Consider the following 115,343-nt stretch of genomic DNA (forward strand, 5'->3'; position numbering starts at 1 on the left):
AATTGACAGTTTAGATACCTCTTACACCCGTGCTGGTCAATTTAAATTAAACGACAGTAACTTTGTCGTTAATTCATCTGGTGGTTATTTATTAGGTTTTCCAGTCAATGCTGATGGCTCTTCTTCATCGGTAGCGATAAGTACCGCATCGCCTTTACAAATACCGACAGCTTCTGGCGCACCATCAAAAACAAATGAGGTCGATGTTAAGATGAATTTACCTGCGGGTGACTCTGTACCCGCTTTTACCTTTGATCATACTGACCCACTAACCTATAACAACTCGACCTCGGTAACCATTTTTGATTCGTTAGGCGACAGTCATGTGATGACTTATTATTTTGTAAAATCAGCGCCGAATACTTGGGATATGTACGCGGCCGTTGATAACCAATTGGTCGATATTCAAGGAGGGCCTGTTAATAATGGTGCGGGTATTAATGGCGCACAATTAACCTTTCTTGCTAATGGTGATTTCAATACTCAAGATCCCACTCTTATCCAAACCGCACCATTAGGTACGGCGATATTAAGTAATGGCGCTGATGCTAGTCAGCAGATTATTGTTGATTTTAATTTAGATCCAACGGGGCCAAATATTAATGAGCCAACACAATATGCTTCTAGTTTTGAAGTAACCTCATTAGAGCAAGATGGTTTAGCGGTAGGTCGATTAACCGGTATCGACATTGATAGCGATGGCCTTGTGCGTGCCACTTATAGTAATGGTACCTCAGAGCCTTTAGCACGTATTGCTTTAGTTAGCTTTGCCAATAATCAAGGGCTCACTCAAATTGGCAATAGTTCATGGAAAGAGAGTATTGTTTCCGGTGAAGCGTTAGCCGGTGAAGCGGGCTCAGGTACTTTTGGTACCATTAACTCCTCAGCATTAGAGCAGGCTAATGTTAATTTAACTACCGAACTTATTGATTTGATTTCTGCACAGCGAAACTTTCAAGCCAACTCGCGAGCACTGGAAGTTAGTAACCAACTAAACCAAACTATCTTACAAATTAGGTAACTTGAGCTAAATAACCTGGTGTAAAAATTACTGACAAAGCTGTTAGCTATGAGCAATAAATTACTCACAGTTAACAGCTTTTTTATTTTAGCTCTCATAAAATATATCATCATTTCCTTATCCATTTTTAGCTGTTAACCAACCCCTCTTTATAATAGCTGGCATCTTACTTGCATTTATTTCTGTATAACCTTATATTTTTTGGAAAGTCATTATGGATAAGTTGCTTTATATCGCCATGAGTGGTGCTAAACAAAACATGCAAGCCTTATCAATAAATGCTCATAACTTGGCGAATGCTAACACCACTGGTTTTAAGGCTGATTTAGCACAAGCGCGTAGTATGCAGGTCTATGGCGAAGGGATGGCTTCGCGGGTTTTTTCAATGACAGAGCGTGCTAGCCAAAATTTTGACTCAGGCGCTATTCTTCATACCGGGCGCTCACTTGATGTTGCCATAGCCGGTGACGGTTTTTTTGCGGTGCAAGCCGAGGATGGTCAAGAGGCTTATACTCGCGGTGGACATTTTCGTTTAACCGAAACAGGTGCGCTAGAAACTAACGATGGTGAATTAGTCATAGGTGAAGATGGCCCTATTATCATACCGCTACCGGTAAATAATATTCAAATATCTCGTGACGGCACCATCATGGTACAACCTGCAGGCGCGCCAAGTAGCGTGCAAGAAGAAGTGGCTCGTATCAAGTTAGTCAATCCAGATACTCGGCTGATCGAAAAAGGCAATGACGGTTTATTTCGCGCCAAAAATGGCGAGCAATTAATTGCCGATATCAATGTCAACGTCCTTGGCGGTTCACTCGAATCGAGTAATGTTAACCCCATTCATGAAATGACCGCCATGATTTCTTTACAGCGTCAATTTGAAATGCAATTGAAAATGATGAAAACCGCAGAAGAAATAGATGCTAGCGCTGCTTCGTTATTACGTGCTTTTTAATTATTAGTATCTTTCAGTTAATATTTAGCTGTTTTCAAAAACAGTTAGTACTCAATCAGAGGTGATGTATGAACGCAGCATTATGGATAAGTAAAACCGGCTTAGATGCGCAAAATAAAAATATTGCGGTAATCTCTAATAACTTAGCGAACGCTAGTACCGTAGGCTTTAAAAAGAGTAGAGCGGTTTTTGAAGACTTACTTTACCAAAATATTAATCAGCCAGGTGGTCGAACTGCACAAGATACCGAAGCGCCATCAGGTTTAATGATAGGTGCGGGTACCAAAGTGGTCGCCACGCAAAAAATTCATACTCAAGGTGACATGATTACCACAGATAACGCCCTTGATTTGATGATTCAAGGCGAAGGTTTTTTTGAAATTCTTATGCCAGATGGTAGTTCAGCTTATAGTCGCAATGGTCAATTTACCATGGATGATGAAGGTAATCTGGTTACCCCAGGTGCGGGTTACCTTATTCAACCACAAGTGACCATTCCCGAGGATGCGTTAAGTATTATTATTTCTCAAGACGGTGAAGTGTCAGTAACACTGCAAGGGCAGGCTGATCCTGCCGTGGTGGGTCAAATTAACTTAATTAACTTTGTTAACCCAACGGGTCTTCAGCCAGTGGGGCAAAATTTGTATACCGAAACTGCAGTAAGTGGCGCGCCCCAAGAAGGCGTTCCTGGTCTTGAAGGTTACGGCATGTTGATACAAGGCGCGTTAGAAACATCCAATGTAAACACTACAGAAGAGTTGGTTAACTTAATTCAGAGTCAGCGCATCTATGAAATGAACTCAAAAGTAATCTCAGCCGTTGATCAGATGTTGAGTTATATCAATCAGCAGCTGTAGTAAAAATTTATAATTTAATTGAGTGAATCATTTAATGAAAAGGCAGGAAGTAGTGATGAAAAGACCAACAACATTAAACAACGTTACTTTAAGCAAAGGGCATTTACCCCAGGTTAAGTTACTTTTAGCTTGCTTGTTAATTGCTGTTACTACCGCTTGTAGTAATACCGTTGAATTAAGTAGAGCACTACCCAATGACCCTGATTTTGCGCCGATAATGCCAGAAGAAGAAGAAGAGAGCATTGTGCCAACGGGGTCTTTATTTAAGCCCCATTACGTGAATAATATTTATTCAGACTCTAAAGCGCACCGTGTTGGCGATATTATTTTGGTCATCTTGAGTGAAAAAACCCAAGCGAAGAAAAATGCTAAAACCGAATTGAAAAAACAAAATACAACTAGCTTAGATGCCGTTACTGGCTTCGGTGGTTTCCCCGTTACCATTAATGGCGAGTCATTGCAGTTTGGTGTCAGCCAAAGTTCAAACTTTAAAGGTGATGCAAAAGCGGATCAAGGTAACAGCTTAACCGGTAATATATCAGTACATGTGCTCAGGGTTTTGCCTAATGGCAACTTAATGATCCGTGGCGAAAAATGGTTAACGTTAAATAATGGCGATGAATATATCCGCTTAACAGGGGTTATTCGCTCAAAAGATATTAATTCCAACAACACCATACTCTCAACAAAAATTGCCAATGCGCGTATTCAATATGCGGGTACGGGGAGTTTTGCTGATACTAATGAGCAAGGTTGGTTAGTTAAATTTTTCAATAGTTCTTGGTGGCCTTTTTAGTGTTCTGCAAAGGGAAAACTAGGCTTTGCTGCTAACGCATAGCCTTAGCCCTGAGGTCTAGTTCAAGGGTTAGCTTAAAATATTAGTTCAAGGTGTTAATTTAAGGTGAAAATCTAATGAAAGTAGTAACAAACACATTTATCCTTCTGGCATTATTGGCATCCTTGTCAGTAAGTGCCCAGCGTATTAAAGATTTAGCCGATGTTGCTGGGGTGCGATCAAACCAGTTAATTGGCTATGGTTTAGTGGTAGGTTTACCTGGTACCGGTGAGCAAAGTCCGTTTACCGAGCAAAGCTTTAAAACTATGTTAAGTAACTTTGGTATTACTATGCCGGCAAACCTAAAACCAAAAATAAAAAACGTTGCTGCAGTTGCGGTACATGCCGAATTAAGAGCTTTTACCAAATTAGGCCAAACGATTGATATTACTGTCTCTAGTATGGGCAGTGCTAGCAGTTTACGTGGCGGCACCTTATTACAAACAATTTTAATGGGCCTCGATGGTAATGCTTATGCAGTCGCCCAAGGCTCTTTAATCGTCAGTGGTTTAGGCGCGCAAGGTTTAGATGGCTCACAGGTATTAGTCAATATTCCCACGGTTGGTCGTATCGCCAATGGCGCTATTGTTGAGCGAGAAGTAAAGTCCCCTTTTTCCTCCGGTGATCATATAACCTTTAATTTACGTCATTCTGATTTTACTACCGCTAAATTATTGTCTGATACCATCAATGAGCTTATTGCAGGTTCAGCCAAAGCAATTGACGCCACCTCCGTGCGGGTTAGGGCTCCTCGTGATATTAGTGACCGAGTAAGTTTTTTATCGGTACTGGAAAACCTTGAATTTGAGCCCGCTACACCCGCGGCAAGAATTATTGTTAATTCACGTACTGGCACCATAGTGATTGGCTCTGAAGTGAAACTACTGGCGGCAGCAATTACTCATGGCGGTATTACGGTCACCATTAATGAGGTACTAGATGTTTCTCAGCCTAATGCCTTTGCCGAAGGCGAAACTGTGGTTACTAATCAATCAGCAATCAATGTTAGCAACGCCGATGCCCGTATGTTTGTCTTTAAACCAGGGGTTACCTTAGAAACCTTGGTGCGTGCTATCAATGAAGTTGGCGCTGGCCCTGGCGATGTTATGGCTATTTTAGAAGCGTTAGATCAAGCGGGTGCAATACAAGGCAAACTAATCATCATTTAAATTAATTATTATCCTTGTTGCTGTATCGCTCAACTTAAGCGTCTTTAAAAATGTTACTTATAGGTTACTAAAATTATGGATATCAATTTAAGCCAAAACTACAACTTTGATCAAGCGCGTAATGCCCTTGACCTAAATGGCTTAAATGCTATTCGTCAACAATCGCGCGCCACGGATGATGAATCAAAACAAGCGGCGTTAAAAGAAGCGGCGCAACAATTTGAAGCCATTTTTATGAGAATGTTGCTGTCAAGTATGCGTAAAGCACAAGATGTACTTGAATCAGACAGTCCTTTTAATTCTGAAACAAGCAAGTTCTATCGCGACATGCATGATCAGCAAATGGCGATTGAACTTTCTTCCAATGGCTCTTTAGGGTTAAGTGACTTAATTATTCGGCAACTTGGCGGTGATAGTGGCGGTTTTAAACCTAGCTCGGTGTTACGTAATGATGGTAATTTACCCTCATTTCACCAGGTTAACTCGGCCGATGATAAAGTTGCTAATAGCAGTAAAGGCGATATAGACAAACAACATAACTCCTTAGTAGAAAAAATGTTGATGGATAAAAGCCAAATTAAGCCAGATATCGATATTCCCTTTGCTGGCAGCTATCAAGCTCACAATAGTGTCAGTCGCCAAGTTATTAGTGGCGTTAGCCAACTTCCTATCAATGCGGCTAATAAAACGACGAGCAATAACATAGCGCCAAACATCGATAATATTGCTAAGCAAGCTCAAAGCGTCAATATTTCAGCGCCTATAGCCGCACAAAGCTTTGATGAACCAAAAGACTTTGTCAGCGCTTTAGTTGCGCCAGCAAAAAAAGTTCAACAACAGCTGGGTGTGCCTTTTGAAGTTATTATTGCCCAAGCGGCCCTAGAAACAGGTTGGGGACGAAAGATAATTAAAGGCCAAGATGGGGCTAGTTCAAATAATCTCTTTAATATAAAAGCTGACTCTCGTTGGTCTGGCGATAAAGTAAGCAAAGAAACTTTAGAGTTTGAGCAAGGCGCTATGGTTAAAAAATCAGCGCAATTTAGAATGTATCACTCACTCACTGACAGTGTTAATGACTACATCAACTTCCTTTCAACTAGCGAACGCTACCAAGACGCATTACAAAACTCCGGCAATGTGGAACACTTCCTGCAAGGTTTACAAAAAGCAGGTTATGCAACCGATCCTCAATATGCCGATAAAATACTCGGTACCTTGAAAACCGTTACTAACCTTTTAGCGAAGTAAGTTAGCCCAGTAAACTTTGTTGTAGGAAGGACTTATCCTATTAATGTGTGTTATTTCATAGCGCGCTAGATAAAGCTCCTACAATAAAATGTTAATTCAATTATCACGGTAATGCCTTAGCAGTTATTTCGCTGATTAACAGCGACAGTATGTTAATAACAATAGCGGCAAGGTATTACCTAGGAGAATAAATTATGACAGTAAGTTTGTACCAAACCGGTGTCAGTGGCTTAATGGCTGCTCAACAGCAACTGGCGACAACAGGTCATAACATTGCCAACGTCAATACTGAAGGCTATACCCGCCAACGAGCTGAGCAAAATTCTACCTTAGGGATAAATAACGGTAGTAATTACCTTGGCACGGGGACTTACATTCAAGATATCACCCGTCTTTACGATCAATTCTCCCATAAAGAACAGCTATTAACACAAAGCAACTTAGGTAATGCCGATTTACTACAAGCGCGGTTGACACAACTTGATCAGGTGATGTCTACTTCAGGTAATGCGGTTGTTGGTTCCTTAAATAATTTCTATCAAGCACTTAATGGTGTTGCCGATAATCCTAACGATTCAGGTTTACGCAGCATAGTGCTCAATCAAGCCGGTATTTTAAGTAATGACTTTAATGAGCTAACCGATAATTTCGATAGAATGAGCAAGGCGGTAAATGGTGAAATAGAGCAAGTAGCCAATAGGATTTCCGAAATATCACTAGAGATAGCCAAGATCAATGAAACCATTTTGCATTCGCAAAATTTAACGCAAGGTGGTCAACCTAATGACTTACTTGATAAACGTGATCAACTGATTGGTCAATTAAGTGAGTTTACCCGAGTTACCACGGTCACAGATGGCAATGGTGTGCTGACGGTAATGATAGGGCAGGGTACTACGCTTGTTGCTGGTATTACGCCGATGACCCTACGAGTAAGTGCCGGTGATCCTGATGGACAAAAGACAGAATTAAGATTAGTCAGTGGTAGTAGCAGCGTTGCTATAAGCGGTGAGAAATTAGGTGGCTCATTAGCCGCCAGTTTTGAATTTAGGGATGAACACCTCAGTCAAATTCGCACTGAAATTGACCGTTTAGCGATGGCAATATCTGCCACCTTAAATGATAGCCAAGCCAGTGGCTTAGATTTGAATGGTGTACAAGGCGCTAATATTTTTACTGATATTAATACCACGAAATTACAGCAAGGGCGGGTATTAATACCGTCTGATAACGCCCCAGGCACATTGCAGGCTCAAATTAACATTACCGATGTTTCTTTAGTGCCAACCGATGAATTTGAAGTGCGTTTTAATGGCACCAATTTAATGATGCATAATCTAACAAATCCATCAGCAGCCGTTATTACCTTAGGTATTCCAGGAGCCGGACCATTTGACACCACCTTAGGTTTTGAATTTATTGAAAACGGTGGCAACCTCGCTATTGGTGATACTTTAACTATTATCCCGACGAGAAATAGCGCCGCGTTAATGCAAACTACGTTAACCAATGGTAATGCTATTGCGGCAAGCTCGGCTGTTGCCGTGACAGCATCAACCAATAATATCAGTGATGGCCAGGTAAAAATCACCAATGTTACTAACCCTGTTGCCGCTCGAGCTTATGATGTAACTGTTGATGTTTATGAAAGTGCGCCAGGTACCTTTAGTTACCGTGTTTATGACACGGCAACACCGCCACCAGCGCCACCTATTGCCGCGGGTACTTATGCTGCCGGTGCTAGTGTTTTAGTTGATATCCCCGCAGGTACACCTGATTTTAAAATAGAGATTAGTGGTGATCTTGTTGGCTCAGGTGCCAATGCTAGGGAAACCTTTATTATTGGTGATGCCTTTGGCGTGGGTAATAGTAACAATGCCGTTACTATGGCAAAAACCCAAGAAATAGGTGTCACTAATGGTGGTAGAGAAACGTTTAGTAAAAGTTTAGCGGTATCAACCTCAGTGGTGGGCGCTAAAGCCAGTAATGCTGATTTATCTGCCGATACCGCTCAGGCACTTTTTACCCAAGCGTATAATCGAAACCAAGCAGCCTCTGGGGTTAACCTTGATGAGGAAGCCGCCAACCTGATGAGGTTTCAGCAAGCCTATCAAGCAGCATCGCAAATTATTTCTACCGCGAATACCCTTTTTGACACTATTCTAGCCGCGGTAAGGTAAGGAGTTTCTATGCGAGTCTCTACAGCGCAGTTTTACTTACAAAGTGTTCAACAAATGAGTAGTAAAGCTGCAGATATTAATGAGCAGATGGCCCATTTATCCAGTGGTAAACGTGTGCTTACCGCCAAAGATGATGCCGTGGCTTATGGCACTTTGGCGGGTTATAAAAATGACTTGGCAAATATTGAAAAATATAAACGCAATATCAACCAGGCCGAAAGTCACAACAGCTTGCAAGAAGTTTCTTTTGCTGGCGCTGAAGATATCCTAAATGATATTCAGCAACGTCTGCTACAGGCTAATAACGGTGCTATGTCTGATGAAGACTTACAAACGCTAGCTAAGCAAGTTCGCCATAGCTTTAACCAGTTATTTGATGTTGCCAATAGTCAAAATGAAAATGGCAATTATATTTTTTCTGGCTATAAAACCGATGTACAACCTTTTAGTCAACAAGTTGACGGTAGTGTTTCTTATGGCGGAGATAGCGGTGTCAGAGAGTTGCAAATAGCCAAAAACATAAAAATACCAACAAACCAAACCGGCGATGCTGCTTTTATGAATGTTGCCAATGCCATTGGCGATTTTAGTGTTAATTATCCCACTGCCCCTGCGGCAAATACCTCGGGTGTTGCCGTTGAAAGTGCCAATATAACCGATAGAAACGCCTACAACCTAGGTGCAGGGCCTTATACATTTGCTACAGATCCAATAACTAACGATTTAACGGTTACCGATAGCACTGCTACTGTTGTTTTTCCTGTACTGCCGGCACTACCTGCGCCCTATGTTGCCGGGCAAACAATTTCCTTTGATGGCATTGACGTTACCTTAAGCGGCAACCCATTGCCGGGTGAGAGTTTTGTTATCAGTGAACAAGAAGATATTAGTGTTTTTGCCACCATCAATAAGGCCATAGCTTGGATGGAGCAAGGCTCTGTTGCCACCAATGAAGAACAACATCAAGTAGATTACAACACCATTTTAGAGCAACTGAACTCGTCCATGACTCATATCACCTCAAGGCGAGTGGATTCCGGTATACGGCTGCAAGCACTTGATAGTCAGAAGGATAGACACCTTGATTTAGAGCTAAGCCTAGCGACCGGGCAAGCTAACATTGAAGATTTAGACTTTGCTAAAGCTATTTCGGAGTTTGAGCAAGCAAAAATCGCTTTGCAGGTATCACAGCAAACGTTTAGCAAGGTGCAGGGTTTAACGTTATTTAATTATATTTAATTTTTTAAAATAGTTAATAAAATTGGCACTGTTTATGCTTGTTTAATGTGCAATAGCAAAGCAGTAGCAAAAAATAACAAATAGCTGACGGTAAATATAATAACACCAGCGGTTTTTATAAAGAAAGAAAAGAGCAGAGGCTTGCCTTAACAAGCTTCTAATAACAGAAAGTAAACGTACACATTAGGAGTTTATTATGGCTTTATCAGTCGTTACTAACGTCGCATCACTAAATGCTCAACGTAACTTAACTAAATCAGGCAGTGCTTTAGCTACCTCAATGCAGCGCCTGTCATCGGGTATGCGTATTAACAGCGCCAAAGATGATGCTGCGGGATTGCAAATATCAAACCGCTTAACCTCGCAGATTAATGGTTTAGCGGTAGCACAACGAAATGCTAACGATGGTATTTCTATGGCACAAACGGCAGAGGGTGCTATGCAAGCTTCTACCGATATTTTGCAGCGTATGCGTGAGCTAGCATTACAAGCGGCTAACGGATCAAACTCAGCTGAAGATCGCGGTGCGATGCAAAAAGAAGTAGCGGCATTACAAGAAGAATTAACGCGTATTGCCGAAACCACCTCCTTTGGTGGTCAAAAATTACTGGATGGTAGTTTTGGTACCAAGGCTTTCCAAGTGGGTGCTAATGCTAATGAAACTATTAGCATGACCATGAATAATATTGCTGCTACTAGTTTAGGTAATGATATTTATGATCTGCAAGGTTCTATAGCTGGTGCCGTTATTACGGGGAGTGTTAACGGCATCACAAGTGACGCTTTGTTGACAATTTCAGGAGATGGAGGCTCAGGAACTTCAACTGGAGCTATAACTTGGGCTAATAATGCTACCAGTAAAGATATTGCAGCAGCAATCAATACAGCAACATCAGACAATAATGTCAATGTTACAGCAAAAGTTACAAATGAAGTAACCGTAGGTAGTTTTAATGCATTATCTAATGGAGCGGATATAGAGCTAACTATTGGTACGACTCAGATAGATGTCGATTCTTTTAACAGTACAGATTTAACCGCGATGGTTAGCGCTATTAATTCTAGCACAGGTACACATGGGGTTACAGCGACCCTCAATGATGACAAGTCCAAAATGGTACTATCTAGTGATGATGATATTAAATTGAATCTAGATGAAGCTACTACATCTATTGCGATTACTATGGATGTTACCGGTGATGCTGGAGGTACGACCACGGCTGCACGAGCTGCTGACACTATTGCCGTCGGTTCAATAAGTCTTTCAGGACCAGAGGGCTTTTCATTCGCTGATGCTGTTGGTACGGAAGTATTTGCAACAACGGGTGCAAATTCAACATTAGACTCTGTTAATGATATTAAGCTAACCACACAAGCAGGCTCTCAAAGTGCTATTGACGTAATTGATGCAGCGTTAGCTAGTATTGATGCAAGCCGAGCTGACTTAGGTGCAATTCAAAATCGATTTAGTTATACCATTAGTAACTTGGCTAATATTCAAGAAAATGTTTCTGCATCACGTAGTCGTATTCAAGATACTGATTTTGCCGTAGAGACCGCGATAATGACCAAGAACCAAATATTGCAACAAGCGGGTACCTCAATATTGGCGCAAGCGAACCAAATACCACAAGCAGCCATTAGCTTACTGGGTTAGTTTTATCCGCTTGTAGAGGCGACTTTAGTCGCCTCACAGGAGATGTTGAGATAATTCGGGCTGGCTGTTGCAACCCGTAGCGGCGACTTTAGTCGCCTAAATAGAGTAATGCATATAAAGCCGAACAATCATTGTTCGGCTTTTTTGTTTTTGGTGCTCGGTGTTTATTTATAAATGGGCGACTAAAGTCGCCCCTACGGTGGTCGTCGGTTGGAGGTGTTGCAATAACCCGTAGCGGCGACTTTAGTCGCCTAATCAAATGTTATCGTCTATGGTAAATTAATTACGCACTTCAAAAGGATTTGATTATGTCACGAGACAAGCTAATTAAAGGCAGAACATCCCTCAAAAATCATATTTACCACGTAACAACATGCACACAAAATCGTCAACCATTCTTTGACAACTTCCATTGTGCTCGCTTATTAATAAATGAAATGAAAAAGCTAGAGCAATCGAAGCAAGTGCTTGCTATTACGTGGGTCATTATGCCCGATCACTTACATTGGCTGTTGCAACTGTCGTGTGAAAAATCCTTATCTACTATCATGCAAAGCTTAAAAGGCTGCAGTTCAAAAACTATTAATCAATATAACCCGAAAATTAATTTTTCATGGCAACGAGGATTTTATGACCATGCCATAAGAGCAGAAGAAGATTTATTAAAGGTATCTCGTTATATTGTTGCTAATCCGTTGCGAGCCGGATTAGTTGACAATATTGGCCATTACCCTTTTTGGGATTCTATTTATATTTGATTGTATTTTATTGTTTTTTTATGAATGGGCGACTAAAGTCGCCCCTACGGTCGGGGTGGTGTTGAGATGATTTGGGGCGAGGATATTGACATAACATGTAGCGGCGACTTTAGTCGCCTTACAGGAGACGTTGAGATAATTCGGGGCAGTATGTTGCAATAACATCGTCGCCTAATCCAATGTGATTTATCATTTGTTGTTCGGTTTTATTGAGGCGTGGTGTTTATTGATGAATGGGCGACTAAAGTCGCCTCTACGGTCGGGGTGATGTTGAGATGATTTTGGGCGAGGATATTGACATAACATGTAGCGGCGACTTCAGTCGCCTTACAGGAGACGTTAAGATAATCCGGGCAGTATATTGCAATAACATCGTCGCCTAATCCAATGTGATTTATCATTTTTTGTTCGTTTTTATTGAGGTGTGGTGTTTATTTATGAATGGGCGACTAAAGTCGCCCCTACGGTCGGGGTGATGTTGAGGTGATTTTGGGCGAGGATATTGACATAACATGTAGCGGCGACTTTAGTCGCCTAACCCAATACCCAATAATGTTTTTGATAAAAAGATTAAAGTTATTTTTTGAGCTGCCGTTAAGGTGATTAGAACGGGAACTAGATGACACATTTAATAGTTCTAAATTTAAAATCTAATTAACGCATTACAAATTTGTAAGCAGGAGTTTTAACATGGCTATTTCGGTAATCACTAATGTATCATCACTAAATGCTCAACGTAACTTAACTAAATCAGGTCAGGCCCTTGCCACTTCAATGCAACGTTTATCATCAGGTATGCGTATTAACAGCGCCAAAGATGATGCGGCTGGTCTACAAATTTCAAACCGTTTAACTTCACAAATTAATGGATTAGGCGTAGCGCAACGTAATGCTAATGATGGTATATCAATGGCACAAACGGCAGAAGGTGCGATGCAAGCATCTACTGATATTTTACAACGTATGCGTGAACTAGCATTACAATCAGCTAACGGATCAAACTCAAGTGATGACCGCGCAGCAATGCAAAAAGAAGTAGTCGCTTTACAAGATGAGTTAACCCGTATTGCAGAAACTACCTCGTTTGGTGGTCAAAAATTACTAGATGGTAGTTTTGGCACCAAGGCTTTTCAAGTAGGTTCTAATGCCAATGAAACTATTGATATGACAATGACCAATATTTCTGCTGATCAATTAGGTAATGATAGGTATAATCTGCAAGGAACTATAGCTGGTGCCGTTATTACGGGGAGTGTTAACGGCATTACAGCTGACGCTGTGTTGACAATTTCAGGAGATGGAGGCTCAGGAACTTCAACTGGAGATATAACTTGGAATAGTAATGCTACCAGTAAAGATATTGCAGCAGCAATCAATACAGCAACATCAGACAATAATGTCAAAGTTACAGCAAAAGTTACAAATGAAGTAACCGTAGGTAGTTTTAATGCATTATCTAATGGAGAGGATATAGAGCTAACTATTGGTACGACTCAGATTGATATCGATTCTTTTAACAGTACAGATTTAACCGCGATGGTTAGTGCTATTAATTCTAAAACAGGTACACATGGGGTTACAGCGACCCTCAATGATGACAAGTCCAAAATGGTACTATCTAGTGATGATGATATTCTATTGAATCTAGATGAAGCTAGTACATCTATTGCGATTACTATGGATGTTACCGGTGATGCTGGAAGTACGACCACGGCTGCACGAGCTGCTGACACCATTGCCGTCGGTTCAATAAGTCTTTCAGGACCAGAGGGCTTTTCATTCGCTGCTGCTGTTGGTACGGAAGTATTTGCAACACAGGGTGCAAATTCAACATTAGACTCTGTTAATGATATTAAGCTAACCACACAAGCAGGCTCTCAAAGTGCTATTGACGTAATTGATGCAGCGTTAGCTAGTATTGATGCAAGCCGAGCTGACTTAGGTGCGTTACAAAACCGTTTTGGTCACACCATCAGTAACTTGGCTAATATTTCAGAAAATGTCTCGGCGTCACGTAGCCGTATTCAAGATACTGATTTTGCCGTAGAAACAGCAATAATGACCAAGAACCAAATCTTGCAACAAGCGGGTACGTCAATTTTAGCGCAAGCTAACCAATTACCACAAGCGGCCTTAAGTCTACTTGGCTAGGTCATCAGTATTTAAGATGACGTTGGCTTAGGCCTAGCTTAAAACGTGTAAAGGAAGAGGCCAATAGTCCTCTTCCTTTTTGTGTTTAGTTACTCGCTGGTTGCTTACGGGCAATGATTGGTTAATGGTTTATTCATAATGAGTTATTTTATCGTTAGACAAAGTTATAGTATTGGTTTGAATAACTGTTGAAATAACGTAAGGAGTCTATAATGAGTACAATAGCAAGCACTACAGATATTGCTTTGCCTAACTTAACGGCGGAGCTTAATAAGTCTGTTGACTCGGCAGTAAAGGCCGTAGAGGCAACAGTGAAAACAAGCGACTTGACGGTAAATGAACTCGCCAGTGATGAGCAGTCGTCAGCGGTTTCGCTAAGTGAGCAAGCTAAAGAGCTCAAGCAAGCGCCATTAACCACCGAACAGCTTGAAAAGGTGGCGCAACAATTGCAGGAGTTTGTTGGCAATATGAATCGCGGTTTGGAGTTTTCGGTAGACAAAGATTCTGGTCGTGATGTTATCAAAGTCATTGATAAAAACAGTGGTGAACTGGTTAAACAATTTCCTTCAGAGGAAGTATTAACTTTAGTGGCCAAACTATCTGAAATGGTGGGTGCTTTTATTGATGCTAAAGTTTAAATTTCAATAGTAGCATACTCGTTGCTATTGTAATTATTTATTGTCAGAGGAAAAGGGGGTTGTATGCCTAGTTTAACGTTTACGGGAATAGGCTCAGGTCTTCAGATTAGCGAGATTGTTGAAGCGATTGTTGGTGCCGAAAAAGCCCCTTTTATTTCTCGGGCGAACAAGCAGCAAGCCTCATATACTACCGATATTTCAGCGGTAGGTGCTTTAAAGTCGGCTTTAGTCAGTGTTAGTGAATCTATTGCTGCTTTAGCCGATGCTGATAACTATCAACTACGTACTGCCAAAGGTGCTGATAGTTTTGTTAGCCTGAGCTCTAGTCAAGATGCGCAAGTGGGTAGTTACTCGGTACAAGTTGATGCCTTAGCGCAAGCACACAAAATAATGTCTGCGGCAATTGATGGTGAAGAAGCCGTTGGTGAAGGTACCTTGACTATAGCGGTAAACGGTGAAAGTTTTGCTGTTGAGGTATCATCGACAGATACCTTAAGCCAAATTCGTGATGCGATAAATGATAGTGTCGATAATGACTTGGTTATCGCGACCATAGTTACCGATGATGACGGTCAACATCTTATTATGACCAGTAAAACAACCGGGCTTGAAAATGCTATCACTACCACGGTTACCGATACCGGTGATAGCAATGATACTGACAATTTAGGTTTGTCACGTCTTGCTTATGATGTTTCAGACCCCGATCCGCTCAATCATATTACCAATTTAGCTGAGGTTACAGCAGCACTTGATGCACAAATTACCATTGACGGCACCTTGGTGGTTACCAGTAGCACCAATGTTTTTGAAAACGTTATTGATGGCGTAGATATTACCGCTAAAAAAACGCATGACGTTGATGATGATATAAGCCAAATTAGTTTCAGTGAAAATAATGCCAATATTCAATCGGGCATCGCAGACTTTGTTAAAAGTTATAATGAATTAAAAAAGTTAAGTGATCAGTTAGGCTCATCAAGCTCGGCAGGTGGTGGTGCACTTTCCGGCGATTCCTTATTGCGTGGGGTGATGAATAAATTACGCCAACAGCTCAGTGAAAGTTTTGATGCCGGTAACGGCAGTACTTTATCCTTATCACAGCTTGGTGTGGAAAGTGACCAATACGGTGTCTTGACTTTAGATACGAAAATTTTGAATGAATACATTGATAGTGATGTTGATGGCTTACAACAATTTTTTGTTGGCACAGATGCAGCAGAAGGTTTTGCCGCTTCAATTGAAACCCTGCTTGATTTTTATACGGATGATATTGATGGTGTTATTCAAAACCGTATTGACAGTCGAACGGCACAATTAGATAGATTAGATGATGCCTATTTGGCTTTTAATGCGAGAATGGAGTCATTAGAAGCACGCTTGTATGCGCAATACAATGCCATGGATTTAATCGTGGCCCAGTTAAACTCTACCAGTAGTTATTTAATGGCGCAGCTTGATAATATGCCTGGTGTGGTGAGGCAATATCGAAAATAAAATTTTACTTTTAACCTCACTAGGCTATAACAGCGCTGCTATTTTATTATAAAGTGACGTTGCTTGACTATTGGTTAAGTTACCTACAGAACGTGCCCGCCCTATTGTTGAACTTATCCTGATAACCTTATTGGCTAGGTCTTCAATTGTTCTTGATGCTTCTATCTGCGTTGCTTTTTGTTGTTTTTCAAGACCGAGTTTTGATATGTTAACCACATCTTTAGCGTAAACACCTAAATCAGGTTTTAATGGGTTTTTCTTGATTTCTTCGGTTATTTTTGGTTTAGCAGCGCGCTGTATTATACTGCTTGCGGTCAATGGATTGGCAATTGACATAAGTTACTCCAATATCCTACCAACGGCAGTAATGCCCATTGCTATAATAGGTAATATCTTCTGCTTCTAAAGTATAGCTTTTTCTGTATAAAAATCGAACGGTACGGATTCGACGCGTTGATAAATGTTAGCGATGACGTAATTAGGAATCATAAAACTTAAATAGGGGGGGTAATTACCGGGGCGTTAATACTTTTGGTATGATTTAGTGGCTTTATTGCCCTTTTTTAGCTTAATCACTTGTGCTGCTAATGTTTGTTTGCAGAGTTGCAGGTTATCGGATAATTGCTTATCAAGTGTTGCCATTTCATTTAATAAATCTTGCTCCTGTGCTATTTCTATTGATAAATATTGTGTAAATAAATGTCGAATTAAACCATCTCTTTTAGCGAGTAACTCGGTGAGTTCAGCCATGGTTATTTCTTTATCGCCATGTGAATTATTGTCGGTTTCACTAACGGATTCCTGAGTTACTCCTACCGCCCCTTGAATTTTATTTTGCACAGCGAGTATGCACGACAGTAGTTGTCGTGATACTGCAATTATCTGCTCAAGTGCTTGTTTAATATCATTAGCCACTAAAAGCTCACTTGATCTTGTGTCTCTAGTGGGATTGAATCCCAACCAGCTTTTATCGGTAAAAGAATTTGAATTATTTCTTCCAGCTTATCAACATCGTTATTAGTACTAGCAACAAGCAGCTGTTCAGAACAAAAGCGATAAAGTGATGCTAAGTTATTTGATATTTCGCCACCTTGCTTAAAATCTAACGAGCCTTCTAATACGCCAATAATAGCAATAGCATTCGATAGCTCAGTGCCTTTTTTATCAAAGTTGTTTTGCGAAATAGCGCCTTTTGCAGTGGCGATATTGCCTAATAATTTTTGAAATAACATAGCGACTAATTGATAGGGTGAAGCTTGTTGAGCCGTGCTCTTGTTTGTTTGTTGGTATTTTTTTAGTGATGCATGTGTCATAGACACCTCCAGTAGCTCTATAACTTTAAGTATAGAAAACTAATAAAATTGAAACCATAGATTTAGTTATAACTTAACGTAAAAAAAGTATGACTAAGTTAATGGTTGATTATTAACGGTTACCGCAAAGCCTTCTTTTTTAGCTTTCTCAAAAGCTTGTTGTAGTACATTATGTGTAACCTCTTCAGTACTATTCACTACGCCATTGTTTAGTACTTCAATATTATCCCAACCGCGAGTGACTAGATATTCTTCTATTTGGGTAAGTTGCTGCTCAAAAGGCATCTCCCTTGAGAACATAGTAAACTCATGTCGAGTACCTTTGGTGAACTCTTGCTTATCATGCATTAATTCTGCAGTGCCATTTATGATCAACATTTTATTATCCTACTTTTACTAAAATATGGTTATAAGCTTACTATCATCCATTTTTAATGCTTTTTTTATGCCAACTGTATATGTTAAATATTGAACCGGTTTTATCTACTTGATTATAAAGATTTATTAATATTTAATTTTATTGATTCGGCGTTAAAATAAAATTTTATAAATCACTTTAACTACCGCTATCAATTTTTTGACATATTCATCAGCTGAGCCGGTTTACTTATGAAGTATCTTTATGTTGCACTGCATATAAGGCACTTTACCTTATATTAATGAATATCAATATTGCCTTGATGTCTAGTATATTCACAGAAAATATGTTCTGTATTTTAATATCACTTTATCGGCAAAAGACTAAATATCTTTACTTTATTTTTATTAAATCAATAGCTAGGGTCGGGGTAAATTATGGTATATGACAAATAAATGACGACTAGGCGTCAATTTTTTGTTGCTTATATTTAATTAACGGCTAAAATTGCCACTGTCGCTATAAAACGACATTAAAAATAATACCTTAGCATTAATAATAAAGAATCAGTTATGAATGAAACGGCAACATTAGTAGGCCACAAACAAATTTTAGTGGTAGATAATGACGCAGGCAGACGTGAGCAGCTTAGTACTGTACTGGCCTTTGTCGGTGAGCACTTTAGCCATTGTCCACAAGAGCAAGCGGTTGAAAAACTGGCAGATACTAGCCATATTCTTACGGTAATATTAACCGGTAATGTCAGTAGTGATTGCGCTAACTTAATTAAAACAAACCCCAGTGTCCCCTTTATTCTTCATGATGTATTAGATGCCAATGAGCTAGCGAGCAATGTTAATGTTATCGGTACGCTGTTTGCTCCGCTTAACTATGCTCAGCTGACCGAGCTTATTCATCACTGTCATCAATACCATAACAAATTACCGCGCAAGGCGATGAAATTAGGTAACAGCGTTTTGTTTCGCTCACTTATTGGTAGCAGTGAGCTGATGGCTCAGGTACGTTTTTTAATTGAACAAGTCGCAAAAACACCGGCCAGCGTTTTAGTACTCGGTGAATCAGGCACGGGTAAAGAGGTGATCGCGCGTAATATCCATAACTTATCTGAACGCGCAAAAGGGCCTTTTGTCCCCCTAAACTGTGGTGCCATTCCTGCGGAGCTATTAGAAAGTGAGTTGTTTGGTCATGAAAAGGGCGCTTTTACCGGCGCGATTTCTACCCGTAAAGGTCGTTTTGAATTAGCGGAAGGTGGCACACTCTTTTTAGATGAAATTGGTGATATGCCTCAACCTATGCAAGTAAAACTGCTCAGGGTATTACAAGAGCGAACTTTTGAGCGTGTCGGCGGTAGTAAAAGTATCAAAGCCAATGTCCGTATTATTGCGGCTACTCATCAAAATTTAGAAGCAATGATCGAAGCGGGAACGTTTAGAGAAGATTTATTTTATCGCTTGAATGTCTTTCCTATAGAGACACCCGCATTGCGTGAGCGAAAAGAAGATATTCCGCTGTTATTAAAAGAACTACTAACACGCTTTGAACATGAACAAGGGCGAACGGTGCGCTTTACTGAAAAAGCCATCGAGTCACTAATGGAGCACCCGTGGGCAGGTAATGTCCGTGAATTATCCAACTTAATTGAGCGTATGATAATTATGTACAGTGAGCAAATCGTCGATGTTGCTGAGCTGCCCTTTAAATATCAGCATATTGATGTCCAAGCTTATAACCCGGAATACCCTGAAGAGTTACAAGAGCAAGATGTTATCAATGGGCTTTTCTCTGGTTGTGATGATGACGATGATGAAATTAGTGATGAAGCTCAACCGATCCCAGCGATAAATACACAGCTAAACGCTGCTGATGCGGCCATGTTACCCTCAGACGGTTTAAATTTAAAAGAACATCTTGCTGATTTAGAAGTTTCTTTAATTAAACAATCGTTAAGTAAACATGACTATGTCGTTGCCCGAGCGGCGGAAACCTTAGGTATGCGTAGAACCACCTTAGTTGAAAAAATGCGTAAATATGATTTACAAAAAGCCAGTGAATAATTGCTCTTACATCGTACAAAAGGTCAATAGCTTGACGGCTGCTTTTAGCTTATCTTTGTTTATTGTCTTTTTATCTGTTTGAAATTTATAATGAAAATTATGGCATAGTAAATGCTTGTTAGGTATTAGATAGTTTTACTAGAGTACCTAGGTTATGGCACAAGTTATGGCACAAGCAATCCCTACAGCAACCACCCCTATGATAGAGTCAGGCGCTATTGCCGCGTTTAATGCTATTAATGTCGTTGAGGTGAATAAACCATCTTTACTCGAGCAAGAAGCGTTCCCTGGTGAATTAGCGGCTTTGAGAGCACAAAGTACTCAACATAAAGAGCCTGGTTTTTCTGTCAATACCATTGCTAGCACTAACCATGCTCATAGTTCAAGTTCAGAAAAACAGCACCCTAGTGATAGCTTATTAGCAGATCAGCTAATAGAGCTTATGCCAACAGGCTTAGTTATGCTTGACGGTAATGGCATTGTGGTCAAGATAAACCAAGTGGCGATCGACTTACTCGATGAGCCTATTCTTGGTCAACCATGGTTTAATGTTATAGCCCGTTCATTCAATCCACGTGAAGGTGATTGGCATGAAATATCACTTAAAGATGGTCGCCGTGTTAAATTAGAAATCACCAGTTTAGGCGCTCAGCCGGGGCAGTTAATTCTGATTACCGACCTTACCGAGACCCGCCTTTTACAAGATAAAATAGCGCAGATGCAGCGTCTTTCTTCATTAGGTAAAATGGTTTCAACCCTAGCTCATCAAATTCGTACGCCATTATCTGCGGCAATTTTATATGGTGAAAACTTAATCAGTAATAAATTAGCAGAATCGGCACGTGTTGATTTTCAAAAGAAATTAAACGCCCGCTTACATGATTTAGAGCAGCAAGTGAATGATATGCTGCTGTTTTCTAAAAGTGGTAAAGAACAGGTTGTTGCTCCTTTAGCCGTTAACGCCTTGATTGATGATGCGGTGCATTCTATGGATGCTTTAATAAGTAAAGCGGGTGCACAAGTCAAAGTACAGTACTGTGAAGATGAGCTTTATATCCTAGGCAATAAAAGTGCCTTAACAGGCGCTATGCAAAACTTATTGCATAACGCCTTAAATGCCATGACCGCCTTACCGGCAAGTAGTGCCGCTAAAATAGTTGCCCCCTTGATAAATATTCAAGTGTATAGCCAAGACAATCATTTATATTTAAGTGTTAAGGACAATGGCCCAGGTATAGACCTTGAAATTCGTGATAAAATTTTTCAGCCTTTCTATACCTCAAGCAGTAAAGGCACTGGGCTTGGTTTGGCTGTGGTGAAGTCTGTGGTTAACGCTCATCAAGGTGAGGTGACTTTACTTAACGAAGCTGATGCAGGTGCAGGTGCACATTTTGTGATTAAATTACCGCTGCTAGAGCAGGGTAGTGTGATGAAAAACAATCCAGAGGGAGAGTACTAATGGCTGAACATAAAGTTCTTGTGGTGGAAGATGATGCCGGTTTACGTGAAGCCTTGGTTGATACCTTATCATTAGCCGGTTATTGCTGTGTAGAGGCAGATTCTGGTGAAGCTGCTTTATTGCTGTTGAAAAAACAGCAGGTTGATATTGTTGTCAGTGATGTACAAATGGGTGGTATGTCGGGCTTATCTTTATTGAAAAGTATTAAAAATAAACAGGTAAATTTACCGGTGTTACTGATGACAGCATATGGCACCATTGATGATGCGGTACAAGCGATGCGAGATGGCGCTTGTAACTATATTGCCAAGCCCTTTGCACCGCAAGTGTTACTCAATATGGTCAGTCAATATATTCCGCCCAAAAAGGTGAATAAAAATGAGCCCATCGTGGCCGATAAACGCTCATTAGAATTACTGGTTTTGGCTAAAAAAGTCGCCAGTACCGATGCGTCGGTAATGATCCTTGGTCCCAGTGGCTCAGGTAAAGAAGTGTTAGCCCAGTATGTTCATCATCACTCTAAACGCAGTGCACAACCTTTTATCGCCATTAACTGTGCGGCCATTCCTGAAAATATGCTTGAAGCCACCTTATTTGGTTATGAGAAAGGTGCTTTTACCGGCGCCATCCAAGCCTGCCCAGGAAAGTTCGAACAAGCGCAGGGCGGCACTATTCTACTTGATGAAATAACCGAAATGGATATAGGGCTACAAGCCAAAATTTTACGGGTATTGCAAGAGCGCGAAGTAGAACGCTTAGGTGGCAGAAAAATCATAAGTCTTGATGTACGTGTTATTGCTACCACGAATAGAGACCTACAAGCCGCAGTAAAGGATGGTCTCTTTAGAGAAGACCTTTATTATCGTCTTAACGTTTTCCCACTCACTTGGCTACCCTTAGCTGAGCGCGTTGATGATATACTTGTGCTGGCGCAACACTTAATCTCTCGTCATTGTCAAAAAAATGGCGATCCCATCCCTGAGTTTTCGGGTGCTGCGCGTAGTAAACTTAATGCTTATCATTGGCCCGGTAATGTCAGAGAGTTGGATAATGTTATCCAACGGGCACTTATTTTACATACCGACAAGCTTATTGATGCGGGCGATTTAATGATTGAAAACTTTGATACCGCATTAGTGATAGAGCCAGAGCAAGTGACGAACACTGACGATAAGCTTGGTAGTGAATTAAAATTGCAAGAGCATCAAATTATTCTTGATACCTTACAAGCCTGCCATGGTAGTCGTAAAGCGGTGGCCGAGCGCTTAGGCATTAGCCCACGTACCTTACGCTATAAAATTGCCAAAATGCGCGACTCGGGTATAGAAATCCCCGCCTAGCTTATTCAGTCTAACGAGCTATTATCACTAACAGCTAGTTATAGCCAAATTACTGTTCTCCCCCGCTCTAACAAAATCAAAAGCTATTATTGCTATCCCTTAGTAAAGTAGCTTTCGATTTTTTCCTGCTCCCCTCCCCTTGGTAAAACTAAATAACGTTTTTGGCACTATGCTTGCAGTCACATTGTTATACCTAATTTAACGTAAAAAAATTGACAAAAGTGAGCGCACTATGGATATCAAAAGTAACTCTCTCTATAGCCAAATGCAAAGTATGTCGCTACAAGCTATGGGTAACAAATTACCCTCGGTTGATGCCATGGGTGTTAATGGTCTTGCTGATAGCAGCGTGGGAAAAATCAACGACTCAAGCAGTAATTTTGGTAATATGCTAACAGATGCCTTAAATAGCGTTAATGAATTACAACAAGAATCAGGGCAACTGAAAAGATCCTTTGAAATGGGCGATTCTAACGTCACCCTGGCTGAAGTGATGATTGCTTCCTCTAAATCAGGTATCGCCTTAGATGCAACGGTGCAAATACGCAATAAGTTTGTTGAAGCCTATAAAGAGATTATGAGCATGCCAGTATAATTTAACTGGCTTACATCAGTTAAATCTGAGTATCTGAATTAAGTTACCCTAAGTTATTAAATAAATTTTGTCGTAAAAAACAGTACAGCGGAGAAGTGAAGTGGCAGATACAAACGCAATGGTAGCAGCTGATAGCGATGGTGATATGATCGCCAGTGAAGCTGATAGCGCGGGAATGGAAGAGCAAAAATCCGGCTTTGCTGCATCGTTAGGTAATGTTGATATTTTAAGACAAATTACCATTGTGGTGGCCTTGGCGATTTGTTTAGCTATTGCGGTATTTGTTATTATGCTGGCCAATGAGCCTGAGTATCGTATTTTGACAAAATTACCAACGCAGCAGCTTATTAAAACCATGGATTACCTTGATGAAAATCAAGTAGAATACCGTCAAGAAAATAACACTATTTCAGTACCTACCGATGAATATCAACAGGTTAAGTTATTACTTGCTCGTGAAGGCTTAACCGATGAGGTTTCACAAGGTGAAAATATTTTAATGCAAGATATGGGCTTTGGCGTTAGTCAACGCCTTGAGCGAGAACGATTGAAATATGGCAGAGAGCAACAATTGGCTAACACGGTAGAACAACTAAATAGTATTAGCCGTGCTAGAGTTTTATTAGCTATCCCACGTGAGAATGTCTTTGCTAGGCGCGAAAAAACCCCATCCGCTACTGTAGTGTTAACTATGCGACGCGGCAAGATTTTATCCGATGAAGAAGTTGATGCCGTGGTTGATATTATTGCTTCGGCCGTGCAAGGTTTAAGGCCAAACCGGGTCACGGTTACTGATCAAAACGGTCGTTTACTTAATTCAGGTTCACAAAATTCGATTTCATCACGCTCACGTAAAGAGTTTGAAATTGAACAAAAGCGTGAACATGAGTACCTAAACAAAATTGATGGCATTCTTATCCCCATTGTTGGTTTAGGAAATTATACCGCACAAGTTGATGTCTCCATGGATTTTACCAATGTTGAAGAAACATCGCGCCGTTATAACGCTGACTTACCAGCATTGCGTAGTGAGATGAGTATTGAAAGCACTAATATAGGTGGCTTATTAGGTGGCATCCCCGGCGCGTTAACCAACCAACCTCCTATTGAATCCTCTATACCTGAAAATGCCATTGGTGGTCAAAAGAAAAGTATGCCGAGTAGAAGGCATACAGAGTCGACTAAAAATTATGAGCTTGATGAATCGATTAGTTATACTAGGTCACAAACCGGTATTATCAAGCGTGTCAGTGTTTCTGTGGCACTTGATTATGTTGCCAGCACTGCCACAGCAGCCACTGAATCTGGTGTCGATGCTCCAGTTGCTAGTTTAGTACCTCGTTCCACTGTGGAAATTGCTAGTATTCGACGATTATTACAGGGTAGTATTGGTTTTGATTTGCAACGAGGCGATGTTTTAGAAGTGCTAACCATTCATTTTAATCGTCCCGATTTTGGCGTTGTCGCTGAGATCCCTATCTGGCAACAACCTTGGTTTGTAAAAGTGCTAAAATTAGTATTAGGCGCCTTGGTTATCATCGTTTTAATATTGGCTGTTGTTCGTCCAATGCTGAAACGTTTAATCTACCCGGAACGAGCACCAGAAGATTATGGTGATAAATCACTGGATAGCCATATTGATTTAGGTGATGAAACTATGGATATGCTGACCTCAGAATTTGATGCGGGTGCGGTAGGTTTTGCACCAGATGGCAGTCTACAGTTACCTGATCTTCACCGAGACGAAGATATACTTAAAGCGGTTCGTGCGCTAGTAGCAAATGAGCCAGAATTATCATCGCAAGTAGTGAAAAGTTGGTTGAACGAAGATGAGTGATGAACAAGAAGTCGGCGAATTAGCCGCAGCCCCGGTAGGCTTCGATGTAGAAAAATTAGAAGGCGCAGAAAAAGCGGCCATTTTATTGCTTAGCCTATCTGAAGAAGATGCTGCACAAATATTAAAGCACCTTGAGCCAAAACAAGTACAGCAAGTGGGTACTGTTATGGCGGCAATGCAAGATTTTACCCAAGAAAAAATCACCGCGGTACATAAACTCTTTATTCATGAAATACAAAATTTCTCTACCATTGGTTTCAAAAGTGAAGAGTTTGTTCGAAAAGCATTAACCGCGGCACTTGGTGAAGACAAAGCCGGTAATTTAATTGATCAAATTGTCATGGGTGGTGGTGCTAAAGGTCTTGATTCATTAAAATGGATGGACTCTAAACAAGTAGCCAACATAATTCGTAATGAACATCCTCAAATTCAAACCATTGTTTTATCATACCTTGAGCCAGAGCAATCTGCTGAGATCATGAGTCAATTCACCGATAAAGTCCGTTTAGACTTAATGATGCGTATTGCTAATTTAGAAGAAGTGCAACCAGCAGCCTTGCAAGAATTAAATGAGATTATGGAGAAACAATTCGCGGGTCAAGCTGGCGCACAAGCAGCGAAAATGGGCGGCTTAAAAGCCGCTGCAGATATCATGAACTACCTAGAGACGAATGTTGAAGGTATGTTAATGGACTCCATCCGTGAAAACGATGAAGAAATGAGTCAGCAAATTCAAGACTTGATGTTTGTCTTTGAAAACCTTGCCGATGTTGATGATCGTGGCATGCAAGCTATCTTACGCGAAGTACAGCAAGAGGCCTTAATGAAAGCGATTAAAGGCACTGATGAAGCGTTAAAAGATAAGATAATGAGTAATATGTCTAAACGTGCGGCGGAAATGATGGTCGATGATCTAGAAGCTATGGGCCCTGTACGTATAAGCGAAGTGGAAGCAGCGCAAAAAGAAATTTTGGCGGTGGCACGACGATTATCCGACGCAGGCGAGATTATGCTGGGCGGTGGTGGCGGTGGCGATGAGTTTTTATAAGATGAAACTAGCTTAGCTCAGCAGAGAATAAGGGTACACTAAATGTCAAAATCACCAGTTCGTATTATAAAAGCGTCACAAGAGAGCGCCATGGACGCTTGGCCTTTGCCAAATATCCAAGGGCAAGCTAGCTCAGAAGATAAAAATATAACCAATGCTTTTGGTCAAAAAAGTCACTGGGTTTATGAACCACCAGAGTCTGAAGAAGTTGAGCCACAACCACTGACAGCGCAAGAAATTGACGATATTCGTATAGCCGCCAGTGAAGAAGGCTTTAATCAAGGTAAGGAAGAAGGCTTCACTAAAGGTTTTGAAGAAGGTAAAGCTAAAGGGTTAGCAGAGGGAACAAAACAAGGTATTGCCGAAGGTACTGAGCAAGGTTTAACCCAAGGCAAGGAGCAAATTGAACAACAAAGTGATCGTTGGCAAAAATTAATTGAACAATTACACCTACCACTAGCAAGTGTGGAAAAAAATGTCGAAGAACAGCTTCTTAATTTGGTTTTACAGCTAACAGAAGCTGTGGTTTTACATGAAGCTAAAACTAACCCTGACATTTTAATGACGGCAATAACTACTGGCATCAAAAGTTTACCTAGTAGTGATGCTCAAACACAAATATGTTTAAACCCAAACGATATTAGCCTAGTCGAAGCTCAATTTGGCGCTGAGCATATTGCCGAGCAAGGTTGGCGTTTACTGCCAGCACCCCAACTGCCTCAAGGTAGCTGCCAAATAGAAAACAGCACCTCAAATATCGACCTGCAAATGAAAGCAAGGCTAAAGCAAGTGCTGGAACCTTTCTTTCAAGATGCTTTACATCAAAGCTCTTAATTTTTTGTCGCGCTTGATTGTTTTTCGTTTTAACTTTTTATCTTAAGGTAAATAAACACTATGGTTGATAGCTTACGTCTAACCGAGCGCTTTAAAAACAGTCAAAAATTTATTCATGACTTTAAAGCGCCCGTTGCCGGTAGGTTAGTGCGTGTTGTCGGTTTAACCCTAGAAGCCGTAGGCGTGAAAGCACATGTTGGTAGTCAATGTCTTGTTGAAACAGCACACGGTGATTTACTTGCTGAGGTTGTTGGTTTTGCTCAAGACATTACCTACTTAATGCCAGAAGAAAGCCTTCGTGGTGTTATGCCTGGCGCACGAGTGTTACCTATTTCCAGTAAATTTAAAGTACCTTTATCCATGGACCTACTCGGCCGGGTAATCAACGGTGTCGGCAAACCCATTGATGGTAAAGGGCCGATAAAATCAGATGATGATTATCATCATGATAGTAAACCCATGAATCCATTATCGCGACGAGCCATCACCGAGGTACTTGATGTTGGTGTACGCTCTATCAATAGCTTTATCACCATTGGTAAAGGCCAACGCATGGGGTTGTTTGCTGGCTCAGGTGTTGGTAAAAGTGTCCTTATGGGCATGATGACACGGGGGACATCGGCCGATGTTGTTGTGGTTGGTTTAGTGGGGGAGCGTGGCCGAGAAGTAAAAGAATTTATTGAAGAAATTTTAGGTGAAGAAGGGCTTAAGCGCGCCGTTGTTGTTGCCGCTCCGGCAGATAATTCCCCTTTAATGCGCCTTAAAGGTTGTGAAACGGCAGTTCAAATAAGCGAGTATTTTCGCGATCAAGGTTTAGATGTATTGTTACTGCTTGATTCATTAACACGTTACGCGCAGGCACAGCGTGAAATTGCCTTAGCAGTAGGTGAACCACCCGCAACTAAAGGCTATCCGCCGTCAGTTTTTTCTAAATTACCGCAATTAGTTGAACGTGCCGGCAATGGCGGTGAAGGGCAAGGCTCTATAACGGCATTTTATACGGTATTAACCGAAGGTGATGACTTACAAGACCCTATTGCGGATGCGGCGCGCGCTATTTTAGATGGCCATGTGGTCTTGTCTCGAGAGTTAGCCGATGCAGGACATTACCCCGCGGTGAATATTGAAGGCTCTATATCACGGGTTATGCCTATGGTCACTGATGACGAACATCAAGATTTGGCCAAGCAATTAAAGCAAATGTATTCCCTTTATCAGCAAAATAAAGACCTTATTGCCATAGGTGCTTACACCAAGGGCAATGACCCACGCATTGATCAGGCGATAAACGTGCTACCAGTGATCAACTTTTTTTTACAGCAAAAGATTACTGAAATTATTCCTTATGAGCAAAGTATTGCTCAGATGAAAGAAATTATTGCTGCGGCACATGCGCAAAATAAACAGCAAGCAAAGAGCTAGTTGTTGGTATAGATACAAAAGTATTGACTTAAAAGAGTACAGCAGATGGCAATGAAGCAACTTGATACCATATTAAAGTTTGAAAAAGACAACGAGCAACGTTGTGCCGATCAATTGAAATTAGCTGAAAATGAGTATCAACAAAATATTACCCGTTTACAAGGTGTGGCAGACTACCGCTTAGAATACATGAAACGATTAAGTCAACGAGCAGAGCAGGGCTTAGACAGTGCCACTTATAGACATTACCATGCTTTTATCGCCAAACTTGATACCGCGGCCAAGCAGGTGGAAATTGCTATGCGACAAGCCAAAGCACTGGTTGAGCAAAGTAAAAGTATTTGGCTTAAACAAAGGCAAAAGGTGAAAGCCGTTGAGCTATTACGTGATAAACGTTTGCAAAAAATGGCGGTAGCAGCACAAAGAGCTGAACAAAAAATGTTTGATGAAATAGCCACTCAACAATTTGTTCGACGCGCTTTACGTTAGTTATTTTGGCTATAACATCCGTTATAAATTTAATAACTGGAATGATTATTGCTTTACATAGTATAGAGACCAGCTAGCAAAGCGCTAGTACAGAGTTTATATCGCGCACAGATGAAAGTTACCGTGGCAATAGTCAGTAATAGACAGTGTGGTTTTTATTATTTTAGCTAATTTCAACGATTGGAATAACTATGCAATCAGCAAACGTTTCACCTGTTTTTTTATCACAAGATACTGATTTAAAAACCAAAAGTAATTCGGTACCTTCCGGTGAACGAGCTGATGAGGCCGAATTTTCTCGTTTGGTTGCCCAACATGTCAGCGATGAAAGTAACGTCACCAGTGATAAAGAGTCTCAAGGAGAAATTGCATCAGCTTCGGCAACGCTTGGTAATGATGTTGCCGCCAACGGCAAAAATGACACAGATGAAGTCAAAAGTCGCCAAGAAAGTGACTATTCAGCGGAAGTTCTCGCTGATAGTGCCAATCAAGATAATAGCGAACACTCGTCCGCAAATAATATTTTGGTGACAGCGGATGATAAAACTACAGCAAACTCAGCTAATAATGACGCCTTAGCTGAGTCTGAGCAGTTTATTGCACTGCTTTATAATAGCGATCAAACGTTAACTAATACGGCCGAAAAATCAACAAAGAGTGAGCCCGTTAATAGCCAACAAATTATTCAAGCCAACAAGAGTAAAGTCGGTATTGCCGAGGCTAAACAGGATACCAGCGCAACAGACGCTGATGAAAAGGGTAAATTAAATGCACGAAATACTGTTGAACTTAGCTTTGAACATAAGCTCAAGGCGTTTTCAAAAGAGGAATTACTCGCTCAAAGCCAGCTAAAAAATGTTGATTTTGCGCAGCAACCAGGCGAGCAACTACTAAAAAATTACCAACAATCACTGCAAAGCATCAGCAACAATCAAAGTATAACTAGCGAGCAGTTAACGAATGCCCAGTTAACTGCAGCTCAACTGAATAATAATAAAGTAAGCGATTTAGCGGCCAGTATTTCAGCAACCAATAAAAGCCAAATTACCGAGCAAGTAGACTCGGGTTTATACCAATTGCCCGTTGAGCCTATTGGTAATGATAAGCTAACCGCCGCAGAGGTACAGCTTCTTGCTAAAGACCCATTAGCAAAAGACCCATTAGCAAAAGAGTCATTAGCTAAAACTAAAGCGCCCCTAAGTGAAAAAAATGTCACTTTATCAGCCAAACCCCCAGGTAAAAATAGTGCTGAATTGCCAGTTTCCCCATCGGATGCAACTGAAAAACAGGTACCTTCTGTTACTAAAGTAGCGAACCATACACTCGAGGCTGTGCCAAATAAAGCCAGTAAGAATGAGCAACAATTCGCTGAAAAAGCCGAGTTAGAGACTAGCTCGGTTCACTCAATATTAAGTAATATTAGTGCCGATAAAGCAATAGCAGAACGAACTACACCGGCGATAATACCGCATGAAATTACCGCTAAAGAACAGCCCGTAGCTGTTCAAGCTAAACAAGTGAACTTGAGCAATGCTCAAGTTCAAGGGTTGCAACAGGCTCAGCAGCAACAAGCAATACAACTTGTCAGTAGTGAGCAACAAGCTATTGATGATACTGAGTATGCTGAAGCTCTGCTGTTGTCACAAGAGCAACCGGTCGAGCAAGGCATGAAAACAACCAGTAAGGTTAGTGACAATCTTGCCACACGTTCTTTCTCTGAGTCACAAGCGTTAACCATGCAAGCAACACAAGCCAAACAAAGCACTGATGCCTATATTGAGCATCAAGCAGTTGAAGTGCTAAGTCATAATGTTGCCAGTGATATCGCACAAATCCAGAAAAACAAGGTGCAACTGCAGCAAGAAAGCATCGCTATTTATAGAAAAGATTTTGCCGATGCGGTAAAAGATAAAGTCATGATTATGATCAGCCAGAAGTTACAGCAATTTGATATCATCTTGGACCCACCTGAGTTTGGTAATATGCAGGTACGCGTTAATTTACAAGGTGAGCAAGCTACGGTTAATTTTGTCGTGCAAAACCAGCAAGCAAAAGAAGCATTAGAGCAGAATATGCAGAAATTAAGAGATATGTTGGCGGAGCAGGGTGTCGATGTCGGCGACGCTACTGTTGAGCAACAAAGTCAGCAGGAAAATAATGATAAGAATAATTTAAAGCAAGGTAATGACCCAGCAGCATTGTTAACTAAGGTAGACGAAGACGAGCATACGCTAGCTTTATCCGCTAAGTTGTTCGATTCTTCGACAACGGGCGTAGATTACTACGCTTAATTGACTAAAATGAAGTTAAGTTGGTGAAAACACATTGGCTCGAAGACTATTCAAGGATATAGTCTATCAATAAATACTATGTCATTCATTAGTCACTATTATTTTGACTATTAATGGCGGTAAATTTAAAGGATTCTCATGGCAGACGAAAAAGAAAATGGTAAAGAAGGTGAGTTAGAGCTAGATAACTCAGGTAAAAATAAAAAAATGATCATCATCATTATTGCTGTCGTGGTTTTACTTGTGGGCGCAGCAGCGGGTTACTTCTTTATGAGTGGTAGTGATGCAAGTCAAGCAGACATTACCGCCGCATTAGATAGTGAGGGCAGTGAAGCTAAAGTAGTTGAAGCTAGCTCAAGCGCTCATTTGGGTACCGCTTTATATGTGCCAATGCCTAGAGCCTTTCGTTTTAATGTTCCTGGCGCAGCACGCGACCGTTTTGTCGAAATACGTGTGCAATTACTTGTTCGCGGTGGTGATAATGAAGAGAATGCCAAAATGCATATTCCGTTAATTGAAAGTACTTTACTGAGTGTTTTCTCTCAAGCCAACGCTGATGATTTGGCAACAAGTGCCGGAAAAATCGCTTTAAAGCAGCAGTCATTAGCGGCTGTTCAAAAAATCATGACAGATGTCGAAGGTGATAAAACCGTAGAAAAAGTACTATTTACTGGTTTTGTCATGCAATAGCTAGCTGAGCATAGCAGCACAAGTTAGCAGTACAAATTAATAGCGTTAAAGTAATCATTCAGTAGTAAGTGAAATTGCTACTGATATTGATACTTATATTGATAACAATGAAAGAGACTATCGAGTGAGTGATTTATTATCCCAAGACGAGATTGATGCCTTATTACATGGTGTTGATGATGTTGAAGATGAGGAAATAGTTGAGGATGTCGTGCAAGACCATGACGGCCCCACTGATTATGACTTCTCTTCACAGGATCGTATTGTTCGTGGCCGAATGCCAACATTGGAAATGGTCAACGAACGTTTTGCTCGCCATATGCGTATCAGCTTATTTAATATGATGCGCCGTACGGCTGAGGTGTCTATTAATGGCATTCAGATGATTAAGTTTGGTGAGTACATACATACCTTGTTTGTGCCGACAAGTCTGAACATGGTGCGTTTTCGTCCGTTAAAAGGTACGGCATTAATTACCATGGAAGCGCGCTTAGTTTTTATTCTAGTCGATAATTTTTTTGGTGGCGATGGCCGCTATCATGCAAAAATTGAAGGTCGTGAATTTACCCCGACAGAGCGCCGTATTATTCAAATGCTGTTAAAGCTTATTTTTGAAGATTATAAAGAAGCTTGGTCACCGGTAATGGATATTTCCTTTGAGTATTTAGACTCTGAAGTTAACCCGTCTATGGCAAATATTGTCAGCCCAACAGAGGTGGTGGTTATCAGCTCCTTCCATATTGAGTTAGATGGCGGTGGTGGCGATTTCCACATCGCTTTGCCTTACTCAATGCTCGAGCCTATACGTGAGTTACTTGATGCGGGTGTGCAAAGTGATAAAGAAGACACCGATATGCGTTGGTCAAAGGCATTGCGTGATGAAATTATGGATGTGCCAGTAGCTATTAATACTAGGTTTATTGAGGTTGATATACCTTTACGTCAAATTATGGAATTACGAGTTGGGGATATTATACCCATTGAAATGCCTGAGCACATTATCGTACTCATTGAAGATCTACCGACTTTTAGAGCTAAGTTAGGACGAAGTCGAGATAATGTCGCCTTGAAAATTGTATCGAAAATCAAACGACCTGAGTCAGTTAAATCTGAATTAACCATTTTAACCAAAGGTGGTAAACGCCTTGATAGTGATGCTGAACTGCACCTGCTTGACGAAGACTTATAAACGAATAAGTCGACCTATATGAACAAAATTTATAAATTGAGGCCAGTGGTATGAGTAACGACAAAGATGAAGACCTAAGTATGTGGGATGAGGCGCTAGATGAACAAGCTGAAGCCAAAACCGCCGGTGCAAAAACGGTAGAGCTTGAAGAGCTAACCGAGGAAGAATCGCCTATTACCGGTGAAGAAAAGCGGAAGCTTGATACTATTTTAGATATACCGGTGACAATTTCTATGGAAGTAGGCCGAAGTCATATTAGCATTCGAAATTTATTGCAATTGAACCAAGGCTCAGTGGTTGAATTAGACCGGGTAGCGGGTGAGTCACTTGATGTTATGGTGAATGGCACCTTAATAGCCCACGGTGAAGTTGTTGTGGTGAATGATAAGTTTGGTATTCGCTTAACCGACGTGATTAGCCAAGTTGAACGTATCAAAAAATTAAAGTAGCTCAAATTATGAGCGTTTCCCTTGGTATGAATAAAGATATCTGCTCTATGATAATAAAAACAATACGTATATTCTTAGCTATTAGTTGTTATTTCCTCTCTTTACTGGCTTTAGCCGAAAGTAATACCACTGAAAATATCCCCAATGAAAAAATCGCGGTAGCGCAGGCTATTGCTCAAAAGTTTTTAGCGGATAATGACACTGGCCCTGAAGGGGTAACTCGACCCATTTTTTTAGACGACAAAACGGTAAATAATAGCCCTGAGGTAGGTAAGCATGTTATGGCTAACATGGATTCAGGCAGAATGATCTTATCTTTGTTGATGGTTTTAGCGTTAATTATTAGCTGTGCATTTGTACTTAAGCGCTTTAATTTTTCCCAACAAGGCATTAGTCAACTTAAACTCATCACCAGCTTGTCGTTAGGGAATAAAGAGCGGTTGATAGTAGTGCAAGTGGGTGAGCAACAATTACTGCTAGGCGTTACCGCTCAAAAAATCAGCTTGTTGGACAAGTTATCAGAGCCATTAGCTCAGCAAAGTATTAATACGGCAGATTTACCTAAAAATATATTATCTTTTTTGTTAGCTAAAAAGTCGTAGTGGCTATTGTTTTTAAAAGTTATAACAAGTGCCTTAATTGACCACTTGTTATTAGATAAAATCAACATCATATTATTTTAAAGTTTGCCGTTAACTTAGGCTTATAAATTTAGGACGTTCAGGGAACCATGAAAAGAATTTCGTTATTCATCATCATAGCTTTATCCTTACTCAGTATGAGTTTTGACGCTCTTGCCGGTGATCTATCGTTGTCGGCCTTAACGCTCACTACAAACCCTGATGGCTCGCAAGAGTATTCAGTAAATCTACAAATATTGATTTTTATGACTGCGCTAAGTTTTATCCCTGCTGCTATCATAATGATGACCTCATTTACTCGAATTGTGGTGATTATGTCCATTTTACGACAAGCTATTGGTCTTCAGCAAACACCATCGAATCAAGTGATTATTGGACTGACGCTTTTTATGACACTGTTCATAATGACGCCAGTATATAATCAAATAGATAAAACGGCCATTCAACCCTATTTAGCAGATCAGTTAACGTCCAGTGAAGCCATCAATCTGGGCAAGATACCGCTGCGTGCTTTTATGTTGCAGCAAACCCGTATTAAGGATCTTGATACCTTAGCCGGCATGGCTGGTATTGAAGCGGTAGATAAGCCAACCGATTTACCTATGACCGTCATTATCCCTGCTTTTATTATCAGTGAATTAAAAACCGCTTTTCAAATTGGTTTTATATTATTTATACCTTTTTTGATCATCGATTTGGTTGTCGCCAGTATATTGATGGCCATGGGCATGATGATGCTTTCGCCCATGATTGTCTCTTTACCTTTTAAGCTGATGTTATTTGTTTTGGTTGATGGCTGGAACCTTGTTATTGGTACCATAGCAACCAGCTATGGTATGGGTAGTTAGCGAGACTGCTAACTTGTCTTTGCTTCACTAGCATTTAAGAAAAATTGGGTATACAAGAGAGTAGCTTATGGGACCTGAAATCTATGTGGATATACTAGGTGATGCTTTATTACTCGTTATCGTACTAGTAAGTGCTATCATCTTACCCAGTCTTGCGGTGGGTTTAATTGTGGCTGTTTTTCAAGCAGCCACTTCAATTAATGAGCAAACCTTAAGCTTCTTACCAAGATTAATTGTCACTTTACTTTCTTTGATATTTGGCGGCCATTGGCTATTACAAAAAATTATGGACTATACCATTAGGCTCATTGCTAGCATACCCAGTGTCATTATCTAATGGTTAACGTGTTGTTAGTGCTAACTATTACCGATAATATACTCGATATCGGTAGCCGGTAATGGAATTTACCGAGTCCGTTATTAACCAATTTATGGCAGATCTTATTTTGCCCTTTAGTCGGATCTCTGCCTTGGTTATGACCATGATAGGCTTTAGTGCTAGAACCATTCCAATGCGGGTAAAACTTTTTTTATCCTTAGCCATAACCGTTGCTATCATGCCGGCCATCCCACCCGTTAAAGATATTGATTTACTGTCTATCAATACGGCTATCTTACTGGGGCAACAGATGATTATCGGTATTATGCTTGGCTTTGTCACCATTATGGTCGTCAACACTTTTACCTTGGCAGGGCAAATTATTGCCATGCAATCAGGTCTTGGTTTTGCTTCATTAGTTGATCCCGCTAGCGGCATGAATGTACCAGCTGTTGGCCAATTCTTTTTAATATTATCTTCACTGCTATTTTGGGTGATGGATGGACATCTGGCTTATTTACATTTTATTGTCGCCAGCTTTGACACCTTACCTATTCCGACCGAGCATTTATCCAGCATCAAATATAGAGAAATCGTTGAATGGGGCAGTTGGATGTTTGCTACTGCGCTATCTCTTGCTTTAGCACCAGTAACGGCGATGTTATTGATAAATTTTTCCTTTGGTATTATGACCAGAGCCGCACCGCAATTGAATATTTTTGCTATTGGCTTTCCCATCACCATGCTGGCAGGTTTACTTATTATGTGGCTAACCTTTGGTAATTTTCTCACTCACTTTGAACTGCAGTGGCAACGTGCACTAGATTTTAGCTGCTACCTTATTGATTGTCAGGCCACATAGATGGCTGACTCTGATAGTGGTGAAAAAAGCGAAGAACCCACGGCAAAAAAACTCACCGATGCCCGTAAAAAGGGTCAAATTGCCCGCTCTAAAGATTTAGGCACTTTTTTTGTTTTGGTTGGCAGTGCTTGCGCCATGTTACTTATGGGGAAATCTTTAGCCACCTCAATGGCTAATATGATGACTCATATGTTTAGCTTAACGAGAGAAGAGGCCATGGATATCAATGCGCTTTTTAAAGTGATAAATGATGGTATCTTTCAGCTAGTATCACCCTTAATGTGGATATTCGTTATCATTATGATCGCGGCATTTGTGGGTAATACTTTACTTGGTGGTATGAGTTTTTCGTGGGAGGCGATGATGCCTAAAGCAAGTCGGCTCTCCCCTATGGCTGGCTTTAAAAGAATGTTCGGGGTACAAGCAGCGGTCGAGTTGTTTAAATCAATTTTAAAGTTCTGTGTGGTTTTTTTTGTTGCTTATTTATTACTAAATGGTTTGTTTGAACAAATTTTAGGGTTAAGTCGAGAAACTATTCCGGCTAACTTTGAACATGCAACGACTATGCTGCTGTGGATGTTCTTAGTGTTGGCCTTATCGATAGGCATTATTGTGGCTATTGATGCGCCGTATCAAGTTTGGAATCATAACCGCCAACTAAAAATGACTAAGCAAGAAATTAAAGATGAACATAAAAGTTCAGAAGGTAGTCCTGAAATGAAAGGCCGTATTCGTCGGACGCAATATGAAATGTCACAACGACGTATGATGGCTGATGTGCCCGACTCGGATGTTGTCATCACTAATCCTACCCATTTTTCTATTGCGCTTAAATATGATGCCGCGGTAGGTGGAGCCCCAGTGTTGGTCGCTAAAGGTGTTGATGAAATGGCCATACATATCCGCACCATTGCTAAAGAGCATCAAGTTGAGATTATTCAATCAGCGGCCTTAGCACGCTCAATTTATTATACTGCCGAAGTTGGTGAAGATATCCCTGAAGAGCTGTTTGCCGCTGTTGCCCAAGTGTTGGCCTTTATCTTCCAGCTCAATGAGCATAAAAAAGGTAAGGCTAAAAAACCTATTCCTGTTGCTAAAGATCTGCCTATCCCCGATGAATTTAAATATTAGCGTCAACAGAGACAAGTAAATAGAGCCAATAAGCTCTTTTGGTATAAGAATTGCTACCTCATGATAACTGTCAAAAAAACATCATGAAGTAGTAATGCAATTAGTCGCTTATTTTAATAAATTTGATAAATCGAAGTTACGTCATCTGACTGGGCTGGGTACCCCCATTCTGGTCATGGCAGCCCTAGGCATGGTTATGTTACCTATGCCCGCTTGGTTATTAGATATCCTGTTTTCTTTTAATATAGCACTCTCTCTGGTTGTTTTACTCATTACTGTTTACACCTTAAAACCCCTTGATTTTGGCTCTTTCCCGGCCGTTTTACTCGTGGCAACTATTTTACGTTTAGCATTGAATGTCGCCAGTACCCGGATAGTGCTATTAGAAGGTCATGAAGGCCCAGATGCCGCGGGTAAAGTTATTGAAGCCTTTGGTTCCGTCGTTATTGGTGGCAATTATGCGGTCGGCTTAGTGGTATTTTTAATCTTAATTATTATCAACTTTGTTGTTATCACAAAAGGTGCGGGTCGCATTGCCGAAGTGACCGCGCGTTTTACCTTAGATGCCATGCCAGGTAAACAAATGGCCATTGATGCCGACTTAAATGCGGGTTTTATTACTCAGGAAGAAGCAAAAGAACGCCGTATAGAAGTAACCAATGAAGCCGATTTTTATGGCTCAATGGATGGTGCCAGTAAATTTGTCAAAGGTGATGCCATTGCCGGCATTCTTATCTTGTTCATTAATATTATTGGTGGCTTAATCATTGGTATGGTGCAACATGATCTAGCCTTCGGCGAGGCAGTTGAAATTTATACCGTACTGACTATTGGTGATGGCCTTGCTGCGCAAATACCAGGTTTATTATTATCTGTTGGTACCGCTATTGTTGTAACCCGTCAAAATACCTCCCAAGATATGGGCGAACAAGTTAGCAGCCAATTAGGCCAAGAAAAATCGCTTTATATTACCGCAGGGGTGATGTTTGTTATGGGGGTTATCCCCGGCATGCCACATTTTGTCTTTTTATTATTTTCGGCCATTATTGCTGCCACTGCTTTTTATGGCGCGAGAAAAAAAGAAAACAAAAAAATTGCACAAGAAAAAATAGTTGAAGAAGAACAAGTGCAGCATCAACAACAAGAAGAAGAGGTGAAAGAATTGGATTGGGATGATGTCAATCAGGTTGATATTATTGGTCTAGAAATTGGTTACCGTTTGATCCCCCTAGTGGATAAAGCGCAAGGTGGTGAACTACTGAGCCGTATTAAAGGCGTACGAAAAAAGTTATCGCAAGAATTTGGCTTTTTAGTTCCTGCTGTACATATTCGAGATAATTTAGATTTAGACCCAAACAGTTATCAAATATCACTTATGGGTGTTGTTGTTGGCAGTGCCGAAATTCGTCATGATCAGGAGCTCGCCATTAATCCTGGACAAGTTTTTGGTAAGCTTGATGGCGTCGCCACAAAAGACCCAGCTTTTGGACTTGAGGCTATTTGGATTAATCAAAATCAACGTGAACAAGCACAAACGTTAGGTTACACCGTCGTTGATTCGGCCACCGTATTAGCAACGCATTTGAGTCAGATATTAACCAATAATGCTGCTCAGTTGTTAGGGCATGAAGAAGTGCAAAACTTATTGGACTTACTTGCTAAAAGCTACCCTAAATTAGTGGAAGGCTTTATTCCTGATACCCTGACTTTAGGTACGGTTGTTAAAGTACTACAAAGCCTAATGAACGAAGGTGTTGCGGTACGTGATATGCGCTCTATAGTGCAAACCCTGGTTGAATATGGACCGAAGAGCCAAGATGCTGAAGTTCTCACCGCAGCGGTAAGAATAAGTTTAAGAAAATTTATTATCCAAGACCTGGTTGGTGCCGCAAAAGAAGTACCCGTCATAACTTTGGCTCCAGAATTGGAACAGATGTTGCATCAGTCTATGCAAATGGCAGGAGATGATGGTGCCGGAATTGAACCTGGTTTAGCGGAGCGCTTACAAAAATCATTAACTGAAGGTGCAAACCAGCAAGAAATGGCTGGAGATACGCCAATTTTATTAACGTCGGGAATTTTGCGTCAGGTTTTGGCTAAGTTTGTTAAATATACCATACCAAGTTTACGCGTGATTTCTTATCAAGAAATCCCTGATGACAAACAAATTAAAATTGTTAGTGCTATTGGGCAATAACAATAAGTTAAACGTATGCCGAGCAACGTTTTAACTAAGAGCAAAGGTAGAGGTTAGCTATGAAGATTAGACGTTTTGTTGCCAAAGATATGCGTACTGCATTAACACAGATCAAAGAAGAACTTGGCGTTGATGCAGTAATTATGTCTAATAAAAAAATTCCAGAAGGTGTGGAATTAATGGCTGCTGTTGATTATAACCAAGCCGTGCCTCCAGCAAAATTTCCTGAAAAAAGGGCTGTAGAAACTGAAGCACAGCAGAACTCATTGAGCCCAAGAGAAGTAAGTAATGATGTGGTTAGCCTTGGTCAACAAACACAGCGGCACAATAATACTTCATCTTCATCTTCCTCTACATCTACCTCTTCATCCTCAGTGGTAAGTGATAATAGCGCGGAAGATGTACCCGCTGATAGCTTATCGGCATTACTTAATCGTCAAGTGCAACATCCGACTCAGTACCAGTCAAGTCATCAAACAGCTCAGCAGCAAGAGTCCAACAGCCTTGATAAAACGACTATAAAGCAGCAACTAAAGAGTTTTACTGACCGTCTCAATCAACCCAATACTGATAGCTTGCCGCCAGCGATAGCAGAGCAAGGCGCTAACGCGGAAGATGTTCAAGATGATGACCAGATAACGGCTATCGTATCGAATAATATATCAAGCCCAAGTCCCTTAGCGGTTGATGTCAATGATGATGTCCAGGTGTCTTCACAAGATTTTGTCAAGATGCAGCAAGAGATGGCCTCAATTCGTTCGTTACTAGAACATCAAGTTTCAGGTTTAATGTGGCAAGATATGGCGCAAAAGGATCCACAACGCGCAGTACTGGTCAATCGTTTACTTGCTTTAGGGCTGAATGAACAAATCGCCGATCAAATTGCCGGCTATGTACCTGAACAGTCGACTGCAGAGGAAGCATGGGCGCAAGCAACTCAACTTATTGCTAAGCAAATTAATACCACACAAAATGATATTATCACTCGTGGCGGTGTTGTTGCGCTGGTTGGCCCAACCGGGGTAGGTAAAACTACCACCATAGCAAAACTTGCCGCAGGTTTCTCGCAAGTACATGGCAGCGATCAAGTTGCTCTTATTTCCACCGATACTTTCCGTATTGCTGGTTTTGAGCAATTAGCAACTTATGGCAAGATTATTGGCTGTCAGGTGAGCCTTGCTAAAGATAGCCAAGCGTTAGATACTCTGTTACAGCAATACTCTAAGAAGAAATTAATTTTAATTGATACTGCTGGCATGGGACAACGTGACATTCGTTTAGCAGAACAATTAACCGCCTTAGTGGCGAACGCTAGGGTTAGAATTAGAAATTATTTAGTTTTAGCGGCTAATACGCAACAAGGCGTAATGCAAGAAAACGTAGATCGCTTTAAAAAGATACCATTATCGGGTTGTATTTATACTAAACTCGATGAAAGTATCAGTATTGGTGAAATAATTACAACTTCGATTCAAAATGGCTTACCAATAGGGTATCTTACTGATGGGCAAAGAGTTCCAGAAGATATTAAAGTTGCAAATGCTGAGAAACTCGTTAATCTGGCAGATAAGATGGCAAGTAAGTCAGTAAATAACAATGTAAGTGTAATGCGGCCAATGCCAGTTGCTCCCGCCGCAATAGTATAAGGTTCTAGCTAGTAGCTAAATAGATATGATTAGAAGTAATAATTAAATGATAGATCAAGCGAGCGGCTTAAGAAAGATGCAAAATCTACAGCAAGTTAAAGTAGTGGCAGTTTCAGGCGGAAAAGGTGGCGTTGGTAAAACGAACACCGCCCTTAATACAGCCGTTGCTCTAGGGCAACAGGGTAAACGAGTTTTAGTGCTTGATGCCGATTTAGGCCTGGCTAATGTAGATGTGATGTTAGGGTTAAGAGTAAAACGTAACTTATCTCATGTATTATCAGGTGAATGTGAGCTTGATGATATTATTATTGAAGGTCCTGCAGGGATTAAGATTATTCCCGCAACATCCGGTTCACAGTCTATGGTGGATTTAACGCCATCAGAGCATGCCGGTCTCATTAGAGCCTTTAGTGAAATGAAAACGCAGTTCGATGTGTTGATAATTGATACCGCGGCTGGTATTTCCGATATGGTGTTAAGCTTTACCAGAGCTGCACAGGATGTGATGTTAGTTGTTTGTGATGAACCCACCTCTATTACTGATTGCTATGCCTTAATGAAATTACTCAGCCGTGATCACGGTGTCTTTAAATTTAAAGTTGTTGCTAATATGGTTCGTAGTCCTAGAGAAGGACAACAACTTTTTGCAAAATTAACAAAAGTAACCGATAGGTTTCTCGATGTGGCTATAGAGCTAGTCGCGGTAATACCCTTCGATGAAAATGTTCGCAGATCAGTACGTAAGCAACAACTGATTGTGGAAGCTTATCCTCAATCTCCAGCAGCGTTAGCTTATATTGATTTAGCCACTAAAGTTAGCCAATGGCCAGTTCCTAAACAAGCTTCAGGGCACCTAGAATTCTTTATTGAGCAGTTACTAGGGAACTAAATAACTGAGTAATTAAGTATGTCTTCAATGAGAGCGATAATACGTGGTAAAAGCAAATAGCTACAATAGTCTAATTGATAAAACAGCTTTGCTTGAACAACATACTGTTTTGGTCAAGCGCATTGCTTATCATTTACTGGCAAGGTTGCCAGCAAGTGTGTTAGTCGATGACTTAATTCAATCGGGTATGATTGGTTTATTTGAAGCAGCCAAAAATTTTGATAATAGCAAAGGTGCTAGTTTTGAAACATTTGCTGGCATTAGAATTCGTGGCGCTATGCTTGATGAAATACGTCGAGGCGATTGGACGCCAAGATCTGTTCACAAAAATAGCAGAATGATAAGTGAAGCCATTAAACAACTCGAAGCGCAGCGTGGTCGAGATGTTTCTGATATTGAAGTGGCTGAAAAACTTGATATTTCACTAAATGACTACCATCATATATTAAGTGAAGTCAGTACAGGAAAAATACTCGGCATTGACGATTTAGGCGTTAATGAAGATGCGATAAAATTAGCTGATAGTTGCCGTGGTGATGATCCATATCATAGTATTGAACACAGTGCTTTTAAAAAAGGCCTAGCTCAATGCATTAGCTCTTTACCAGAGAGAGAAGCTTTAGTACTGTCTCTATATTACGATGAAGAATTAAACTTACGAGAAATAGGTCAAGTTCTTGATGTAAGTGAATCTAGGGTAAGCCAAATACATAGTCAAGCGATGCATCGTCTAAAAGCACGCATGCATTCTTGGCAAAGTTAGCTAAACTTGTCAGCTGAGCGCTTGCTATAAAATAACTACCTTGTTAGGTAAAAAAAGAATAGATATAAAAAAAAATTAATTTGAATGTTTTGCCGGAGGGTGCCTTGGATAAAAATATGAAAGTGCTTGTTGTTGATGACTTTTCAACCATGAGACGTATAGTGAAAAATTTGTTGCGAGATTTAGGGTTTACCAACATTCAAGAGGCGGATGATGGCAGTACAGCTTTACCTATGCTTCAAGGTGGTGATTTTGATTTTGTGGTAACAGACTGGAACATGCCAGGCATGCAAGGTATAGATTTGCTGAAAGCAATCCGTGCTGATGCAAGCCTATCACATATCCCAGTATTACTTATTACCGCAGAAGCTAAAAAAGAACAAATCGTGATGGCAGCTCAAGCAGGTGTTAATGGCTATATTGTTAAACCTTTTACCGCCGCAACATTAAAAACTAAGATAGAGAAGATTTTTGAGCGCTTAGCTTAATGTGCGAACTTTAGTTAGCACATTAGTGCTTAGCTAAAGTAAGGTTTTGATAAATATTGTATTAAGGACTTTGCATGACTATAGCTATGACGGGGCGGATCTCATTAGAGCAAGCAAAATCTGTGGTTGAGTTTTTAGAATTAGGTCAGCAAGATGAAGCGAATGCTATTATTGCTGAGATTCAAAACCCAATCAATTCAGAACTTTTTGCTGAAATTGGTAAATTAACACGCCAGCTTCATGATTCGTTAACAAATTTCCAACTAGACTCTAGGTTGTCTGATCTCGCTACCTCAGATATCCCCGATGCCAAAGAACGGTTGAATTTTGTTATTACTAGAACAGAAGAAGCCGCTAATAAAACCATGGATGCAGTTGAGGCTATTTTTCCTGTTGTCAATACTATGGCTGAACAAGTAGCCGCCGTAAATCCGTCATGGACTAAGTTGATGAACAATGAGTTAGACTTAACCGAGTTTAAATCATTGTGCCTTGATATCGATACCTTATTAAAAAATACCGGTAAAGAAACCCAACATATACATAGTTTAATGACTGACGTGTTAATGGCACAAGATTTTCAAGATTTAACGGGGCAAGTCATTCGTAAAGTTATAGATCTAGTAATAGAAGTGGAAGAAAGTTTAATAACCATGTTAACGGCTTTTGGAATATCTGCTGAACCAGTGCAGGAGAAAGTGCTGCCTAAAGTAGGTAAAAATCTTGTTGAAGGGCCGATTATAAATAAAGAAAATAGAGATGATGTAGTAGCAGATCAAGATGATGTCGACGATCTTTTGTCAAGTTTAGGATTTTAATGGGAGTTACTGCATGTCTTTTGAAGCAGATGAAGAAATTTTACAGGACTTTTTAGTAGAAGCGGGTGAAATCTTAGAGTCACTTTCAGAAGAGCTGGTTGAGCTCGAAAATGACGTAGATAATACTGAGTTATTGAATTCGATATTCCGTGGCTTTCATACCGTCAAAGGTGGTGCCGGTTTTTTAAATCTAGGAGCACTTGTTGATGTCTGTCACGGTGCAGAAAATATATTTGATCTGTTACGTACTGGGAAACTCACGGTTAATGCTGAACTAATGGATACCATATTATCCGCATTAGACACGGTTAATGACATGTTTGTCCAGGTACAAAGTCGAGAGCCCCTTGCTCCAGCAGATGCGACTTTATTAGCTGAACTCGAGAAGTTGAGTCACCCGGAAAGCGTAAACACGCCCGCAGATAGCCCCAATGTTATTGAGTCTGAGTCAAGCTCAAATGATGAAATGAGTGAAGATGAGTTTGAGCGACTTTTAGATGAATTACATGGTTCAGGTAGTGTTCCTACGTCCCCTACTCCCTCTTCACCGCCGTCTACTAGCACCATTAGTTCAAGTGATGAGATCAGCGATGATGAATTTGAATCATTATTAGATGAATTACATGGTCAAGGTGCCTTTTCTGCTGATGCAGGGCAGACAACAAACAGTACTATTAGTAGTAGCAATGGTGATATTGACGATCTGGAATTTGAAAAGCTATTGGATGAACTCCATGGTAAAGGTAATGCACCCAAAGCTACAGTTGCCTCGATAGATCATGCTAATGTTAGTCCAGCGGCTAACATTACTAAAAAAGAAGAACCTGCAGCTGCTCCTCCCGCTAAAACTGTCGCCAAAAAATCTCCCGCGAAAGCCACTAAAAAGGCTGCGACACCTGCACCACCAAGTGAAACAACCGTCCGAGTGGACACGAAACGACTTGACCAAATAATGAACATGGTGGGGGAATTAGTTTTAGTCAGGAATCGGTTAATGAGCTTAGGCTTGGTTTCAGATGATGAAGAGTTAAATAAAGCAGTTACCAATTTAGATGCAGTAACCACCGACCTTCAGGGTGCGGTCATGAAAACACGTATGCAGCCAATTAAAAAGGTTTTTGGTCGTTTTCCTCGGGTAGTACGCGATTTAGCTCGTAGTATGAAAAAAGAAATATCACTAATTCTAGAAGGCGAAGAGACTGACTTAGATAAAAATTTAGTGGAAGCTCTTGCTGATCCTTTAGTGCATTTAGTTAGAAACTCCGTAGATCATGGCATCGAAGATCCGGATATACGTGAAGCTATGGGTAAACCAAGAGAAGGTACCATTGTCCTATCCGCCTCACAAGAGGGCGATCATATATTGCTCACCATTAAAGATGATGGTGCGGGTATGGATCCTGAAAAATTAAAAAGTATCGCGATTGACCGTGGTGTGCTTGATACCGAGTCGGCTGCTAGAATGTCAGATAAAGAAGCCTTTAGTCTTATTTTTGCTCCTGGGTTTTCTACTAAAACTGAAATTTCTGAGGTTTCGGGCCGTGGTGTTGGCATGGATGTGGTGAAAACCAAAATCACTCAACTTAACGGTACGGTAAATATTGATTCTGAGCTAGGTGTAGGGACGGTACTTGAAATTAAAGTGCCATTAACCTTAGCGATACTGCCGACATTAATGGTCGTGGTCGGTAAACAAACATTTGCTTTACCACTTTCCGCTGTTAATGAGATTTTCCACTTAGACTTATCTAAGACTAACAATGTTGATGGGCAACTGACCATTATAGTTCGAGATAAAGCTATACCCTTATTTTATCTCGATCAGTGGCTAGTGCGTAATTTTGTTGAGAAAACCCGTGATAAAGGTCATGTTGTGATCGTTCAACTGGGTAATCAACAAGTTGGCTTTGTCGTTGATAGCCTAATAGGTCAAGAAGAAGTTGTGATTAAGCCACTTGATAGGTTACTCCATGGAACGCCAGGAATGGCTGGTGCAACGATTACCAGTGATGGGGGTATTGCACTTATTTTAGATATAGGAAATCTACTAAAATTTTATGCAAAAAAATCACCTATTAATAAAAAATTACGCAGTAATGATTCCCAAAGGTAATATGTTTTTTGTATTACCAACTATGACTATACAGCGTGAATTAAGTAGCGTTATCAGAGAGGTTAAATGGTCTACAAGGTACTAGTTGTTGATGACTCTAGCTTTTTTAGACGTAGAGTTACTGATATTCTTAATAAAGATCCACAATTGAACGTTATTGATGTTGCAGTGAATGGCAAAGAAGCGGTTGAGAAAGCTATATTGCTAAAGCCTGATGTCATTACTATGGATATAGAAATGCCAGTGCTTAACGGTATTGACGCGGTGAAGCAAATTATGGCGAAGTCACCAACGGCAATATTGATGTTTTCATCTTTAACGCATCAAGGAGCTAAAGCAACCCTCGATGCGCTTGATGCCGGAGCTTTAGATTTTTTACCGAAAAAGTTTAGTGAAATTGCAAAAAATACCGATGAAGCGGGTAGTTTACTACGTCAAAGGGTTGTTGAAATAGCACGAAAACCAGGGTTTGCAAAAACCAGATCGGTGAATCAGACTGGGATTACCCGTCCTCCCTTAGCAAAAACAAGATTGACAACAAATGTTACAAAAGCGACAAGCACCACTAAACCGTCATTTTCCTCGGCACTTAAAGATAAAAAAACGCTTAGCCGTAGCTCGGGTAAAGAATATAAACTATTAGCTATTGGTACTTCTACAGGGGGACCAGTAGCACTGCAAAAAATATTGGTGCAATTGGAGCAAGATTTCCCATTACCCATTATTATTGTTCAGCATATGCCAGCGGCATTTACTGCTGCCTTTGCCAGTCGTTTAAATACCTTGTGTAAAATATCAATTAAAGAAGCGGAGGATGGCGATATACTAAAACCTGGTTGTGCTTATTTAGCTCCCGGTGGTCGGCAAATGATTATTAGTGGCAGTGAAAATTCAGCAAAAATAAAAATTCTCGATGATGACTCCCCAAAAATCACTTTTAAGCCGAGTGTTGATATCAGTTTTGGCTCAGCGGCTAAAACCTTTGCCGGTAAAGTGCTTGGGGTGATTCTTACGGGCATGGGCTCTGATGGTAAAGAGGGATCGAGGATGTTAAAAGCTAAAGGCTCGACCATTTGGTCGCAAGATGAACAATCCTGTGTCGTTTATGGTATGCCTCAAGCGGTAGTTAAAGCAGGCTTGTCTCAGTTGTCGTTGCCACTAGATTCAATGGCAGCTTCTATGGTTAAGGAAATCGGCCATGGATAAGCTGAGTGTCGCAGGTCTATTTATTGCAATTTTTGCTGTTTATATAGGCTTCACTCTTGATGGTGGTCATATATCTGCTTTATTTGAGCTACCCGCTTTTATTATTGTTTTTGGCGGCACCTTAGGTGCTGTTATGCTGCAATCGTCAATGATGCAGTTTACTCATGCTATTTCATTACTTAAATGGGTTTTTTCTCCGCCTAAATACGATATTGACCGTGGTATAAGTGAAATTGTCGACTGGGCAACTAAGGCAAGAGAGTCAGGATATCTTGCTTTAGAAGATACTGCCTTGGAAATAGAAGATAGTTATACCCAAAAGGGCCTTAACTTATTGGTTGATGGTGTTGATCTTGAAAATTTTAGAGTCGTGCTAGAGTTAGATTTAGATATTTATCGGGAACATAACTTGCGTTCTGCTAATGTATTTGAAGCGATGGGCGGCTACAGTCCTACCATTGGCATATTAGGCGCTGTACTTGGCTTAATTCATGCTATGGGTAATCTAGCTGAACCAGAATTACTAGGGCAGGGCATAGCAACCGCTTTTATTGCCACTATTTACGGGGTAGGTTTTGCTAACCTGCTCTATTTACCGATAGCAAATAAAATTCGAGTTATTATTCATCAACAAACCATGTACCGTGAAATGATTTGTGAGGGCTTGGTATCCATTGCCAATGGAGAAAATCCTCATGCGATTGAAAATAAACTATCGGCATTTAGGTTAGACCGATGAATCGGCTACGTAATCGAAGACACACCATAGAGCATGATAATGTTCATCGTTGGTTAGTTTCTTATGCAGATTATATGACCTTAATGTTTGCCTTGTTTGTGGTGTTATACGCAATGGCAATGGTGAACGAAAAGCCTTTTGATAGTCTTACTGAATCATTTGGTCGTGTCTTCCAAACGTATGAAGAGAAGAGTAAAAACCGAGGCCATGGTGATAGTGTCTTGATGGTTAATACCAGTAAAACGAATAAAAAGTTATTTGGCAATGGTATCCTAGAGGTTGCCGGGCCGGAAGTACTTAATAACGAAAGAAGCTTATCTAACATCTCTGATGCGCAAGTAGGAAATAACTTAAGTTCCTTAGAAGAAGAGTTACACACGGCTTTATATGAACTGGTTGAGTCTGGTTTTGCCCAATTACAAATAGATGGTGATTGGTTAGAGATAGAGTTAAACAGTGCTTTATTATTTCCCAGTGGTTCCTCATCAGCGACACTTTCAGCTGAGTCGATTTTATCGGCAATTTATGGTGTTATTGGTCAAGCAAGTAACTTTATTCGAGTGCGAGGTTATACCGATAACCAAGCAATAAATAATGAAATATTCTCTTCAAATTGGGAACTATCTGTTTTTCGCGCGACAGCAATTTTAAGGGTCTTAGAAAAATTAGGTCTAAACCCTGCTCGCATGGCTATTGAGGGTTATGGTCAATATTACCCCAGTGCAGATAACTTAACCGTGCAAGGCCGAGCTAAAAATAGAAAAGTGGTTGTTGCTATTTCTAAATATGGTTTAGAAAAAGCGAATTTACTCATTACTCCAACCATTGATTTACAAAGCATTGAAGCAATAACACCAATTAACGGTTCAAATGAGCAACGCGAGCAGTCGAGTAATATCAAGGTGATTCGTCTGGATAACGGTGGTATTCGTATAACTACTCGTGGTGATGATGACGTTGAACAATTACCAGAGCGTCGGCCCTTAAAAGAAATTAAAGCTAATAATGCGATAGAGTAAATTAGCCATCAATATGATTGATAATATTAAATGAATGTAAGTGAGTATTGCTCTTGATAGTCTGGACCATTGCAAATCAAAAAGGTGGTGTTGGTAAAACCACTACAACTATAGCTCTTGCCGGGGTACTAGCTGAGCAAGGCCATCGAGTATTATTAGTTGATATCGACCCTCATGCGTCATTAAGTTACTATTTTGGTATAGAATCAGAAGATTTAGATTTGAGTGTTTATAACTTATTTACTCAGGTTTCCACCAGAGAACAAATTTTACAAACCTTATGTCCTAGTAAGTACCCTAATATAGATATTTTACCCGCAACTATGGGCTTAGCGACGTTAGATCGCTCTTTAGGCACAAAAGGTGGCATGGGCTTAGTGTTAAAAAAAGCGGTGCAAAAAGTAGCTGATAGTTATGACTATGTATTAATTGATTGTCCGCCCGTACTTGGTGTCCTTATGGTAAATGCCCTAGCAGCGGCCGATCGTATTATAATTCCTGTGCAAACAGAGTTTTTGGCATTGAAAGGCTTAGACCGTATGGTCAAAACGATGGAGATTATGCAAGGCGAACAAGAAAGTGCTTTTAAATACACCATAGTGCCAACTATGTTTGACAAACGAACAAAAGCTTCTATTTTAGCGTTTAAAAAACTACAAGAAGTCTATACTAATGAAATATGGCCGGGTGTAGTGCCCGTTGATACTAACTTGAGAAATGCTAGTCTTGCTCAAAAAGTACCTTCAGATTATGCGGCAAACTCTCGAGGAACATTAGCCTATAAAAGCCTTCTGAATTATTTAGTCAAGCAAGGCCTGAAGAATAATGAGGTTGAATGCTAAATGAGTAAATCGTTACCCGCGAGTCATAATCTAATGAAAACCTACCTGTCAGAACTACTTACAGAATCTGACGTTGCTGAAGAGTTATCACACCAGCGCATTAAAGCGCCGGCTAGAAAACCTTTGGCGCATAAAGAGGATGCCGACCATAAATCATTAGAAAAATTGCTTAAAACAGTTAGTGAGCCTAAAGAAAAAACGGTTGAGGTGGCAAAGGTTGATTTAGTCCCCATTTCTACCGATAAAAGCCGTGCTGAAGTTATGGTTAATAAGCAGAAAAGCTACCGTCAAGGGGATTTTCAAGCCATGTTTTTTGATGTCGCGGGATTAACCCTTGCTGTTCCTCTGATTGAGTTAGGTGGCATTCATAAAGTTGATAAAACCAGTAGTTTAATGGGTAAGCCCAGTTGGTTTAAAGGCGTTATGCTTTATCGGGATGAAAAAATTAATGTTGTCGATACTGCTTTATGGGTTATGCCGGAAAAATGTGACGAAAAGTTAATGAATTCGCTGAATTATCAATATATTATCATGCTAAATGATAGCCCTTGGGGCTTGATGGCGGAAAACCTAATCGATACAGTTGTGTTACGTCAAGATGAAGTGAAATGGGTAGAATCTAATAATAAAAGGCCGTGGTTGGCGGGCTTAGTCAAAGAAAAAATGTGTGCCTTACTCGATGTAAGTGCTTTGATTCAATTGCTTGATAAAGGTATCGATATTTATCAAGAATAGTAAAATTATAGCTGTTTATATTGTAGACAGTCTAAAAGTAAGTAATTTGAGGGGCAAGTAATATGTCAGATGAGAGAAGAAGTAAAAGTGGTAAAGTTGACGCTAGTGATGAAGTGCTGCAATGGGTAACCTTTAAGTTACAAAATGAAACTTACGGTATTAATGTTATGCAGGTGCAAGAGGTTTTACGTTATAGTGAAATTGCTCCGGTACCTGGTGCCCCTCTTTATGTACTTGGTATCATAAATTTGCGCGGTAATGTTGTTACTGTTATTGATACCCGCTGTCGATTTGGTTTAGAGCCTTGTGATATTACCGATAATACCCGTGTGGTGGTTATCGAATCGGAAAAACAAGTGATAGGGATCTTAGTTGATAGTGTTGCTGAAGTTGTCTATTTAAAGTCTTCAGAAATAGATGATGCACCCAACGTTGGTAATGAAGAAAGTGCTCAGTTCATCCAAGGGGTATCAAACCGTGATGGTGAATTACTTATTTTAGTAGATTTAGATAAACTACTTTCAGACGATGAGTGGGATGAACTCAAGCAATTTTAATGCTATTATTTTCAGCGCTAGATATTGTTGACCTAAGTTTAAGCCGGTATATACAAAGTTTTCACTTATTCACTTATACGTTTAAATTTATTTAAGGCAAAAATCACCAATGTCATTGTTAGCGGTCCCGATAATTGCTGTGTTAGCGCTATTCCTTGTAGTGCTTTCTAGTACGGTGTTTTTTATCTATTTAACTAAGCTTAAAGGTAAATTATCTATGCTAGAAATAAAAATGCAAAGCGCTGTTTTATTCGTTGACGAATTACAAAGCTTAAATAACAAGTTACAGCAAGAGTTTGAGCTCATGGCGAGCAATAGTGAGCAGTTTGCTATCGAAAATAGTCAAGTCTCGAAACAATTAGAGCATAGTATTAAAAAACTACAGCAGCAAGCTATTGAGCAACAGCAGCTATTAAGCCAATGGCAAGAGAGCCAAGGGCAGAATAAATTTTATAATCGTGCTTTTAAATTAGCAGCAAAGGGTGCCAATATAGAGGAAATTATCAGTGAATGTGAATTACCTCGAGCAGAAGTTGAAATGTTGCTTTCAGTCTACCAACAACGTGCTCGCTCTCAGTAAATAATTGCCAGCAACGTTTACTTAATGAAAGTAAATATTGTAAAACTGCGCTGAAACGTTATTCACCCAACAATTGATTTCATGTTAAACTGCCGTCGTTTTCTCATACATATCATGTAACGGCAAGGAACTTAGCCCTGTGAGCTCAGCTATAACCCCATATTTTCGACTCTTGATACTTGTTATTATTATTACTCTTGCTGGTTGTACGTCGACACCAAAACAGCAAGAGCAAGACAATTTTTATGATGACGCTAGCTTAAGTGACTCTAGAGATCCCTTTGAAGCGATTAACAGACCCTTTTGGACTTTTACTTGGGATTATGTCGATAAGTATATTGCAAAACCCTCATCAGAAGTTTACACAACGTACACACCGCCATTTTTACGGACTGGCTTATACAATATGGCGTTAAATTTAAACGAACCTTCAAGTATTATTAATAATGTCTTGCAGTTAAAGTTTACTGCTGCGGCTAAAAACACCGGTAGATTTGTTCTTAATTCAACGATTGGTTTATTTGGCTTTTATGATCCTGCCAGTGATTATGACTGGTCTGGAGAGCAAGAAGAGTTTGGTGAAGTATTAGGTATTTACGGAATTGGCGATGGACCCTATATTGTTATCCCAGGTTTGGGGCCTAGTTCTGTTCGTGAAGAAGTGGGGGATTACGTCGATGGTCTTTATTGGCCCCTGGTTGTTATTAATTTTTGGCCTAATATTGCCCGCTTAGGCATATTAGGTTTAGAAAAGAGAGCAGCCGTCCGAGATCAAGAGCAGTTAGTTACCGAGTCCGAAGATCCCTATGAATTTATTAAAAATGCATATTTCCAAAATATGAATTATAAACTTTACGACGGTAATCCTCCTATCATCATTAATGAAGCAGAAGAAGACGAAATAGATGCCTTACTTGATGATTTTTATGAGAGCTACTAGCTCATAGTCTTTTATTAATAAATAGAATAAACGAGTACCTATGCCGATAACAATTTGTTAGAATTGCGGCAATTTTTTTAGATACACTATATTGGAATAATTAAATGAATATCATTGAAGGTTCGTTTGAAGCAAAAGGCAAAAAATTTGCTATTGTAGTATCACGTTTTAATCACTTTATTGTTGATAGTTTGTTAGACGGCGCAATTGACGCGCTAAAACGCCATGGTAATGTTAATGATAACGATATCACAGTAGTTCGTGTACCGGGGGCATATGAGTTACCGCTAGCGGCTAAAAAATTGGCAGCAAAAGATACGTTTGATGCCATTATTGCTATTGGCGCAGTTATCCGTGGTGGTACCCCTCACTTTGAATTTGTTGCTGGTGAGTGTAATAAAGGTTTAGCACAAGTTTGTTTAGACGCTGAAATTCCCGTTGCCTTTGGTGTGATTACCACCGACTCTATTGAACAAGCAATTGAACGAGCTGGTACTAAGGCCGGTAATAAAGGCGCTGAAGCAGCTCTTAGCGCATTAGAAATGGTAAATGTTTTAGCTAAAATTTAATATTCTAACTTTACCCCTAACATTATTCCTAAACTTAACAAAAGTGGCAACCTATTGTGAAACCGTCTCCTAGAAGAAAAGCCCGTGAGTTAGCCGTACAAGCTATCTATTCATGGCAAGTTAGTAAAAACCCAGTAAATGATATTGAAGCTAATTTTATTGTAGATAACAGCAAACGCCGTTTTGATACTGAATACTTTCAATTATTATTACGCGGTGTAACCGCCAATATTAGTGATATAGATGCGGCTATTTCCCCTCATGTTGATCGTCCGCTTAAGGATATTGATCAAGTGGAGAAGGCGATACTACGTGTGGCAGTGTTTGAGCTGAAAGATTGTACTGATGTACCTTATCGTGTGGTGATAAATGAAGCTATAGAGTTAGCTAAGTCATTTGCTGCTGATGATAGCCATAAGTTTGTTAACGGTGTTTTAGATAAAACCGTCAAGTTAATTCGTCCTCAAGATTAATCTATTCGTAGCAATTTATTAGTATCAATCTATTAGTAACTAAAGGCTTAGCATGAAAGAGTTCGAGTTAATTAAACATTTCTTCACCAAACAAAAAGTTAAGCGTAAAGATGTTGAGCTTGGTATAGGAGATGATTGCGCTGTTTTAGCACCTATTGAAAATCAAAATATAGTGGTAACGACAGATACATTAGTAGCTGGCGTACATTTTCCCTTTGATACTAGCCCTAGAGCCATTGGCCATAAGTCGGTAGCGGTAAATTTATCTGATATTGCCGCAATGGGGGCTAAGCCAAGTTGGTTGTCTTTAGCGTTAACGATACCGGAGGTGGATGAAAATTGGCTAAAAGAGTTTTGTGAAGGTGTCTTTGAATTATGTGAGTTTTACAATGTAGAGCTCATTGGCGGAGATACTACTCAAGGACCATTAAGTATTACTATTACCGCGCAGGGATTGACGCCTAAAGGCAGTTATTTATCACGATCTGGTGCTAAAGCGGGGGACTGGCTTTATGTTACCGGTGAACTCGGTGATGCAGCATTAGCTTTACAGCAAATTACCGGTAAAGTCGATATTGAGCCACAGTTTACTAGCATTTTAAGAAAAAAACTTGATTATCCAAAGCCAAGGATTTTGGCCGGACAAACGCTGCGTGAATATGCTTCGGCAGCGATAGATCTTTCCGATGGATTAATGGCTGATTTGGGACATATATGTCAAGCATCCAATGTCGGCGCTAATGTCGTGCTCGATGCCTTACCTATTTCGACTATCATGCGAGATAGTCTTCTCAGTGATGATGCCATCGCCTTGGCATTATCGGGAGGCGATGATTATGAACTCTTATTTACCGTATCTGAAGATAACAAGGTGGGGATGGAAACTGCAATGTCTCATGCAGGGACACCGATTACGTGTATAGGACAAATGAATGCCTCCCAAACTATTTCAACCACATTAAATAATAAAGCTATACCTATCAATACTGCTGGTTTTGAGCATTTCACCGAATAGCTTCTTTTAGCAATTTACTAATCAATCACTAATAAATTAAGCAGTTAATTATATGTCGGCTAAAAATAAACCGGTTAAGTTTAATCTTGCCAATCCAATTCAGTTTTTAGCGTTAGGTTTTGGTAGCGGTTTAGCCCCTAAAGCACCTGGAACCTTTGGTACGCTGGCCGCGGTGCCTATATTCCTACTTATGAGTGGCTTGACGCCATTAATATATGCCTTACTGGTCTTAGTTGTTTGCATCTCGGGTATTTATATCTGTGGCAAAGCGGCTAGTGATGTTGGTGTACATGATCATGGCGCAATTGTTTGGGATGAGTTCGCTGGATTTTTTATAACTATGTTCATGGTACCTGTGAGTTGGCAGAGTGTCTTGGTCGGTTTTGTTTTATTTAGAATATTTGATATTGCTAAGCCTTGGCCAATATCCATAGCAGATAAAAAGCTAACGGGTGGCTTTGGTATCATGTTTGATGATGTACTCGCAGGTTTATTTGCCCTAGTAATCATGCACCTTATTTTCTAATCATTTAAGACACTTTTAATTATCATGCTTTATCACACGCTAACGGCTAAGACTTTAGTTAGCCAGCAAGGGCTTATTTGACTATCATTACTTTAGAACAATAGTATTTTCACCACTTTTACGCTAAGTTTAAAGCAGGTAATAAGTGCAGTTGATGATAAGTAATGGCTTTTATAGCAATTCTATCAAATCTATTCCCAGTTAATAGCTATGTCAGAGCTTCACAATAGTGCTGAAATTGGTTAGAACCAGTCATCTATAATGAATTTAACGCTGTTAGTAGTGCGCTGACAACTTGAAAAAGAGCGGGTTGTTAAAGACCTAAAGGCGGCTTACTGATTGATAACAGCGGTTTATTAGTAAACAGTAACTTACCGGTAAGGCTTTAAATCCTCTTTGAGCAGGGAATAATTAAATAAACCTGCTATTACAGCAAAATATTTAGCCCAATTACTTGTTTTTTTCAGCACTGCCCTCAGGTCTATTATTAAGTAGCACATTATTTTTAAGTAAAGTGTCATTTAGGTAAAATAGTCATTAAGTAACAGTAAAAAAGGAATACCTATGAAAATAAATCTTTCTGGTCATCACGTAGAAGTTACTGATTCAATCAAAGAATATATCGAAGAAAAATTCTCAAAAATAGCCAACCATTTTCCAACATTAATAGCCTTAGACGTCATTCTTTCTAAAGAGCACCATAAACATCAAGTTGAGCTATCAACAAGTTATGAAGGCGGACGAATTTCTGCAACGGGTTTAGACGCGGTTATGTTTCCGGCTATTGCGGCTGCAGCAAAAAAATTAGACGCGGCACTAAAACACAGAAAAGGGCAACTAAAAGCCAATTTACATGAAAAACCAGGTGCGACAACCCCTGAAATAGCCCATGAAAAAATACAAGAAATGAACTTGTCATAACATTGATATCATTTAGACACCAGAAAAGCTGCTGAACCTTGTTCGCAGCTTTTTTTTTAGCATATTTCTGACTTTTTGCTAAGTAACCTGAACTCTGCATAAGCAGCACTTGCTCAATATTCCCCTTTATCCGATGCTCAGCGTTAACACGTCGATAAATAACCCGTTATTCATAAATGTTTTACCTTGATAATCGAATAAATTGAAACATTGATAGTGTATATTGCTACTTAATCTTGTATATTTTGTTCTTAACAACCGTAAGTCGTTGTTTTTACTTAACCATCAAGCACTCATTATCCAGAGTTCAGGTTAAGTAGTACAAATAATTACTGTTATGACGACTCGCTGTGTAATAATCAAAGCCATTAATATTAAAAGCATTAACCCACAAGGAATTTTTGATGCTAAAACGCTTTTTAAGACAACCCCATAGCTCTTTATTTACAACCAGTAAACTTGCATTGGTGGTATTGTTTTCCCTGACACTAAGTGCTTGTGGTAAAACAGAAGTTAAGGTAAAACCACCAGCGCCAGCTGTTTCTGTCTACTCAGTTAAAGCACAAGCCATTGGTGGATATCGTGAGTTTGTCGCACGAACAGAAGCTTTCAAAGAGGCTGACTTACGCGCCCGTGTTGAAGGGGAGTTAATTGCCCGTCATTTTAGAGAAGGCACTAATGTTGAAAAGGGTCAAGTATTATTAGAAATCGACCCCGCAGCATACAAGGCAGCATTATCAGCAGCAAAGGCAGATTTAAGCGCTAGAATATCAGGAGAAGAAAATGCCAAGCGTAACTTAAAGCGAGCCAATAAACTTATTAATGATGGTTATATTTCTCAATCTGACTATGACAGGTTAACCACAGAAGAGTCACAAGCTAAATCAGCGGTTAAAGCTGCAGCAGCGTCACTTGAAAAAGCTGAACTTGATTTGAGCTATACCACAATCAAAGCACCTTTTACTGGCCGTATCGGTAAAGTAAATTACAATATCGGCAATATTGTTGGCCCAACAAGTAGCCCTTTAGCAACCTTGATTATAAGTGACCCTATTTATGTAAGCTTCCAAGTTGAAGAAAGCTTTTACATTTCTTATTTGCAAGAAAATCAGGGCGCAAGAACTGGCAACAAAGGTGAATTTGAGCTATCGCTACGTCTGCCAAATAATTCTACCTATCAAGAAAAAGGCAAGTTCGATTTTGCCGATACTAAAATTTCCCAAGGTATGGGTACCGTTGAACTGCGAACTATTTTTCCTAATCCTAGAGATATCATATTACCAGGACTATTTGTCACCTTGATTGTTGAAACACGAGATAAAGAGCAAATGGCACTAATTCCACAAGCGGCAGTACAACAAAATCAACAAGGTAAATTTGTCTTAATTGTCGGCAAAGATAATAAGGTCAAATTACGTCACGTGGTCTTAGGGCGCCGAATTAATGCCATGTGGGTTGTTGAAAAAGGTGTTGCTATTGGTGAGCAAGTGATAGTTGAAGGCTTACAAAAAGTTCGCCCTGGTGTTGAAGTTAATGGCGTTAAAAAACAGGTTAATCCACTAACGGGCACAATCACAGATTTTAATGATAAAGCAACAAATCCTGATAAAGCCAATGATGTAAATATTAGCTCAAACGCTGCAGTCAATAAGTAAACAAGGACGATTTTATGATCAGTAAAGTTTTTATCAACCGCCCTAAATTTGCGTTTGTTATCTCTATTGTTATCACGCTTGCCGGCTTAATTGCCATGAGTGTGTTACCAGTAAATATGTATCCAGAAATAACACCAACTCAAGTTCAAATCTCTGCCATCTATCCAGGAGCCAGTGCGCAAGTGGTGGAAGAGTCAGTTATTAGGCCGATTGAAGAACAAATTAATGGTGTAGAAGATATGATGTATATCGAATCTTCTGCTTCCAATAATGGCAGTGCTATTATTACGGTATTTTTCAAAGTCGGTACCGATGGCGATATTGCCCAAGTTAACGTGCAAAATAGAGTCGCCTTAGCGAGCAGCTCTTTACCTGCCGAGGTCATTCGTCAAGGGGTTGATGTTAAGAAAAAATCTAGTTCAATGTTGTTAGGTATTAACTTGTTTTCAGAACAAGAAGGTATTGACCAACTCTTTTTAAGTAATTATGCCACTAACTATTTAACTGAGCCTTTAGGCCGTATTCCTGGTGTTGCCTCAGCAGAAATTATGGGTGAAATGACCTATAGCATGCGTGTCTGGCTAAACCCAGAACGCATGGCATCGTTAAGTATTACCGTCACTGAAGTACGGCAGGCATTAGAAGAGCAAAATATGATTGTGGCTGCCGGTAAATTTGGGGCTAGCCCATCGTTACCGAACCAACAGTTCGAGTACTCTATTCAAGCCACAGGGCGTTTACAAACGCCAGAGGAGTTTGGCCAAATCATAATCCGTGCTCAGCTTAATGGTAACTTTATTCGTTTAAGTGATATTGCTCGTTTGGAATTAGGTGCCGAAGATTACTCAACACAAGCAAGGTTAAATGGTAAAGAAACCGCCTTTCTTGTTATCTACCAACTACCTGATTCTAATGCTACTGAAGTCGCTTCGTTAGTTAAGGCAGAAATGGAGAATCTAGCGCAGCGATTCCCTGATGGCCTACAGTATATTATCCCATTCGATACCACTAAGTTTATCGATCGCTCCATGGAAGAAGTGATGGTGACGCTATTTCAAGCGATAGCCTTAGTGGTCTTAGTAGTGTTTTTATTCCTGCAAAATTGGCGTGCCGCCATCATTCCAACCTTAGCAATCCCTGTTTCACTAATAGGTACTTTTGCTTTTATGCTGCTGATGGGTTATTCAATTAACACCATTACCTTATTTGGTTTAGTCCTTGCCATCGGTATTGTGGTAGATGATGCTATTATCGTCATCGAAAATGTTGAGCGAATCTTAAAAGAAGAGCAGTTGCCCATTAAAGAAGCGGTAACCAAAGCGATGGAGCAAGTCTCAGGACCTATTATAGCGACAACCTTAGTACTGCTTGCTGTTTTTGTGCCCGTGGGTTTTATGCCAGGTATTACCGGGGAATTATATAAACAATTCTCAGTGACTATTTCATTTGCGGTAATCATTTCTTCAATTAATGCCTTAACTTTAAGCCCGGCACTTTGTATTGTGTTATTAAGCGCTGAAAAAATGAAACCCATTCGCTGGTTAATACCCTTTGAACGTCTTATTACTAAGGTCACTGGCAGCTATACCAAAGCCGTTGCTTTTATGCTTAAACGACTTACCCGAGTAGGTCTGTTTGTCGGTTTGATTTTTATTGGCGCAGGTTGGTTAACAACTTCTGTACCAACAGCATTTTTGCCTGCTGAAGATCAAGGCTACCTTTTTGTCAATGTACAGCTACCTGATGCTGCATCAAGTAATCGTACTCAGGCGGTATTGGATAAGATCACCCCCATCATTTTAAACGATGCAGCCGTTGATGATATTATTACCGTGTCAGGCTTTTCACTGCTTGGTGGCGCTGGCTCAAATAATGGTCTGGCAATTATTATCCTGAAAGACTGGGACGAGCGTACCGCGCCTGAATTAGGACTAAAGCAGTTGATTCCACGGTTAATGGGGCAATTATGGTCTATGCCTGAAGCGCAAATTATGGTGTTTAATCCGCCGCCTATTCCGGGTCTTGGTAATAGTTCAGGTTTTGAATTTAAATTACAAGACAGTGAAGGCCGAGATCCAGCCGAGTTAGCGCAAGTGATGAATGGTCTTATATATGAGGCGAATCAAAGGCCTGAATTAACACGGGTATTTAGTACCTTTAGAGCTAATGTGCCGCAGTACTTTTTAGAAGTAGACCGTAATAAAGCCAAAGCACAAGGTGTCGCTTTGTCTGATATATTCTCTACTTTACAAGCGCAATTAGGCTCTTTATATATTAATGACTTTAGTCAATTTGGCCGAACCTATCGTGTCACTATCCAAGCGGAAAGTAAGTTTCGAAAAGACCCCTCAGACTTGCGTTATTACTATGTCCGCAATAAAGATAATGAAATGGTACCATTAACAACCTTGGCAACCATTAAACCTATTTTAGGGCCAACAACTATTAGTCACTTTAACTTGTATCGTAGTGCTAGTATCACAGGTAATGCCGCTCCTGGCTTTTCATCCGGACAGGCTATTGATGTTATGGAAGAGCTAGCGAGTAAATTGCCGCAAGGTTATATTTACGAATGGGCGGGACAGTCTAAACAAGAATTAGAAGCAGGCAACTTAGCGATTATTTTATTTAGTTTAGCTATCCTCTTTGTTTACCTATTCTTAGTGGCCCAGTATGAAAGTTGGACTATTCCCTTTTCGGTCTTAGCGGCCGTACCTTTAGCGCTATTTGGTTCAATGTTGGCACTTTATACCGTGGGCATGGCAAATAACATCTATGCGCAAGTGGGTTTGGTATTATTGATCGGACTGTCGACTAAAACCGCCATTTTGATTGTTGAGTTTGCCATGGAACAAAGAGCGGCAGGTGAGACCATCATGAATTCAGCGCTTAATGCCGCAAGAATGCGTTTTCGTGCGGTATTGATGACAGCTTTTTCCTTTATTCTCGGTGTGTTACCCCTAGTCTTTGCTACCGGTGCCGGTGCAGGTAGTCGCGTCTCTCTTGGTGTCACCGTACTCTCAGGTATGATCGCAGCAACGCTGTTTGGTACCTTACTGGTACCTTATTTCTATCTAGTGATTCAGCGCATGCGAGAAAAATTTAAAGGTCATACTGATATAACTTAACGGTTTTACTAAGTTGCAGTAAGTTATAGCACTAAAAAAGGGCACCTTAATAGGTGCCCTTTTTATTTGTTTACGCTAAGTTTTAGATGAGACTCTAGCCACTAGTAAGAGATATTAACCAGATAGTGAAGCAGCTATTATTGCTCTACTATTTCACCTTGTTCAGCATTATTATCTTGCTCAGCAAGTTTAGCTCTATCGGCTTTTGATACGTATTTAGGTTTATTAGGGGTATGCAATTTAGCATTCATTTTTTTTATCTTCTTATTCAAAATATTATTCATTTTCTTTTTTCTGTTCATCTTTTTATCTCTACATATAAACTAAAATTTATTTTGGCTGTGCGTTACTAAAATTTACTACCAAGGCTAATAAGCTCTTAGTGGCAACTAACTGAATTGACTTGCTATAACTACCACAAGCATCAAAGGAATATAGGGGTATAACACCGTTGGTTTTAATGAATTACTAACATACTCGCTAATAAGTACCTTGCTAGTTGGACGATTCATTTGCCACTGTTTATACATTAAATAAGGTTGCATTGACTCAGAGGTCTGTTCAGCTTCATTTAGCACTAATTTATCTTCTATCACCATTATCGCATTTGCAGTGCGACACTGAAAGGTTTTCCAAATTCCTTCTTGTAACCAGAGCACAGCTAATAGCGTTAAGCTAACCAACATTGTTATGGCAAAGGTAAAGGTCAACAAGGTGATAGTGGTGGCAACAAGCTTGATAATTAAAGCGTAATGTTCATAATCTTCGTGATTGTTATTCAAGGTTTGCCATTGCTGGAGTAATAACTGTTTTGAAACTGTTGTCATAGGGTTGCATACCATTGTTTTTATATACTCAAACTACTTCAAACTGCATGATTCAGTTGGAATTAGAAACGTATTAGGCAAGGTATTGATTGAAGAGAATGGTTATTCCCTTGTCAAAATCAATAACGCTGGATAAAACGTTTCTAAACCAACCCTTTGGGGGCTGCTGAGTAACTCATGCCCGTCGTTGCACCTGTTTTTAAGGGAAGAATCATTAATAAAAAGGTGCGCCTTGATCATGAATTACTCAACAGTCCTGAACAAGCATTTTGAAGTCGCTTGAGTATATACTGGGGTTGAGCAAAAAATACTGTTATTATGCGCGCAATATCTTTCTCATGAAAGTTTCTTATCATTTGGCTCGCGTTTGGCAGAGCTATTTAGTCCATAGGCGGTTACCTTGAGCACAAATCCTACAACATCTTCTTTAGCTTTCTCATCATTAAGCTTAAAAGAGGAGTTAGTTAAAAACTTATCGTCCCTTGGCTATGAGAAAATGACACCCATTCAAGCGAAAACATTACCTGAATTGCTTAAGGGCAAAGATGTTATTGGCGAAGCAAAAACCGGTTCAGGTAAAACCGCAGCTTTTGGTTTAGCCTTACTTAACAAACTAGACGTTAAAAAGTTTCGCATTCAATCAATGGTGATTTGTCCAACCCGTGAACTGGCTGACCAAGTGGCGAAAGAGTTGAGAAAACTAGCACGTGGTATTCATAATATTAAAATATTGACACTTTGTGGCGGTACACCCTTTGGTCCACAAATTGGTTCTTTAGAGCATGGTGCCCATGTTATTGTTGGTACCCCGGGTCGCCTTGAAGAACACGTTATAAAAGGTACCTTACAATTAGAACATTTAAACTTGTTAGTGCTAGATGAAGCTGACCGTATGTTAGAAATGGGCTTTCAAGCGGCACTTGACAATATTGTTGGACGTACACCACTTGACCGTCAAACGTTACTTTTTAGTGCTACCTTTCCAGACCAAATTCAGTCTATTAGCGAAAGTATCATGACCGATCCAGTAATGGTTAAAATCGCTGCTAGTGAAGACCAATCAACTATCAGTCAAATGTTTTTTAAAGTCGGCAGCGATGAAGACCGTTTAGACGCGTTACGTTTGTTGTTATTAGATAAGCAAGTTGAATCGACCGTTATTTTTTGTAATACCAAAAAAGAAACCCAGCAAGTTGCCGAGAGCTTACATTTTGATGGCTTTAGCGTCTTAGCTTTACATGGTGATTTAGAGCAACGTGATAGAGATCAAACCTTATTACGCTTTGCTAATAAAAGTACTTCAATTCTTGTCGCGACTGACGTTGCCGCACGTGGTTTAGATATCGACAGTTTAGACCTAGTGATTAATTACCATATTGCCCGTGATAGTGAGGTGCATGTACACAGAATTGGTCGTACAGGGCGTGCCGGCAGTAAAGGTTTAGCTTATTCACTCTTTAGTGATAAAGAAAGCTATAAAGTCGGCTTACTTGAAGATTATCTTGACGCCGTGATCACCCCTGAGCCATTACCATCATTAGCCGTACTGGCTAATGAACGTCCACAAGCTAAAATGGCGACCATTCAAATTGATGGTGGTAAAAAGCAAAAAGTACGTCCAGGTGATATCTTAGGCGCGCTTACCGGTGATAATGGCATCAAGGGCTCACAAGTGGGAAAAATTTCAGTACACGATAACAAAGCCTATGTTGCCGTTGCTAAAGGCGCATTGAAATTAGCGTTAAGAAAATTAGCCAAAGGCAAAATGAAAGGGCGAACTTTTAATGCACGTCACTTAACGGTTTAATTAGCCAGTTAGTCAATCTATAAAGCCTAATGAAAAAAGCCTACCAAGAGCTGCTTGCTAACCAGCAGCTTGATTTTGATCCGGCTCAAACTCAAGCCATCGATGCTTTAGTTTTACTCTCCGAGCAACTTGTCACTAGAAAAAGCACAGCTAAACACCGTCAGGGCTCGGTGAGAGGTTTATATTTTCATGGCAGAGTAGGGCGGGGTAAAACTATGCTGATGGATTTATTTTATCAGCAACTTGCCATAAAAAATAAAAAGCGCATTCATTTCCATCACTTTATGGAAAGTGTTCACCAGCAACTGGCTCAGTTAACCGGACAATCAGAGCCGCTTAGCCATATTGCCAAAGCGTGGGCAAAAAACATTGATCTATTATGCTTTGATGAATTTTTTGTTACCGATATTGGTGATGCTATGCTGCTTAGTGGTTTATTTTCGGCACTATTTAGTCAAGGTGTGACGCTTGTTGCTACCTCTAATTGTCGGCCTGAGCAGCTGTATCGTAATGGCTTACAAAGAGAGCGCTTCCTACCCACTATCGCTTTGCTCAAGCAATATTGTCAGGTTATCTCTATTGATGGTGAAGTGGATCATAGACGAAGTAACCTGGCTAAAAATGCCATTTATACTAATTATTTTTTATTAGCTAACCAAGGTGAGAAAAAATTAAATGCCCGCTATAAAAGTCTAACAAAGACCGAGCAGTTAGTTGCTGGCGAAATAGAGATTAATCACCGACCGCTGAGTTATTTAGCTCAAAGTGATCAGGTTATTTTTTTCGACTTTTTTGCTCTGTGTTCAGGTCCCCGTAGTCAGCGAGACTATATGGCGCTAGCGCAAGACTTCTCCACGGTATTTATTGCTAACGTACCGCAATTTTCAGGTGAATTAGTACCGGCGGTATTTTCAGGCGTTGAAGATAGTTATCAACGTAGCGGTGTTTTAATGGGAGATTTACAGCTACTTGATGACGAAGCGCGAAGATTTATTGCCCTTGTTGATGAGTTCTACGATCAAAAGGTCAACTTAATTGTTAGTGCTGCAGTTGATATCTTTGACCTTTATCAGGGGCAGCAACTTGCCTTTGAATTTCAGCGGTGTCAGTCTCGATTAATGGAAATGCAAAACGGCTGACAATTTCCTATTAAAACTAAAAAACTAATAACTGGTCAATTTGACTAATTAGATTACATTTTATTAGCCTCCTTATATTGATTTTTCTTTATCCGTTTGATATTTATATAAAAATAAACTTGGCACTATGCTTGTAAAGCCCTACAGGTAATTGTAATCAATAGACTCGCTCAACGGGTACTAACCCCCGCTGACTTTAATTTCATAAGGATAGAAACATGACTTACTTTCATCGCACCTTACTAGCAAGTGCACTCACGGTCTCACTGGCATCATCAACGATATATGCCCACCAATCATGTGATGTTGATTTATCGGCCAGCTTCACTATCAACCCTAACGCCATTGAGTTTTTACATGATGAAGGCGAAAATGATGGTGAAATGCGTAGTTTATATAAAATTATCCAGGGTGAAAAACTTATCATTGCTAAGCAAAGTATTGCGCTAACCGATACTCAGCAAGCATTGCTGCGAAAGTATGATGAAAAAATTCGCCAGCTAGTCCCGCAAGTTAAAAGTGTTGCCATTGAAGGTGTTGATTTGGCGGTAGAAGGGGTTAATCTTGCTTTTAATGCGCTATTGGGTGAAGGTAACAGCGTCGCCGCTGATTTGACCCAAGAGTTAACCAAAATACGAGCTCAAATTGTCGCCAACCTATCCATTGAAGATGGCATTTATGTCGGTGTTGATGGTTTAGCCAGCGAAGAGTTACTTGGTAAAGATTTTGAGCAACGTATTGAGTCGGTAGTGGAAAAAGCAGTGTTAAATTCTATGGGCAGCATCTTAATTGCCCTGGGCCAGCGCATGGTAGCAGCAGAGGGTGAGCAGCAAAGTTTTGTAACACGATTGGAAAATTTTTCCGATACCATAGAGCAAGAGATGACAGCTAGGGTTGCTAAAATTGAACAAAAGGCCCTGGCACTTTGTCTCAGTATTGCTGAAGTGGATGCGCTAGAAGAGCAACTGAAAGATGAAATTAAGCTGCTTGCTCATATCAATGTTTTTACCGTGACAGTTGCCCATGATAAGGATGAGCATCATGCGAGCGCAAAGTAGCGGCTAAGTTGTGGTATAAAGGCATATAGCTCTTAGCTATGTTGTCTAATTATTGCCAGTAATTTAACCGCTAAAAGACAATATAAATATTGCTCAACACTAAGGCTCTGCACTGATATAATTGCCGAGTCTTTTTTATATTTTAATTTAGTGAAACATGCACGCTGTCCATCAATTACATCAATACCGTAAAAGCATCAGTACTACCACCTATAAAGCCAGAGGCTATAGGGTTATTCGCTGCCAACTTTGCCAGCTAGCTCAGCAGTTTTGTATCTGTGCACTAGCGCCCAGTCAAGAGCATGTACAAACAACGGCAGGATTCGTATTGCTTATGCATGACACTGAAGTATTAAAACCGAGTAACACCGGCAAACTCATTGCCGACATTATTCCGGATAGCTTTGCTTTTTTATGGTCTAGGACTAAAGTGAACCCAGAGTTATTAGCTGTGCTTAATGATGAAAAGTGGTTTCCTCTGCTGGTTTTTCCGCAAGAATATGCTGGCGATGACCGTAAAGTTTTTACTAACAAGGTTATTTGCCCTGAAGGGAAAAGGCCACTATTTATTATGCTTGATGGCAGTTGGCGTGAAGCCAAAAAAATGTTCCGTAAAAGCCCGTATTTAGACCGTTTTCCCATGGTGTCCTTTGATGCGAAAACGGCTATGCCAGCGGTACTTGGCACTTGTCATAGTGACAGTAACAAGCAAGTATCACCGGTAGGTCAAGACTCTCGCTATACCGTCAGAAAGACTGAGCTTGAGCATCAGTTTTCTACTGCAGAGGTTGGCGCTAGAGTGTTAGCTATGCATGGCGAAACTCATAATGCGGAGCTACTGGATTTATGGTTTGATGTTTTTAATTTTCAATATCAAAAAAGTGTCTGTCAGCGTAACAAAGGCAATGTTAATGCCTTAGAAAATTATCAAAGTTTTGTTAACAAGTTATACCCAAACCACCTCAATATGCCGGATTCAGCAGCCATTGAATAGTAATTAATAATCCGCAGTTAACGTTAAGGTAAACATGCACTTAGCCTTCCCTTGTAAATATTAGTTTGCAAGTATCTATTCGTTCAGCGTTTTTTCATTGCTTTAAAGCTAGCACTTAGCGAATTAAAGTCTTAAGTTAACTTTATTCTACTCAATGTGAGTGGCTATTGAACTTTCATGCAGCAAAGAGCAATAGTCGCTAATATTGTGCTAATAATTACATAAAGGCTTATTATGACTATCAAAGAAATCCCACTCATTATAAATGGTGAGAAAGTTCGCTCTAAAACCGATACTTGGTTGGATGTACTCAATCCCGCGACCCAAGAAGTTGTTGCTCGTGTACCGGTAGCAACCCGTGAAGAAGTTGCAGCTGCCATTGCTAGTGCAGAGCAAGCCTTTAAAAGCTGGTCAAAGGTTTCTTTAACAAATCGAATGCGTATTATGTTTAATTTTCAGCACTTGGTACGTGAACATAGCCAAGAGCTAGCTGAGTTAATTACCTTAGAGCATGGTAAAACCTTACCCGATGCGGAAGGTGAAGTAGGGCGTTCACTTGAAGCTATTGAAAATGCTTGTTCAATTACCCGTCTACAATTAGGAGAAATTGCCAACAATTCGGCCACAGGTATTGATACTTATACCCTGAATAAACCCCTTGGTGTTGGTGTTGGCATTACGGCCTTTAACTTCCCATTAATGTTGCCCGCTTTTATGTTTCCGCCGGCTATTGCTTGTGGTAACACTTTTATATTAAAACCATCCGAGCAAGCCCCCTCATCAACCATACGCTTTGTTGAACTTGCGTTAGAAGCGGGTATCCCTCCAGGTGTTCTTAATGTCATCCATGGTGGCCCTGACGTAGTTAACCAACTTATTGAAAGTGATGCGGTTAAAGCCGTATCGTTTATTGGCTCTACTGCGGTAGGTACCCACGTTTATAATCTTGCCTGTAAACATGGCAAACGTGCACAAGCTATGATGGGCGCTAAAAATCACATGGTGATCATGCCTGATGCTAATAAGGACAGGGCAATTAATGATTTATTAGGCTCAGCTTTTGGGGCCGCTGGTCAACGTTGTATGGCAAATCCAGTCACTATTTTAGTGGGTGAAGCACGTGAGTGGTTACCTGAAATTGTTGCCCGTGCCAAGTTGATGAAAGTTGGCCCGGGTACACAACGTGATGCTGATTTAGGTCCAGTGGTTTCGCCACAAGCTAAAGCACGCATACTTAGCCTGCTTGATTCGGGTGTTGCTCAAGGCGCAGAATTACTTGTTGATGGCAGGAACTGCAAAGTAGAGGGCTACCCTAATGGTAACTTTGTTGGGCCAACGTTATTTAGTAAAGTCACCACAGATATGGATATTTATACCCAAGAAATTTTTGGTCCGGCGTTATGTGTATTAGAAGCTGATACCTTAGATGAAGCGATAGACATTATTAATGCGAACCCTAATGGTAATGGCACCTCATTATTTACTTCTTCAGGTTGGGCCGCTCGAAAATTTGAAAATGAAGTTGATGTTGGTCAAGTCGGTATAAATGTTCCTATTCCTGTACCAGTGGCCTTCTTTAGCTTTACCGGCTCTCGTGGCTCAAAACTAGGGGATTTAGGACCTAATGGTAAGCAAGTGGTAAGTTTTTGGACCTACACTAAATCCGTAACGGCTCGCTGGTTTGAACCTGATCATCAAGACGGTTCAACCATTCATACCACCATTAGTATGAAGTAACAGCGGATTATTTAAGTTATCTCAGTAAAAATAAAAAGGGTCACTACAGTATAGTGACCCTTTTCTTATCGGTTAAGCGCTTTGTTTACCGAGCGAAATTCAAGTACCACTCTGCATGAAGTCGTTTTAATGCAGAATTCTGGCGCGAATAGTACCTTCAATTTGTTTTAATTCTTTCAATGCTTGCTCACTGTCTTGAGAGTCAATATCGATAACAACATAACCAATTTTGTCATCAGTTTGTAAGTATTGCGCGGCAATATTAATATTGTGCTCAGCAAAAGCATTGTTGATTTTAGTTAATACACCGGGTTGGTTATGGTGAATATGCAATAAGCGACTAGTGCTTGTTAGGCCCGGAATAGTGTGATCGGGTAAGGATACTTCCGGGAAGTTAACCGCAGATAAACTTGAGCCATTATCTGAATACTTAGTCAGCTTGGTTGCCACTTCTAAGCCAATATTTGCTTGTGCTTCTTTGGTGCTACCACCAATATGTGGCGTTAAAATAACATTATCAAAACCGCGTAAAGGTGAGAAAAACTCATCATCATTACTTTTTGGCTCAACAGGGAATACATCTATAGCAGCCCCTGCTATTTTTTTACACTCTAACGCTTGTGCTAAGGCGTTAATATCAACCACAGTACCACGAGAAGCATTGATAAATATTGCGCCATTTTTCATTGCTGAAAACTGGGCTTGAGCAATCATATTGTGAGTTTGTGCTGTTTCTGGTACATGTAAACTCACCACGTCGGCTTCAGCAAGTAATGACTCTAATGTTGGCGATTGGCGGGCATTACCGAGTGGTAATTTAGTTTCGATATCATAAAAGTGTACTCTCATGCCTAACGTTTCCGCCAAAATGCCTAATTGCATGCCAATATGACCGTAACCAATAATACCTAGTACTTTACCACGTGCTTCCACCGAGCCTACCGCCGATTTAAACCATTCACCGCGATGTGCTTTAGCACTTTTTTCAGGGATACCACGAAGTAATAATAGTGCTTCACCCAGCACTAACTCAGCCACAGAACGTGTATTGGAAAAGGGGGCATTAAAAACAGGTATGCCAAGATTTTGTGCTGCTTTTAAATCAACTTGGTTGGTGCCAATACAAAAACAACCAATGGCAACTAACTTATTGGCGTGGCTAAGTACTTTATCCGTTAATTGAGTGCGTGAGCGGATGCCGATAAAATGAACATCAGCAATTTTTTCAATTAACTCACTTTCTGACAGTGAGGTTTTTAACGATTCAATATTTGAATAGCCTTTTAACTTTAACTCTTCAATAGAGCTTGGGTGCAAGCCTTCAAGTAATAAAATCTTAATTTTGTCTTTTGCTAATGAATTTTTGTTGGCAATGGTCATAAACTGGTTTCGCTTATCCTGAGTTAAAAGATCAATACATATTTGTTTAGATGGCTAGATATCTAAAATAGAAGTTTAACATATCATATAGTGTATAGACTCTAAAGAACTTATTAAGCATATTTAAGAATAAATATGCTTAATAGTGAATATTCTACTTAAAAGGGGCGGGGGTAATTATTGGATTACTTTAATACCATCACTGCAGCCTAGCACGAGTATGTCAGCGCCACGAAGGGCAAACAAGCCATTAGTTACCACACCGACAATAGCATTAATCTGCATTTCTAGTGCTTTTGGATCAAGAATTGTGAGGTTGTGAACATCAATAATAACGTTGCCATTGTCCGTGACTACTCCTTGACGATAATCTGGGTCACCGCCTAGCTTAACCAATTCGCGGGCAACATAGCTACGCGCCATAGGGATAACTTCAACCGGTAAAGGGAAGTTACCCAAAACCTTTACTTGTTTTGACTCATCGGCAATACAAATAAATTTTTTGGCTACCGCAGCAACGATTTTTTCACGGGTTAATGCGGCGCCGCCACCCTTAATCATTGCCATATGGTTAGTGATTTCATCAGCACCATCAACATAGACATCTAAGACACCAACACTGTTTAAATCAAATACTTCAATACCGTGCGCTTCTAAGCGTTTAGTTGACTCTTGCGAGCTTGAAACCGCACCGGTGATTTTGTCTTTCATGGTCGCCAAGCCATCAATAAAAAAGTTAACGGTTGAACCCGTACCAACGCCGACGATAGTATTGTTTTCAATGAATTCCAATGCCTTGATGGCGGCTGCTTTTTTCATTTCATCTTGAGTCATGTTATATGCCTTATTAGCAAACTCTTGCTGTTAAAGTGAGCTTTACCAGCCCTTGGAGGATTTTTAAAATAGTAATTATAACATTAAATAATCTGATAGTTATAGCAAGCTAAAGTCTTTTTGTGCTAAGTGATTTAGCCATAATGCTTATGGCATTAGTACGGTTAGTTGGTGGTAACTTTAGCTAGGGGGAGGGACTTTGGTGAGTGATTTTGCGCCTGTTCGGTTGCTATATTGGTAAATAAAGGGCTGTTGAGTAAGTGCCGCTTATCCATAGTTCAGGGTACTTCGCTATTTCTGGCCGTTAATATTTAACTTTACTATGTGCGCTGCCTATTGGGGCATGGCACTAATGACTACGGCATTGATATCTGGCTCGATAAGCTGAGCATAATGAGAAATGACTCGATCTTGGTCATCACTGGCATTTTTTTTACCTTTAATGTCAGTACCGACGAAAGTACTATCCGGCAGATAACTTGCCTGCCGCTTGGCAAAGGCTAACATCATACGTTGATCTTCAGGCATAGGCCTGTTGAGTAAAGCAAACATTAATTGATGATCTGAAGACGCTGCTTTTTTTATTGAACCCTTATGATGGCTGGTAAAGTCACTGCGGCTAAAATTATTAGCAAAATAGTGATTCATCATCGGACTTGAATTTACTTGTGCGCTATTACTACAGCCAGTAACAAGCAGATATAGAAAAAGATAGCAGCCTATTTTAAATACTTTCATAACAAACCTAACAATAACGACAAGTAATGATTGAGTTACATTCAATAGGGCAAGTGTTATGCCAAAAAGTATTACTTATAGAGTGCGTTGATGTTATTGAGAGGCCATCATATAAAAATGCTTAACAATAACAGCTGAATAGCTGGTTATTATCCACTGAGTATTGGTTTAATATAATTTTAAGTTTACTTTTTTAGCTAATAAAAAAGCTTGCTAGGGTGTTATTATTAGCAATAACTCCTGAGCAAGCTTGATTAGCCAGACTAGTGTCAATTTTTTAGCGCTTTAGCGCATACTAAAGTTACGACTCTTCAGCAACTGAGCGTAGTAGCTCATTTATACCTACTTTGGCGAGCGTTTTAGCATCCACTTTTTTGACGATAATAGCCGCATATAAACTGTATGTACCACAAGCTGAAGGTAAGTTACCCGGTACTACAACTGAGCCTGCAGGTACGCGGCCATAATGAACTTCACCGGTTTCTCTATCGAAAATACGGGTACTTTGGCCGATATAAACGCCCATAGAAATTACCGCACCTTCTTCAACTATCACACCTTCAACAATTTCTGAACGTGCGCCAATAAAACAGTTATCTTCAATGATGGTTGGACCCGCTTGTAACGGCTCTAAGACTCCACCAATGCCGACACCACCAGATAAATGTACGTTTTTACCTATTTGTGCACATGAGCCAACGGTAGCCCAAGCATCAATCATACAACCTTCATCGATAAAAGCGCCGATATTAACAAAGCTTGGCATTACCACCACATTCTTACCAATAAAACTACCGGTGCGCACACTTGCACCCGGTACAATACGGACACCATCGGCGACAAACATAGCCTTAGTGTAACCGTCATATTTCATCGGTACCTTGTCAAAAAAAGTACTTTCTGCACCATCAATGACTTGGTTATCCCAGATACGAAAAGAAAGTAGTACCGCTTTTTTAAGCCACTGGTTAACCTGCCATTCCCCTGCTACTTTTTCGGCAACACGGGCACTACCATTATTCAATGCTGCTATAGCTTCAATTACGGCATTTCTAATCTCACTTGAAACGGTTGCTGGTGTAATACTGGCTCTTTCTTCAAAAGCTTGTTCAATCACGCTAGCTAAGTGCTTTAACTCTGTCATTAGGCTTTCCTATTTGAAATTTTAAAGGTGTTATAAAGGCGGTAACTCAATCAATCTCCTGTGTTAACCGTATGGCTAAATCTTCTTGCTCTTGACTGGTTAGCGCATTATTTTCTAGGGTAGAGATAGTAAATACATCATCAGCTTTTTCACCAAAAGTTGTTATTTTAGCTGAATGGATATTAATCTGCTCTTTCTGAAAGACTTGGCCAATATTTGATAACAAGCCGGGTCTATCTAGAGCGATTATTTCAATCATGGTACGATTCTTCGCATGTATCTTGATAAAATTAACGCGTAGCGGTACTTTAAATTGTTTGATCTGTCTGGGTAATTTAGGCTCAGGCAGGTAACAGACACCTTCTTGACCTAGCTTATCAACTAAGGCTTGGCTAATTTCTTTAGTGTAGAAACGCTCTCGTAGCGGCTTATTCCTGCTATCAAGTACGACAAAGGTATTTACCGTATAGCCTGTTTTAGTGGTAATGATTTTGGCATCATGAATAGAGAGTTTTTTAGTGTCTAAAAAGGACACGGTATTGGCGAAAGTATTGCTTTTTTCTTTAGTGAAAATAAATACTTCTGTGCCACCTCGATAGGGCTCAGGGCTAATCAGCACCAACGGCTTTTCTCTATCGTGTTTAAGTATATTTTGGCATTGCCTGGCTATTTGTTCAGGTGAATAACGTAAAAAATAATCTATTTTAAATTCATGCCATAACGCTTTAATCGCATGTTCATCGATATTGTTTTTACTTAATATAGCTAATGCTTGTTGTTGGTTTTCTCGAATTTTAGCGCGTATTTCTACGGGTTTTTCTAAGCCATGACGAAAAGCGCTTAAGGTATTAAAGTACAGTTCTTCCAGTAGATTGGCTTTCCAGTTATTCCACAGGCTTTCATTGGTGGCACGCATGTCGGCAACGGTTAAACAATAGAGGTAATTAAGATGCGCTTCATCACGGACAATTTCCCCGAAAGTGCGAATGACATTTTCATCAGTAATATCGCGGCGCTGAGCGGTAACAGACATTAATAAATGATATTCAACTAACCAGGCCACCATATTACTATCATGTTTACTCATTTGATGCGACAAACAGAAATTTAACGCATCTACCGCCCCTAATTGAGCATGATTGCCACCACGGCCTTTACCTATATCATGAAAAAATCCGGCCAGATATAGCACTTCCGGTTTACGAATTTTTTGCGCTATTTTACTACACAGAGGGAATTTATGGTTGTGCTCTTTTTGGCTGAACTGATATAAATTCTTAACCACTCGGTAGCTGTGTTCATCGACTGAATAGGCATGGAAAAGATCGAATTGCATTTGACCAACAATATTGCGCCATAAGGGCAAATAGGCACCGATAATACTGTGTTTGTGCATTAAGGTTAATGCTAAACCTAAACCTCGGGGATGACGAATAATTGCCATAAACATGCGACGACATTCAGCATAATCAATTAACCCTGAAATTAAACGTCGTCGAGCATTACGCATTAATCTGATCGTGTGTGAATGTATACCTTTAATTGCTGGCTCTTGCGCGATAATTAAAAACATTTCAATCATTTTTACTGGCCGCATAAAAATACGATCATTGCGAGTATTGATTAAGGTATCCACTAATTCAAAATCTTGATTGATAATACTAACGCTGCTTTGCTCAGGCTTTTTGATGATAGCTTGTTCAAAATGCTGTAATAGCATGGTATTTAATTCAGTCACTCGGGAAATAATCCGAAAGAAGCGCTTCATCATACGCTCAATGGGGGCTTTACCTTCATCACCAAAGCCCATCATTTTGGCTACATCAGCTTGGTAATCAAATAAAAGCCGGTTTTCATTGCGCCCAGCAACAAAGTGTAGGGCAAAACGCATGCGCCAAAGGTAATCTTGAGATTCTAATAATTCGAAAAATTCATTGGGGTAGAGATAATTATGTTCAACTAACTCTTCTAAGGAGTCGGCGGAAAAATGTCGTTTGGCCACCCAAGCAATGGTTTGGATATCACGTAACCCCCCCGGGTTTGCTTTTAAATTGGGTTCCAGTGTATAAGCCGCACCGCGATATTGTTGGTGTCTGTTTTCCTGCTCTTTACACTTAGCGAGAAAAAATTTTTCTGAGGTCCAAAAAACATCTTCATTCAGTAATGGCATTAACTGCTGGGTAAGTGTCTCATTACCGGTGATTTGTCGCATTTCCATTAAGTTTGTCGCAATAGTGACTTCTTTTACTGCTTGTTTTAAGCACTCTTTAATGGAACGAACACTATGGCCAATATCAAGTTTTATATCCCAGAGTTGGGTAATGAAACTTGAAATTTTTTCTTCTAGTTCTACGTTAATTTGTTCTTGTGTTAATAATAATATATCAATGTCTGATTGTGGGTGTAACTCACCACGACCATAGCCACCAACAGCAACTAAGCTAATTTGATATTCATCAAGGTGGTGCTGACACCAGAGCTTTGTTAAAATGGCATCAACAAAAGCAGCGCGTGCTGATAAGAGATCACTTATATCACTATCGATAAAAACGTCTTTTAACCATTCTTTAAATGCTTGGCTTAATAAGCAGATATCTCGGGTAGACAAAAAGTCAGCACTAAGGGCTAATTTTTCAATAAAATGTGCGGGCACTATATGTGCTGATACTGGCTGACTGGTCAAGAGCTTACCCTTTATCTATTCGGTTATCTGTTAGGCCTTATCTTTTTGCAGCTAATTGTTTAAATATTAGTTGTGTAATAGACGAGCAATGGTTTCTTCTTTACGCAAGGTTAATATTTCACAACCTGTTTTGGTCACGACTATGGTGTGCTCCCATTGTGCGGATTTTTTACCATCAGCAGTGAAAACAGTCCAGTTATCTGTTTTATCTAAGATTGTGTTAGCGCGACCTAGGTTAACCATAGGCTCGATAGTAAAACACATGCCAACTTCCATCTTGGTTTTGTCGTTGTTTTTATAGTGAACTATTTGTGGCTCTTCATGAAACTCTTTACCTATACCGTGACCACAATAATCTTTGACGATAGCATAGCGGCCAGATTTTTTGATGAATTTTTGAATTGTTGTGCCAATTTCACCAAAGGTAGTGCCAGGTTTTACTTTTTTTAGTGCTAGGTATAAAGACTCTTGGGTAATGCGACATAGGCGGCTATCTTCAAGAGATGCTTCACCTAGGATAAACATCTTACTGGTATCACCATGATAACCGTCTTTTATCACGGTGATATCGATGTTGATAATATCACCATCGGTTAACACGCTATCATCAGGAATACCGTGACAAACCACATGATTTATTGACGTACAAATCGACTTTGGAAAGTCATGATAATTGAGCGGCGCAGAAATGGCATGTTGTACTTTTTCAGTATATTCGGCACAGAGGGTATTTAGCTCATTAGTGCTAATGCCGGCTTTTACATGCGGCGTAATCATTTCTAACACGTCAGCGGCTAATTGCCCGGCAATACGCATTTTAGCGATTTCTTCTTGGCTTTTTATGGTGATGGCCATGTTGCTCTATCTCTTTAAGTTTGCGCTAGCGGTATTATTATGTGCCGCTAGGCTTTTAATTATTGATTGTTTCATCATGAAAGATGAATTACTTGCCGATAAGGTAGCAAGTTAACTGTGTTTATTTAACTCTAATTTTATTGCGTCAATAAAATCGTCTGGGTTTTGTAAATATAAATTATGATTAAGCAAAATCAACTCATCATTAATAGCCAGTAGCAAGGCCGGTATAGCTTTAGTTGTTATGATTTCTTGCAGCGCGTAGATCTCATGCACTTGCGCTACGGCATCATTAGTCAATTTGCTGTTATTAAAAACTTTTGCGGGTACTGATAATTTGAATTCATTAACAATATTTGTAAAATCAGCTTGTTCACTCAGTTGCTTACCGGCACCAAAGTGTGCTGCTTGTAGCGCATTTAATAAAGATAATGCTTGTTGTGAGGTTTTATTTGTCGCCCAAGTCATTAAATTGGCGCACAAGGTGGAATCTCGCCCCTGTGATAAGTTTTTCATATAGTCAGGGGAAAAGCTGACCGATGAAAGCTCTTTGACTTGCACAATCTGCTGTTTAGTAATTACATTCTCACCGTCAGCATCAGAAAAATAGGCGCAATGCCATAAATTAAGTGATACTTGGGGTAACGATTGTTTTACCGCATTAACTAAAGGGGTTGCGGCATAACTCCACGGACAGTGACTGTCATAAATAAAAAATAATTCTGCTGACATTGCTTACTCTACAAAAAAAGGGATTATTTGGTTGAAATATTTAGCTGTTAGATGATTTTAACTCGCCTTGAGTTAATATCCCACTATAAATCACCCTTTAGCGATAAATCATTTATATCTCGCTAAAGGGGCTGTTTTATGGTATAAAGTGCGGCGCTAAATTGTTAGTTGCAGCCCTTTTTCTATGTTTTTTACATTAACTTAGGGGCTTTGGCTTGGTTTAGTGACAATTTAAATCGACGAGTTAATCAAGATGCTCTTAAGCTTTTTGGTTGGTAAGTCATTATTATAAACTCACATACATCCATTAAAGGTATACCGGGGTGCTCAGCTTTAAGATTTTAGTCTTAAGCAAATAAGAGTCGTGTATATTGGGTGTATGAACGCTTAACCCCATAAAGGAAAAGACAATGTCAAACGTTTCAATGCGCGATATGCTTAAAGCTGGTGTTCACTTCGGTCACAAAACACGTTACTGGAATCCAAAAATGAAACCATTCATTTTCGGTTCTCGCGATAAAGTACATATCATCAACCTTGAAAAAACTGTGCCTATGTTTAATGAAGCCCTTGCTTTTGTAAGTAACGTTTCATCGAAAAAAGGTAAAGTGTTATTTGTCGGTACTAAACGTGCTGCAAGTGAAGCAATCAAAGACGCGGCAATTAAATCTGACCAATTCTTCGTTAACCATCGCTGGTTAGGTGGTATGTTGACTAACTGGAAAACAGTTCGTCAATCAATCAAACGTTTAAAAGATTTAGAAGCACAAAGCACTGACGGTACTTTTGAAGCTTTAACTAAAAAAGAAGCGTTAATGCGTACTCGTGAAATGGAAAAACTTGATAAAAGTTTAGGTGGTATTAAAAACATGGGTGGTTTACCTGACGTTTTATTTATCATTGATGCTGATCACGAACATATTGCTGTTAAAGAAGCAAATAATCTTGGTATCAAAATAATTTCTGTTGTTGATACTAACTCTAACCCAGATGGTATTGATTACATCGTACCGGGTAATGATGATGCTATTCGTGCAGTAAGTTTATACTGTAACGCTGTTGCTGACGCTGTAATAAGTGGTCGTGAGCAAAACATCGTTGTACAAGCTGAAAAAGACGATTTTGTTGAAGCTGAATAATCTCAGTTATTAACACGTTTTATTTAGCTATTGCCACAAAAGCGTGCTTTTGTGGCAACTTATTTAATATTTATTCCCAACGCCTACGTTATTATTAGCGCTGCGACGGGGATAACTGAAAACCGAGGAATTTACTCATGGCAATTACTGCTGCAATGGTTAAAGAATTACGTCAACGCACAGCTGCGGGCATGATGGATTGTAAAAATGCGTTAACAGAAGCTGACGGTGATATGGAACTTGCGATTGAAAATATGCGTAAGAACGGTCAAGCTAAAGCGGCTAAAAAAGCAGGTAATATTGCTGCTGAAGGCGCAATTATCATTAAAATGTCAGCAAATACAGCGGCATTAGTTGAAGTTAACTGTCAAACTGATTTCGTCGCTATGGATGAAAACTTTTTAGGTTTTGCCAATGCCGTTGCTGATGCTGCACTGGAATCAAAAGTTTCAATTACCGAGTTACAAGCACAATTTGAAGAAAAACGTGTTGCTTTAGTGACTAAAATTGGTGAAAACATCAATGTTCGTCGTGTTGAATATGTAGAAGGTACTAACTTAGCTTCTTATTCTCACGGTGCTAAAATTGGTGTAGTTGTTGCAGGTGAAGGTGATGCGGAAGCAATGAAACACATCGCTATGCACGTTGCGGCAAGCAAACCTGAATACCTTACTCCAGATTCTGTTCCGAGTGATATCGTTGAAAAAGAGAAAGCAATTCAAATTGAAATCGCAATGAACGAAGGTAAACCTCAAGAGATTGCTGAGAAAATGGTAACAGGCCGTATGCGCAAGTTTACCGGTGAAGTTTCTTTAAGTGGTCAAGCTTTCATCATGGAACCAAAGAAAACTGTTGGTGAAATATTGAAAGAAAAAGGTCTTACGATTTCTGCTTTCGTTCGTCTAGAAGTCGGCGAAGGTATTGAGAAGAAAGATGAAGATTTTGCTGCTGAAGTAGAAGCACAAATTGCTGCTGCTAAAGCATAATTCTATTTTCTTTGATGCCTTAGTTTTATTGCTATGAGCGTCTGATAAGATGAATTACTAAAAACGTCTGCCTTGGTAGACGTTTTTTTATGGCTGATTTTTAATGTTTAGGGTGAAGTTGGCTTATTTACCGAAAAAAAAAGAGTTTTTTCAGTTTAGTCTTTCGTGTCTAGGCTAAACGTATTAAAATAGCCGCGGTCTTTTGACCTTGGCTCTATTTTGCTTAATTACCTAACTGCTACAGGAATTTTTCCCTATGACAACCAATCCGAAACCTGTTTATCGACGAATATTATTAAAAATCAGTGGTGAAGCACTGATGGGAGAAGAGGGTTTTGGTATTGATCCTAAAGTACTTGACCGTATGGCTCAAGAGATAAAGGAGCTGGTGGAAATGGGCATCCAAGTGGGTCTCGTTATTGGTGGTGGTAATTTATTCCGTGGTGCAGGTTTAGCTGAAGCTGGCATGAATCGTGTTGTTGGTGATCAAATGGGTATGCTTGCCACCGTAATGAATGGTTTAGCCATGCGTGATGCCTTACATCGTGCTTTTGTTAATACCCGCTTAATGTCAGCGATAGATTTAGCGGGGGTATGTGAACGTTATAATTGGGCAAATGCAATTAGCTTGTTGAAATCTGGCCGAGTGGTTATTTTTTCTGCCGGTACCGGTAATCCATTTTTTACAACAGATTCAGCTGCGTGTTTACGTGGTATTGAAATTGAAGCCGACGTAGTATTAAAAGCGACTAAAGTTGATGGCGTCTATTCAGAAGACCCAGTTAAAAATCCAGATGCTGAGCTTTATGCCGAACTAAGTTATGATGAAGTCATTGATAAAGAATTAAAAGTAATGGACTTAGCGGCCTTTACTTTAGCACGAGATCACAACATGCCTATTCGTGTATTTAATATGAATAAACCTGGTGCGTTGAAATCTGTCATCATGGGTGGTAGCGAAGGTACAATAATTAGACACAAGTCATAACTTTTCGATACTCAGCTTAAAACTAAGTGTGAATAAGCCAAGGTAAGTAGCTTGCTGGCTTAAGTTAACATGATAATATTTAGGGAATAGAACGTGATAGATGAAATAATTGAAGATGCTCAACAACGTATGGGTAAGACTATTGATGCTTTAAAAAGCAGCTTGAATAAAATAAGAACAGGACGTGCACATGTTTCCTTATTAGATAATATTGTGGTGCAATATTACGGTATGGACACGCCGTTAAATCAAGTGGGTAATATTTCGGTTCCTGATGCACGCAGCCTTGCGATTACTGTTTTTGATAAAGGCATGATTGGTGCGGTTGAAAAAGCGATATTAAAATCTGACTTAGGTTTAAATCCACAATCAAATGGCACTTTGATACGTATTCCCTTACCACCGCTTACCGAAGAACGTCGTAAAGATTTAGTAAAAGTTGTCCGTGGCGAAGCAGAGGGCGGTAAAGTGGCCATTCGTAATATCCGCCGAGATGCTAACTCAGACTTTAAAAGTTTGTTAAAAGAAAAAGAAATCAGTGAAGATGAACATCATCAAGCTGAAGACTCAATTCAGAAAATCACCAATACTTTTGTTAAGCAAATTGATGAAGTCCTTATGAAAAAAGAAACGGAACTGATGGAAATATAAGTTAGTGCTTTTAAAACGCCAGCTTGCTGTTAAAAAACCAACTGGCGTTTTTGCTTAAGTGTGATTTAATAAATTAATCGTGACTTTAATCGGCATGATTTAAATAAGCGATGTCTTAAATAATTAATGGGTAATTGTTAAGTGGGTAATTGTTAAGTGGATAATAGTAACGTCTTAGCTGAGCAAGCTGAAAATAAAAATATTCCTCAACATGTAGCTATCATCATGGATGGTAATGGCCGTTGGGCTCAGTTACAAGGCAAAGGACGAGTGGCAGGACATAAAGCGGGTGTTAAATCAGTACGCGCTGTGGTTGCTTGTGCTCGAAAAGCTAAGGTTAAAGCACTGACGCTTTTTGCCTTTAGTAGTGAAAATTGGCAACGCCCCGCAAAAGAAGTTAGTGTGCTGATGGACTTGTTTATGTATGTACTAACTAAAGAAGTTAAACGTTTGCATAAACATAATATTCGCTTTCAAGTGATAGGTGATTTGAGTCGGTTTTCTGATAAATTACAGCAGAATATTGCTAAGTCAGAGCAACTTACTGCCGGAAATACTGGCTTGGTATTATCGGTGGCAGCAAATTATGGTGGTCGATGGGACATCGCCCAAGCAGCTAAGAAACTTGCTAGTGATGTTCAACAAGGCACAATGTCACTTGATGATATTAATGAGCAGACACTTAATGCACAAACCTGTCTAGCAGATCTACCCGTACTTGACTTATTAATCCGCACCGGTGGCGACTTTCGCATTAGTAATTTTCTTTTATGGCAAGCCGCTTATGCAGAGCTATATTTCACCGATATATTATGGCCCGACTTTAATGAAGCGCAATTTGAACAGGCAATAAACTGCTTTGACCAGCGCGAGCGCCGTTTTGGTAAAACCGGTGAACAAGCAAGAAACGAGCAAAGATAAATAATAACAGCAAGCCAGAATGATTATACTCAAAGCTTGCATGACCATCAAAGTCTATAACAACAGTCTATAAAAATAAAAGGGTAGCCCTTGTTAAAACAAAGAATTATAACGGCTTTAATATTAGCACCAACAGCAATAACAGCTATTTTCTATTTACCTATAAGCTACTTTGCTGGGCTTTTAATGGCCATTATCGCTATAGGAGCCTGGGAATGGGCTCGTTTTATCGGACTAACTAACACCATACAACGTTTAGCCTATGTATGGGTTACCACAGCATTAATTGGGCTGTTATGGTGGTATTTACCAGTAGATACCGCTTGGTTCACTGTCACTGGTTTACCCTTTGAGTTGACCTCATTATTGTGGTTAAGTGTTATTTGGTGGTTTTTTGCTGCTTTATTAATGTTTTCATACCCCAAGTCCAGCACGTTGTGGGCGAAAAACAGACTTGTTATTGGCTTGTTTGGTTGGTTAACCTTAGTGCCAACTTGGCTTGCCTTTATGATTTTGCGGACTCACAACTACACTCTTGATGAGTACCACGGCGCGCAGTTATTGATGTACTTATTTATGCTGGTGTGGAGCGCAGATGTTGGTGCTTACTTTATCGGTAAAGCAATGGGTAAACATCAACTTATGCCCAATGTTAGTCCAGGAAAAACCAGGGAAGGTTTTCTTGGCGGTGTATTTTGCGCGGTAATATTAACCCTAGTTGTCGGTATTTCATTACACTGGACTAGCAAACAGTTTATTTCTGCCTTACTGGTTACCGTATTGATTAGCTCTATTTCTGTTATAGGTGATTTAACGGAAAGTATGTTTAAACGCCAGGCAGGTGTTAAAGATAGTGGCGCAATCTTACCAGGCCATGGCGGTATTTTAGATAGAATAGATAGTTTAACGGCAACGGCACCAGTTTTTGCGCTTTGTTACATATTACTTGCTTGATAATTTTTACATTATTAGCATTTTGATTTATTGAGGTAAAAACGTGTTAAAACGTCAACTTTGTATTTTAGGTTCCACTGGCTCCATTGGTAGTAGTACTTTAGATGTGGTACGTCTTCATCCAGATAAGTTTCAAGTAATCAGTTTAGCGGCTCATGCGAGCGTTGACATTATATTTAAGCAATGTCTTGAATTCAAACCTCAGCAAGTAGTACTTGTTTCAAGTGAACATGCCGAGTTATTGTTGCAAAAGCTTGAGCACGTTAATGTTAATGACATTAAGGTATTATCAGGTGAGCAAGCCTTAATTGAACTTGCTCAATGTAAATCTACTGATACGGTAATGGCTGCCATTGTCGGCGCTGCTGGTCTATTACCCACGCTTGCGGCAGTGAATGCGGGCAAGCGGGTATTGTTGGCAAATAAGGAAGCTTTAGTGACCTCAGGCGCTATTTTTATGGCGGCGGTAAAAGCTTCAGGAGCAGAGCTACTGCCCATTGATAGTGAACATAATGCCATTTTTCAATGTTTACCCTCTCACCAGCAAGGTAATCTTGGTCAATGCCAATTGCGTGCTAGTGGCATCAGTAAAATACTGCTAACCGGCTCTGGTGGCCCTTTTAGAACAATGGCCATTGAACAACTAGAATCGGTAACGCCTGCACAAGCTTGTGCACACCCTAACTGGGATATGGGCCGTAAAATATCTGTCGACTCAGCCACTATGATGAATAAAGGCCTCGAATTTATTGAAGCTAAGTGGCTTTTTAATGTTGAAGCTGAAGATATTCAAGTGGTATTACATCCACAAAGTATCATACATTCAATGGTGCAATATAAAGACGGATCAGTTATTGCCCAAATGGGTAATCCAGATATGCGCACGCCAATTGCCCATGCTTTGAGTTTTCCGGATCGAATAGAGTCGGGCGTTGCACCGCTGGACTTCTTTCAAATAGCATCTTTTGAATTTCAAGCCGTTGATTTTGCGAGGTACCCTAATTTGAAGTTAGCTATTGATGCTTGTCAACAAGGTCAAGCTGCTTGTACAGCGCTTAATGCCGCGAATGAAATTGCTGTCGCTGCGTTTTTAGACGAAGAAATAAAGTTTACCGATATATTTAAAATAAATGAAACTTCTGTGAAAAAATTTGTCTCAGAACAGGTAGGTAATATAAATGAGGTGATTGCCCTTGATAAGCAAGTGCGAATTTTTGCACAAACATTGTTAGCTGACTTTGAGGTCAGTAAATGTCAGTAATGTTAACGGGTAATAAGTAATATGTTTGATTTTTTCTGGAACCTAGCATCGTTTGTTGTCGCCTTGGGCATACTCGTCACAGTACATGAATATGGTCACTTTTGGGTCGCAAGAAAAAATGGCGTCAAAGTTGAGCGTTTTTCTGTCGGCTTTGGCCGGGCCATCTGGCGAAAAACAGCTAAAGATGGTACTGAATATGTTTTGGCCATGATACCACTCGGTGGTTATGTCAAAATGCTGGATGAACGTGTCGACGATGTTCAGCCCGAAGATAAAGATAAAACTTTTAACAGTAAATCAGTTTATCAGCGTATAGCCATAGTGGCGGCCGGACCCTTAGCAAATTTTATCTTTGCTTTATTTGCTTTTTACCTGATGTTCTTAATTGGTGTACCCGGTGTCAAGCCGGTGATTGGTGATATAGTGCCAAGCTCAATTGCGGCTAAAGCTAAGCTAACTGACAATAGTGTAATTGTCAGTATTGCTGGTAATGTTACTCGGGATTGGCAGGAGGTTAATCTGGCGCTTATTGCTCAAATTGGCAATGAAAAAATTACCATAAAAACCAAACAAACCGATAGCCAATATGTTACAAGTTTTATTTTAGATACTCGTAATTGGCAGTTTTCACCAGATAAAACCTCAGCACTAACAAGTTTAGGTATTACCCCTTTTCGGCCTAAAGTACATAACGAATTATCAGCGATAGCAAAAGAAAGTCCTGCCGCCTTAGCTGGGCTATTGGTGGGTGATAAACTGATTGCAGTGGCTGATGTTAAAACCAGTGACTGGTTATCCTTTGCTAAGGAAATAAAAAAATTTCCATCGGCAGAAGTATTCATCACCATCGAGCGAAATGGTGACATACTGACATTATCGGTGACACCTGACAGTATTGAGCAAGCGGGAAAAACTGTTGGTTTTATCGGCGTAGCCCCTAAAGTGGATGCTTGGCCTGAGACGCTATTAATTGAATTAAAATATGGTCCTATTGAGGCGATAAAGGAAAGTGCTCTACGTACTTGGAATTTAACCACCTTAACCTTTGGTATGATAGGTAAATTGCTCACTGGTGATATATCAGTCAAAAATTTGAGTGGTCCCATCGGTATTGCTCAAGGAGCAGGTGCCAGTGCTAGTCATGGTTTTGTTTATTTTTTAGGCTTTTTAGCGCTAATTAGTATTAATTTAGGAATAATTAACCTTTTACCGCTACCAGTACTTGATGGCGGACACTTACTCTATTATGTTATAGAACTTTTAACGGGGAAAGAAGTACCCGAGAAGGTACAAGAGGCTGGCTTTAAATTTGGTGCCATAGCATTATTGATGTTAATGGCCATTGGTTTATTTAACGATTTTAGTCGGGTTCTAGGCTAACGAAGCTGATTTTAAATTTTGGCTTTAGCATTAGTGATGATTACTTGCTGTTAACACGGCAACGAGATTATTTAACGATTTTAGTCGGGTTCTAGGCTAACGAAGCTAGCTTTAAATTTGTTGCCATAAGATTATTGATGATTACTTGCTGTTAACACGGCAACGAGATTATTCAACGATTTTAGTCGGGTTCTAGGCTAACGAAGCTAGCTTTAAATTTGATGCCATAAGATTATTGATGATTATTTGCTGTTAACACGGCAACGAGATTATTTAACGATTTTAGTCGGGTTCTAGGCTAACGAAGCTAGATTTATATTTGTTGCCATAAGATTATTGATGATTACTTGCTATTAACACGGCAACGAGATTATTTAACGATTTTAGTCGGGTTCTAGGCTAACGAAGCTAGCTTTAAATTTGTTGCCATAAGATTATTGATGCTTATTTGTGATGCTTATTTGCTGTTAACACGGCAACGAGATTATTCAACGATTTTAGTCGGGTTCTAGGCTAACGAAGCTAGATTTAAATTTGTTGCCATAAGATTATTGATGATTACTTGCTGTTAACACGGCAACGAGATTATTTAACGATTTTAGTCGGGTTCTAGGCTAACGAAGCTAAGAACCGCACTTACTTTGTTGTTGGGATGCTAAGCAAAGATTTATACCGGGAAATAAGTGCCAGAAAAGGCCGATGGCAAGTAGTGTGTCTTAGTTTACTAGGTAATACCGCTTGTTATTTACGATTTTAGTTGAGAATTAGCGCAATAGTAACGTCTTGAGTGTGTAGCTAATAGTTTTTATAAAAAGAAGTAACGAAGTTTATAATATATGATCATGAAAAAAATTGCCTTTGCCCTCCTATTAGGTGCGCTAGGAACAACACAAGATGCTCAAGCTGGAAAAGGCTTTCAAGTTAAAGATATTGACGTTAAAGGTCTGCAGCGTGATGCTCTTGGAACATCAGCTGAAAATGCTCAAGCTTCGTCAAGCTTTCAAGTCGAAGATATTGAAGTTAAAGGTCTACAGCGTGTTGCTTTAGGTGCTGCGTTAACCCACATTCCCTTCAATGTTGGTGATAACCTTAATGACTTTCGGATATCACAGTCAATCAAGGCGCTTTATCAATCAGGTCACTTTAATGATATCCGTGTTTATCGTGATGGTAACCGCTTGGTCTATCGGGTAAAAGAGCGAGAGACTATCAGTGAAATTATTTTTGATGGTAATAGCGACCTTAAAGATGAGCAGTTAACTGAAAGTCTTGATGGTAGTAATATTCGTGTTGGTGAAACCCTTGATCGTACCGTAATTGCGGGTATCGAAATGGGCTTAGAAAATTTTTACCATAGTGTCGGTAAGTACAATGCTAAAGTTACCGCTAAAATTACCCATTTACCGCGAAATAGAGTTAATTTAGAGTTTACTTTTGTCGAAGGTGATTCTGCTGCCATTAAGCAAATAAATATTATCGGTAATGAAGTTTTTACCAATGCAGAAATATTAGATAAAATAGAGCTCACCTTTGATTCTCCTTGGTGGAATTTTATGGCACAAGATAGGTACCAAAAACAAGCATTGCAAGGAGATATTGAAACGATTAATAGCTATTATCTTAACCGAGGCTATTTGCGTTTTAAAATAGACTCAACCCAAGTGTCAATGACTCCGGATAAAAAGGCAGTGTATATCGCTCTAAATGTCAGTGAAGGAGAGACCTATAGCATCAGTGAAGTAGACTTTGTTGGTGATATGGCTGGTTTTGAAAATACCATACGTGCTATTAACCCTCTACAAGCGGGTGAATTGTATAACGGCGCAGAAATCACTTATACCGAAGACGTTATTAGTAAGTTTCTAGGACGCTATGGTTATGCTTATCCGAAAGTGACCACCATTCCAGAAATAGATGATGAAAACCATACGGTTAAATTATCTATATCGATTGACCCGGGTAAACGTATTTATGTTAATCGCATTAACTTTACCGGTAACCATGTGACTGCTGACCACGTATTACGCCGTGAAATGCGTCAAATGGAAGGAGCTTGGTTATCTAATGGCGTAGTAGAATCGTCGAAGTCTTGGTTGATGCGTTTGCCTTATATGGAAACCGTGGAGTTTGAAACCAAACAAATTGAGGGCGAAGACGATTTAGTTAATATCGATTTTACTGTTAAAGAGCAACCCTCGGGCTCCTTCAATGCCGGTGTTGGTTATGGCTCACAAACCAAACTAAGCTTAAATGCAGGGGTTCAGCAAAATAACTTTTTAGGGACAGGTAATCAACTTGGCTTTAATATAGCGAAGAATTATTATCAAAAAAGTGCCACCATTTCTTTTACCGACCCTTATTTTACCGTCGATGCTATTTCCCTTGGTGGACAAGTTTACTATAGCGAATACGATGCCGGTAATGCCAATATGGTTGAGTATAATAATAAAACCTTTGGTCTGGGCCTCAACTGGGGCTTTCCGGTAAATGAATATCTAAGGTTAAATTTTGGCATCGGTTGGAAGTACAACCAAATATCGCAATTACAAGCCTATGATCAAATTCAAGACTTTTACGATATTTACGCCGATCCAAATGAACCCGATGGCCAACTAGAATTTAAAACATTGGATTTAAATGCGGGCATATCTCGTAGTACTTTAAACCGAGGTACCTTCCCCACAGCCGGTTCAACGCAACGATTTAATGTTAAAATGACTTCGCCAAAATCCGATTTACAGTATTTTAAAATAAATTATGATGCGAAGTTTTATTTTCCTTTAACACGAAATCAAAAATGGTCAGTGTTAACTCGCATACAGCTTGGTTATGCCAATGGTTATGGGCAAATTGAAGGCAATGATCAACTGTTACCTTTCTGGGAGAACTTTAGTGCCGGTGGTTCGGACACCGTACGTGGTTTTGAAAATAATACTATTGGACCACGGGCAATATATCGTACCCCTCAAAAACTTTCTGATGGTAGCTGTTGTTTAGGGCCAAGTAATGATGCTATTTATGTCAATGAACGTTCGGTTGGTGGTAATGCCATGGCAATAGCAGGGATAGAGCTGATAGTACCGACACCATTTTTAGATGAAAGTTATGCGAACAGTGTTCGTACCAGTTTATTCTGGGATGTGGGAAATGTTTGGGATACCGAGTTTAATTTAGATAATTATCAAGATTTAGCTGCGAATGAATATGATAAAATTGCTGATTATGCTGATCCGACACGTTTTCGTAGTTCAGCAGGTATTTCAATTCAATGGCTTTCGCCCATGGGACCAATGATATTTAGTTTTGCTAAATCCATAAGGGAAGAAGAAGGTGACGATACTTCATTCTTTAGCTTTAATATTGGTAAAACCTTTTAAATCATTTTATAAAATAGGTTTTAGCTGCGTAATATCAATCAATCTTGCTATATTAGCCGACAGAAATAATTATCCGTGTGAATAGTAAGAAAAATAATAAATAAAGGGGAACAACGTTGAATAAAGTTATCAAAACTATGGTTATGGGCGTAGCTGCGTCAGGTATATTATTAGCAAATTCAATCATGGCTGCAGAGCAAAAAATTGCGGTAGTAAATTTTCAAGAAATAATGAGTAAAATTCCGCAAACAGCTGCTTTAATGCAAAGCTTAGAAGCCGAGTTCAAAGATGATAAAGCTATTATCACTCAGCTTGAAAAAGACATTAAATATTATCGAGAAAAACTTAAGCGTGATGGCTCATTAATGAGTGTTAAAGAAAAAGAAGAGTTAGAAGTTAAAATTAAGTCATTATTTCAAGAATACCAAGTTAAAGGTAAAGCACTACAACAAAAAGCGACTCAACGTCAAAACCAAGAGACCAATAAAATTATCGCTTTAGTACGTAAAGCGGTCGATAATATTGCGGCTAAACAAGATTATGACTTAGTACTTTCTCAACAAGCCGTTGTTTATTCTAAACCCAATGCGAGTATCACTGACCTTGTGGTAGAGCATGTTAGCAAGCTTAAATAACCGCATAAATATCATTATCATTAATATTGGTGATTGTATTTAATCATCGTGGTAAGAGGCACTGATATGACTTATACGTTAGCTGAAATAGCTATCAAGCTAGAGGCCAAATTGATAATACCAGCAGAGCTGGATGAGTCAAAGGTAGCTCTAACTCAAATAAGTAGCTTAGCAACGTTAACCAATGCGGCAACCGGGCAAGTGGCTTTTTTAGCCAATAATAAATACCAGCCACAACTGAACTCAACCAAGGCGAGTGCAGTTATTCTTGCAGCTGATGCCGCAGAATCCTGCCCAGTCAGTGTTCTAGTAATGGATAACCCCTATATGGGCTATGCTATACTGGCTAATTTGCTTGATAGCACGCCAAAAGTTGCTCTGGGTATCCATGCAAGCGCGGTTATTGCTGACAATGTTGCTATTGGTAACAATGTCAGTGTTGGCGCTAATACCGTCATTGAATCCGGGGTGAAATTAGCGGATAACGTCAGTATTGGTGCTGGCTGTTTTATCGGTCAAGGAGTCAAGATTGGTGAGGCAAGCACGCTTTGGGCAAATATTACTATTTACCATCAAGTACAAATTGGTCATCATTGTTTAATTCAAGCTAATACCGTTATTGGCTCTGATGGCTTTGGTTATGCGCCAGTTAAGGGACCATATAAATGGCATAAAATCCCACAGCTTGGTAGTGTTATTATTGGCAACCACGTTGAAATTGGTGCTAGTACCACCATTGACCGAGGTGCACTGGATAACACCGAAATACGAGACGGTGTAATTTTAGATAACCAGATACAAATTGCCCATAATGTTATTGTGGGTGAAAACACCGCTATGGCCGCTTGTAGTGTTATTGCGGGTAGTACTGTTATGGGTAAAAACTGTACCATAGCAGGCTTAGTTGGCGTAAATGGTCATATAAATATTGCCGATAACTGTGTTTTTACTGGCATGGCTATGGTCACTAAAGATATTAGCCAAGCCGGTGTTTATTCTTCTGGTATGCCAGCCGTGCCAAATAAAGAATGGAATAAAACCAATGCTAGGGTGAAGCGACTTGAACGCTTAACTAAACGGGTGAAAGAGTTAGAAAAATTACTCGCGAATAACTAGCTATTAACCCCGCCAATGCGTAAAATACGGTAAAGTTACTGCCATCATACAAGATGACTTTGACGCAAAGATAGTACACGATTAGTTATCTATTAACTAATCGTGTTAGCCAACAAGGAATATTCATTTGGACACTGTAAAAAAACCAATCGATCTTAACGAAATTAAAACACTAATACCTCACAGATACCCGATGTTATTAGTGGATAAAGTCGTTGATCATGAACCAGGGAAATCGTTACATGCCATAAAGAATGTCACAATTAACGAACCTGTTTTTAATGGCCATTTTCCAGAGTTAGCAATATTTCCGGGTGTTTTAATTTTAGAAGCCTTAGCACAGGCAACGGGTATTCTTGGCTTTAAAAGTAGTAAAGGTCGTGGTAAAAATGAAATGTACTTATTTGCCTCTATAGATAAGGCTAGGTTTAAAAAGCCAGTATATCCAGGCGATACCCTGCACTTACATGTTGAACTTCTAAAAGAACGTCAAGGAATGTGGAAGTTTTATGGTGAAGCACGTGTTGATGGCGAGGTGGTTTGTAGCGCCAATCTTATGTGTGCACGTCGTACTTTATAACGTTTATTTAATCATAAACCTACACTTATCCAGTAGAAGAGTAAACTCATGATTCATCCTCAAGCTATTATTGAGCCAGGCGCTGTTATTGGCGAAAATGTTACCATAGGTCCCTGGACTTATATTGCCGGTAATGTAGTTATTGGTGATAACTGTGAGATCAGCTCACATGTGGTTATTAATGGCCCAACTCGGTTAGGTAAAGGTAACCGAATTTTTCAATTCGCCAGTATTGGTGAAGATTGTCAAGACCTTAAATACGCTGGTGAACCAACAGAGTTGGTTATTGGTGACAATAATACCTTTCGAGAGTCTTGTACTATTCACCGTGGCACGATTCAAGATAATAGTATTACCCAAATAGGCAGTAATAATTTATTTATGGCCTATACCCATGTTGCTCACGATTGTGTGGTTGGCAGTCATTGTATTTTTGCTAATAATGCTTCTATTGCCGGTCATGTGCACGTTGGTGATCATGCTATTATTGGTGGCATGGTAGGAGTACATCAGTTCTGCCATATAGGCGCACATAGTTTTATTGCCGGTAATGCCTTAATACTTAAAGATGTGCCTGCCTATGTTATGGCGTCAGGGCAACCAGCTAAACCTTTTGGCTTAAATAGTGAAGGGCTAAGACGTCGTGGTTTTTCTAATGACACCATATTAACCATTAAACGTGCTTATAAAATAATGTACCGCCAAGGTTTATCCGTTGCCGAAGCATTAAATAAAATCAGTGAAATGCCAGCACAATCTTCAGAATTACAACTGTTTTGTGACTCAATCAAAACATCTAATCGCGGCATAATTCGTTAAAGAACTGCCGTTAATACCTGCCTTAGGACGTACCTAATGCCGGTACCGTTAACTTTAAGTACTTTTAACGCCTATGACTGCTCAGAATCAAAATGCCCGCCAACACATGGTATTTGCCATTGTTGTTGGTGAACATTCAGGTGATACTTTAGGCGCAGGCCTGATAACTTCATTACAAAAAAAACACCCTAATGCTAAATTTATTGGTATTGGTGGCCCTAAGATGCAAGCACTTGGTTTTGAAAGCCTATTTGCCATGGACGAGTTGTCTGTGATGGGCTTGGTAGAAGTTCTTGGCCGTATCCGACGTTTATTACATGTCCGTAAAACCTTAACAGATTATTTTACTAGCAATAAACCCGCTGTTTTTATTGGTATTGATGCGCCTGACTTTAATATAGGTCTTGAGCTAAAGCTTAAGGCTCAGGGGATAAAAACGGTACATTATGTTAGCCCGTCTGTCTGGGCTTGGCGGGAAAAACGGATCTTTAAAATTGCCAAAGCAACGGACATGGTGCTGGCTTTATTGCCCTTTGAAAAAGCCTTTTATGATAAACATAATGTGCCTTGTACTTTTGTCGGCCATCCTCTCGCTGATGATATCCCCATGCAAAGTGATAAAGCGCTCGCCAGAACTAAGCTAGGTTTAGCGCAAGACAAAAAAATCCTGGCACTTATGCCCGGTAGTCGCGGGGGGGAATTATCTCGTTTACTTGGCGATTTCTTTGCCAGTGCCAAGCAATTACAGGCCCAAGATAGTGACTTGGTTTTTGTCGCCCCTATGATTAGCGAGCAACGTGTTGAACAATTTAATGCCCTTAAAGCTGAGCTTGCCCCGGATTTAGCGGTTAAAGTCATCCTCAATCAAACTCAAACCGTGATGGCAGCCAGTGATTGTTTATTAACCGCATCAGGTACGGTTACCCTAGAAGCTGCTTTAATTAAAAGGCCAATGGTCATTTGTTATAAGTTTAGCCCAGTAACCTTTTATTTAGCACGCTGGTTGGTTAAATTAGAATGGTTTTCTTTACCTAATTTATTAGCAAATAAGTCTTTAGTACCTGAATTATTGCAAAAGCAAGTGTGCCCAGACAATATTGTGCCGTTAATTAAAGAGCGTTTATATCATGACCAAAGTCAGCTTAATAACAGTTACCAGAGCATTCATCTGCAATTAAAGTGTGATGCAAGTGAGCAAGCTGCCAAGGCAGTACTTGCTGTTTTATCGACAAAACCCTAGCTAATCTATAATTTCAAGCCATAGTCCTTAATAAATAATATAAGACAAAATTTATGCCGAGCAAGCAAACATTTCCTGAATTTGAGTATCCCGTCGCCTATTGTATCGCCGGTGTTGACGAAGTAGGTCGTGGTCCTTTGGTCGGCGATGTCGTTACTGCTGCCGTCATCCTAGATCCAGATAACCCCATAGCAGGATTAAAGGATTCTAAAAAGCTGTCAGAAAAGAAAAGAGCTCAACTTTCTATTGAAATAAAAGCCAAGGCAATTGCCTGGTCAATAGGACGAGCAAGCCCACAAGAAATAGACAGCCTAAATATTTTGCACGCTACCATGCTTGCCATGCAGCGTGCTGTAACCTGCCTTAGTGTCGAGCCTGATTTTGTCCTTGTTGATGGCAACCGCTGCCCAACGTTTTTAAGCTCAAATAGAGAAGGGCAAAGACTCAATGGCAAGATTGCTAGTCAAGCTGTGGTTAAAGGTGATGCCCGAGTTGCCGAAATAAGCGCGGCTTCGATTATTGCTAAAGTTGCTCGCGATGCTGAAATGATCGCCTTAGATAAACTCCACCCTGAGTATGGTTTTGCTAAACACAAAGGTTATCCAACCAAGTTGCATTTAGAGAAAATTATTGAGCATGGTGTACTTGACTGCTATCGACAAAGCTTTAAACCTGTCGCTAGGGTATTAGGTACTTACCATGAGTAAAAGCATGAGTAAAAGCATGAGTAAAAGCATGAGTAAATCCATGAATGAAGGTATGAGTAAAGGTATACAGAATTATGACTGAGATGCATACCGAAGAAATAGTAACGGAAGAGCCAAGCGTTTATCAGCCGCCTAAATTTATCCACTTACGTGTACATAGTGATTTTTCTATGTGTGATGGCTTAAAAAAGGTCAAACCGATAATTGCTCGAGCTGCTGAGTTCAATATGCCAGCGATAGCGCTGACTGACCAAACTAACTTATGTGGCTTGGTGAAATATTACCATGCGGCTCACAATGCTGGTCTCAAGCCTATTATTGGCTGTGATCTTTGGGTGAAAAGTGATGAGTTGGCAGATGAGCTCTCACGAATAGTGGTGCTTACCACCAATAATGTCGGTTATAAAAATATCACCGAACTTATCTCTAAAGCCTATTTGCGTGGACATATACAAAATAAAGCCGTTATTGATAAATCATGGCTGATAGAATATAAAGAAGGCTTACTTTTACTTTCTGGTGGTCGTGAAGGTGATATAGGTAAAGCCTTGCTAAAAGGTAATGCTGAACTTGTTAATGAGATGGTCAGTTTTTACCAGCAACATTTTGATCGTTGCTTTTTTCTTGAGTTAGTGAGAACGGGTCGCGAGGATGAAGAAAACTATATTCACCTTGCCGTTGCCCTAGCTGAACAGCAAAATTTGCCCGTGGTTGCTACCAATGAAGTGATGTTTCTTTCACCAGAAGACTTTGATGCCCATGAAATTCGTGTTGCCATTCATGATGGTTTTACCCTAGATGATAAGAGGCGTCCTAAGCGATACAGTCCTGAGCAGTATTTACGCAGCGAAGCAGAGATGTGTGAGCTGTTCAGCGATATCCCCGAAGCATTAGCCAATAGTGTCGAAATAGCAAAACGCTGTAATGTTACGGTAACTTTAGGTGAATATGTCTTACCAGACTTTCCCACCGAAGGGCTGGAAATTAATGACTTCTTCATTAAAGTATCAGAAGAAGGCTTAGAAAAACGTCTTGACCAGCTTTTTGATCGTAAGGCCGATGACTTTGCTGACATTAGAGCTCGCTATGACGAGCGTTTAAAAAGAGAACTTGAAGTGGTCAATAACATGGGTTTTCCCGGTTATTTTCTCATCGTGATGGAGTTTATCCAGTGGAGTAAGGACCACAATATTCCTGTAGGCCCTGGGCGAGGTTCAGGTGCTGGCTCTCTGATTGCCTATTCGCTTAATATTACCGATATTGATCCCTTGAAATATGACTTATTATTCGAACGCTTCTTAAACCCAGAACGTGTTTCCATGCCCGATTTCGATATCGATTTCTGTATGGACCGGCGTGATGAAGTTATTGATCATGTGGCCGAGCTTTATGGTCGTGATGCGGTTTCGCAAATTATTACCTTCGGTACTATGGCGGCGAAGGCCGTTATCCGTGATGTTGGCCGTGTATTGGGTCATCCCTACGGTTTTGTTGATAGACTTTCAAAGCTTATTCCAATGACCCCAGGCATGACCTTAGCTAAAGCCTTTGAAGAAGAACCTAAGTTACCCGAGCTCTACGCTCAAGATACTGAAGTCAAAGACCTTATTGATATGTGCCGTATACTTGAAGGCACGACACGTAATGCGGGTAAACATGCGGGTGGTGTGGTTATTTCTCCGACCACTATCACAGATTTTGCGCCACTTTATTGTGATGCCGAAGGTAAAAACCCAGTTACCCAGTTTGATAAAAACGATGTTGAAGATGCAGGTTTAGTTAAATTTGATTTCTTAGGTTTAAGAACACTGACCATTTTGCAATGGGCCATTGAAATGGCTGATGCAAAATTACTTAAAGTCGGCAAAGAGCCTATTGATATCACCAAAATAGATCTTGAAGATAGAGCCTGTTATAAGCTGTTACTTGCCTCGAAAACGACGGCAGTATTTCAGCTTGAATCTAGCGGCATGAAGTCGTTAATTGAGAAGCTAAAACCGGATTGTTTTGAAGATATCATCGCACTGGTGGCTTTATTTCGCCCAGGACCTTTGCAATCTGGCATGGTTGATAACTTTATCGAACGTAAACATGGCCGTGAAGAAGTCAGTTATCCCGATGAAAAGTGGCAGCATATTGACTTAAAACCTGTGCTCGAACCTACCTATGGCATCATCTTGTATCAAGAACAAGTGATGCAAATTGCGCAAGTACTGGCGGGGTATTCACTGGGCGGTGCCGACATGCTACGCCGTGCCATGGGTAAGAAAAAACCTGAAGAAATGGCTAAGCAACGCGCCGGTTTTGAACAAGGTGCCAGGGATCGTGGCGTTGATGGCGAATTGGCGATGAAAATCTTCGATTTAGTGGAGAAATTTGCTGGTTATGGTTTTAATAAATCTCACTCTGCCGCTTATGCCTTAGTTTCTTACCAAACATTATGGATGAAAACCCATTTTCCTGGACCTTTTCTGGCGGCGGTAATGTCGGCAGACATGGATAATACCGAGAAAATTGTTATCTTGGTTGATGAATGTAGCAATATGGGTATCGATTTATTGCCCCCAGACGTTAATGCCGGACAATACAAGTTTACCGTCAATGATGACGATCAAATTGTCTATGGTATTGGCGCTATTAAAGGGGTCGGTGAAGGCCCAATTGAAGCTATTATTGCCGCACGTCAAGCCGGTGGTCCTTTTAGTGATTTATTTGATTTATGTGCACGTTTGGACTTAAAAAAGACCAATAAACGTGTTTTACAAAAATTAATAAAATCAGGTGCCATGGACGCCTTAGGTCCCAAGTATCAAAAGGGCTCAACCAAGGAGCAAGGTGCTAACCGAGCGGCACTATTTGAAAATCTGCCTGAAGCTATTAAAGCGGCAGAGCAACATGCCAAAGCTGAGTCATTAGGCCAAAATGATTTATTTGGCTTAATTAATGATGAGCAAACTGATTCAAGACAAGCGTTTAAAGACGTTAAAGCCTGGTCTGAAGAAGTTTGGCTTGATGGTGAAAAAGAAACCTTGGGGCTTTATTTAACTGGGCACCCGATCAATCGTTATTTAAGTGAAATAAAAAAATATTCGACTAGTCGACTCGTTGGCATGCAGCCAACAGGTCGTGATAATCAAGCGGTCGCCGTTGGATTAGTCATTGGCGTACGGGTGTTAGTCAATAAGCGCGGGCGACGCTGGGCATTAGTTACCTTAGATGATAAGAGTGCCCGTATGGATATTCGCCTCTTTCCCGATGACTATGATCGCTTTGCTGAGTTGCTGGTAAATGATGCTATTTTGGTTTGTAGTGGACTGGTCAGCTTTGATGATTATTCAGGTGGTAATATAATGACCGCTCGGGATATAATGACAGTCACTGACGCGCGCGAAAATTATCTTAGCTCTATTGATATTAAAGTCGATAACAGCTTGATAGCTGATAACTTTATTGAAAAGTTTGCCCAGGTATTAACGCCTTTTAAAGAAGGTACCTGTCTGGTAAGAGTTTTTTATCAGCGCGAAGAAGCTCAAGCTATACTTGAGCTCGGCGTACAATGGCGAGTAACGCCGACCGATATGTTGTTATATGAATTAAAAACATTGCTTGGTGAAGACAATGTCACCATGGAATTTAAATAACTCGCTATTGAAATGTTATAAATTTTAATAGCTTAAAACGATTTTAAAATTAACTAGATTTATTAGGTAAAAATAAGCATGTCATTAAACTTTTTAGATTTCGAGCTGCCTATTGCTGAGCTTGATGCAAAAATAGAAGAGCTAGAGTTAGTCAATAACGGCCAAGAGCTTGATCTTGATTTAGACGATCAAATCAAGCAACTGCGCGAAAAAAATAAAGAACAAACTAAAAAAATATTTGCCAACCTTGACCCATGGCAAACCGCGCGTGTGGCACGTCATCCCCAACGTCCTTACACACTGGATTATATTCCTCGTATTTTTACCGAATTTGATGAGTTAGCTGGAGATCGCGCTTATGCTAATGATAGAGCTATTGTTGGCGGTACTGCGCGCTTAGATGGTCAACCAGTGATGATTATTGGTCATCAAAAGGGCCGAGTAACCTCTGAAAAAATCAAACGTAATTTTGGTATGCCACGTCCAGAAGGCTATCGAAAAGCCTTGCGTTTAATGGAAATGGCCGAACGCTTTAATATGCCGATCATCACCTTTATTGATACACCGGGTGCTTATCCAGGCGTTGGTGCGGAAGAGCGAGGCCAAAGTGAAGCTATTGCCCGTAACTTAAAAGTAATGGCGCGGCTAACGGTACCTATTGTTTGTACCGTTATTGGTGAAGGCGGCTCGGGTGGTGCACTGGCGATTGGTGTTGGTGACAGAGTAAACATGTTGCAATATGCTACATATTCAGTAATTTCCCCAGAAGGTTGTGCCTCTATTTTATGGAAAACAGCCGACAAAGCTCCTACTGCGGCTGCTGCAATGGGCATAACCGCAACACGTATCAAAGAATTAGATCTGATCAATAGTATTGTTGAAGAGCCATTAGGTGGAGCACATCGCGATATAGATCTGATGGCCGCTAACCTTAAACAAGCGCTTAAGAAAGATCTAGCCGAGTTAGCAGGCTTAAGTAAAGAAGAGCTTATTGAGCAACGTTATGACAGATTAATGTCATTTGGTTACTGTTAATTAATACTGCCAACGGCAACTTGCTGTTGGCTTTTCCTATGCAAAAAATATCCTCAGTCATTCACGCTACCATTAAACAATACCTCCAACCTTACGGAGATATTGAGCTTATTATTGCCTACAGTGGTGGGGTTGACTCACAAGTCCTCTTACATGCCATAGCGCATTTAAAACAAAATAAAGTTATTACTAATACGATTACGGTTTGTCATGTTAATCATGGACTCAGTGATAATGCTTCTAGCTGGCAAGAATTTGCTCAGCAAGAATGCCTTAAACTGTCATTTAACCTTATTGTTAAAAAGGTGCAGGTGCAGGTGCAAGCACAGCACTCGCTTGAAGCCTTGGCTCGAGAGGCAAGATATCAAGCGTTAAGATCAGTGAGACACAAAAAGTCATTAATTTTAACTGGCCATCATAGTGATGATCAAAGTGAGACTTTTTTATTAGCACTTAAACGTGGTGCTGGTTTGAAAGGTTTAGCGGCCATGGCAGTAGTCTCTCAACTTGGTCAGCATTTATTGCTTCGTCCTTTACTGGCTATTTCTCGTCAAGAAATAGAAGCCTATGCTAAAGCTCATCAGCTTAGTTGGGTCGAAGATGAGTCAAACCTTGATACTTGTTTTGATCGTAACTTTATCAGGCAACAGCTTATGCCCCTTTTGCGTCAACGCTGGCCCAGTATTAGTAACACTATTAATCGCAGTGCTAGCCATTGTTTAGCGGGACAAGAGTTATTAGATGAACTGGCTGAGCAAGACTTGAGCCTATGCAGAGCCAGTGAGGAAAGTTTGCATATTGAGCAGTTAACGTTGTTATCAATAGCACGCTTTAATAACCTCATTCGCTTTTTTATGGCGCAACATGCTTGCTTGATGCCAACGACTGAGCAAGTTAAGCAAGTAAGACTGCAGTTAGCGGCCGGCGATGATAAAAATCCACAAATTAAAGTTGGACTACAGGTATTTCGCCGCTTTAAAGGGCAATTATTTTTAACCCCAGATTATAACGATATTAGTGACTGGCAAGGGCAAGTCGACCTCTGCGAAGGCGTCTGCTTGCAAGGTAACCGACCTCAAGGTAATGGCCAGCAGAGCAAACCCTTATTGACTTTACCGGATAACTTGGGTGAGTTGGTTTTTAATATTAATAGCAAAAAAAATAACAATCAAGATAGGGCAATGCTCCGAATTTGCTTACCTAAGCAAGGGCAGCAAGTCAGTGTTCGTTTTAGTCATCAAAATCCTAAGTGCTTGCCTGATTTTAGACAGCATTCTCGTAAGCTCAAGAAGGTACTACAAGAGTTAAATATTGCCCCATGGCAGCGTAAACGCATTGCTTTCTTATATTATGATAGTGAGTTGGTCGCAGCGATAGGCCATTTTATTTGTCAGCCATTTATTGCCAATGACAGCGAAGCAGGCATGCTTATATCATCATCAGTTTCTGATAATCATTAAACTAATAAAGGTTAACTACATAACCTGAGCTCTGGATAATGAGTGCTTGATGGCTAAGTAAAAATAACAACTTACGATTATTAAGAATAAAATTTACCAAATCAGTCGCAATATATGTTATCAATGTTTCAATTTATTCGATTATCAAGGTAAAACGTTTATGAATAACATGTTATTAATCGACGTTTTAACGCTGATAATCAGATAAAGGGGAATATTGAGCAAGTGCTGCTTATCCATAGTTCAGGTTACATAGTGGTACTGATATAAGTAATGAGCATACCCTCCCTACCAGCTTAATATTAAAAAATAAAAGGCGGCCAGTACAACATTGTACTGGCCGCCTTTTATTTTATGGCTTGTTTAAAGTTTAGCTAAAGGGGCAATGTTTAATACGACTCTTAGCTCTTAGCTCTTAGTTATATAGTGTGATGCTGCCGCTGAAAATACTACATCCGTCGAGCTATTCAATGCTGTTTCGGCTGAGTCTTGAATAACACCAATAATAAAGCCAATAGCAACAACCTGCATAGCAATGTCATTATTTATGCCAAATAAGCTACAGGCTAAAGGAATAAGTAATAAAGAGCCACCAGCCACACCCGAAGCGCCACAAGCTGAAATAGAGGCGACCACGGAGAGTAATATCGCGGTGCCAAAACTTACTTCAATATTTAAACTATTTGCTGCCGCCAATGTTAATACGGTAATGGTAATAGCAGCGCCTGCCATGTTAATAGTTGCGCCTAATGGAATCGACACCGAGTAGGTATCTTCATGTAAATCTAACTTTTTACATAATGCCATGTTCACCGGAATATTTGCGGCTGAACTACGGGTGAAAAATGCGGTAATACCTGACTCTCTAAGGCAAGTAAAGACTAAAGGATAAGGGTTTTTCTTGGTGATGATAAAGACAATAAGAGGGTTTACTAATAAAGCAATAATTAACATAGCGCTGAGTAATACGGCAACCAAGTGCGTATATTCGCCTAGAGTACTAAAACCCGTAGTCGCAATGGTATCGGCCACTAAACCAAAGATGCCCAGTGGCGCAAAGCGTATTACCAGGCGTACAATACTAGAAATAGCTTCGCTTAAGTCATGCACCATGGCTTTACTTGACTCACTAGCATGTTTTAATGAAAAACCTAACCCCAAGCCCCAAGCAAGTACAGCGATGAAATTACCATTAGCAATAGCCGTTATTGGATTCTCAACCACTTTAAAAGCCAGCGTAGCCAGCACTTCGGTTAATTTTTGCGGCGGATTAGCGCTAGCTCCGGCTAAATCTAAGGTCAGCACAGTGGGGAAGGCAAAACTTAATAAGACCGCTATAAAGGCCGCACTTAGGGTACCTATTAAATATAAGCTAACGATAGGTTTTAATTCGGCACTACTATCGAGTTTTTGATTAGCAATAGCTGAGGTAACCAATACCAGCACTAGAATTGGAGCAACCGCTTTTAATGCGCTAACAAATAAACTGCCGAGCATGCCAAATTCCTTGGCTGACTCTGGTGATATGGTGGCAAATATACTAGCTAAAATAATTGCGATAATTATTTGGCTTACCAAACTGGTCGATTTTAATTTTTGAAAAAATGATGCATTAGGTGTTGTTGCGCGGGTCATTGTTTAGCCTGTTACTCGGTGATTATTATTTATGAGGGAGGTTTTATCATTGAAGAATAGTCATTGTCTAGATCTATTCGACCAACGAGGAGAATTAAGCGCTAAAATGACTTTAGTCATAGAAATAAAAGACCATGCGGGTATAATTGCGCCATTAATATAATGATCACCTTTGGAAACACTATGCCTGCAGAACAAGCATTAAAGAACCGTAGTAATAATAGCTGTGAACTATGTACTAGTAACGATGCCTTAGTCGTTTATCCGGTACCACCAACAAGTGATTTAAGTGCTCAGCAGTCTATTTATATCTGTCAAAATTGCTTATCACAGATTGAAGGACAAAGTGAGTTAGACCTTAACCACTGGCGCTGTTTAAATGACAGTATGTGGAATCAAGAGCCTGCAGTGCAAGTTATGTCTTATCGAATATTGCACAAACTGTCTGCGGAAAGTTGGGCACAAGATGCCTTAGAGATGATTTACATGGAAGATGAGGTGAAAAAGTGGGCTGAACAGGGCATTGCCGCAGAGCGTAGTAATGGACCTACCCGAGATAGTAATGGTACAGAATTACAAGATGGTGATAATGTTACCTTGATTAAAGATTTAAAAGTCAAAGGGGCAAACTTTACCGCCAAGCAAGGTACCATGGTACGTGGTATAACACTCACGGAGAACCCTGAACATATTGAAGGTAAGGTGAATGGTACTCGTATTGTCCTAGTATCAGCTTTCTTGAAAAAAGCCTGATATCAGCTAACGATTCAAATCGACTCAATGTTCGCGGTTGCTCTGCGAACAAGTGACGTCAAGGTATGCTTTAATTAGCCTAGGCTCAGACAATAAAAAACGCTGTGATAGTGATATCACAGCGTTTTTATGTAGATAAGGGGTAAGTTGTTAGCTAAGAGAATCATTAGCTCACTTACTCAAACGAGAAAACTATTTATTGGTGATTCTTTCTGAAAGACTCACAAGCCTCTTGATCTTCACATTCACCATAAAGGTATAAGCTATGATTGGTTAGTTTTACCTTGTTAGCAACGGCAATATCTCTTTGTCTTTGTTCAATCACGTCATCTTCAAACTCGATTACTTTACCACACTTTAAACAGACCAAATGGTCATGGTGCGCTTTATGGGCTAATTCAAATACTGACTTGCCACCTTCAAAATGGTGGCGGGTAACGATACCAGCATCATCAAATTGGTTTAATACTCGGTATACCGTAGCTAAGCCAATTTCTTCATTTTGCACTAGTAATATTTTATAAACATCTTCAGCACTGATGTGTTGATTATTTGGCTGTTGAAGAATACTAAGGATCTTTATTCTAGGTAGGGTGATTTTTAATCCAGCTCTTTTCAGTTCTTCGTTTTGTTCAGCCATATTAAGTCTCTAAGGTGATTAAGTAATGTAATATCAAAATTATAGGGGGTTATAGAGAAAGAGAAAAGCTTTAGTTTTATTCTTTGGTGAAATTATTAGTATTGTTTAAAAAGCTAAAAAAAAAGCCCATTTAATGGGCTGTATTTCTATTATATCCATGGGTAATGTAAGGTTATGCGGAAAATTCAGCCAAACACATTTCATCATTCAATTGCACGAGCCATTTATCAACACGTTCTTCAGTCAATTCACTCTGTCTATCTTCATCAATACATAAGCCGATAAAAGTATTTTCATCAACAAGGGCTTTTGATGCTTCAAACTCATAGCTTTCGGTTGGCCAGTTGCCAACAACGATGGCACCTTTACTCTCAACGATATCGCGTAATGGCTCCATTGCATCACAGAAGTATTCGGCGTAATCTTCTTGGTCGCCTAGGCCATAGATAGCAACTAATTTGTCGGTGAAATCAATTTCTTCTAAATCAGGTAAAAAGTCATCCCAATCACATTGGTTTTCGCCGTAATACCAGGTAGGAATGCCTAAAATTAGTAAATCAAACTCAGCGATTTCCTCTTTAGTACTTTTGGCGATGTCTTTAACTTCAACCAGGTTCTTGCCAAGTTTTTTCTGGATCATTTTTCCAATTGCTTCAGTATTACCGGTATCACTGCCGAAGAATAAGCCTACGATTGCCATGAATTTTTACCTTATGATGCTTTCTTAAAAAATTACTTAACGTGTGCGGCTAATGACTCTATCAGCAGCGCCTCTATTAATTCACTTCGACTCACTTGTTGAGTGTTAGCTAATTGCTCTAATTGTTCGAATAAACTGTGATGAACTTTAAACTCTACCCGCTTTAAGCCATTGTTTTTATCACGTTTAACTTGATTTCGTTTATTAATCTTTATTTGTACGCTGCGAGAATGAGGGTTCGTTTTCGGGCGGCCAGGGCGTTTTTCATTATTGAATAAATCAATAGTGGTTAAATCGGTTATTTCTTTTGCCATGAGTTAACCCATACCCTGATTTTCCCAGACAAACTGGATAATACCCTTAACCACAAAACCGAAACAGCCAAAAAATAAAACAAAGTATACGACCACTTTACCCATTTTTGGCACATCGTTTTTATTCATCAAATCATGCATGGATAAGCCAATAAAACCAAAGATAAAAAGGAAAAATAAATTCAGGCCAATAGCCTCAATAAGCTCAAAATGTTCTACTAGCATAGCGATTGATTGTTTCTTATACACTAAGGCCAAAAACATTAAGGCCAAAAAATTGGCGGGATTATAGCATATCATTTACCCCAAGCCATTAGCATTTCTAACTAACGGTTAAATAATAACAATAGTGTTTGTTGGCACTCAGTATTTTCACTTCATTAACGCTAGTAAGGTAAACTACTAAATATCATTTTATATCGATTTATCAGTCGTTAACTCTTAATAAAATCAATCACGATTTTGTTAAAAGCTAGGGTTTTTTCTGCATGTAGCCAATGTCCTGCGCCTTGAATTATTTTTGCTTTACTGTTGGGAAATAAGGCCAGAATAGCCTCTCTGTGTCCAGGCAAAATATAATCAGAATTTCCACCCTTGATAAACAAGGTTTCCCCATTATAGGGTACTTGATTAGCTGTTAATTCATTGGCTTGCATTATTTGCGGGTAGCACAAACTAATGTTGCTGAGGCTGCATTTGAAAGCGAATTCACCATGTGAATTAAGCGCTAAATTACGTAATAAAAACTGTCGAATCCCTAGGTTATCGACAAAAGGCGCAAGTTGCTCATCAGCATCTTTTCGCTTAAACACTTGCGATAAATCGATAGCTTGTAGGCCGGTTATGATCTTTAAATGGTGGGGCGGGTAACTCACTGGGGCAATATCGGCTATCAGTAATTTTCTGATCCGTTCCGGTTGCGCTAAAGCAACTTGCATGGCTATTTTTCCACCCATAGAGTGGCCAAGCAATAGACAAGTCTCAATGTTTAAATGGTCTAATAAATTGATAATATCTTGTGCTAACTCAGAGTATTTCATGCTGCTAGCATGGAACGAATTACCATGGTTTCTTACGTCAACACTGGTGACACAATAAGTCTTACTTAAAGGTTTTGCCACCATGTTGAGGTTTTCTAAGCTACCAAATAAACCGTGTATAAGCACAAGGTGTTCACCCGTGCCGGTTTGCTTATAATTCAGTATTTCGGGTTGTTTTGTCATACTCTACTTTGGTTGTTTTTGTCCATTATTGACAATAGTGTCATATTTTTAACTTATATTTGCAAATAAATGAGTTCAACAGACTCTCATTTCACTATATAATATTCCGCGAATTATTTAAGTTAAGGGTAACAATGAAAAACATCGAAATAGATGAAGAGCTTTATCAATACATTGCCACGAATACACAATATATTGGTGAAAGTGCTTCTGCCATTTTACGTCGTTTACTAAAGTTGGATTTAGCAAATGACGTTGCCGCCGTTACCGTTAATGAAATTTCAGCTGAAATTGAAGTGAAAGTTGCCATTGACTCTGAAAAACCAGTAGTGCATGTTAACACTGCCGTAGTCAAAGAGCCTGAGGCAATTAAGCGGGTGAAAGTGCTGCCTGATAGTCATGAAACAGTGTTTAACTTTATTAATAAAGAAGAGCTGGCCATGCAACGGGGCGCTGTTGGCCGTTTTTTATTAATCCTCGCTGCGTTATACCGTGCTCATCCACAACAGTTTGGGGTAGTAACCGAGATCAGTGGTCGTGATCGCTTGTATTTTGCTAACAGTGAAAATAAATTAGCAGAAAGTGGCAGTAGCACTAAACCTCGCCAAATACCCGAAAGTCCTTTTTGGGTTATCACAAACTCTAACACCACACGTAAAAAAATGATGTTAACCAAAGCCTCAATTTCACTAGGTTATAGTGACCTTGATGTTGAGAAAATTCGTGAGTTACTTTAACTAAATTGTTGAATAGACTCTAACTAATAGCCATTAATCATTAAGAAGAATATATGAGTGTCCATCCTTTTGCGGGTAAACCTGTTCGTCCTCAAGATAGAATTAATCTTGGTCAATTAGTGAGTGACTACTTTTTACAAACTCCAGATGTTAGCTTAGCAGCAGAGCAAGTGAGTTTTGGTACCTCAGGTCATCGTGGCAGTGCCAGCAAACGTAGTTTCAATGAACAACATATTATGGCTATTTGCCAGGCTATAGCTGAGTATCGCCAACAACATGCTATCCATGGTCCGTTATTTTTAGGGAAAGATACTCATGCGTTATCTGAGCCAGCTTTTGCTAGTGCCATTACCGTACTTATCGCTAATGGCGTTAATGTTGTTGTTCAAAGCGACTCTTTATCAGGAAGGGGCTTTACACCAACCCCGGTGATCTCTCGTTTAATCATTAGTCATAATAAAACACAGGCGGAACAGCTTGCTGACGGTATTATTATAACGCCTTCACATAATCCACCTAGCGATGGTGGTATTAAATATAATCCTCCTCATGGCGGCCCAGCGGAAGGCGACATCACTAAACAAATTGAGCAACGTGCCAATGAATTAATTGCCGCAGACTTAGTTGATGTTAAACGCCTTGCTTATCCAAAAGCGTTAACATCACCTTTACTTGTTAAAGAAGATTTTATTAATCATTATGTTAATCAGCTTGAACAAGTTATTGATATGGAAGCTATTGCCAAAGCTGGCATTCGTATTGGTGCGGACCCTCTTGGCGGCTCTGGTATTGATTATTGGCCTGTTATTGCTAAGCGCTATCAGTTGAATATTAAGGTTGTCAATGAAGTGGTTGACGCTAGTTTTGCTTTTATGCCTCTTGATAAAGACGGTAAAATTCGTATGGATTGCTCATCAAAATATGCCATGGCTGGCTTAATTGCCATGAAAGATGATTTTGATATCAGTGTTGGTAATGATCCAGACTTTGATCGCCATGGTATCGTCACCCCTAGTGGCGGATTAATGAACCCTAATCATTACCTCGCTGTCGCTATTCATTACTTAATGACCCATAGAAATTGGCCGAAAAGCTGTAAAATAGGCAAGACCTTAGTGTCTAGCTCACTCATTGATCGCGTTGCCAAGCAACTTGAACTACCTTTAGCAGAAGTCCCCGTTGGCTTTAAGTGGTTTGTCGAGGGTTTAGCCGATGCCAGCTATGCCTTTGGCGGGGAAGAAAGCGCCGGCGCTTCTTTCTTAGCACGTGATGGTAGTACTTGGACCACAGATAAAGATGGCTTTATCTTGGCTTTATTAGCGGCAGAAATACTCGCCGTTACCGGAAAAGATCCTTACCAATATTATCTTGAACTTGCTAAAACTTTAGGTAAACCCTGTTATGGTCGCGTTGAAGCTGTTGCCTCGCTGGAGCAAAAACGGGTATTAACCGCGCTATCAAGTGATGATGTTAAAGCCAAAACCCTTGCCGGTGATAAAATTATCCAGGTGCTTTCCCATGCACCAGGTAATAATGCGGCCATAGGTGGCATAAAAGTGGTTACCGACAATGGTTGGTTTGCTGCCCGTCCTTCAGGTACCGAAGATATTTATAAAATCTATGCCGAAAGCTTTATTGATGATAAGCACTTGCAAGTCATTATTAGCGAAGCGCAAGCTATGGTCAGTGCTTCATTCAAAGCTGCTGGTTTGTAAGTAACCTGAACTCTGGATAATGAGTGCTTGATGGTTAAGTAAAAACAACGACTTACGGTTTTTAAGAACAAAATATACAAGATTAAGTAGCAATATACACTATCAATGTTTCAATTTATTCGATTATCAAGGCAAAACGTTTATGAATAACGGGTTATTTATCGACGTGTTAACGCTGAGAATCGGATAAAGGGGAATATTGAGCAAGTGCTGCTTATCCAGAGTTCAGGTTAAGTAACAACTATCAAAGAGTTATCACTAGGCTATTGCCAAGGCCAAGTGATAACTCATCTTTATCTTAATACCTTTCTATTGCTATTCCTTAACACCAGTGTAAAGAATATTGCTCACTTTTTGTGACTCGCATGGCAACTCATTGCCGCCGTTTATTGAATGTCAGTTGACGTAAAGGTAAAGTTAAATGAGGTTATTACTTCATACTATACCTAGGTATAAATTAGCTATACTAACAAAAAATAATTAATAGTTAATAGCCATTTTCTTTAATTTACTGACCATTAAGGGTGAGTAAATCAATTTGGTATCAACTTTCGCAGACTTTAACCGCAATAGCTTGCGCGTTAGGGGAACAAGAAGAGAACATTATGAGCACAGAACTTTATAATGATGGACCCGTAGTGCATCAGCCTACTTTTATCGACGGACACAGTGTTGAAATTCCTGAATTGAGAATTTTACAACAAGACGGTACAACCTACCCCAATGCGGATTTACCAGACATTGACCAAACGTTAGCAATAAAAATTTATCATACCTTTGCCTTTCATCGGGTATTCGATGAACGCATGGTGGCATCACAGCGCCAAGGTCGTTTAAGCTTTTACATGACCGCATTGGGTGAAGAGGCTGCAAGTGTTGGTGGTGCTGCGGGATTACAACCACAAGATATGATCATGATGCAATATCGCGAACAAGGTGCATTAATGTTCCGCGGTTTTAGCCTTAAAAACTTCATGAATCAACTTTTCAGTAATGCCGACGATTTAGGTAAAGGTCGTCAAATGCCTATTCATTACGGCTCAAAAGAACTGAACTGTATGACGGTATCTTCTACGCTTGCTACGCAAATCCCACAAGCAACGGGTTATGCTTATGGACAAAAGTTACAAGGTCTTGATGCAGTAACCATTTGTTACTTTGGTGAAGGCGCGGCTTCAGAAGGCGATTTTCATGCGGGCTTAAATATGGCAGCAGTACAAGAGGTGCCGGTTATCTTTTTCTGTCGAAACAATGGTTATGCAATCTCGACGCCTGCTGATGAGCAGTTTAGAGGTAACGGTATAGCCTCTCGTGGAGTTGGTTATGGCATTAAAACCATTCGTATTGATGGCAATGATATTCTTGCTGTGCTAAAAGCCACACAAATTGCCCGTGCTTATGCGGTAAAAGAGCATAAGCCGGTATTAATTGAAGCGATGTCTTATCGTCTTGGCGCTCACTCCACTTCGGACGATCCATCAGGTTACCGTACCAAAGAAGAAGAAGCTAAGTGGCAAGCGAATGATCCTATTTTACGGATGAAAAACTGGTTAGTTAAACAAAACTGGTGGGATGAAGCGCAAGAAACCGCTTTATTTGAAAAACTCAGAGAAGAAATCTTAGCCGCGGTAAAAGTGGCTGAGGTCATTGATAAACCGCACATAGATACCATGATAACGGATGTTTATGATGTGCCATCGGCACAGCTGCAAGCTCAATTAGATGAGGTGAAAGCTCACATTAATAAGTATCCAGAAGCTTATCCATTTACTGCGGGGAAATTTTAATCATGGCGAAAATCTATATTGACCAAGTGTGTGGTATCAGCACTGACTTCCATGAAGCTTACCCAACTACAGCAGCACTGACTTTCATGAAGCTTACCCAACTACAGCAGCAGGGAAATTTTAATCATGGCACAACTTAATTTATTACATGCCATTAATAGCGCGCTAGATATTGCCATGGCGGAAAATGAGCGCACGGTTTGTTTTGGTGAAGATGTTGGGCATTTTGGTGGCGTATTTCGTGCCACCAGTGGCTTACAAGAAAAATACGGCAAAGCACGTTGTTTCAATACACCGCTAGTAGAGCAGGGCATTATTGGTTTTGCTAACGGCTTAGCTGCCCAAGGCAGCGTTGCCATTGCTGAAATTCAATTTGCCGATTACATTTTTCCTGCCTTTGATCAAATTGTTAATGAAGCGGCTAAATTCCGCTACCGTACCGGTAATGAATTTAATGTTGGTAAACTCACTATTCGTACTCCATACGGTGGTGGTATTGCCGGTGGTTTATATCATAGTCAATCGCCAGAAGCTTATTTTGCTCATACACCAGGCTTAAAAGTGGTTATCCCACGTAACCCGTATCAAGCGAAAGGTTTATTACTTGCTTCGATTCGTGATGATAACCCCGTGATATTTTTTGAGCCGAAACGTTTATATCGAGCGTCGGTTGGTGAAGTACCAGAAGAAGATTATCAGTTGCCATTAGGTAAAGCTGAAGTGGTACAAACGGGTACGGATATCACTTTACTCGCTTGGGGCGCACAAATGGAAATCATTGAAAAAGCCGCACAAATGGCCAGTAACGATGGTATTTCTTGTGAAGTGATCGATTTACGTACTATCTTGCCTTGGGATATTGAAACCATTAGCCGCTCTGTTATGAAAACCGGTCGTTTACTTATCAGTCAAGAAGCACCTTTAACCGCAGGCTTTGCCAGTGAAATTGCTGCTACCATTCAAAATGAGTGTTTCTTACACCTAGAGTCGCCTATTGCTCGTGTTTGTGGTCTAGATACGCCATACCCATTAGCGTTAGAAAAAGAGTATGTAAGCGATCACTTAAAAGTATATGAAGCTATCAAAAAAACCGTTAATTTTTAACGATAATTCCCTATTAACAGGAAACAGCACATGAGTATTGATTTTATATTACCTGATATTGGCGAAGGTATCGTTGAGTGTGAACTTGTCGAGTGGTTAGTAAAAGAAGGTGAAACTATTGTTGAAGATCAGCCTATCGCTGATGTAATGACGGATAAAGCCTTAGTCCAGATTCCTGCCATGTATTCAGGTGTTGTGGAAAAACTGTATTATAAACAAGGTGAAATTGCTAAAGTGCATTCGCCACTTTTTTCTATGATTGTTGAAGGTGAAAGTAGCAGTAATGAGGCAGAGGCAGTTACCGCTGAGCCAGAAGTCAAAGTTTCTGAGACCAAGTCACCTGCTTTAGCAGAAACACTAAGTCCAGCGACTTGCCAGGCTAGTGTTAATAACAGCAATCAACCCGCCAATGCTAAAGCCCTAGCAAGTCCCGCCGTTAGACGTGTTGCTCGTGAGCTTGATATTAACATCCACCAAGTTACCGGCAGTGGCAAAAAAGGTCGAGTTTATAAAGATGACGTAGTGGCATATAGTCAAAATGGTCAAGGTATTACACCAGCGATTGTTGTCGGTGGTACTAGAGTAGAGCCAATTCGTGGTATTAAAAAAGTGATGGCAACCGCGATGCAAAATAGTGTCAGTACTATTCCACACTTTACCTATTGTGAAGAGATTGACTTAACTGAGCTCATCGCTTTACGTGGCGAGTTAAAAGAAATTTACGCTAAGCAAGATATTAAATTAACCATGATGCCTTTCTTTATGAAGGCAATGTCATTAGCGATTAAAGAATACCCTTTGGTTAACTCAAAAGTGAATGAAGACTGTACCGAGCTTACTTACTTTGATGATCACAATATTGGTATGGCGGTAGATTCAAAAGTCGGCCTACTTGTTCCTAATATTAAGCAGGTGCAAACTAAGTCAATATTAGAGTTAGCGAACGATATTATGCGCTTAACAAATGATGCTCGTAGTGGTCGTGTCGCAAGTGAAGATTTGAAAGGTGGCACTATTACCATTTCTAACATTGGTGCAATAGGTGGCACAGTAGCGACTCCTATTATTAATAAGCCAGAAGTGGCTATAGTTGCCTTGGGGAAATTACAAAAATTACCGCGCTTTAATGACCAAGGTGAAGTAGTAGCTCGCAGTATTATGCAAGTGAGTTGGTCTGGCGACCATAGAGTTATTGATGGCGGTACTATTGCTCGTTTTTGTAACTTATGGAAGTCATTCCTAGAGAAACCGAGTCATATGTTAGTACATATGAGTTAACTGCTAAAGCGGTAGTTACTCTATAAAAGCTATAATAAGCTAATATATAAAAAGCCCCATTATCATTGGTTAATACCTGAAGATAACGGGGCTTTTTTAATGGACTAACCTTGCTCAGTTACACAAGGTTAATCAGTTTAGCGAGTGCTTAAACCTTAAAAACCACACTGTTTACCTTGGTTTTTGTTTTTCAACCAAACGTGTAATGGTGCGAAGTAATCTAAAATCGCACTAGCATCCATTTGCTCACTGCCGGTAATAACTTTGTAAGCTTGTTGCCACGGTTGGCTTGAACCCATTTCTAACATGGTATTAAGTGCTGCGCCGGCTTCTTTAGAGTTGTAAATTGAACAGCGGTGAATCGGGTCAGTATTACCTGAAATTTCACATAACGCACGATGGAATTCAAATTGTTGAATGTGTGCTAAGAAATATCGGCTATAAGGCACACCACCTGGTACGTGGTATTTAGCACCTGGGTCGAATGCATTGACATCGCGATCGATAGGGGCGGCTACACCTTGGTACTTCTCACGTAATTCCCACCATGAGCTGTTGTAGTTTTCCGGGGTGATTTCACCGGAGTAAACTTTCCAACGCCATTGATCAACCATTAAACCAAAGGGAATAAATGCAATTTTATCAAGTGCTTGCTTCATTAATAAACCAATGTCTTTTGATTCATCAGGAATGGTATCAATTAAGCCGATTTCCTTTAAGTATTTAGGGGTAACTGATAAGGCAATGGTATCGCCGATAGCTTCATGGAAACCGTCATTGGCACTGTTTTGGAAGAATACTGGTTGGTCTTTATAAGCACGTTGGTAGAAGTTATGACCTAACTCATGATGGATAACATTAAATTCCTCACCAGTTTTTTGGATACACATCTTGATGCGAATATCATCTTTAGCATCTAGATCCCAGGCACTGGCATGACAAGTTACATCCCTGTCGGCAGGTTTAGTAAATAATGAACGGCTATAAAAAGTTTCTGGTAAGGCGTCAAAACCAAGGGAGGTAAAGAACTTTTCCGCACCACGAACCATGTCTATTTCATCATAATTATGAATGGCTAATTGTTTAGTAACATCATAACCAGGATCAGCATCTTCAGGAGCGACTAAGTCGTAAATATTTCCCCAAGATTGCGCCCACATATTACCTAATAAATGAGCCGGAATAGGTTGGTCTTGCGGGACTTTATCGGTACCGTAAGTTTCACCTAACTCAGTTCTCACATAACAATGTAAGTCATCATATAGAGGTTTAACTTGACCCCAAAGTCGGTCTAATTCTTTTGCAAAATCATCGGCAGGCATATCATAATTTGAACGCCACATAGCACCTAAATCTGGGTAACCCAGGCCTTTAGCACCTTCATTAGCAAGCTCTGCTTGGCGGATATAAAGGGGTTTCATTTCTGGGCTAATTTCACGCCAGCCTGACCACATTTCAAGTAGTTCATCGTAATCGCGAGAATTGGCCATTATAGCGGTCATATCCCCTAAGCTAAGCTTTTCACCCGCTTTAGTGGTATAGCTACCTTTACTATAAATGCTGCCAAGCTTAGCGCCTATGGTGGCAAGCTCAGCTGATTTACTCGGGTCTTGTGGTGCAGGCATAACTAAGCGTTGTTTTAAAAAGTTTAGTTGACGGCGTTGTACAGCATTAACGTCTACCTGATCAAAAGTAGCGGCTTGCATGGCGTATCTCACACCAGCATCGGTAGACTTTTGATCGGCATTAGCGGCTAAAATCGCTGTGTCTTCAGTGATAAAGTTGGCATATATCCACGCGGCACGTGAACCTTCTAGGTTCATAGCTACCATTTCTTTGGCTACATCATCTAAGAATTTTTGCGCATCTGCCGAGGTTAGTGTTACTTGGCCACTAACGGAGGGCACTTTTTCTACTGAGGCTTGTTGACTTGAACCTTGATCACACGCGGTTAAAGAAGCGGCAATAATTAAAGCAAGACCGGTAAACTTAAATATTTTTTTAATCTGTTTCATTTTTATAATCATTATTAGATCAGTTGTTAGGTGGCGCTAGTATATAAAAATGTATGCTTGATACAAAGTTTATAGGGAAAATAGTTACTTAGCACTGGCATGGCGCAAATTTCGGGCAAAAAAAAGCTCATTCAAAGGAATGAGCAAACTACAACATGAAACATGGTTGGAATATAAAAACAATAATAAACAAAAACAATGATATAACAGGGAGTCAACACGACTGGGAGCTATTTAACTCACTGCGTGCTTGAAACTGAGTTAATCATAAATGCTCTGGTTGTATTTTACTGTATAGATAGGGTAACGTTTTGTACTAGAGTGCTGTTGTTAGCTGCAATTTAACCTTGTTACGGGAAGCTTAGTACTGCTAAGGTCACATTTCGGGCAAAAAAAAGCTCATTCAAAGGAATGAGCAAACTACAACATGAAACATGGTTGGAATATAAAAACAATAATAAACAAAAACAATGATATAACAGGAAGTAAACACGACCGGGAGCTATTTAACTCACTGCGTGCTTGAAACTGAGTTAATCATAAATGCTCTGGTTGTATTTTACTGTATAGATAGGGTAACGTTTTGTACTAGAGTGCTGTTGTTAGCTGCAATTTAACCTTGTTACGGGAGAACTTAGCACTGCTAAGATCAAATTTCGGGCAAAAAAAAGCTCATTCAAAGGAATGAGCAAACTACAACATGAAACAGGGTTGAAATATAAAAACAATAATAAACAAAAACAATGATATAACAGGGAGTCAACACGACCGGGAGGCATTTAACTCACTGCGTGCTTGAAACTGAGTTAATCATAAATGCTATGGTTGTATTTTACTGTATAGATAGGGTAACATTTTGTATAGAGTGCTATTGTTAGCTGTATTTTAACCTTGTTACGGGATAACTTAGCACTGCTAAAGTTAAATTTCCGGCAAAAAAAAGCTCATTCAAAGGAATGAGCAAACTACAACATGAAACAGGGTTGAAATATAAAAACAATAATAAACAAAAACAATGATATAACAGGGAGTCACACAACAGGGAGGTATTTAACTCACTGCGTGTTTGAAACTGAGTTAATCATAAATGCTCTGGTTGTGTTTTACTGTATAGATAGAGTAACATTTTGTATAGAGAATTATGATTCACTATTTTTAATGATTTTAATATCTACCTTTTTAAAAGCTTGACCTATTTACAAAAAATACGCTATTTTAAACGGGTGTTTAAACTGGCTATTTATATTTAGTGCGATTGCTATTAAATCGGCTAAAAAGCAAACATTAGAAGTTGAAGTATGAGTACCAAAAATAAAATATTAGATGCCGCCGATGTACTTTTTGCCGATAAAGGTTTTAATGGTACTTCTTTAAGAGAAATTACCAGCCAAGCTAATGTTAATTTAG

The 115,343-nt window shown here is 39.9% G+C and carries 104 protein-coding genes (2 of these 104 running past the window's edge); 84 read left to right on the forward strand and 20 right to left on the reverse strand.

Going from position 1 to position 115,343, the window contains the following annotated elements; genetic code table 11:
• The 13 genes from flgE to fliD all read left to right on the forward strand — a co-directional run.
• Positions 1-1,021, forward strand: partial view of a flagellar hook protein FlgE gene (flgE, locus tag CMT41_RS05600; RefSeq protein WP_058026598.1) — the 3' portion only. It extends 284 nt beyond the left edge of the window; the window shows 1,021 of its 1,305 coding nt (coding positions 285-1,305); its start codon lies off the left edge, out of view; its stop codon occupies positions 1,019-1,021.
• A 214-nt stretch (positions 1,022-1,235) separates the two neighbouring features.
• The gene (flgF, locus tag CMT41_RS05605) at positions 1,236-1,979 is read left to right on the forward strand and encodes a flagellar basal-body rod protein FlgF (RefSeq protein ID WP_057180187.1); all 744 of its coding nucleotides are present in this window, start codon (positions 1,236-1,238) and stop codon (positions 1,977-1,979) included.
• Positions 1,980-2,047: 68 nt separating this feature from the next.
• Positions 2,048-2,836, forward strand: coding sequence for a flagellar basal-body rod protein FlgG (gene flgG / locus CMT41_RS05610; RefSeq protein ID WP_057180188.1), 789 nt, complete (start codon positions 2,048-2,050; stop codon positions 2,834-2,836).
• Positions 2,837-2,891: 55 nt separating this feature from the next.
• Entirely contained in the window at positions 2,892-3,632 is a 741-nt protein-coding gene (gene flgH, locus CMT41_RS05615; protein WP_058026599.1) for a flagellar basal body L-ring protein FlgH, read from the forward strand.
• Positions 3,633-3,748: 116 nt separating this feature from the next.
• Positions 3,749-4,840, forward strand: coding sequence for a flagellar basal body P-ring protein FlgI (locus CMT41_RS05620; protein ID WP_058026600.1), 1,092 nt, complete (start codon positions 3,749-3,751; stop codon positions 4,838-4,840).
• A 75-nt stretch (positions 4,841-4,915) separates the two neighbouring features.
• Positions 4,916-6,088, forward strand: coding sequence for a flagellar assembly peptidoglycan hydrolase FlgJ (flgJ, locus tag CMT41_RS05625; protein ID WP_058026601.1), 1,173 nt, complete (start codon positions 4,916-4,918; stop codon positions 6,086-6,088).
• A gap of 194 nt (positions 6,089-6,282) precedes the next feature.
• Entirely contained in the window at positions 6,283-8,268 is a 1,986-nt protein-coding gene (gene flgK, locus CMT41_RS05630) for a flagellar hook-associated protein FlgK (protein ID WP_057180192.1), read from the forward strand.
• 9 nt (positions 8,269-8,277) lie between these two features.
• Positions 8,278-9,507: a flagellar hook-associated protein FlgL gene (gene flgL / locus CMT41_RS05635; RefSeq protein WP_058026602.1), complete on the forward strand. Its 1,230-nt coding sequence runs from the start codon at positions 8,278-8,280 to the stop codon at positions 9,505-9,507.
• A gap of 196 nt (positions 9,508-9,703) precedes the next feature.
• Positions 9,704-11,164 carry a flagellin gene (locus tag CMT41_RS05640; RefSeq protein ID WP_058026603.1) on the forward strand — a complete coding sequence of 487 codons (1,461 nt, stop codon included), beginning with the start codon at positions 9,704-9,706 and terminating at the stop codon, positions 11,162-11,164.
• A 308-nt stretch (positions 11,165-11,472) separates the two neighbouring features.
• Positions 11,473-11,922 carry an REP-associated tyrosine transposase gene (locus CMT41_RS05645; RefSeq protein WP_058026604.1) on the forward strand — a complete coding sequence of 150 codons (450 nt, stop codon included), beginning with the start codon at positions 11,473-11,475 and terminating at the stop codon, positions 11,920-11,922.
• A gap of 690 nt (positions 11,923-12,612) precedes the next feature.
• The gene (locus tag CMT41_RS05650; protein WP_058026605.1) at positions 12,613-14,073 is read left to right on the forward strand and encodes a flagellin; all 1,461 of its coding nucleotides are present in this window, start codon (positions 12,613-12,615) and stop codon (positions 14,071-14,073) included.
• A 212-nt stretch (positions 14,074-14,285) separates the two neighbouring features.
• Positions 14,286-14,711: a flagellar protein FlaG gene (locus CMT41_RS05655; protein ID WP_057180197.1), complete on the forward strand. Its 426-nt coding sequence runs from the start codon at positions 14,286-14,288 to the stop codon at positions 14,709-14,711.
• 63 nt (positions 14,712-14,774) lie between these two features.
• Positions 14,775-16,208, forward strand: coding sequence for a flagellar filament capping protein FliD (gene fliD, locus CMT41_RS05660; protein WP_058026606.1), 1,434 nt, complete (start codon positions 14,775-14,777; stop codon positions 16,206-16,208).
• Positions 16,209-16,232: 24 nt separating this feature from the next.
• Here the strand turns inward: fliD and CMT41_RS05665 are convergent, their stop codons facing one another.
• The 4 genes from CMT41_RS05665 to CMT41_RS05680 form a co-directional block, all read right to left on the reverse strand.
• Positions 16,233-16,544, reverse strand: coding sequence for a hypothetical protein (locus CMT41_RS05665; protein WP_057180199.1), 312 nt, complete (start codon positions 16,542-16,544; stop codon positions 16,233-16,235).
• A gap of 186 nt (positions 16,545-16,730) precedes the next feature.
• A complete protein-coding gene (locus CMT41_RS05670; protein WP_057180200.1) occupies positions 16,731-17,123 on the reverse strand; it encodes a hypothetical protein in 393 nt (130 codons plus the stop codon).
• Complete coding sequence (fliS, locus tag CMT41_RS05675; RefSeq protein WP_057180201.1) at positions 17,123-17,521, reverse strand: flagellar export chaperone FliS; 399 nt, start codon at positions 17,519-17,521, stop codon at positions 17,123-17,125. The genes CMT41_RS05670 and fliS overlap by 1 nt, the downstream gene beginning before the upstream one ends.
• A gap of 93 nt (positions 17,522-17,614) precedes the next feature.
• A complete protein-coding gene (locus CMT41_RS05680; RefSeq protein WP_057180202.1) occupies positions 17,615-17,899 on the reverse strand; it encodes a hypothetical protein in 285 nt (94 codons plus the stop codon).
• Between the two features lie 552 nt (positions 17,900-18,451).
• Between CMT41_RS05680 and CMT41_RS05685 the strand changes: the two genes are divergently transcribed.
• The 40 genes from CMT41_RS05685 (at position 18,452) to CMT41_RS05880 (ending at position 61,217) form a co-directional block, all read left to right on the forward strand.
• The gene (locus CMT41_RS05685; protein ID WP_058026607.1) at positions 18,452-19,954 is read left to right on the forward strand and encodes a sigma-54 dependent transcriptional regulator; all 1,503 of its coding nucleotides are present in this window, start codon (positions 18,452-18,454) and stop codon (positions 19,952-19,954) included.
• A 166-nt stretch (positions 19,955-20,120) separates the two neighbouring features.
• The gene (locus tag CMT41_RS05690; RefSeq protein ID WP_232300023.1) at positions 20,121-21,413 is read left to right on the forward strand and encodes a sensor histidine kinase; all 1,293 of its coding nucleotides are present in this window, start codon (positions 20,121-20,123) and stop codon (positions 21,411-21,413) included.
• Positions 21,413-22,753, forward strand: coding sequence for a sigma-54-dependent transcriptional regulator (locus CMT41_RS05695; protein ID WP_058026609.1), 1,341 nt, complete (start codon positions 21,413-21,415; stop codon positions 22,751-22,753). Before CMT41_RS05690 ends, CMT41_RS05695 begins: the two co-directional genes overlap by 1 nt.
• Before the next feature lie 232 nt (positions 22,754-22,985).
• The gene (gene fliE / locus CMT41_RS05700) at positions 22,986-23,348 is read left to right on the forward strand and encodes a flagellar hook-basal body complex protein FliE (protein ID WP_057180206.1); all 363 of its coding nucleotides are present in this window, start codon (positions 22,986-22,988) and stop codon (positions 23,346-23,348) included.
• A gap of 145 nt (positions 23,349-23,493) precedes the next feature.
• On the forward strand, positions 23,494-25,185 hold the full coding sequence (gene fliF, locus CMT41_RS05705; RefSeq protein ID WP_232300060.1) for a flagellar basal-body MS-ring/collar protein FliF: 1,692 nt from the start codon (positions 23,494-23,496) through the stop codon (positions 25,183-25,185).
• Positions 25,178-26,233, forward strand: a complete 1,056-nt coding sequence (fliG, locus tag CMT41_RS05710) for a flagellar motor switch protein FliG (protein WP_057180207.1) — start codon at positions 25,178-25,180, stop codon at positions 26,231-26,233. The genes fliF and fliG overlap by 8 nt, the downstream gene beginning before the upstream one ends.
• 42 nt (positions 26,234-26,275) lie before the next feature.
• The gene (gene fliH / locus CMT41_RS05715) at positions 26,276-27,067 is read left to right on the forward strand and encodes a flagellar assembly protein FliH (RefSeq protein ID WP_058026610.1); all 792 of its coding nucleotides are present in this window, start codon (positions 26,276-26,278) and stop codon (positions 27,065-27,067) included.
• Positions 27,068-27,127: 60 nt separating this feature from the next.
• On the forward strand, positions 27,128-28,489 hold the full coding sequence (fliI, locus tag CMT41_RS05720; protein WP_057180209.1) for a flagellar protein export ATPase FliI: 1,362 nt from the start codon (positions 27,128-27,130) through the stop codon (positions 28,487-28,489).
• A 51-nt stretch (positions 28,490-28,540) separates the two neighbouring features.
• On the forward strand, positions 28,541-28,978 hold the full coding sequence (gene fliJ / locus CMT41_RS05725; protein ID WP_232300024.1) for a flagellar export protein FliJ: 438 nt from the start codon (positions 28,541-28,543) through the stop codon (positions 28,976-28,978).
• Between the two features lie 191 nt (positions 28,979-29,169).
• Positions 29,170-31,269, forward strand: coding sequence for a flagellar hook-length control protein FliK (locus CMT41_RS05730; protein WP_058026611.1), 2,100 nt, complete (start codon positions 29,170-29,172; stop codon positions 31,267-31,269).
• Positions 31,270-31,407: 138 nt separating this feature from the next.
• The gene (gene fliL, locus CMT41_RS05735) at positions 31,408-31,959 is read left to right on the forward strand and encodes a flagellar basal body-associated protein FliL (RefSeq protein ID WP_057180212.1); all 552 of its coding nucleotides are present in this window, start codon (positions 31,408-31,410) and stop codon (positions 31,957-31,959) included.
• Positions 31,960-32,083: 124 nt separating this feature from the next.
• Positions 32,084-33,148: a flagellar motor switch protein FliM gene (fliM, locus tag CMT41_RS05740; RefSeq protein WP_057180213.1), complete on the forward strand. Its 1,065-nt coding sequence runs from the start codon at positions 32,084-32,086 to the stop codon at positions 33,146-33,148.
• A gap of 50 nt (positions 33,149-33,198) precedes the next feature.
• Positions 33,199-33,597, forward strand: coding sequence for a flagellar motor switch protein FliN (gene fliN / locus CMT41_RS05745; RefSeq protein WP_057180214.1), 399 nt, complete (start codon positions 33,199-33,201; stop codon positions 33,595-33,597).
• A gap of 8 nt (positions 33,598-33,605) precedes the next feature.
• Positions 33,606-34,199: a flagellar biosynthetic protein FliO gene (gene fliO, locus CMT41_RS05750; RefSeq protein WP_232300025.1), complete on the forward strand. Its 594-nt coding sequence runs from the start codon at positions 33,606-33,608 to the stop codon at positions 34,197-34,199.
• Between the two features lie 128 nt (positions 34,200-34,327).
• Positions 34,328-35,086 (forward strand): flagellar type III secretion system pore protein FliP, encoded by a 759-nt coding sequence (fliP, locus tag CMT41_RS05755; protein ID WP_057180216.1) that lies wholly within the window; start codon positions 34,328-34,330, stop codon positions 35,084-35,086.
• A gap of 67 nt (positions 35,087-35,153) precedes the next feature.
• Positions 35,154-35,423 (forward strand): flagellar biosynthesis protein FliQ, encoded by a 270-nt coding sequence (fliQ, locus tag CMT41_RS05760; protein WP_057180217.1) that lies wholly within the window; start codon positions 35,154-35,156, stop codon positions 35,421-35,423.
• A 61-nt stretch (positions 35,424-35,484) separates the two neighbouring features.
• Positions 35,485-36,267, forward strand: a complete 783-nt coding sequence (gene fliR, locus CMT41_RS05765) for a flagellar biosynthetic protein FliR (RefSeq protein WP_057180218.1) — start codon at positions 35,485-35,487, stop codon at positions 36,265-36,267.
• Complete coding sequence (gene flhB / locus CMT41_RS05770; RefSeq protein ID WP_057180219.1) at positions 36,268-37,398, forward strand: flagellar biosynthesis protein FlhB; 1,131 nt, start codon at positions 36,268-36,270, stop codon at positions 37,396-37,398. It abuts the gene before it with no gap.
• A gap of 94 nt (positions 37,399-37,492) precedes the next feature.
• Positions 37,493-39,595, forward strand: a complete 2,103-nt coding sequence (gene flhA / locus CMT41_RS05775; RefSeq protein WP_058026613.1) for a flagellar biosynthesis protein FlhA — start codon at positions 37,493-37,495, stop codon at positions 39,593-39,595.
• A 59-nt stretch (positions 39,596-39,654) separates the two neighbouring features.
• Positions 39,655-41,241 (forward strand): flagellar biosynthesis protein FlhF, encoded by a 1,587-nt coding sequence (flhF, locus tag CMT41_RS05780; protein WP_058026614.1) that lies wholly within the window; start codon positions 39,655-39,657, stop codon positions 41,239-41,241.
• Positions 41,242-41,287: 46 nt separating this feature from the next.
• Complete coding sequence (locus tag CMT41_RS05785; protein ID WP_057180222.1) at positions 41,288-42,130, forward strand: MinD/ParA family ATP-binding protein; 843 nt, start codon at positions 41,288-41,290, stop codon at positions 42,128-42,130.
• A 43-nt stretch (positions 42,131-42,173) separates the two neighbouring features.
• On the forward strand, positions 42,174-42,893 hold the full coding sequence (locus CMT41_RS05790; RefSeq protein ID WP_057180223.1) for an RNA polymerase sigma factor FliA: 720 nt from the start codon (positions 42,174-42,176) through the stop codon (positions 42,891-42,893).
• Positions 42,894-42,997: 104 nt separating this feature from the next.
• Complete coding sequence (gene cheY, locus CMT41_RS05795; RefSeq protein WP_058028154.1) at positions 42,998-43,381, forward strand: chemotaxis response regulator CheY; 384 nt, start codon at positions 42,998-43,000, stop codon at positions 43,379-43,381.
• A gap of 74 nt (positions 43,382-43,455) precedes the next feature.
• A complete protein-coding gene (locus CMT41_RS05800) occupies positions 43,456-44,199 on the forward strand; it encodes a protein phosphatase CheZ (RefSeq protein WP_058026615.1) in 744 nt (247 codons plus the stop codon).
• A 13-nt stretch (positions 44,200-44,212) separates the two neighbouring features.
• Positions 44,213-46,312: a chemotaxis protein CheA gene (locus CMT41_RS05805; RefSeq protein WP_058026616.1), complete on the forward strand. Its 2,100-nt coding sequence runs from the start codon at positions 44,213-44,215 to the stop codon at positions 46,310-46,312.
• Between the two features lie 66 nt (positions 46,313-46,378).
• Positions 46,379-47,518, forward strand: coding sequence for a protein-glutamate methylesterase/protein-glutamine glutaminase (locus tag CMT41_RS05810; protein ID WP_057180227.1), 1,140 nt, complete (start codon positions 46,379-46,381; stop codon positions 47,516-47,518).
• Entirely contained in the window at positions 47,511-48,257 is a 747-nt protein-coding gene (locus CMT41_RS05815; protein ID WP_057180228.1) for a flagellar motor protein, read from the forward strand. The genes CMT41_RS05810 and CMT41_RS05815 overlap by 8 nt, the downstream gene beginning before the upstream one ends.
• A complete protein-coding gene (locus CMT41_RS05820; RefSeq protein ID WP_057180229.1) occupies positions 48,254-49,276 on the forward strand; it encodes a flagellar motor protein MotB in 1,023 nt (340 codons plus the stop codon). The genes CMT41_RS05815 and CMT41_RS05820 overlap by 4 nt, the downstream gene beginning before the upstream one ends.
• Before the next feature lie 53 nt (positions 49,277-49,329).
• Positions 49,330-50,118 (forward strand): ParA family protein, encoded by a 789-nt coding sequence (locus CMT41_RS05825; RefSeq protein ID WP_058026617.1) that lies wholly within the window; start codon positions 49,330-49,332, stop codon positions 50,116-50,118.
• Positions 50,119-50,853, forward strand: coding sequence for a chemotaxis protein CheW (locus CMT41_RS05830; protein ID WP_231732980.1), 735 nt, complete (start codon positions 50,119-50,121; stop codon positions 50,851-50,853).
• Between the two features lie 62 nt (positions 50,854-50,915).
• The gene (locus CMT41_RS05835; RefSeq protein WP_057180231.1) at positions 50,916-51,410 is read left to right on the forward strand and encodes a chemotaxis protein CheW; all 495 of its coding nucleotides are present in this window, start codon (positions 50,916-50,918) and stop codon (positions 51,408-51,410) included.
• A 109-nt stretch (positions 51,411-51,519) separates the two neighbouring features.
• A complete protein-coding gene (locus tag CMT41_RS05840; RefSeq protein WP_058026618.1) occupies positions 51,520-51,990 on the forward strand; it encodes a DUF2802 domain-containing protein in 471 nt (156 codons plus the stop codon).
• Between the two features lie 139 nt (positions 51,991-52,129).
• A complete protein-coding gene (locus tag CMT41_RS05845) occupies positions 52,130-52,930 on the forward strand; it encodes an MlaA family lipoprotein (RefSeq protein ID WP_057180235.1) in 801 nt (266 codons plus the stop codon).
• Positions 52,931-53,034: 104 nt separating this feature from the next.
• Positions 53,035-53,499, forward strand: a complete 465-nt coding sequence (ribH, locus tag CMT41_RS05850) for a 6,7-dimethyl-8-ribityllumazine synthase (RefSeq protein WP_057180237.1) — start codon at positions 53,035-53,037, stop codon at positions 53,497-53,499.
• Between the two features lie 56 nt (positions 53,500-53,555).
• On the forward strand, positions 53,556-53,972 hold the full coding sequence (gene nusB / locus CMT41_RS05855; protein ID WP_057180239.1) for a transcription antitermination factor NusB: 417 nt from the start codon (positions 53,556-53,558) through the stop codon (positions 53,970-53,972).
• A gap of 52 nt (positions 53,973-54,024) precedes the next feature.
• Positions 54,025-54,987, forward strand: a complete 963-nt coding sequence (gene thiL / locus CMT41_RS05860) for a thiamine-phosphate kinase (protein ID WP_057180241.1) — start codon at positions 54,025-54,027, stop codon at positions 54,985-54,987.
• A gap of 52 nt (positions 54,988-55,039) precedes the next feature.
• Positions 55,040-55,513 carry a phosphatidylglycerophosphatase A family protein gene (locus CMT41_RS05865; protein ID WP_057180243.1) on the forward strand — a complete coding sequence of 158 codons (474 nt, stop codon included), beginning with the start codon at positions 55,040-55,042 and terminating at the stop codon, positions 55,511-55,513.
• 564 nt (positions 55,514-56,077) lie between these two features.
• A complete protein-coding gene (gene hpf / locus CMT41_RS05870; RefSeq protein WP_057180245.1) occupies positions 56,078-56,434 on the forward strand; it encodes a ribosome hibernation-promoting factor, HPF/YfiA family in 357 nt (118 codons plus the stop codon).
• 404 nt (positions 56,435-56,838) lie between these two features.
• Entirely contained in the window at positions 56,839-58,089 is a 1,251-nt protein-coding gene (locus CMT41_RS05875; protein ID WP_057180246.1) for an efflux RND transporter periplasmic adaptor subunit, read from the forward strand.
• Between the two features lie 14 nt (positions 58,090-58,103).
• Positions 58,104-61,217: an efflux RND transporter permease subunit gene (locus tag CMT41_RS05880; protein WP_057180247.1), complete on the forward strand. Its 3,114-nt coding sequence runs from the start codon at positions 58,104-58,106 to the stop codon at positions 61,215-61,217.
• 137 nt (positions 61,218-61,354) lie between these two features.
• Here CMT41_RS05880 and CMT41_RS18555 read toward each other — a convergent pair whose 3' ends face one another.
• Together CMT41_RS18555 and CMT41_RS05885 are read right to left on the reverse strand one after the other, a co-directional pair.
• Positions 61,355-61,519: a DUF2986 domain-containing protein gene (locus CMT41_RS18555; protein WP_082606447.1), complete on the reverse strand. Its 165-nt coding sequence runs from the start codon at positions 61,517-61,519 to the stop codon at positions 61,355-61,357.
• An 87-nt stretch (positions 61,520-61,606) separates the two neighbouring features.
• On the reverse strand, positions 61,607-62,044 hold the full coding sequence (locus CMT41_RS05885; RefSeq protein WP_058026619.1) for a hypothetical protein: 438 nt from the start codon (positions 62,042-62,044) through the stop codon (positions 61,607-61,609).
• 400 nt (positions 62,045-62,444) lie between these two features.
• Between CMT41_RS05885 and dbpA the strand changes: the two genes are divergently transcribed.
• The 5 genes from dbpA to CMT41_RS05910 all read left to right on the forward strand — a co-directional run bounded on the left by dbpA (position 62,445) and on the right by CMT41_RS05910 (position 68,779).
• Positions 62,445-63,851: an ATP-dependent RNA helicase DbpA gene (dbpA, locus tag CMT41_RS05890; RefSeq protein WP_058026620.1), complete on the forward strand. Its 1,407-nt coding sequence runs from the start codon at positions 62,445-62,447 to the stop codon at positions 63,849-63,851.
• Between the two features lie 29 nt (positions 63,852-63,880).
• Positions 63,881-64,990 carry a cell division protein ZapE gene (gene zapE / locus CMT41_RS05895; protein WP_057180253.1) on the forward strand — a complete coding sequence of 370 codons (1,110 nt, stop codon included), beginning with the start codon at positions 63,881-63,883 and terminating at the stop codon, positions 64,988-64,990.
• A gap of 218 nt (positions 64,991-65,208) precedes the next feature.
• Positions 65,209-66,048, forward strand: a complete 840-nt coding sequence (locus tag CMT41_RS05900; RefSeq protein ID WP_058026621.1) for a DUF2884 family protein — start codon at positions 65,209-65,211, stop codon at positions 66,046-66,048.
• Positions 66,049-66,205: 157 nt separating this feature from the next.
• Positions 66,206-67,042, forward strand: coding sequence for a tRNA-uridine aminocarboxypropyltransferase (locus tag CMT41_RS05905; protein ID WP_058026622.1), 837 nt, complete (start codon positions 66,206-66,208; stop codon positions 67,040-67,042).
• A 234-nt stretch (positions 67,043-67,276) separates the two neighbouring features.
• On the forward strand, positions 67,277-68,779 hold the full coding sequence (locus tag CMT41_RS05910; RefSeq protein WP_058026623.1) for a CoA-acylating methylmalonate-semialdehyde dehydrogenase: 1,503 nt from the start codon (positions 67,277-67,279) through the stop codon (positions 68,777-68,779).
• Between the two features lie 126 nt (positions 68,780-68,905).
• Here the strand turns inward: CMT41_RS05910 and serA are convergent, their stop codons facing one another.
• The 7 genes from serA to CMT41_RS05945 form a co-directional block, all read right to left on the reverse strand.
• Positions 68,906-70,159, reverse strand: coding sequence for a phosphoglycerate dehydrogenase (serA, locus tag CMT41_RS05915; RefSeq protein WP_058026624.1), 1,254 nt, complete (start codon positions 70,157-70,159; stop codon positions 68,906-68,908).
• Positions 70,160-70,336: 177 nt separating this feature from the next.
• Positions 70,337-70,993 carry a ribose-5-phosphate isomerase RpiA gene (gene rpiA / locus CMT41_RS05920; RefSeq protein WP_058026625.1) on the reverse strand — a complete coding sequence of 219 codons (657 nt, stop codon included), beginning with the start codon at positions 70,991-70,993 and terminating at the stop codon, positions 70,337-70,339.
• Between the two features lie 333 nt (positions 70,994-71,326).
• Positions 71,327-71,731 (reverse strand): hypothetical protein, encoded by a 405-nt coding sequence (locus CMT41_RS05925; protein WP_058026626.1) that lies wholly within the window; start codon positions 71,729-71,731, stop codon positions 71,327-71,329.
• Positions 71,732-72,032: 301 nt separating this feature from the next.
• Positions 72,033-72,875, reverse strand: coding sequence for a 2,3,4,5-tetrahydropyridine-2,6-dicarboxylate N-succinyltransferase (gene dapD, locus CMT41_RS05930; RefSeq protein WP_058026627.1), 843 nt, complete (start codon positions 72,873-72,875; stop codon positions 72,033-72,035).
• Positions 72,876-72,921: 46 nt separating this feature from the next.
• Complete coding sequence (gene glnD / locus CMT41_RS05935) at positions 72,922-75,558, reverse strand: [protein-PII] uridylyltransferase (RefSeq protein WP_082606448.1); 2,637 nt, start codon at positions 75,556-75,558, stop codon at positions 72,922-72,924.
• Positions 75,559-75,624: 66 nt separating this feature from the next.
• Entirely contained in the window at positions 75,625-76,413 is a 789-nt protein-coding gene (gene map, locus CMT41_RS05940; RefSeq protein WP_057180266.1) for a type I methionyl aminopeptidase, read from the reverse strand.
• A gap of 111 nt (positions 76,414-76,524) precedes the next feature.
• Positions 76,525-77,145 carry a DsbA family protein gene (locus tag CMT41_RS05945; protein WP_058026628.1) on the reverse strand — a complete coding sequence of 207 codons (621 nt, stop codon included), beginning with the start codon at positions 77,143-77,145 and terminating at the stop codon, positions 76,525-76,527.
• Positions 77,146-77,555: 410 nt separating this feature from the next.
• Between CMT41_RS05945 and rpsB the strand changes: the two genes are divergently transcribed.
• From rpsB to tilS, 18 genes are all read left to right on the forward strand, one after another.
• The gene (gene rpsB / locus CMT41_RS05950) at positions 77,556-78,284 is read left to right on the forward strand and encodes a 30S ribosomal protein S2 (protein ID WP_057180272.1); all 729 of its coding nucleotides are present in this window, start codon (positions 77,556-77,558) and stop codon (positions 78,282-78,284) included.
• A 137-nt stretch (positions 78,285-78,421) separates the two neighbouring features.
• Positions 78,422-79,270: a translation elongation factor Ts gene (tsf, locus tag CMT41_RS05955; RefSeq protein ID WP_057180274.1), complete on the forward strand. Its 849-nt coding sequence runs from the start codon at positions 78,422-78,424 to the stop codon at positions 79,268-79,270.
• A gap of 256 nt (positions 79,271-79,526) precedes the next feature.
• Positions 79,527-80,258: a UMP kinase gene (gene pyrH / locus CMT41_RS05960; protein ID WP_057180276.1), complete on the forward strand. Its 732-nt coding sequence runs from the start codon at positions 79,527-79,529 to the stop codon at positions 80,256-80,258.
• A gap of 93 nt (positions 80,259-80,351) precedes the next feature.
• On the forward strand, positions 80,352-80,909 hold the full coding sequence (gene frr / locus CMT41_RS05965) for a ribosome recycling factor (protein ID WP_057180278.1): 558 nt from the start codon (positions 80,352-80,354) through the stop codon (positions 80,907-80,909).
• 156 nt (positions 80,910-81,065) lie between these two features.
• The gene (gene uppS / locus CMT41_RS05970; protein ID WP_083494223.1) at positions 81,066-81,830 is read left to right on the forward strand and encodes a polyprenyl diphosphate synthase; all 765 of its coding nucleotides are present in this window, start codon (positions 81,066-81,068) and stop codon (positions 81,828-81,830) included.
• 90 nt (positions 81,831-81,920) lie between these two features.
• Positions 81,921-82,784: a phosphatidate cytidylyltransferase gene (locus tag CMT41_RS05975; protein ID WP_058026629.1), complete on the forward strand. Its 864-nt coding sequence runs from the start codon at positions 81,921-81,923 to the stop codon at positions 82,782-82,784.
• A gap of 43 nt (positions 82,785-82,827) precedes the next feature.
• Positions 82,828-84,045 (forward strand): 1-deoxy-D-xylulose-5-phosphate reductoisomerase, encoded by a 1,218-nt coding sequence (gene ispC, locus CMT41_RS05980; protein ID WP_058026630.1) that lies wholly within the window; start codon positions 82,828-82,830, stop codon positions 84,043-84,045.
• Between the two features lie 21 nt (positions 84,046-84,066).
• Positions 84,067-85,425, forward strand: coding sequence for a sigma E protease regulator RseP (gene rseP, locus CMT41_RS05985; RefSeq protein WP_058026631.1), 1,359 nt, complete (start codon positions 84,067-84,069; stop codon positions 85,423-85,425).
• 836 nt (positions 85,426-86,261) lie between these two features.
• On the forward strand, positions 86,262-88,802 hold the full coding sequence (bamA, locus tag CMT41_RS05990; RefSeq protein ID WP_083494224.1) for an outer membrane protein assembly factor BamA: 2,541 nt from the start codon (positions 86,262-86,264) through the stop codon (positions 88,800-88,802).
• A gap of 116 nt (positions 88,803-88,918) precedes the next feature.
• Positions 88,919-89,437: an OmpH family outer membrane protein gene (locus tag CMT41_RS05995; RefSeq protein WP_057180287.1), complete on the forward strand. Its 519-nt coding sequence runs from the start codon at positions 88,919-88,921 to the stop codon at positions 89,435-89,437.
• 66 nt (positions 89,438-89,503) lie between these two features.
• Positions 89,504-90,553: a UDP-3-O-(3-hydroxymyristoyl)glucosamine N-acyltransferase gene (lpxD, locus tag CMT41_RS06000; protein WP_058026632.1), complete on the forward strand. Its 1,050-nt coding sequence runs from the start codon at positions 89,504-89,506 to the stop codon at positions 90,551-90,553.
• Between the two features lie 127 nt (positions 90,554-90,680).
• A complete protein-coding gene (gene fabZ, locus CMT41_RS06005) occupies positions 90,681-91,133 on the forward strand; it encodes a 3-hydroxyacyl-ACP dehydratase FabZ (RefSeq protein WP_057180291.1) in 453 nt (150 codons plus the stop codon).
• A 48-nt stretch (positions 91,134-91,181) separates the two neighbouring features.
• Complete coding sequence (lpxA, locus tag CMT41_RS06010; protein ID WP_057180292.1) at positions 91,182-91,952, forward strand: acyl-ACP--UDP-N-acetylglucosamine O-acyltransferase; 771 nt, start codon at positions 91,182-91,184, stop codon at positions 91,950-91,952.
• 73 nt (positions 91,953-92,025) lie between these two features.
• Positions 92,026-93,192: a lipid-A-disaccharide synthase gene (gene lpxB / locus CMT41_RS06015; protein WP_058026633.1), complete on the forward strand. Its 1,167-nt coding sequence runs from the start codon at positions 92,026-92,028 to the stop codon at positions 93,190-93,192.
• Between the two features lie 53 nt (positions 93,193-93,245).
• Positions 93,246-93,899, forward strand: coding sequence for a ribonuclease HII (gene rnhB / locus CMT41_RS06020; RefSeq protein ID WP_057180297.1), 654 nt, complete (start codon positions 93,246-93,248; stop codon positions 93,897-93,899).
• A gap of 83 nt (positions 93,900-93,982) precedes the next feature.
• Positions 93,983-97,540, forward strand: a complete 3,558-nt coding sequence (gene dnaE, locus CMT41_RS06025) for a DNA polymerase III subunit alpha (RefSeq protein WP_058028157.1) — start codon at positions 93,983-93,985, stop codon at positions 97,538-97,540.
• 78 nt (positions 97,541-97,618) lie between these two features.
• Positions 97,619-98,575, forward strand: a complete 957-nt coding sequence (gene accA, locus CMT41_RS06030) for an acetyl-CoA carboxylase carboxyl transferase subunit alpha (RefSeq protein ID WP_058026634.1) — start codon at positions 97,619-97,621, stop codon at positions 98,573-98,575.
• A gap of 38 nt (positions 98,576-98,613) precedes the next feature.
• Positions 98,614-100,035: a tRNA lysidine(34) synthetase TilS gene (gene tilS, locus CMT41_RS06035; protein ID WP_058026635.1), complete on the forward strand. Its 1,422-nt coding sequence runs from the start codon at positions 98,614-98,616 to the stop codon at positions 100,033-100,035.
• A 408-nt stretch (positions 100,036-100,443) separates the two neighbouring features.
• On the opposite strand, the gene sstT is transcribed toward tilS, so the two are convergent.
• A complete protein-coding gene (gene sstT, locus CMT41_RS06040; protein ID WP_057180306.1) occupies positions 100,444-101,670 on the reverse strand; it encodes a serine/threonine transporter SstT in 1,227 nt (408 codons plus the stop codon).
• 183 nt (positions 101,671-101,853) lie between these two features.
• On the opposite strand from sstT, the gene CMT41_RS06045 reads away from it, so the two are divergent.
• Positions 101,854-102,423, forward strand: a complete 570-nt coding sequence (locus tag CMT41_RS06045) for a PhnA domain-containing protein (protein WP_058026636.1) — start codon at positions 101,854-101,856, stop codon at positions 102,421-102,423.
• A 196-nt stretch (positions 102,424-102,619) separates the two neighbouring features.
• Here CMT41_RS06045 and fur read toward each other — a convergent pair whose 3' ends face one another.
• The 5 genes from fur to CMT41_RS06070 all read right to left on the reverse strand — a co-directional run bounded on the left by fur (position 102,620) and on the right by CMT41_RS06070 (position 105,300).
• Positions 102,620-103,063, reverse strand: a complete 444-nt coding sequence (gene fur, locus CMT41_RS06050; RefSeq protein WP_057180308.1) for a ferric iron uptake transcriptional regulator — start codon at positions 103,061-103,063, stop codon at positions 102,620-102,622.
• Positions 103,064-103,235: 172 nt separating this feature from the next.
• Positions 103,236-103,763 carry a flavodoxin FldA gene (gene fldA / locus CMT41_RS06055; RefSeq protein WP_057180310.1) on the reverse strand — a complete coding sequence of 176 codons (528 nt, stop codon included), beginning with the start codon at positions 103,761-103,763 and terminating at the stop codon, positions 103,236-103,238.
• A 32-nt stretch (positions 103,764-103,795) separates the two neighbouring features.
• Entirely contained in the window at positions 103,796-104,077 is a 282-nt protein-coding gene (gene ybfE / locus CMT41_RS06060; protein WP_057180311.1) for a LexA regulated protein, read from the reverse strand.
• 3 nt (positions 104,078-104,080) lie between these two features.
• The gene (locus CMT41_RS06065) at positions 104,081-104,302 is read right to left on the reverse strand and encodes a DUF2788 domain-containing protein (protein ID WP_057180391.1); all 222 of its coding nucleotides are present in this window, start codon (positions 104,300-104,302) and stop codon (positions 104,081-104,083) included.
• A 209-nt stretch (positions 104,303-104,511) separates the two neighbouring features.
• Complete coding sequence (locus CMT41_RS06070; RefSeq protein ID WP_058026637.1) at positions 104,512-105,300, reverse strand: alpha/beta fold hydrolase; 789 nt, start codon at positions 105,298-105,300, stop codon at positions 104,512-104,514.
• A 134-nt stretch (positions 105,301-105,434) separates the two neighbouring features.
• Between CMT41_RS06070 and seqA the strand changes: the two genes are divergently transcribed.
• The 6 genes from seqA (at position 105,435) to CMT41_RS06095 (ending at position 111,921) form a co-directional block, all read left to right on the forward strand.
• Positions 105,435-106,037, forward strand: a complete 603-nt coding sequence (seqA, locus tag CMT41_RS06075) for a replication initiation negative regulator SeqA (protein ID WP_057180316.1) — start codon at positions 105,435-105,437, stop codon at positions 106,035-106,037.
• A gap of 53 nt (positions 106,038-106,090) precedes the next feature.
• A complete protein-coding gene (gene pgm / locus CMT41_RS06080; RefSeq protein WP_057180318.1) occupies positions 106,091-107,752 on the forward strand; it encodes a phosphoglucomutase (alpha-D-glucose-1,6-bisphosphate-dependent) in 1,662 nt (553 codons plus the stop codon).
• A 605-nt stretch (positions 107,753-108,357) separates the two neighbouring features.
• Positions 108,358-109,539: a thiamine pyrophosphate-dependent dehydrogenase E1 component subunit alpha gene (locus CMT41_RS06085; RefSeq protein WP_057180320.1), complete on the forward strand. Its 1,182-nt coding sequence runs from the start codon at positions 108,358-108,360 to the stop codon at positions 109,537-109,539.
• Between the two features lie 2 nt (positions 109,540-109,541).
• Positions 109,542-109,679, forward strand: a complete 138-nt coding sequence (locus CMT41_RS19010) for a hypothetical protein (protein ID WP_157466288.1) — start codon at positions 109,542-109,544, stop codon at positions 109,677-109,679.
• Positions 109,666-110,643 carry an alpha-ketoacid dehydrogenase subunit beta gene (locus CMT41_RS06090; protein WP_057180321.1) on the forward strand — a complete coding sequence of 326 codons (978 nt, stop codon included), beginning with the start codon at positions 109,666-109,668 and terminating at the stop codon, positions 110,641-110,643. Before CMT41_RS19010 ends, CMT41_RS06090 begins: the two co-directional genes overlap by 14 nt.
• A gap of 30 nt (positions 110,644-110,673) precedes the next feature.
• Positions 110,674-111,921: a dihydrolipoyllysine-residue acetyltransferase gene (locus CMT41_RS06095; protein ID WP_058026638.1), complete on the forward strand. Its 1,248-nt coding sequence runs from the start codon at positions 110,674-110,676 to the stop codon at positions 111,919-111,921.
• Positions 111,922-112,076: 155 nt separating this feature from the next.
• On the opposite strand, the gene CMT41_RS06100 is transcribed toward CMT41_RS06095, so the two are convergent.
• Positions 112,077-113,936, reverse strand: a complete 1,860-nt coding sequence (locus CMT41_RS06100; RefSeq protein ID WP_083494348.1) for a M2 family metallopeptidase — start codon at positions 113,934-113,936, stop codon at positions 112,077-112,079.
• A gap of 1,298 nt (positions 113,937-115,234) precedes the next feature.
• Between CMT41_RS06100 and CMT41_RS06105 the strand changes: the two genes are divergently transcribed.
• A protein-coding gene (locus tag CMT41_RS06105; protein WP_057180395.1) for a TetR/AcrR family transcriptional regulator crosses the window boundary here: on the forward strand, positions 115,235-115,343 show its start. The gene runs 524 nt beyond the window's last position; the window shows 109 of its 633 coding nt (coding positions 1-109); its start codon is at positions 115,235-115,237; the stop codon falls past the right edge of the window.

It is taken from the genome of Colwellia sp. MT41 (assembly GCF_001444365.1).
Lineage (GTDB): Bacteria > Pseudomonadota > Gammaproteobacteria > Enterobacterales > Alteromonadaceae > Colwellia > Colwellia marinimaniae.

Bases quoted from the DNA above. Each gene is read 5' to 3' on its own strand.
- flgF (WP_057180187.1), top strand. From the start codon at position 1,236: ATGGATAAGTTGCTTTATATCGCCATGAGTGGTGCTAAACAAAACATG.
- flgG (WP_057180188.1), top strand. From the start codon at position 2,048: ATGAACGCAGCATTATGGATAAGTAAAACCGGCTTAGATGCGCAAAAT.
- flgH (WP_058026599.1), top strand. From the start codon at position 2,892: ATGAAAAGACCAACAACATTAAACAACGTTACTTTAAGCAAAGGGCAT.
- CMT41_RS05620 (WP_058026600.1), top strand. From the start codon at position 3,749: ATGAAAGTAGTAACAAACACATTTATCCTTCTGGCATTATTGGCATCC.
- flgJ (WP_058026601.1), top strand. From the start codon at position 4,916: ATGGATATCAATTTAAGCCAAAACTACAACTTTGATCAAGCGCGTAAT.
- flgK (WP_057180192.1), top strand. From the start codon at position 6,283: ATGACAGTAAGTTTGTACCAAACCGGTGTCAGTGGCTTAATGGCTGCT.
- flgL (WP_058026602.1), top strand. From the start codon at position 8,278: ATGCGAGTCTCTACAGCGCAGTTTTACTTACAAAGTGTTCAACAAATG.
- CMT41_RS05640 (WP_058026603.1), top strand. From the start codon at position 9,704: ATGGCTTTATCAGTCGTTACTAACGTCGCATCACTAAATGCTCAACGT.
- CMT41_RS05645 (WP_058026604.1), top strand. From the start codon at position 11,473: ATGTCACGAGACAAGCTAATTAAAGGCAGAACATCCCTCAAAAATCAT.
- CMT41_RS05650 (WP_058026605.1), top strand. From the start codon at position 12,613: ATGGCTATTTCGGTAATCACTAATGTATCATCACTAAATGCTCAACGT.
- CMT41_RS05655 (WP_057180197.1), top strand. From the start codon at position 14,286: ATGAGTACAATAGCAAGCACTACAGATATTGCTTTGCCTAACTTAACG.
- fliD (WP_058026606.1), top strand. From the start codon at position 14,775: ATGCCTAGTTTAACGTTTACGGGAATAGGCTCAGGTCTTCAGATTAGC.
- CMT41_RS05665 (WP_057180199.1), bottom strand. From the start codon at position 16,544: ATGTCAATTGCCAATCCATTGACCGCAAGCAGTATAATACAGCGCGCT.
- fliS (WP_057180201.1), bottom strand. From the start codon at position 17,521: ATGACACATGCATCACTAAAAAAATACCAACAAACAAACAAGAGCACG.
- CMT41_RS05680 (WP_057180202.1), bottom strand. From the start codon at position 17,899: ATGTTGATCATAAATGGCACTGCAGAATTAATGCATGATAAGCAAGAG.
- CMT41_RS05685 (WP_058026607.1), top strand. From the start codon at position 18,452: ATGAATGAAACGGCAACATTAGTAGGCCACAAACAAATTTTAGTGGTA.
- CMT41_RS05690 (WP_232300023.1), top strand. From the start codon at position 20,121: ATGGCACAAGCAATCCCTACAGCAACCACCCCTATGATAGAGTCAGGC.
- CMT41_RS05695 (WP_058026609.1), top strand. From the start codon at position 21,413: ATGGCTGAACATAAAGTTCTTGTGGTGGAAGATGATGCCGGTTTACGT.
- fliE (WP_057180206.1), top strand. From the start codon at position 22,986: ATGGATATCAAAAGTAACTCTCTCTATAGCCAAATGCAAAGTATGTCG.
- fliF (WP_232300060.1), top strand. From the start codon at position 23,494: ATGATCGCCAGTGAAGCTGATAGCGCGGGAATGGAAGAGCAAAAATCC.
- fliG (WP_057180207.1), top strand. From the start codon at position 25,178: ATGAGTGATGAACAAGAAGTCGGCGAATTAGCCGCAGCCCCGGTAGGC.
- fliH (WP_058026610.1), top strand. From the start codon at position 26,276: ATGTCAAAATCACCAGTTCGTATTATAAAAGCGTCACAAGAGAGCGCC.
- fliI (WP_057180209.1), top strand. From the start codon at position 27,128: ATGGTTGATAGCTTACGTCTAACCGAGCGCTTTAAAAACAGTCAAAAA.
- fliJ (WP_232300024.1), top strand. From the start codon at position 28,541: ATGAAGCAACTTGATACCATATTAAAGTTTGAAAAAGACAACGAGCAA.
- CMT41_RS05730 (WP_058026611.1), top strand. From the start codon at position 29,170: ATGCAATCAGCAAACGTTTCACCTGTTTTTTTATCACAAGATACTGAT.
- fliL (WP_057180212.1), top strand. From the start codon at position 31,408: ATGGCAGACGAAAAAGAAAATGGTAAAGAAGGTGAGTTAGAGCTAGAT.
- fliN (WP_057180214.1), top strand. From the start codon at position 33,199: ATGAGTAACGACAAAGATGAAGACCTAAGTATGTGGGATGAGGCGCTA.
- fliO (WP_232300025.1), top strand. From the start codon at position 33,606: ATGAGCGTTTCCCTTGGTATGAATAAAGATATCTGCTCTATGATAATA.
- fliP (WP_057180216.1), top strand. From the start codon at position 34,328: ATGAAAAGAATTTCGTTATTCATCATCATAGCTTTATCCTTACTCAGT.
- fliQ (WP_057180217.1), top strand. From the start codon at position 35,154: ATGGGACCTGAAATCTATGTGGATATACTAGGTGATGCTTTATTACTC.
- fliR (WP_057180218.1), top strand. From the start codon at position 35,485: ATGGAATTTACCGAGTCCGTTATTAACCAATTTATGGCAGATCTTATT.
- flhB (WP_057180219.1), top strand. From the start codon at position 36,268: ATGGCTGACTCTGATAGTGGTGAAAAAAGCGAAGAACCCACGGCAAAA.
- flhA (WP_058026613.1), top strand. From the start codon at position 37,493: ATGCAATTAGTCGCTTATTTTAATAAATTTGATAAATCGAAGTTACGT.
- flhF (WP_058026614.1), top strand. From the start codon at position 39,655: ATGAAGATTAGACGTTTTGTTGCCAAAGATATGCGTACTGCATTAACA.
- CMT41_RS05785 (WP_057180222.1), top strand. From the start codon at position 41,288: ATGATAGATCAAGCGAGCGGCTTAAGAAAGATGCAAAATCTACAGCAA.
- CMT41_RS05800 (WP_058026615.1), top strand. From the start codon at position 43,456: ATGACTATAGCTATGACGGGGCGGATCTCATTAGAGCAAGCAAAATCT.
- CMT41_RS05805 (WP_058026616.1), top strand. From the start codon at position 44,213: ATGTCTTTTGAAGCAGATGAAGAAATTTTACAGGACTTTTTAGTAGAA.
- CMT41_RS05810 (WP_057180227.1), top strand. From the start codon at position 46,379: ATGGTCTACAAGGTACTAGTTGTTGATGACTCTAGCTTTTTTAGACGT.
- CMT41_RS05815 (WP_057180228.1), top strand. From the start codon at position 47,511: ATGGATAAGCTGAGTGTCGCAGGTCTATTTATTGCAATTTTTGCTGTT.
- CMT41_RS05820 (WP_057180229.1), top strand. From the start codon at position 48,254: ATGAATCGGCTACGTAATCGAAGACACACCATAGAGCATGATAATGTT.
- CMT41_RS05830 (WP_231732980.1), top strand. From the start codon at position 50,119: ATGAGTAAATCGTTACCCGCGAGTCATAATCTAATGAAAACCTACCTG.
- CMT41_RS05835 (WP_057180231.1), top strand. From the start codon at position 50,916: ATGTCAGATGAGAGAAGAAGTAAAAGTGGTAAAGTTGACGCTAGTGAT.
- CMT41_RS05840 (WP_058026618.1), top strand. From the start codon at position 51,520: ATGTCATTGTTAGCGGTCCCGATAATTGCTGTGTTAGCGCTATTCCTT.
- ribH (WP_057180237.1), top strand. From the start codon at position 53,035: ATGAATATCATTGAAGGTTCGTTTGAAGCAAAAGGCAAAAAATTTGCT.
- thiL (WP_057180241.1), top strand. From the start codon at position 54,025: ATGAAAGAGTTCGAGTTAATTAAACATTTCTTCACCAAACAAAAAGTT.
- CMT41_RS05865 (WP_057180243.1), top strand. From the start codon at position 55,040: ATGTCGGCTAAAAATAAACCGGTTAAGTTTAATCTTGCCAATCCAATT.
- hpf (WP_057180245.1), top strand. From the start codon at position 56,078: ATGAAAATAAATCTTTCTGGTCATCACGTAGAAGTTACTGATTCAATC.
- CMT41_RS05875 (WP_057180246.1), top strand. From the start codon at position 56,839: ATGCTAAAACGCTTTTTAAGACAACCCCATAGCTCTTTATTTACAACC.
- CMT41_RS05880 (WP_057180247.1), top strand. From the start codon at position 58,104: ATGATCAGTAAAGTTTTTATCAACCGCCCTAAATTTGCGTTTGTTATC.
- CMT41_RS18555 (WP_082606447.1), bottom strand. From the start codon at position 61,519: ATGAACAGAAAAAAGAAAATGAATAATATTTTGAATAAGAAGATAAAA.
- CMT41_RS05885 (WP_058026619.1), bottom strand. From the start codon at position 62,044: ATGACAACAGTTTCAAAACAGTTATTACTCCAGCAATGGCAAACCTTG.
- zapE (WP_057180253.1), top strand. From the start codon at position 63,881: ATGAAAAAAGCCTACCAAGAGCTGCTTGCTAACCAGCAGCTTGATTTT.
- CMT41_RS05900 (WP_058026621.1), top strand. From the start codon at position 65,209: ATGACTTACTTTCATCGCACCTTACTAGCAAGTGCACTCACGGTCTCA.
- CMT41_RS05905 (WP_058026622.1), top strand. From the start codon at position 66,206: ATGCACGCTGTCCATCAATTACATCAATACCGTAAAAGCATCAGTACT.
- CMT41_RS05910 (WP_058026623.1), top strand. From the start codon at position 67,277: ATGACTATCAAAGAAATCCCACTCATTATAAATGGTGAGAAAGTTCGC.
- serA (WP_058026624.1), bottom strand. From the start codon at position 70,159: ATGACCATTGCCAACAAAAATTCATTAGCAAAAGACAAAATTAAGATT.
- rpiA (WP_058026625.1), bottom strand. From the start codon at position 70,993: ATGACTCAAGATGAAATGAAAAAAGCAGCCGCCATCAAGGCATTGGAA.
- CMT41_RS05925 (WP_058026626.1), bottom strand. From the start codon at position 71,731: ATGAAAGTATTTAAAATAGGCTGCTATCTTTTTCTATATCTGCTTGTT.
- dapD (WP_058026627.1), bottom strand. From the start codon at position 72,875: ATGACAGAGTTAAAGCACTTAGCTAGCGTGATTGAACAAGCTTTTGAA.
- map (WP_057180266.1), bottom strand. From the start codon at position 76,413: ATGGCCATCACCATAAAAAGCCAAGAAGAAATCGCTAAAATGCGTATT.
- CMT41_RS05945 (WP_058026628.1), bottom strand. From the start codon at position 77,145: ATGTCAGCAGAATTATTTTTTATTTATGACAGTCACTGTCCGTGGAGT.
- rpsB (WP_057180272.1), top strand. From the start codon at position 77,556: ATGTCAAACGTTTCAATGCGCGATATGCTTAAAGCTGGTGTTCACTTC.
- tsf (WP_057180274.1), top strand. From the start codon at position 78,422: ATGGCAATTACTGCTGCAATGGTTAAAGAATTACGTCAACGCACAGCT.
- pyrH (WP_057180276.1), top strand. From the start codon at position 79,527: ATGACAACCAATCCGAAACCTGTTTATCGACGAATATTATTAAAAATC.
- rseP (WP_058026631.1), top strand. From the start codon at position 84,067: ATGTTTGATTTTTTCTGGAACCTAGCATCGTTTGTTGTCGCCTTGGGC.
- bamA (WP_083494224.1), top strand. From the start codon at position 86,262: ATGATCATGAAAAAAATTGCCTTTGCCCTCCTATTAGGTGCGCTAGGA.
- lpxD (WP_058026632.1), top strand. From the start codon at position 89,504: ATGACTTATACGTTAGCTGAAATAGCTATCAAGCTAGAGGCCAAATTG.
- lpxA (WP_057180292.1), top strand. From the start codon at position 91,182: ATGATTCATCCTCAAGCTATTATTGAGCCAGGCGCTGTTATTGGCGAA.
- lpxB (WP_058026633.1), top strand. From the start codon at position 92,026: ATGACTGCTCAGAATCAAAATGCCCGCCAACACATGGTATTTGCCATT.
- rnhB (WP_057180297.1), top strand. From the start codon at position 93,246: ATGCCGAGCAAGCAAACATTTCCTGAATTTGAGTATCCCGTCGCCTAT.
- dnaE (WP_058028157.1), top strand. From the start codon at position 93,983: ATGCATACCGAAGAAATAGTAACGGAAGAGCCAAGCGTTTATCAGCCG.
- accA (WP_058026634.1), top strand. From the start codon at position 97,619: ATGTCATTAAACTTTTTAGATTTCGAGCTGCCTATTGCTGAGCTTGAT.
- tilS (WP_058026635.1), top strand. From the start codon at position 98,614: ATGCAAAAAATATCCTCAGTCATTCACGCTACCATTAAACAATACCTC.
- sstT (WP_057180306.1), bottom strand. From the start codon at position 101,670: ATGACCCGCGCAACAACACCTAATGCATCATTTTTTCAAAAATTAAAA.
- CMT41_RS06045 (WP_058026636.1), top strand. From the start codon at position 101,854: ATGCCTGCAGAACAAGCATTAAAGAACCGTAGTAATAATAGCTGTGAA.
- fur (WP_057180308.1), bottom strand. From the start codon at position 103,063: ATGGCTGAACAAAACGAAGAACTGAAAAGAGCTGGATTAAAAATCACC.
- fldA (WP_057180310.1), bottom strand. From the start codon at position 103,763: ATGGCAATCGTAGGCTTATTCTTCGGCAGTGATACCGGTAATACTGAA.
- ybfE (WP_057180311.1), bottom strand. From the start codon at position 104,077: ATGGCAAAAGAAATAACCGATTTAACCACTATTGATTTATTCAATAAT.
- CMT41_RS06065 (WP_057180391.1), bottom strand. From the start codon at position 104,302: ATGCTAGTAGAACATTTTGAGCTTATTGAGGCTATTGGCCTGAATTTA.
- CMT41_RS06070 (WP_058026637.1), bottom strand. From the start codon at position 105,300: ATGACAAAACAACCCGAAATACTGAATTATAAGCAAACCGGCACGGGT.
- seqA (WP_057180316.1), top strand. From the start codon at position 105,435: ATGAAAAACATCGAAATAGATGAAGAGCTTTATCAATACATTGCCACG.
- pgm (WP_057180318.1), top strand. From the start codon at position 106,091: ATGAGTGTCCATCCTTTTGCGGGTAAACCTGTTCGTCCTCAAGATAGA.
- CMT41_RS06085 (WP_057180320.1), top strand. From the start codon at position 108,358: ATGAGCACAGAACTTTATAATGATGGACCCGTAGTGCATCAGCCTACT.
- CMT41_RS19010 (WP_157466288.1), top strand. From the start codon at position 109,542: ATGGCGAAAATCTATATTGACCAAGTGTGTGGTATCAGCACTGACTTC.
- CMT41_RS06090 (WP_057180321.1), top strand. From the start codon at position 109,666: ATGGCACAACTTAATTTATTACATGCCATTAATAGCGCGCTAGATATT.
- CMT41_RS06095 (WP_058026638.1), top strand. From the start codon at position 110,674: ATGAGTATTGATTTTATATTACCTGATATTGGCGAAGGTATCGTTGAG.
- CMT41_RS06100 (WP_083494348.1), bottom strand. From the start codon at position 113,936: ATGAAACAGATTAAAAAAATATTTAAGTTTACCGGTCTTGCTTTAATT.